The 111,876-nt window shown below is 70.8% G+C and carries 111 protein-coding genes, 1 tRNA gene and 1 riboswitch (2 of these 113 cut by a window edge); of the genes, 67 read left to right on the top strand and 45 right to left on the bottom strand.

Going from position 1 to position 111,876, the window contains the following annotated elements; translation table 11 throughout:
- The 3 genes from ACBJ32_RS19505 to ACBJ32_RS19495 form a co-directional block, all read left to right on the top strand.
- A protein-coding gene (locus tag ACBJ32_RS19505) for a DEAD/DEAH box helicase (RefSeq protein ID WP_375127922.1) crosses the window boundary here: on the top strand, positions 1-1,289 show its 3' portion. It extends 463 nt beyond the left edge of the window; the window shows 1,289 of its 1,752 coding nt (coding positions 464-1,752); its start codon lies beyond the left edge, outside the window; its stop codon occupies positions 1,287-1,289.
- 203 nt (positions 1,290-1,492) lie between these two features.
- Positions 1,493-1,717 (top strand): hypothetical protein, encoded by a 225-nt coding sequence (locus tag ACBJ32_RS19500; RefSeq protein ID WP_375127921.1) that lies wholly within the window; start codon positions 1,493-1,495, stop codon positions 1,715-1,717.
- Positions 1,718-1,900: 183 nt separating this feature from the next.
- Positions 1,901-2,278, top strand: coding sequence for an STAS domain-containing protein (locus ACBJ32_RS19495; protein WP_375127920.1), 378 nt, complete (start codon positions 1,901-1,903; stop codon positions 2,276-2,278).
- Between the two features lie 17 nt (positions 2,279-2,295).
- Here the strand turns inward: ACBJ32_RS19495 and ACBJ32_RS19490 are convergent, their stop codons facing one another.
- The 3 genes from ACBJ32_RS19490 to ACBJ32_RS19480 form a co-directional block, all read right to left on the bottom strand.
- Positions 2,296-2,844, bottom strand: coding sequence for a hypothetical protein (locus ACBJ32_RS19490; protein WP_375127919.1), 549 nt, complete (start codon positions 2,842-2,844; stop codon positions 2,296-2,298).
- Positions 2,845-2,971: 127 nt separating this feature from the next.
- Entirely contained in the window at positions 2,972-3,541 is a 570-nt protein-coding gene (locus tag ACBJ32_RS19485) for a nicotinamidase (RefSeq protein WP_375127918.1), read from the bottom strand.
- Between the two features lie 15 nt (positions 3,542-3,556).
- The gene (locus tag ACBJ32_RS19480; RefSeq protein ID WP_375127917.1) at positions 3,557-4,840 is read right to left on the bottom strand and encodes a nicotinate phosphoribosyltransferase; all 1,284 of its coding nucleotides are present in this window, start codon (positions 4,838-4,840) and stop codon (positions 3,557-3,559) included.
- A 46-nt stretch (positions 4,841-4,886) separates the two neighbouring features.
- Between ACBJ32_RS19480 and clpS the strand changes: the two genes are divergently transcribed.
- From clpS to ACBJ32_RS19455, 5 genes are all read left to right on the top strand, one after another.
- Positions 4,887-5,180, top strand: coding sequence for an ATP-dependent Clp protease adapter ClpS (clpS, locus tag ACBJ32_RS19475; protein WP_225272180.1), 294 nt, complete (start codon positions 4,887-4,889; stop codon positions 5,178-5,180).
- A 28-nt stretch (positions 5,181-5,208) separates the two neighbouring features.
- On the top strand, positions 5,209-5,733 hold the full coding sequence (locus ACBJ32_RS19470) for a DUF2017 domain-containing protein (RefSeq protein WP_357875661.1): 525 nt from the start codon (positions 5,209-5,211) through the stop codon (positions 5,731-5,733).
- 9 nt (positions 5,734-5,742) lie between these two features.
- Positions 5,743-6,144 carry a M67 family metallopeptidase gene (locus ACBJ32_RS19465; RefSeq protein WP_357875659.1) on the top strand — a complete coding sequence of 134 codons (402 nt, stop codon included), beginning with the start codon at positions 5,743-5,745 and terminating at the stop codon, positions 6,142-6,144.
- A 141-nt stretch (positions 6,145-6,285) separates the two neighbouring features.
- A complete protein-coding gene (locus tag ACBJ32_RS19460; RefSeq protein ID WP_253750202.1) occupies positions 6,286-6,558 on the top strand; it encodes a MoaD/ThiS family protein in 273 nt (90 codons plus the stop codon).
- 1 nt (position 6,559) lies between these two features.
- Positions 6,560-7,507, top strand: coding sequence for a cysteine synthase (locus tag ACBJ32_RS19455; protein WP_357875657.1), 948 nt, complete (start codon positions 6,560-6,562; stop codon positions 7,505-7,507).
- A gap of 73 nt (positions 7,508-7,580) precedes the next feature.
- Here the strand turns inward: ACBJ32_RS19455 and ACBJ32_RS19450 are convergent, their stop codons facing one another.
- Complete coding sequence (locus ACBJ32_RS19450; RefSeq protein ID WP_375127916.1) at positions 7,581-9,488, bottom strand: DUF3352 domain-containing protein; 1,908 nt, start codon at positions 9,486-9,488, stop codon at positions 7,581-7,583.
- Between the two features lie 85 nt (positions 9,489-9,573).
- On the bottom strand, positions 9,574-9,900 hold the full coding sequence (locus tag ACBJ32_RS19445) for a hypothetical protein (RefSeq protein ID WP_375127915.1): 327 nt from the start codon (positions 9,898-9,900) through the stop codon (positions 9,574-9,576).
- 102 nt (positions 9,901-10,002) lie between these two features.
- Here ACBJ32_RS19445 and ACBJ32_RS19440 point away from each other — a divergent pair, with 102 nt between their 5' ends.
- The 3 genes from ACBJ32_RS19440 to ACBJ32_RS19430 all read left to right on the top strand — a co-directional run bounded on the left by ACBJ32_RS19440 (position 10,003) and on the right by ACBJ32_RS19430 (position 12,486).
- Positions 10,003-10,794: a thioesterase family protein gene (locus ACBJ32_RS19440; protein WP_375127914.1), complete on the top strand. Its 792-nt coding sequence runs from the start codon at positions 10,003-10,005 to the stop codon at positions 10,792-10,794.
- A gap of 118 nt (positions 10,795-10,912) precedes the next feature.
- A complete protein-coding gene (gene murI / locus ACBJ32_RS19435; protein WP_357875649.1) occupies positions 10,913-11,737 on the top strand; it encodes a glutamate racemase in 825 nt (274 codons plus the stop codon).
- Positions 11,734-12,486, top strand: coding sequence for an MBL fold metallo-hydrolase (locus ACBJ32_RS19430; RefSeq protein WP_357875647.1), 753 nt, complete (start codon positions 11,734-11,736; stop codon positions 12,484-12,486). Before murI ends, ACBJ32_RS19430 begins: the two co-directional genes overlap by 4 nt.
- 7 nt (positions 12,487-12,493) lie before the next feature.
- On the opposite strand, the gene ACBJ32_RS19425 is transcribed toward ACBJ32_RS19430, so the two are convergent.
- Entirely contained in the window at positions 12,494-13,732 is a 1,239-nt protein-coding gene (locus tag ACBJ32_RS19425) for an MFS transporter (protein WP_375127913.1), read from the bottom strand.
- Between the two features lie 68 nt (positions 13,733-13,800).
- Here ACBJ32_RS19425 and rph point away from each other — a divergent pair, with 68 nt between their 5' ends.
- The 5 genes from rph (at position 13,801) to ACBJ32_RS19400 (ending at position 18,046) form a co-directional block, all read left to right on the top strand.
- A complete protein-coding gene (rph, locus tag ACBJ32_RS19420; RefSeq protein WP_357875973.1) occupies positions 13,801-14,520 on the top strand; it encodes a ribonuclease PH in 720 nt (239 codons plus the stop codon).
- Positions 14,517-15,107, top strand: coding sequence for an RdgB/HAM1 family non-canonical purine NTP pyrophosphatase (gene rdgB / locus ACBJ32_RS19415; protein ID WP_375127912.1), 591 nt, complete (start codon positions 14,517-14,519; stop codon positions 15,105-15,107). Before rph ends, rdgB begins: the two co-directional genes overlap by 4 nt.
- 47 nt (positions 15,108-15,154) lie before the next feature.
- Complete coding sequence (locus ACBJ32_RS19410; protein WP_375127911.1) at positions 15,155-16,849, top strand: molybdopterin-dependent oxidoreductase; 1,695 nt, start codon at positions 15,155-15,157, stop codon at positions 16,847-16,849.
- Positions 16,850-16,973: 124 nt separating this feature from the next.
- Positions 16,974-17,780: a toxin glutamine deamidase domain-containing protein gene (locus ACBJ32_RS19405; RefSeq protein WP_375127910.1), complete on the top strand. Its 807-nt coding sequence runs from the start codon at positions 16,974-16,976 to the stop codon at positions 17,778-17,780.
- A complete protein-coding gene (locus ACBJ32_RS19400; RefSeq protein ID WP_357875637.1) occupies positions 17,777-18,046 on the top strand; it encodes a hypothetical protein in 270 nt (89 codons plus the stop codon). Before ACBJ32_RS19405 ends, ACBJ32_RS19400 begins: the two co-directional genes overlap by 4 nt.
- 178 nt (positions 18,047-18,224) lie before the next feature.
- Here the strand turns inward: ACBJ32_RS19400 and ACBJ32_RS19395 are convergent, their stop codons facing one another.
- The 4 genes from ACBJ32_RS19395 to ACBJ32_RS19380 all read right to left on the bottom strand — a co-directional run bounded on the left by ACBJ32_RS19395 (position 18,225) and on the right by ACBJ32_RS19380 (position 23,393).
- A complete protein-coding gene (locus ACBJ32_RS19395) occupies positions 18,225-20,705 on the bottom strand; it encodes an ABC transporter permease (protein WP_375127909.1) in 2,481 nt (826 codons plus the stop codon).
- Between the two features lies 1 nt (position 20,706).
- Entirely contained in the window at positions 20,707-21,459 is a 753-nt protein-coding gene (locus ACBJ32_RS19390; RefSeq protein ID WP_375127908.1) for an ABC transporter ATP-binding protein, read from the bottom strand.
- Between the two features lie 107 nt (positions 21,460-21,566).
- Complete coding sequence (locus ACBJ32_RS19385; protein ID WP_375127907.1) at positions 21,567-22,223, bottom strand: response regulator transcription factor; 657 nt, start codon at positions 22,221-22,223, stop codon at positions 21,567-21,569.
- Entirely contained in the window at positions 22,224-23,393 is a 1,170-nt protein-coding gene (locus tag ACBJ32_RS19380) for a sensor histidine kinase (RefSeq protein ID WP_375127906.1), read from the bottom strand. It abuts the gene before it with no gap.
- 166 nt (positions 23,394-23,559) lie between these two features.
- Between ACBJ32_RS19380 and ACBJ32_RS19375 the strand changes: the two genes are divergently transcribed.
- Positions 23,560-24,066 (top strand): hypothetical protein, encoded by a 507-nt coding sequence (locus ACBJ32_RS19375; protein ID WP_375127905.1) that lies wholly within the window; start codon positions 23,560-23,562, stop codon positions 24,064-24,066.
- A 6-nt stretch (positions 24,067-24,072) separates the two neighbouring features.
- On the opposite strand, the gene ACBJ32_RS19370 is transcribed toward ACBJ32_RS19375, so the two are convergent.
- Together ACBJ32_RS19370 and bcp are read right to left on the bottom strand one after the other, a co-directional pair.
- Positions 24,073-24,155, bottom strand: a tRNA-Leu gene (locus tag ACBJ32_RS19370).
- A 118-nt stretch (positions 24,156-24,273) separates the two neighbouring features.
- Positions 24,274-24,747 carry a thioredoxin-dependent thiol peroxidase gene (gene bcp / locus ACBJ32_RS19365; protein ID WP_357875625.1) on the bottom strand — a complete coding sequence of 158 codons (474 nt, stop codon included), beginning with the start codon at positions 24,745-24,747 and terminating at the stop codon, positions 24,274-24,276.
- 146 nt (positions 24,748-24,893) lie between these two features.
- On the opposite strand from bcp, the gene ACBJ32_RS19360 reads away from it, so the two are divergent.
- Complete coding sequence (locus tag ACBJ32_RS19360) at positions 24,894-25,223, top strand: DUF3618 domain-containing protein (protein ID WP_357875623.1); 330 nt, start codon at positions 24,894-24,896, stop codon at positions 25,221-25,223.
- A 12-nt stretch (positions 25,224-25,235) separates the two neighbouring features.
- Here ACBJ32_RS19360 and ACBJ32_RS19355 read toward each other — a convergent pair whose 3' ends face one another.
- On the bottom strand, positions 25,236-26,423 hold the full coding sequence (locus ACBJ32_RS19355) for an amino acid deaminase/aldolase (RefSeq protein ID WP_375127904.1): 1,188 nt from the start codon (positions 26,421-26,423) through the stop codon (positions 25,236-25,238).
- A gap of 137 nt (positions 26,424-26,560) precedes the next feature.
- Here ACBJ32_RS19355 and ACBJ32_RS19350 point away from each other — a divergent pair, with 137 nt between their 5' ends.
- Both ACBJ32_RS19350 and ACBJ32_RS19345 read left to right on the top strand, forming a co-directional pair.
- Positions 26,561-27,160, top strand: a complete 600-nt coding sequence (locus tag ACBJ32_RS19350; RefSeq protein ID WP_375127903.1) for a DUF6286 domain-containing protein — start codon at positions 26,561-26,563, stop codon at positions 27,158-27,160.
- Between the two features lie 58 nt (positions 27,161-27,218).
- Positions 27,219-27,713, top strand: a complete 495-nt coding sequence (locus ACBJ32_RS19345; RefSeq protein WP_357875617.1) for a hypothetical protein — start codon at positions 27,219-27,221, stop codon at positions 27,711-27,713.
- Here the strand turns inward: ACBJ32_RS19345 and ACBJ32_RS19340 are convergent.
- The 7 genes from ACBJ32_RS19340 to ACBJ32_RS19310 form a co-directional block, all read right to left on the bottom strand.
- The gene (locus ACBJ32_RS19340) at positions 27,710-29,086 is read right to left on the bottom strand and encodes an L-serine ammonia-lyase (RefSeq protein ID WP_375127902.1); all 1,377 of its coding nucleotides are present in this window, start codon (positions 29,084-29,086) and stop codon (positions 27,710-27,712) included. The two genes, ACBJ32_RS19345 and ACBJ32_RS19340, sit on opposite strands and share 4 nt — an antisense overlap.
- 54 nt (positions 29,087-29,140) lie before the next feature.
- The gene (gene gcvH / locus ACBJ32_RS19335) at positions 29,141-29,530 is read right to left on the bottom strand and encodes a glycine cleavage system protein GcvH (protein ID WP_375127901.1); all 390 of its coding nucleotides are present in this window, start codon (positions 29,528-29,530) and stop codon (positions 29,141-29,143) included.
- Positions 29,527-30,612, bottom strand: coding sequence for a glycine cleavage system aminomethyltransferase GcvT (gene gcvT, locus ACBJ32_RS19330; protein WP_375127900.1), 1,086 nt, complete (start codon positions 30,610-30,612; stop codon positions 29,527-29,529). Before gcvT ends, gcvH begins: the two co-directional genes overlap by 4 nt.
- Positions 30,613-30,742: 130 nt before the next feature.
- A riboswitch (glycine riboswitch) is annotated at positions 30,743-30,840 on the bottom strand.
- A 110-nt stretch (positions 30,841-30,950) separates the two neighbouring features.
- Positions 30,951-31,637, bottom strand: coding sequence for a gamma-glutamyl-gamma-aminobutyrate hydrolase family protein (locus ACBJ32_RS19325; RefSeq protein ID WP_357875606.1), 687 nt, complete (start codon positions 31,635-31,637; stop codon positions 30,951-30,953).
- A 9-nt stretch (positions 31,638-31,646) separates the two neighbouring features.
- Entirely contained in the window at positions 31,647-32,411 is a 765-nt protein-coding gene (locus ACBJ32_RS19320) for a 3-oxoacyl-ACP reductase (protein WP_375127899.1), read from the bottom strand.
- Between the two features lie 5 nt (positions 32,412-32,416).
- Positions 32,417-33,760, bottom strand: a complete 1,344-nt coding sequence (locus tag ACBJ32_RS19315) for an aldehyde dehydrogenase family protein (RefSeq protein WP_375127898.1) — start codon at positions 33,758-33,760, stop codon at positions 32,417-32,419.
- A 9-nt stretch (positions 33,761-33,769) separates the two neighbouring features.
- Positions 33,770-35,140, bottom strand: a complete 1,371-nt coding sequence (locus ACBJ32_RS19310; RefSeq protein ID WP_375127897.1) for a glutamine synthetase family protein — start codon at positions 35,138-35,140, stop codon at positions 33,770-33,772.
- 124 nt (positions 35,141-35,264) lie between these two features.
- Here ACBJ32_RS19310 and ACBJ32_RS19305 point away from each other — a divergent pair, with 124 nt between their 5' ends.
- The 3 genes from ACBJ32_RS19305 to ACBJ32_RS19295 are packed head-to-tail and all read left to right on the top strand — an operon-like array spanning position 35,265 to position 37,465.
- Complete coding sequence (locus ACBJ32_RS19305) at positions 35,265-35,969, top strand: FadR/GntR family transcriptional regulator (protein ID WP_375127896.1); 705 nt, start codon at positions 35,265-35,267, stop codon at positions 35,967-35,969.
- A gap of 47 nt (positions 35,970-36,016) precedes the next feature.
- A complete protein-coding gene (locus tag ACBJ32_RS19300; RefSeq protein WP_375127895.1) occupies positions 36,017-36,769 on the top strand; it encodes a hypothetical protein in 753 nt (250 codons plus the stop codon).
- A 3-nt stretch (positions 36,770-36,772) separates the two neighbouring features.
- On the top strand, positions 36,773-37,465 hold the full coding sequence (locus ACBJ32_RS19295; protein ID WP_375127894.1) for a nucleotidyl transferase AbiEii/AbiGii toxin family protein: 693 nt from the start codon (positions 36,773-36,775) through the stop codon (positions 37,463-37,465).
- On the opposite strand, the gene ACBJ32_RS19290 is transcribed toward ACBJ32_RS19295, so the two are convergent.
- The 3 genes from ACBJ32_RS19290 to ACBJ32_RS19280 all read right to left on the bottom strand — a co-directional run bounded on the left by ACBJ32_RS19290 (position 37,462) and on the right by ACBJ32_RS19280 (position 41,707).
- Entirely contained in the window at positions 37,462-38,979 is a 1,518-nt protein-coding gene (locus tag ACBJ32_RS19290; RefSeq protein ID WP_375127893.1) for a nickel/cobalt transporter, read from the bottom strand. The genes ACBJ32_RS19295 and ACBJ32_RS19290 overlap by 4 nt on opposite strands.
- Positions 38,976-40,175, bottom strand: a complete 1,200-nt coding sequence (locus ACBJ32_RS19285) for a tetratricopeptide repeat protein (protein ID WP_375127892.1) — start codon at positions 40,173-40,175, stop codon at positions 38,976-38,978. Before ACBJ32_RS19285 ends, ACBJ32_RS19290 begins: the two co-directional genes overlap by 4 nt.
- Positions 40,176-40,330: 155 nt before the next feature.
- Positions 40,331-41,707 (bottom strand): DUF4331 domain-containing protein, encoded by a 1,377-nt coding sequence (locus ACBJ32_RS19280; protein WP_375127891.1) that lies wholly within the window; start codon positions 41,705-41,707, stop codon positions 40,331-40,333.
- A gap of 232 nt (positions 41,708-41,939) precedes the next feature.
- Here ACBJ32_RS19280 and ACBJ32_RS19275 point away from each other — a divergent pair, with 232 nt between their 5' ends.
- From ACBJ32_RS19275 to ACBJ32_RS19235, 9 genes are all read left to right on the top strand, one after another.
- Positions 41,940-43,646, top strand: a complete 1,707-nt coding sequence (locus tag ACBJ32_RS19275) for an ABC transporter ATP-binding protein (RefSeq protein ID WP_375127890.1) — start codon at positions 41,940-41,942, stop codon at positions 43,644-43,646.
- Between the two features lie 65 nt (positions 43,647-43,711).
- On the top strand, positions 43,712-44,164 hold the full coding sequence (locus ACBJ32_RS19270) for a hypothetical protein (protein ID WP_375127889.1): 453 nt from the start codon (positions 43,712-43,714) through the stop codon (positions 44,162-44,164).
- Positions 44,165-44,223: 59 nt separating this feature from the next.
- Complete coding sequence (gene hutU / locus ACBJ32_RS19265) at positions 44,224-45,873, top strand: urocanate hydratase (RefSeq protein WP_375127888.1); 1,650 nt, start codon at positions 44,224-44,226, stop codon at positions 45,871-45,873.
- 46 nt (positions 45,874-45,919) lie between these two features.
- On the top strand, positions 45,920-46,753 hold the full coding sequence (locus ACBJ32_RS19260; RefSeq protein ID WP_357875580.1) for a MurR/RpiR family transcriptional regulator: 834 nt from the start codon (positions 45,920-45,922) through the stop codon (positions 46,751-46,753).
- 10 nt (positions 46,754-46,763) lie between these two features.
- A complete protein-coding gene (locus tag ACBJ32_RS19255) occupies positions 46,764-47,450 on the top strand; it encodes an SDR family oxidoreductase (protein ID WP_375127887.1) in 687 nt (228 codons plus the stop codon).
- 32 nt (positions 47,451-47,482) lie between these two features.
- Complete coding sequence (locus ACBJ32_RS19250; protein WP_375127886.1) at positions 47,483-48,658, top strand: allantoate amidohydrolase; 1,176 nt, start codon at positions 47,483-47,485, stop codon at positions 48,656-48,658.
- Positions 48,649-49,974 (top strand): formimidoylglutamate deiminase, encoded by a 1,326-nt coding sequence (locus ACBJ32_RS19245; RefSeq protein ID WP_375127885.1) that lies wholly within the window; start codon positions 48,649-48,651, stop codon positions 49,972-49,974. The genes ACBJ32_RS19250 and ACBJ32_RS19245 overlap by 10 nt, the downstream gene beginning before the upstream one ends.
- Positions 49,971-51,119: an imidazolonepropionase gene (gene hutI / locus ACBJ32_RS19240; RefSeq protein WP_375127884.1), complete on the top strand. Its 1,149-nt coding sequence runs from the start codon at positions 49,971-49,973 to the stop codon at positions 51,117-51,119. The genes ACBJ32_RS19245 and hutI overlap by 4 nt, the downstream gene beginning before the upstream one ends.
- Positions 51,120-51,225: 106 nt before the next feature.
- Positions 51,226-52,167 (top strand): sigma-70 family RNA polymerase sigma factor, encoded by a 942-nt coding sequence (locus ACBJ32_RS19235; protein ID WP_357875570.1) that lies wholly within the window; start codon positions 51,226-51,228, stop codon positions 52,165-52,167.
- Between the two features lie 78 nt (positions 52,168-52,245).
- On the opposite strand, the gene ACBJ32_RS19230 is transcribed toward ACBJ32_RS19235, so the two are convergent.
- Positions 52,246-52,815 carry a TetR/AcrR family transcriptional regulator gene (locus tag ACBJ32_RS19230; RefSeq protein ID WP_375127883.1) on the bottom strand — a complete coding sequence of 190 codons (570 nt, stop codon included), beginning with the start codon at positions 52,813-52,815 and terminating at the stop codon, positions 52,246-52,248.
- A gap of 78 nt (positions 52,816-52,893) precedes the next feature.
- On the opposite strand from ACBJ32_RS19230, the gene ACBJ32_RS19225 reads away from it, so the two are divergent.
- Both ACBJ32_RS19225 and ACBJ32_RS19220 read left to right on the top strand, forming a co-directional pair.
- Positions 52,894-53,697, top strand: a complete 804-nt coding sequence (locus ACBJ32_RS19225) for an alpha/beta fold hydrolase (RefSeq protein WP_375127882.1) — start codon at positions 52,894-52,896, stop codon at positions 53,695-53,697.
- A gap of 20 nt (positions 53,698-53,717) precedes the next feature.
- A complete protein-coding gene (locus tag ACBJ32_RS19220; protein ID WP_375127881.1) occupies positions 53,718-54,479 on the top strand; it encodes an MOSC domain-containing protein in 762 nt (253 codons plus the stop codon).
- 117 nt (positions 54,480-54,596) lie between these two features.
- On the opposite strand, the gene ACBJ32_RS19215 is transcribed toward ACBJ32_RS19220, so the two are convergent.
- Positions 54,597-55,523, bottom strand: a complete 927-nt coding sequence (locus ACBJ32_RS19215; RefSeq protein WP_375127880.1) for an ABC transporter substrate-binding protein — start codon at positions 55,521-55,523, stop codon at positions 54,597-54,599.
- Positions 55,524-55,732: 209 nt separating this feature from the next.
- Between ACBJ32_RS19215 and ACBJ32_RS19210 the strand changes: the two genes are divergently transcribed.
- From ACBJ32_RS19210 to ACBJ32_RS19180, 7 genes are all read left to right on the top strand, one after another.
- Complete coding sequence (locus ACBJ32_RS19210; protein ID WP_357875560.1) at positions 55,733-57,085, top strand: ammonium transporter; 1,353 nt, start codon at positions 55,733-55,735, stop codon at positions 57,083-57,085.
- Positions 57,082-57,420 (top strand): P-II family nitrogen regulator, encoded by a 339-nt coding sequence (locus ACBJ32_RS19205; protein WP_329583889.1) that lies wholly within the window; start codon positions 57,082-57,084, stop codon positions 57,418-57,420. The genes ACBJ32_RS19210 and ACBJ32_RS19205 overlap by 4 nt, the downstream gene beginning before the upstream one ends.
- Positions 57,421-57,526: 106 nt before the next feature.
- Positions 57,527-59,752, top strand: coding sequence for a [protein-PII] uridylyltransferase (locus ACBJ32_RS19200; RefSeq protein ID WP_375127879.1), 2,226 nt, complete (start codon positions 57,527-57,529; stop codon positions 59,750-59,752).
- 222 nt (positions 59,753-59,974) lie between these two features.
- The gene (locus ACBJ32_RS19195; protein WP_375127878.1) at positions 59,975-62,854 is read left to right on the top strand and encodes a nitrate- and nitrite sensing domain-containing protein; all 2,880 of its coding nucleotides are present in this window, start codon (positions 59,975-59,977) and stop codon (positions 62,852-62,854) included.
- Between the two features lie 21 nt (positions 62,855-62,875).
- Positions 62,876-63,298: a roadblock/LC7 domain-containing protein gene (locus ACBJ32_RS19190; protein WP_043616017.1), complete on the top strand. Its 423-nt coding sequence runs from the start codon at positions 62,876-62,878 to the stop codon at positions 63,296-63,298.
- A 26-nt stretch (positions 63,299-63,324) separates the two neighbouring features.
- Positions 63,325-63,687 carry a DUF742 domain-containing protein gene (locus tag ACBJ32_RS19185; RefSeq protein WP_148435086.1) on the top strand — a complete coding sequence of 121 codons (363 nt, stop codon included), beginning with the start codon at positions 63,325-63,327 and terminating at the stop codon, positions 63,685-63,687.
- A complete protein-coding gene (locus ACBJ32_RS19180) occupies positions 63,668-64,246 on the top strand; it encodes an ATP/GTP-binding protein (protein WP_357875554.1) in 579 nt (192 codons plus the stop codon). Before ACBJ32_RS19185 ends, ACBJ32_RS19180 begins: the two co-directional genes overlap by 20 nt.
- A 149-nt stretch (positions 64,247-64,395) precedes the next feature.
- On the opposite strand, the gene ACBJ32_RS19175 is transcribed toward ACBJ32_RS19180, so the two are convergent.
- Complete coding sequence (locus tag ACBJ32_RS19175) at positions 64,396-65,172, bottom strand: TetR/AcrR family transcriptional regulator (RefSeq protein ID WP_375127877.1); 777 nt, start codon at positions 65,170-65,172, stop codon at positions 64,396-64,398.
- Between the two features lie 79 nt (positions 65,173-65,251).
- On the opposite strand from ACBJ32_RS19175, the gene ACBJ32_RS19170 reads away from it, so the two are divergent.
- Together ACBJ32_RS19170 and ACBJ32_RS19165 are read left to right on the top strand one after the other, a co-directional pair.
- The gene (locus ACBJ32_RS19170; protein ID WP_375127876.1) at positions 65,252-66,190 is read left to right on the top strand and encodes an ATP-binding cassette domain-containing protein; all 939 of its coding nucleotides are present in this window, start codon (positions 65,252-65,254) and stop codon (positions 66,188-66,190) included.
- The gene (locus tag ACBJ32_RS19165; RefSeq protein WP_375127875.1) at positions 66,187-67,005 is read left to right on the top strand and encodes an ABC transporter permease; all 819 of its coding nucleotides are present in this window, start codon (positions 66,187-66,189) and stop codon (positions 67,003-67,005) included. The genes ACBJ32_RS19170 and ACBJ32_RS19165 overlap by 4 nt, the downstream gene beginning before the upstream one ends.
- 5 nt (positions 67,006-67,010) lie before the next feature.
- On the opposite strand, the gene betA is transcribed toward ACBJ32_RS19165, so the two are convergent.
- From betA to ACBJ32_RS19140, 5 genes are read right to left on the bottom strand one after another with little or no spacing between them, the layout of a single operon-like run.
- Positions 67,011-68,636 (bottom strand): choline dehydrogenase, encoded by a 1,626-nt coding sequence (betA, locus tag ACBJ32_RS19160; RefSeq protein ID WP_375127874.1) that lies wholly within the window; start codon positions 68,634-68,636, stop codon positions 67,011-67,013.
- Positions 68,633-69,544, bottom strand: a complete 912-nt coding sequence (locus ACBJ32_RS19155; RefSeq protein ID WP_375127873.1) for an ABC transporter substrate-binding protein — start codon at positions 69,542-69,544, stop codon at positions 68,633-68,635. The genes betA and ACBJ32_RS19155 overlap by 4 nt, the downstream gene beginning before the upstream one ends.
- A 56-nt stretch (positions 69,545-69,600) precedes the next feature.
- Positions 69,601-70,581, bottom strand: coding sequence for an ABC transporter substrate-binding protein (locus tag ACBJ32_RS19150; RefSeq protein ID WP_375127872.1), 981 nt, complete (start codon positions 70,579-70,581; stop codon positions 69,601-69,603).
- Positions 70,578-72,494, bottom strand: a complete 1,917-nt coding sequence (locus ACBJ32_RS19145; protein ID WP_375127871.1) for an ABC transporter permease — start codon at positions 72,492-72,494, stop codon at positions 70,578-70,580. The genes ACBJ32_RS19150 and ACBJ32_RS19145 overlap by 4 nt, the downstream gene beginning before the upstream one ends.
- Positions 72,491-73,531 carry a glycine betaine/L-proline ABC transporter ATP-binding protein gene (locus tag ACBJ32_RS19140; RefSeq protein WP_375127870.1) on the bottom strand — a complete coding sequence of 347 codons (1,041 nt, stop codon included), beginning with the start codon at positions 73,529-73,531 and terminating at the stop codon, positions 72,491-72,493. The genes ACBJ32_RS19145 and ACBJ32_RS19140 overlap by 4 nt, the downstream gene beginning before the upstream one ends.
- A 339-nt stretch (positions 73,532-73,870) precedes the next feature.
- Here ACBJ32_RS19140 and ACBJ32_RS19135 point away from each other — a divergent pair, with 339 nt between their 5' ends.
- From ACBJ32_RS19135 to ACBJ32_RS19120, 4 genes are read left to right on the top strand one after another with little or no spacing between them, the layout of a single operon-like run.
- Positions 73,871-76,660 carry a nitrate- and nitrite sensing domain-containing protein gene (locus ACBJ32_RS19135; protein ID WP_375127869.1) on the top strand — a complete coding sequence of 930 codons (2,790 nt, stop codon included), beginning with the start codon at positions 73,871-73,873 and terminating at the stop codon, positions 76,658-76,660.
- Entirely contained in the window at positions 76,657-77,079 is a 423-nt protein-coding gene (locus ACBJ32_RS19130) for a roadblock/LC7 domain-containing protein (RefSeq protein ID WP_357875536.1), read from the top strand. The genes ACBJ32_RS19135 and ACBJ32_RS19130 overlap by 4 nt, the downstream gene beginning before the upstream one ends.
- Before the next feature lie 14 nt (positions 77,080-77,093).
- On the top strand, positions 77,094-77,462 hold the full coding sequence (locus ACBJ32_RS19125; RefSeq protein ID WP_185109501.1) for a DUF742 domain-containing protein: 369 nt from the start codon (positions 77,094-77,096) through the stop codon (positions 77,460-77,462).
- A complete protein-coding gene (locus ACBJ32_RS19120; protein WP_375127868.1) occupies positions 77,443-78,009 on the top strand; it encodes an ATP/GTP-binding protein in 567 nt (188 codons plus the stop codon). Before ACBJ32_RS19125 ends, ACBJ32_RS19120 begins: the two co-directional genes overlap by 20 nt.
- On the opposite strand, the gene ACBJ32_RS19115 is transcribed toward ACBJ32_RS19120, so the two are convergent.
- Both ACBJ32_RS19115 and ACBJ32_RS19110 read right to left on the bottom strand, forming a co-directional pair.
- A complete protein-coding gene (locus tag ACBJ32_RS19115; protein ID WP_375127867.1) occupies positions 78,010-78,969 on the bottom strand; it encodes an SIS domain-containing protein in 960 nt (319 codons plus the stop codon).
- Positions 78,966-79,862, bottom strand: coding sequence for a phosphotransferase (locus tag ACBJ32_RS19110; protein ID WP_375127866.1), 897 nt, complete (start codon positions 79,860-79,862; stop codon positions 78,966-78,968). Before ACBJ32_RS19110 ends, ACBJ32_RS19115 begins: the two co-directional genes overlap by 4 nt.
- A gap of 403 nt (positions 79,863-80,265) precedes the next feature.
- Here ACBJ32_RS19110 and ACBJ32_RS19105 point away from each other — a divergent pair, with 403 nt between their 5' ends.
- From ACBJ32_RS19105 to ACBJ32_RS19090, 4 genes are read left to right on the top strand one after another with little or no spacing between them, the layout of a single operon-like run.
- On the top strand, positions 80,266-81,387 hold the full coding sequence (locus tag ACBJ32_RS19105; RefSeq protein ID WP_357875528.1) for a spermidine/putrescine ABC transporter substrate-binding protein: 1,122 nt from the start codon (positions 80,266-80,268) through the stop codon (positions 81,385-81,387).
- A 12-nt stretch (positions 81,388-81,399) separates the two neighbouring features.
- Complete coding sequence (locus tag ACBJ32_RS19100) at positions 81,400-82,266, top strand: ABC transporter permease (protein ID WP_375127865.1); 867 nt, start codon at positions 81,400-81,402, stop codon at positions 82,264-82,266.
- Positions 82,259-83,038 (top strand): ABC transporter permease, encoded by a 780-nt coding sequence (locus tag ACBJ32_RS19095; protein ID WP_375127864.1) that lies wholly within the window; start codon positions 82,259-82,261, stop codon positions 83,036-83,038. The genes ACBJ32_RS19100 and ACBJ32_RS19095 overlap by 8 nt, the downstream gene beginning before the upstream one ends.
- Entirely contained in the window at positions 83,025-84,074 is a 1,050-nt protein-coding gene (locus ACBJ32_RS19090) for an ABC transporter ATP-binding protein (protein WP_357875522.1), read from the top strand. The genes ACBJ32_RS19095 and ACBJ32_RS19090 overlap by 14 nt, the downstream gene beginning before the upstream one ends.
- On the opposite strand, the gene ACBJ32_RS19085 is transcribed toward ACBJ32_RS19090, so the two are convergent.
- Positions 84,068-84,673, bottom strand: coding sequence for a TetR/AcrR family transcriptional regulator (locus ACBJ32_RS19085; protein ID WP_375127863.1), 606 nt, complete (start codon positions 84,671-84,673; stop codon positions 84,068-84,070). The two genes, ACBJ32_RS19090 and ACBJ32_RS19085, sit on opposite strands and share 7 nt — an antisense overlap.
- 125 nt (positions 84,674-84,798) lie before the next feature.
- Between ACBJ32_RS19085 and ACBJ32_RS19080 the strand changes: the two genes are divergently transcribed.
- The 7 genes from ACBJ32_RS19080 to ACBJ32_RS19050 all read left to right on the top strand — a co-directional run bounded on the left by ACBJ32_RS19080 (position 84,799) and on the right by ACBJ32_RS19050 (position 93,294).
- The gene (locus ACBJ32_RS19080) at positions 84,799-86,070 is read left to right on the top strand and encodes a glycosyltransferase (RefSeq protein ID WP_375127862.1); all 1,272 of its coding nucleotides are present in this window, start codon (positions 84,799-84,801) and stop codon (positions 86,068-86,070) included.
- A gap of 46 nt (positions 86,071-86,116) precedes the next feature.
- On the top strand, positions 86,117-87,514 hold the full coding sequence (locus ACBJ32_RS19075; RefSeq protein ID WP_357875516.1) for an aminobutyraldehyde dehydrogenase: 1,398 nt from the start codon (positions 86,117-86,119) through the stop codon (positions 87,512-87,514).
- A 251-nt stretch (positions 87,515-87,765) separates the two neighbouring features.
- Entirely contained in the window at positions 87,766-90,993 is a 3,228-nt protein-coding gene (locus tag ACBJ32_RS19070; protein WP_375127861.1) for a nitrate- and nitrite sensing domain-containing protein, read from the top strand.
- A gap of 5 nt (positions 90,994-90,998) precedes the next feature.
- A complete protein-coding gene (locus ACBJ32_RS19065; protein WP_206067544.1) occupies positions 90,999-91,412 on the top strand; it encodes a roadblock/LC7 domain-containing protein in 414 nt (137 codons plus the stop codon).
- A gap of 21 nt (positions 91,413-91,433) precedes the next feature.
- Positions 91,434-91,841 carry a DUF742 domain-containing protein gene (locus ACBJ32_RS19060; RefSeq protein ID WP_225272260.1) on the top strand — a complete coding sequence of 136 codons (408 nt, stop codon included), beginning with the start codon at positions 91,434-91,436 and terminating at the stop codon, positions 91,839-91,841.
- Positions 91,842-91,869: 28 nt separating this feature from the next.
- Complete coding sequence (locus ACBJ32_RS19055; protein WP_375127860.1) at positions 91,870-92,400, top strand: ATP/GTP-binding protein; 531 nt, start codon at positions 91,870-91,872, stop codon at positions 92,398-92,400.
- Positions 92,401-92,655: 255 nt separating this feature from the next.
- Positions 92,656-93,294 (top strand): class I SAM-dependent methyltransferase, encoded by a 639-nt coding sequence (locus tag ACBJ32_RS19050; protein WP_375127859.1) that lies wholly within the window; start codon positions 92,656-92,658, stop codon positions 93,292-93,294.
- Between the two features lie 76 nt (positions 93,295-93,370).
- Here the strand turns inward: ACBJ32_RS19050 and ACBJ32_RS19045 are convergent, their stop codons facing one another.
- On the bottom strand, positions 93,371-94,033 hold the full coding sequence (locus ACBJ32_RS19045) for an alpha/beta fold hydrolase (protein WP_375127858.1): 663 nt from the start codon (positions 94,031-94,033) through the stop codon (positions 93,371-93,373).
- A gap of 79 nt (positions 94,034-94,112) precedes the next feature.
- Positions 94,113-94,757 carry a TetR/AcrR family transcriptional regulator gene (locus tag ACBJ32_RS19040; RefSeq protein WP_375127857.1) on the bottom strand — a complete coding sequence of 215 codons (645 nt, stop codon included), beginning with the start codon at positions 94,755-94,757 and terminating at the stop codon, positions 94,113-94,115.
- Between the two features lie 124 nt (positions 94,758-94,881).
- Here ACBJ32_RS19040 and ACBJ32_RS19035 point away from each other — a divergent pair, with 124 nt between their 5' ends.
- Positions 94,882-95,340 carry a DUF6640 family protein gene (locus ACBJ32_RS19035; protein WP_375128456.1) on the top strand — a complete coding sequence of 153 codons (459 nt, stop codon included), beginning with the start codon at positions 94,882-94,884 and terminating at the stop codon, positions 95,338-95,340.
- A complete protein-coding gene (locus tag ACBJ32_RS19030; RefSeq protein WP_375127856.1) occupies positions 95,337-96,017 on the top strand; it encodes an NAD(P)-dependent oxidoreductase in 681 nt (226 codons plus the stop codon). The genes ACBJ32_RS19035 and ACBJ32_RS19030 overlap by 4 nt, the downstream gene beginning before the upstream one ends.
- Before the next feature lie 98 nt (positions 96,018-96,115).
- Here ACBJ32_RS19030 and ACBJ32_RS19025 read toward each other — a convergent pair whose 3' ends face one another.
- From ACBJ32_RS19025 to ACBJ32_RS19005, 5 genes are all read right to left on the bottom strand, one after another.
- Positions 96,116-96,886, bottom strand: a complete 771-nt coding sequence (locus tag ACBJ32_RS19025; protein ID WP_375127855.1) for an ABC transporter ATP-binding protein — start codon at positions 96,884-96,886, stop codon at positions 96,116-96,118.
- A gap of 158 nt (positions 96,887-97,044) precedes the next feature.
- Positions 97,045-98,268, bottom strand: coding sequence for a flavin-dependent oxidoreductase (locus tag ACBJ32_RS19020; RefSeq protein ID WP_375127854.1), 1,224 nt, complete (start codon positions 98,266-98,268; stop codon positions 97,045-97,047).
- A 48-nt stretch (positions 98,269-98,316) separates the two neighbouring features.
- Positions 98,317-99,105: an ABC transporter permease gene (locus ACBJ32_RS19015; RefSeq protein ID WP_375127853.1), complete on the bottom strand. Its 789-nt coding sequence runs from the start codon at positions 99,103-99,105 to the stop codon at positions 98,317-98,319.
- Positions 99,106-99,116: 11 nt separating this feature from the next.
- Positions 99,117-99,932: an ABC transporter permease gene (locus tag ACBJ32_RS19010; protein WP_357875498.1), complete on the bottom strand. Its 816-nt coding sequence runs from the start codon at positions 99,930-99,932 to the stop codon at positions 99,117-99,119.
- Complete coding sequence (locus ACBJ32_RS19005) at positions 99,929-100,945, bottom strand: ABC transporter substrate-binding protein (protein WP_357875496.1); 1,017 nt, start codon at positions 100,943-100,945, stop codon at positions 99,929-99,931. The genes ACBJ32_RS19010 and ACBJ32_RS19005 overlap by 4 nt, the downstream gene beginning before the upstream one ends.
- A 620-nt stretch (positions 100,946-101,565) precedes the next feature.
- Between ACBJ32_RS19005 and ACBJ32_RS19000 the strand changes: the two genes are divergently transcribed.
- The 7 genes from ACBJ32_RS19000 (at position 101,566) to ACBJ32_RS18970 (ending at position 108,754) form a co-directional block, all read left to right on the top strand.
- On the top strand, positions 101,566-104,400 hold the full coding sequence (locus tag ACBJ32_RS19000; RefSeq protein WP_375127852.1) for a nitrate- and nitrite sensing domain-containing protein: 2,835 nt from the start codon (positions 101,566-101,568) through the stop codon (positions 104,398-104,400).
- A 67-nt stretch (positions 104,401-104,467) separates the two neighbouring features.
- Positions 104,468-104,890, top strand: a complete 423-nt coding sequence (locus tag ACBJ32_RS18995; RefSeq protein WP_357875492.1) for a roadblock/LC7 domain-containing protein — start codon at positions 104,468-104,470, stop codon at positions 104,888-104,890.
- Positions 104,890-105,309, top strand: coding sequence for a DUF742 domain-containing protein (locus ACBJ32_RS18990; RefSeq protein WP_372513467.1), 420 nt, complete (start codon positions 104,890-104,892; stop codon positions 105,307-105,309). The genes ACBJ32_RS18995 and ACBJ32_RS18990 overlap by 1 nt, the downstream gene beginning before the upstream one ends.
- Complete coding sequence (locus ACBJ32_RS18985; RefSeq protein WP_148435115.1) at positions 105,290-105,877, top strand: ATP/GTP-binding protein; 588 nt, start codon at positions 105,290-105,292, stop codon at positions 105,875-105,877. The genes ACBJ32_RS18990 and ACBJ32_RS18985 overlap by 20 nt, the downstream gene beginning before the upstream one ends.
- A gap of 87 nt (positions 105,878-105,964) precedes the next feature.
- A complete protein-coding gene (locus ACBJ32_RS18980; protein WP_375127851.1) occupies positions 105,965-107,344 on the top strand; it encodes an aldehyde dehydrogenase family protein in 1,380 nt (459 codons plus the stop codon).
- 4 nt (positions 107,345-107,348) lie between these two features.
- The gene (locus ACBJ32_RS18975) at positions 107,349-107,786 is read left to right on the top strand and encodes a DUF3598 family protein (RefSeq protein ID WP_375127850.1); all 438 of its coding nucleotides are present in this window, start codon (positions 107,349-107,351) and stop codon (positions 107,784-107,786) included.
- Complete coding sequence (locus ACBJ32_RS18970) at positions 107,783-108,754, top strand: nitrilase-related carbon-nitrogen hydrolase (protein ID WP_375127849.1); 972 nt, start codon at positions 107,783-107,785, stop codon at positions 108,752-108,754. The genes ACBJ32_RS18975 and ACBJ32_RS18970 overlap by 4 nt, the downstream gene beginning before the upstream one ends.
- 8 nt (positions 108,755-108,762) lie before the next feature.
- Here ACBJ32_RS18970 and ACBJ32_RS18965 read toward each other — a convergent pair whose 3' ends face one another.
- From ACBJ32_RS18965 to ACBJ32_RS18950, 4 genes are all read right to left on the bottom strand, one after another.
- Positions 108,763-109,554: an ABC transporter permease gene (locus ACBJ32_RS18965; RefSeq protein ID WP_375127848.1), complete on the bottom strand. Its 792-nt coding sequence runs from the start codon at positions 109,552-109,554 to the stop codon at positions 108,763-108,765.
- A complete protein-coding gene (locus ACBJ32_RS18960; protein ID WP_375127847.1) occupies positions 109,551-110,285 on the bottom strand; it encodes an ABC transporter permease in 735 nt (244 codons plus the stop codon). Before ACBJ32_RS18960 ends, ACBJ32_RS18965 begins: the two co-directional genes overlap by 4 nt.
- A gap of 146 nt (positions 110,286-110,431) precedes the next feature.
- On the bottom strand, positions 110,432-111,388 hold the full coding sequence (locus ACBJ32_RS18955; protein ID WP_375127846.1) for an ABC transporter substrate-binding protein: 957 nt from the start codon (positions 111,386-111,388) through the stop codon (positions 110,432-110,434).
- 78 nt (positions 111,389-111,466) lie between these two features.
- A protein-coding gene (locus ACBJ32_RS18950; protein WP_375127845.1) for a methyltransferase crosses the window boundary here: on the bottom strand, positions 111,467-111,876 show its end. 598 nt of this gene lie beyond the right edge of the window; the window shows 410 of its 1,008 coding nt (coding positions 599-1,008); its start codon lies off the right edge, out of view; it ends in the stop codon at positions 111,467-111,469.

The following is a 111,876-nucleotide window of genomic DNA, read 5'->3' as shown; positions in this document are numbered from 1 at the left end:
GGGGCGACGGCGTGCGCGAGGCGTTCGAGCCCGCCACGCGCCGCCTCCAGCTCACCGGCACGCCGTTCAGGTCCGACGACAACCCGATCCCGTTCGTGGCCTACGAGGAGGACGCGGAGGGCTTCAAGCGCAGCGTCGCCGACTACTCCTACGGCTACGGCCCGGCGCTCGACGACAACGTCGTGCGGCCGGTCATCTTCCTGGCCTACTCCGGCGAGATGAAGTGGCGCACGCGGGCCGGCGACGAGATCGCCGCCACGCTCGGCACCCCGCTCACCAAGGACCAGCTCTCCCAGGCGTGGCGGGCCGCGCTCGACCCGAAGGGCGACTGGATCCGCCAGGTCATGCAGGCCGCCGACCGCCGGCTCACCGAGGTGCGCAGGGGCGTGCCCGACGCGGGCGGCCTGGTCATCGCCACCGACCACGAGACCGCCCGCGCCTACGCCCGCCACCTGCGCAACATCACCGGCGAGGGCGCCACGGTGGTGCTGTCCGACGATCCCGGCGCGTCCAAGAAGATCAAGCAGTTCGCGGCGTCCGAGGACCGCTGGCTGGTGGCCGTGCGCATGGTGTCGGAAGGCGTCGACATCCCCCGCCTGTGCGTCGGGGTCTACGCCACCTCCACCTCGACCCCGCTCTTCTTCGCCCAGGCCGTGGGCCGCTTCGTGCGCGCCCGCAAGCGCGGCGAGACCGCCTCGGTCTTCCTCCCCTCGGTGCCCACGCTCATGGGCCTGGCCAACGAGATGGAGGTCGAGCGCGACCACGTGCTCAACAAGCGGCCTCCGGAGGACGGCCTCGACGACTCGCTGCTGGAGCAGGCCAACCGCAAGCAGGACAATCCGGACGTCCTGGGTGACGAGCTCCCGTTCGAGACGATGGAGACCTCGGCCACGTTCGACCGGGTGCTGTTCGACGGGGGCGAGTTCGGCACCGGCGCGGAGATCGGCTCCGCCGAGGAGGAGGACTTCATCGGCCTGCCCGGCCTGCTGGAGCCCGACCAGGTGGCCCAGCTGCTGCGCAAGCGGCAGTCCGACCAGCAGGCGGCCAAGCGCAAGCAGCAGGTGGAGGCGCCCCAGCAGGAGCTGGCGCCGCACGAGCAGATCGCGGAGCTGCGGCGCGAGCTCAACGGCCTGGTCGGTGCGTGGAACCACCGCACCGGCCAGCCGCACGGGGTGATCCACTCGGAGCTGCGGCGCGCGTGCGGTGGCCCGCCGATCGCCCAGGCGACGGCGGAGCAGATCCAGGAGCGCATCGCCACGATCCGCCGCTGGGCCACGCAGCGCCGCTGAGCGAGAACGCGAGCACGCCCCCGGGCCGGCGCGGCCGGCCCAGGGGCGTAATTCCGTGCGCTGAACTTCGCCTGGATTCGGTGAATGAGGGTAGAGAGGGGCCCATTCAGCTTCATTTCCCGGAAAAAAGGTACGCGCTTGCTCGCTCGATCCATTGATACGCACGGAATCGGGCCATGGGCGCGGCCGGCAGGAGGAAGAAAATGCAGGCGCTGTCCCTCGCATTCGCGGCGGGGATCTTCACGGCCATCGACTCCAGACAGGTGTCCCTCGTCATCCTGACCGTCCTGATCGGACTGACGGTGGCCGCGATGCGCAAGATGTTCCGCCATACGCATGTTGTGATGGTGGTCGGCGGCACGAGCGTCCTGCTCGGCGTCCTCGCCGTCCTTACCCTCGCGTACTTGGTCACCTATCGGGCGGTATGACGGCGCAGGCCCGGTGGCGTGCGTTTTCGCAGGTCAAAGCGTATGAAAAGGTCGCCGGGCCGGTGATTACGATGCGTGACTCTGCGCATTTGGACACAGAGCAGTGGCCTTCTGTTAGAAGCTCGACGGGAGTGGCAACAACCACTCTTGGCTGTCTTGCGGATATGCAGAAGGACTTTGCCCATGTCGTCTGAGGCCACCGGAAAGTCGACGCTCGCCGTCACTTCCGGCCTCTCTCGAAACGCCATCATCATCAGGCTCGAGGGCGAGCTCGACGTCGACGCGCTGCCGATCCTGCGGGAGCACCTGCAGCGCATCTGGGAGCTGCCGCCCAAACCCTTCCTGATCCTGGATCTCGGCGAGGTCTCGTTCTGCGACTCCATGGGGATGAACGAACTCGTCGACATCATGCAGCGGTGCGAGCTCAGGGGTACGAGGCTGCTGCTCGGCGGGGTCCAGGGGGTGATGGCCCGGGTCTTGTCGATCACCGGCTTGCGGCACGCGTTCGAGGTGTTCGCCCTGTTCGACGACGCGCTGCGGATGGCCATCGCCCACCCCTGAACTCCTCTCGTCCCCTCTTACGCGGCCGATCCCGGGATGGGCCGGCCGCTGCGCCCGTCCGCCGGGACGTAGCGGGCCTTGCCGTGCAACGGGACCTTCAGCGACGCCGTGCCGTCCTTGACGCGGACGGGCAGCGTGAGCACGCCCCCGCGGGCCTCGTGCTCCCCGGTGCGCCGAACCGTGCGCAGCCAGATGAGCAGCTTTCCGTCCCGGGCGAGGAGCGTGACCTCGGCGCGGTCGCACTCGCGCGATGCCGCCGGCCAGCTCAGCAGCAACTCCCCGCCGGCCTTCGCCTCGGCGGTGCGGGGCACCTGGGCCCGCTCGTCACAGGAGGCGGGCATCGGGACGCCGCCGGTGCGGGCGGGCGGGGCCGGCAGGATGTGGGCGGCGGCGGGCTGGACGGGGACGGCGGGGTGGAGGAGGGCGTTCATCGCGATCGTCCCGGCCTCCAGCAGGGCTAACGTCACGATCGCGCCCGCGCGCTCGGTGTTGCTGCCCCTGATCAGCAGCCACAGGCAGAGGGGGGCGAGAAGGAGCCAGGCCATGCCGAGGGAGAGGGGCAGCATGAGGAACCTCCACTGATGGGAAGAGTTGTCACTCTCCGTGTTACTCCGCCTTCGGAGTGGGTTCGCCCTCTTCGATATCACATGACCTGAGCGTTGCCCAGTGTGCACACTTCGTGATCGGCGGCCCTCAGCCCAGGGCAGGCGCTCCCCGAAGGACGGCGCCTGCCTCGCGCAGCTCCGCCAGCGCCGCCTCCGTGGTCGCCGGGGCGACGCCGGCCGTCAGGTCCAGCAGCACCCGCACCGCCAGCCCGTGCTTGACCGCGTCGAGGGCCGTGGCGCGCACGCAGTGGTCGGTGGCGATGCCCACCACGTCGACCTCGCGCACCCCGCGCTCCCGCAGCCAGTCGGCCAGCGGCACCCCGTCGCCGGACGTGCCCTCGAAGCCGCTGTACGCCGCCTCGTACGCCCCCTTGCTGAAGACCTCCTCCACCGCCGACACGTCGAACGACGGGTGGAAGTCGGCTCCGGGCGTGCCGGCGACGCAGTGGGCGGGCCAGGTGGAGACGTAGTCGGGGGCATCGGCGAAGTGGGTGCCGGGGGAGATGTGGTAGTCGCGGGTCGCCACGACGTGGTCGTAGCCGTGGTCGGCCACGTGGCGGGTGATCCCCGCGGCCACCTCCGAGCCCCCGGCCACGGCCAGGCTGCCGCCCTCGCAGAAGTCGTTCTGCACATCGACGATGATCAACGCGGTGCCCATAGGTAGCACGATACGTCAGGAGAATTCTGTGGGGATCGCCGCGTACCCGCGGCCGAGGTGGAGGGCCTCCTGGGGAAGGGTGGCGACGGCGGCGGCGTGCCGGTCGCGGGCGGCGGCCAGGGGTTCGCGGCCGACGACCTCGCCGTCGCGCACCAGCTCGTGCAGCAGGGGGATGCCGCCCTCGGGGACGAGGCCGCCGGTGGTGATCAGCTCGGTCTCGGCGTGGCCCTGGTCGTCGAGCAGCCGGTACGCCTCCTTGCGGCCCCCGCGCGACGGCTTGCCCACCGAGCGCTTGGCCACGGCCTCCAGCTTGCCGGTGGCCGTCTCCCGCGCCACCAGCTTGTACACCAGGGCCGCCGTCGGCACGCCCGAGCCGGTCACCAGGGAGGTGCCGACGCCGTAGCCGTCCACGGGGGCGGCGGCGAGCGCGGCGATGGCGTACTCGTCGAGGTCGGAGGTGACCAGGATGCGGGTGTCGAAGGCGCCGAGCGAGTCGAGCTGCTCGCGCACCTCCTGCGCCGCGGCGGCCAGGTCGCCGGAGTCGATGCGGACCGCGCCCAGCTTGGTGCCGGCCAGCTCCACGGCCGTCCGTACGGCCGCGGGCACGTCGTAGGTGTCCACCAGAAGCGTGGTCTCCGGCCCCAGCGAGGCGATCTGGGCCTCGAACGCCGCCCGCTCGGAGTCGTGCAGCAGCGTGAACGCGTGCGCCGCCGTGCCGGCCGTGGGAACCCCGTACAGGCGCCCGGCCATCAGGTTGGAGGTCGAGGCGAACCCGGCGATGTACGCGGCCCTGGCGGCGGCCACCGCGGCGGCCTCGTGCGTGCGGCGCGAACCCATCTCGATGAGCGGCCGCTTGCCGGCGGCGTTCGTCATGCGGGAGGCGGCGGAGGCGATCGCGCAGTCGTGGTTCAGTATGGACAGCGCGACGGTCTCCAGCAGCACGGCCTCGGCGAACGTGCCCTCCACCACCATGATCGGGGAGGCGGGGAAGTAGAGGTCGCCCTCGCGGTAGCCGTAGATGTTCCCGGAGAAGCGGTAATCGGCCAGAAACGCCAGAGTGGTCTCGTCCACGACTCCGCGCTCGCGCAGATAGGTGAGTTCATCGTCACCGAAACGGAAGCGTTCAAGCTCGTCCAGGACACGTCCGGTACCGGCGACAACCCCGTAGCGGCGGCCACCTGGCAGGTGGCGGGCGAACACCTCGAAAACCGCGCGCCGGTGGGCCGCGCCGCTCCGCAGAGCGGCCTGCAGCATCGTCAGCTCATAGTGATCTGTGAGCAACGCAGTGCTCATGGTCATTGTCACGACTCGAAGACTACGGCCCAGATAGGGCAGACTCGGGGATGTGGGTAGCACCGCTCCAATCACCGTCGAGCGTCCGTCATCGGACGTCCGGCCCGATCTGCCATGGGTGACCATCGTCTGGAATGACCCGGTCAACCTCATGTCCTACGTGACCTATGTCTTCCAAACGGTCTTCGGCTACACCCGGGAGAAGGCCGAGAAGCTGATGATGGACGTGCACCACAAGGGCAAGGCTGTCGTGTCCAGTGGCACGCGCGAGGAGATGGAAAGGGATGTGCAGATTCTCCACTCCTACGGCCTGTGGGCGACGCTCCAGCCGGACTCGGTCAAGTGAATCGCATGAGGTCAGTGAGGCGGCACCGGTGAGCTCGGGGTTCTCGCGGGGCAGGAACGGCGGCGTCGTGGCGGTGTTCGAGGCCGCCGAGGTCTCGCTGCTGCGCTCGCTCGTCTCCATGATGCTGGGCATCGTCTCGCCGGGGCAGACCAGCGACGACCCGCTGGAGCGGGCGCTGGGCATCGGTGACGGGGCGGCGCCGTCGGATCCGGTGCTGGCCAGGCTGTTCCCCTCGGCGTACGAGGACGAGAAGGAGTCGGTGGAGTTCCGCCGCTACACCGAGGCCACGCTGCGCGACGGCAAGCGGGCCGACGCCCAGACCGTGCACGAGACCGCGCGGTCGGGGCGGTTCGAGCTGTCGCCCGAGGAGGCCCAGGCGTGGCTGCGCTCGCTCAACGACCTGCGCCTGACGCTCGGCACCAAGCTCGACGTGACCGAAGAGGTGCACGACGAGATCGCGATGATGTCCGAGGACGACCCCCGTTACCCGGCCTACGTGACCTACGACTGGTTGACCTACCTCCAGGACAGCCTGGTCCGGGCGCTCTGGTAATTTCCGGGCATGCTGTCGATCTCGCAGGAACTGGTGGACAAGATCGTCGCCCATGCCCGGGCTGATCACCCGGACGAGGCGTGCGGCGTCATCGCGGGGAAGAACGGCGTGCCCGAGCGGTTCATCCCCATGGAGAACGCCGAGCGTTCCCCGACCTTCTACCGCTTCGACTCGATGGAGCAGTTCCGGGTGTGGCGGGAGATGGACGACCTGGACGAGGAGCCGGTCGTGATCTACCACTCCCACACCGCCACCGAGGCGTACCCGTCGCGCACCGACATCTCCTACGCCTCCGAGCCCGGCGCCCACTACGTCCTGGTCTCCACCAGGGACGAGAACGAGGTGGAGTTCCGCTCCTACCGCATCCTCGACGGTGTGGTCACGGAGGAAGAGGTAAGGTTTCTCCCATGATGGTCAGGCCGGTGCAGAGCTTCCTCTTCGCCCACACTCCTGCTGTCGTCGTCTACGACTGTCGCTGACTCGGAATCCGCATCCAGCCATCGGCGTTGCATGCCGATGGGACGACGACCTGACCTGAGGAGACTGACCGCGATGGCCATCGAGGTTCGCATTCCGACCATCCTGCGCAACTACACCGACGGCGCCAAGGCCGTGAGCGCCGAGGGCGCCACGCTCGAAGAGCTGATCAGCAATCTCGAGGCCGCTCACCCCGGCATCAAGGAGCGCCTGGTCGACGACGGCAGCCTGCGCCGCTTCGTCAACGTCTACCTGAACGACGAGGACGTGCGCTTCCTCGGCGGTCTGGGCACGCCGGTGTCCGACGGCGACACGGTGACCGTGCTCCCCGCAGTCGCCGGCGGGTGACATGCGCTTCGATTCACTGATCGACTCGGTCGGCCGCACCCCCCTGGTGGGGTTGCCGAGGTTGTCGCCCTCTGCCGACGTGCGGATCTGGGCCAAGCTGGAGGACCGCAACCCCACCGGCTCGATCAAGGACCGGCCGGCCCTCTGGATGATCCAGGAGGCCGAGAAGGACGGGCTGCTCACGCCGGGTTGCACGATCCTCGAGCCGACCAGCGGCAACACCGGCATCTCGCTGGCCATGTCGGCCAAGCTCAAGGGCTACCGGCTGATCTGCGTGATGCCGGAGAACACCTCCGAGGAGCGCCGCCAGCTCCTGCGCATGTGGGGCGCCGAGATCATCTCCTCGCCCGCCGCCGGCGGCTCCAACGAGGCCGTGCGGGTGGCCAAGGGGCTGGCCGCCGAGCACCCCGACTGGGTGATGCTCTACCAGTACGGCAACCCGGCCAACTGGCGCTCCCACTACGAGACCACGGGCCCCGAGATCCTTGAGGACCTGCCCACGGTCACCCACTTCGTGGCCGGGCTCGGCACGACCGGCACGCTGATGGGCGTCGGGCGGTTCCTGCGCGAGCGGGTGCCGGGCGTGCAGATCGTCGCCGCCGAGCCGCGCTACGGCGAGCTGGTGTACGGGCTGCGCAACGTGGACGAGGGGTTCATCCCCGAGCTCTACGACGAGTCGGTGCTGACCACCCGCTTCTCGGTGGGCTCGGCCGACGCGCTGCGCCGCACCCGCGAGCTGCTGGCCTCCGAGGGCATCTTCGCCGGCGTCTCGACCGGGGCCGCGCTGCACGCCGCGCTGGGCGTGGCCAGGAAGGCGGCCAAGGCGGGCGAGCGTGCCGACGTCGTGTTCGTGGTGGCCGACGGCGGCTGGAAGTACCTGTCCACGGGCGCCTACGAGGGCACCCTGGAAGAGGCCGAAGAGCGCCTGGAAGGCCAGCTCTGGGCCTAGCGGGCATGAGGGCGGAACATGAAGGAAGGGCGGCCGGTCCTCGTCGACCGGCCGCCCTTTCGTTCTACCGCCCTCAGTTGAACAGCAGCCGCAGCGAGAACGTCGCCTCGGTGTCGGTCTGCGTGCCGCTCAGCCCGACGGCGCGCAGCACCTGGGCGTTGGCCTTGTCGTCGCCCTCCATGGAGGCCAGGTAGAGCTTCTCGACCTTGTCGAGGTCCACGAAGAGCGCGTAGTTCACGTCGGCCGCGTTGGGGATCGCGGTCTGGAACGTCTCGGAATCGCCGAGCGTGCCCTCCTCGGCCAGCTTCTTGGCGTACTCGTCGGTCGTCGCCACCGTGAAGACGCCGTCACCGGAGACCTTGGCGATCTGCGGGGCGGTCCCGCCGTTCTGCGTGAGCGCCGCCTGGACCTTGTCGAGGACCGCCTGCGCCTTGGCCGGGTCGGTCATCACGCGCACGCCGCCCTTGACCTGGTCGCTGTCCAGGCCCTCGCTGTCGAGGGCGACCGTGAAGTTCTTGCCGAAGACCGTGGCCAGGTCGCCGGGCAGCTCCAGGCCGAACTGGGTCTTGGCCTGCTGGAGCATCTGGCTGATCTCGGTGCCGCCGGTCGCCGTGGCCTGCTTCTCGATCTCGGCCCACTGCTTGGTGACCACCTGGTCGAGGCCGGAGATCGACAGCGCGCCGGCCGTGGAGGCGGGCAGGGTGCCGAGGTCGGCCTTGGGCAGGTCGCCCTGCGGGGCCATGCCCTTGGCGCCGCGCACGATGCCGGCGAGCTCGACGTAGGCGCTGTCGAAGCGCAGCGCGCCGGCGAACCTGGCGTCCTTGACCTGCTCGACGGCCGCCTGCTGGTCGGCCGGGATCTGCTTCTTGGCCAGCTCCATCAGGCCGCCCATGTCGGCCCAGAACGACAGCACGCCCTGCTCGCCGACCGCGCCCATGTCCTCGCTGAACTCGGCGTTGTCGGACAGGCTGCCCTCGCCCTGGGCGTACTTGTCGGCCAGGGCCTGGGTGGAGCTCAGCAGCGCGTAGTCCTCGCGGAAGGCCAGGCCGTACTTGTCGCCCTCCATGAGCTTGGCGATGCCGGCCTTGGCCAGCTCCTGGTCCTTGACCTGCACCGCCACCGCGAAGTCGGGCTCCTCCTTGCCGGAGGGGACGGCGGCGAAGCCGACCCGGCTGCCCAGCCACGGGTCGACGTCCTTGGCGAAGTCCAGCTTGCTGTCGGAGTCCTGCTCGTTGACCAGGTCGAACAGCGCCTTGCGCGGGTCCTCGCCGGAGAAGGAGTCCTTGGTGACCGTGAACTTCCTGGCGAGCTGGAACAGCGCCAGCTTCTGGTTCGCGGCCGGGTCCAGGTCGAGGCGGGCGTAGGCGATCGAGTCGGCGGGGAGCACGTCGTTCGGCTGCGTGCCGCCGCCGCCGAAGGCGCCCACGGCCCAGACCGCGCCGCCGCCGAGCAGGACCACGGCGAGTGCCGCCGCGACGGCGATCACCCAGCTCTTGCGGCCCTTCTTCGGCGGCTCCTGCTGGCCGAAGCCGTCGGGACCCTGGTGCTGCCAGCCGCCCTGGTTGTACTGGCCCTGCTGCTGTTGCCAGCCCTGGTCCTGCTGCCAGCCGGCCTGCTCCTGCTGCCAGCCCTGCTGGGGCTGCTGCTGTTGCTGCTGCCAGCCGCCTTGGTCCTGTTGCCAGCCCTGCTGGGCCTGCTGGCCGCCGTACTGGGGCGCGCCGCCGTAGGAGGGCTGCTGCTGCCCGTGCTGGGGGCCGTAGTCGGGCTGCTGGCCGTAGGACGCCTGCTGACCGTAGGCACCCTGACCTTGAGCGTCGTACTGCGGCTGGCCGTACTGCTGCTGCTGGTACGGCTGCTGCGGTGGGTAGGGCGGGCCCGGATACTGAGCCGTCGGCTGCTGCTCCGGCTGCTGCCCCTGGTTCCAGTTGTACGCCGTGGTCCGGTCAGGATCCTGGCCATAGGGGGGATTGTTCGCAGACATCACTCAACTCACAATGTGGACTTTTGACCACAGAGAAAGTATCTGATGTTGCTAGACGGGCGCTTGCAATGTGCTGAAGTTGGAATTAGACGCGGTTCAGCTCTTTTCTCAGAACATCGATGTGGACCTCCCCGTCTCCGTAGTCCAGGACGTGCTCCCACGGCACGAACGTGCACCCGGCGTAGACCATCCGCGCCAGCGTCCGCGAGACCCAGGCCGATCGGCCCTGGCGATCACGGGTGAGGCCGAGCAGGAGAGGGGCACGGCGGCTGGAGACGACGAGGCCGTAGACCGTGTGGCTCTGCTGGAGCTCGCCCTTGTGCTTGACCACCCGGATGTCCACCACGAAACCGACCCACACCCCGTTGGAGTCCCAAACGGACTGACCGATGAGTTCGGTGACACTTGCCATGATCAAACGTTGTCAGCCGAATCACGTTTTCGCAGGTAGGCGCGCTGAGGGAAGAATGCTCTAGAGTGTCTAGAACATAGTTCCAGATGTGAGGCAGGGCGGATGACCAAGTTCGACGAGGCCACGCAGGCGATCAGGGTGGACGAGAACACCTATGACGTGTGTCTCGACCCTGGATACGCGATCGGCGGCCCGCTCAACGGCGGCTACCTGATGGCCGTGATCCTGCGCGCGGCGGTGGACGCCTCGCCGTTCGAGCATCCCGTGAGCCAGACTGCGCAGTTCCTGAAGGCGCCGGTCGCCGGGCCCGCGCAGGTCAGGATCGAGCCGCTGAAGGCGGGCAGGACGGCCGCGTTCGCCAGGGCGACGCTGGTGCAGGACGGCGTGGCGCAGATCGAGGGCCTGATCACCACGGCCACGCTGCAGGACGTCGAGCCGGTCTACACCGATGAAGCAGCGCACGGCATGCCGCCGATCGAGGACTGCGCCAAGCTCCCCGACCCCAAGCCGGAGTCGGGCATGACCCTGAACGCCCAGATGGACCTGCTCTTCGACCCGCCCACGATCGGCTGGCTGAAGGGCGAGCCCACCGGCAGGCCGGAGTCGCGGGCGTACTTCAGGATGGCCGAGCCCCAGGACCCCGACCCGTACGTGCTGGCGCTGGCCGTGGACGCGCTGCCGCCCGTGGTGTTCTCCGCCGGGGGGCGCGGCTGGGCGCCGACTGTGGACCTCACCTGGCACCTGCGCGCCCTGCCCGCGCCCGGCTGGCTCACGCTGCTCGGCAGCGGCCGGCTGGTCTCCGACGGATGGTTCGACGAGGAGGTCGAGGTGCGCGACTCCACCGGCCGCCTCGTCGCCCAGTCACGCCAGCTCGCGCGCGTCGGACGAGGCTGAAATATCGCGCTGAATGCGCGCCTTCTGTGAGCAAGGCAACATCGTTTCCCGCTCCACGTGTCGCAGTGTGAGCATTCTTACGCAGTGTTGATCGTGCAGGTCGCCTACCCTCTAGAGCGTGCCGGACGCGAGTATTGGGATCTTCGACAGCGGGGTCGGCGGCCTGACGGTCGCACGCGCGATCATCGATCAGCTGCCCCAGGAATCCATCACCTACGTGGCCGACACGGCCCATCAGCCGTACGGGCCCAAGCGCCTCGCGGAGCTGCGCGCCTACGCCCTGGAGGTCATGGACCACCTGGTCGAGCAGGACGTCAAGATGCTCGTGATCGCGTGCAACAGCGCCAGCTCCGCCGTGCTGCGCGACGCCCGCGAGCGCTACGACGTGCCGGTCGTCGAGGTGATCATGCCGGCCACCAGGCGCGCGGTGCGCGCCACCCGCAACGGCAGGGTCGGGGTGATCGCCACCAGGGCCACCATCGACTCCATGGCCTATCACGACGCCTTCACCGCGGCGCCCGACGTGCAGCTCACCGGCGTGGCCGCCCCACGCCTGGTGGAGTACGTCGAGCGTGGAGAGACGATGAGCGACGAGCTCATCGAGGTCGTGCGCGAGTACCTGGAGCCCATCAGGGCCGCCGGGTGCGACACGCTCATCCTGGGCTGCACGCACTACCCGCTGCTCACCGGCGCGATCTCCTACGTCGCCGGTGAAGGGGTCACGCTCATCTCCAGCGCCGACGAGACGGCCAAGGACGTCTACCGGATCCTGCACGACCGCGATCTGGCGGCGGGAAGCGAGGCCACCCCCCGGCACCGCTTCCGCGCCACCGGCGACTCCCTGCTCTTCGCCCGGCTCGGGCGACGGTTCCTGGGCCCGGAGATCGATGTGGTCGAAGTCGCACCAGCGGGGGGTACTACCTATAACGGGAGGCCCACATGAAGGTGACCATCGTCGGCTGTTCCGGGAGCTACCCCGGGCCCGACAGCCCCGCATCCTGCTACCTTCTCGAAGCCGACGGGTTCAGGCTGCTGCTCGACCTCGGCAGCGGGTCGCTGGGTGCGCTGCAACGCCACATCGGCCTGTACGACGTGGACGCCATCTGCCTATCGCACCTGCACGCCGATCATTGTCTCGACATCTGCGGCTACCACGTGGCGCGCACGTACGGGCCCGCGGCGCCGTACCCCGTCGTGCCGGTCTACGCGCCCGCCGACGCGCCCGCCCGGCTGGCGGCCGCGTACGGCATGCCGGAGGAGCCGGGGCTGGAGACCGCCTTCGAGTTCGTGGCGCTGACGCCGGGCTCGTACGAGATCGGGCCGTTCACGCTCACCGCCGGCCTGGTCAACCACCCGGTCGAGGCGTACGGGTTCCGGGTCGCCAACGGCGGCAGGAGCATCGCCTACTCAGGTGACACCGGGGAGTCGAACGAGCTGGTCAAGCTGGCCGCGGGCACCGACCTGCTGCTGTGCGAGGCGTCGTTCGTCGAGGGCCCCGACCTGCCTCCCGACCTGCACCTCACCGGCCGCCAGGCGGCCGAGCACGCGGCCAAGGCCGACGTGGGCAGGCTCGTGCTGACCCACCTCGTCCCGTGGAACGACCAGGCCACCGTGCTGGAGGAGGCCTCGGGCGGCGGTTACGCGGGGCCGGTGGAGCTGGCCCGCAGCGGCGCCGTGTACGACCTGGCCTGACGCGGTGTCAGGCGTTGGCCTGGAGCTCGGTGTAGTCGCGTACGCGCGGCAGCGGCGAGAACAGCAGCGGCACGAACGCCCCCATCCGGCCGATCATCAGCAGCCACAGCGCCTCCCGCACCCCGATCTGCTGCGCGACGAGCCCGCCGACCAGCGCGCCGACCGGCATCACGCCCCACGTCACGAAGCGCACCGACGCGTTGACCCGGCCGAGCAGGTGGTCGGGCGTGACGGTCTGCCGGTAGGTGGTCTGGCCGACGTTCGACATGGTGGCGGCCCAGGAGATCATGATCGAGGTGATGACGAAGCACACCACCCGCCAGTCGGCCTGCGTCAAGGGCAGGAGCAGGCCGGACGGGGCGCCGACGATGATGGCCAGCAGGGTCGCCCTGGCGCTGCCGAGCCGCCTGGACAGCCAGCCGCCGGTCAGCCCGCCCAGGATCCCCCCGATCCCGCCGGACATGAGCAGCGCGCCGACCGCGCCCGGCGACAGCTTGACGGTCTCGGCCAGGAACAGCACCGACAGGCCCAGCACGCCGCTCACACACAGGTTGTTGATGCCCGACGAGGCCACGAACGCCCGTAACAGCCGGTCGCGCCACACGTACGCCAGGCCCTCGCGGATCTCCCGCAGCAGCGGGCCGCGCCGGACGTCGGCGGGCGGCTTGTCGGGCACCCTGATGGACAGCAGCAGGAACACCGAGGCCAGCGCGCCGAGCGCGGTGGCGACGACCGTGCGCGGCGCGCCGAACAGCTGCACCAGCGCGCCCCCCACCCCCGGCCCCGCCAGGAACGCTCCCGACCGCACCACCTCCAGCTTGGCGTTGCCGTCGCTGAGCAGCGGCGTGCTGATCAGTTGGGGCAGGTACGTCTGGTCGGCCACGTCGTTGAAGACCTGCGACATCCCGACCAGCAGCGCCACCGCGAACATCATCTCGATCGTCAGCACATCGAACGCGACCGCCACCGGGATGCTCCCCAGCATCACGAACTTGATCACATCGGACGCCATCATCACCCGGCGCTTGCGCATCCGGTCGACCCACACCCCCGTGGGCAGGCCGATCAGCAGGAACGCCGCCGTCTGCAACGACGACAGCACCCCCACTTCCGCGGGCCCAGCGTGCAGCACCAGCACGGCTACCAGCGGGAGGGCCACGCGTGAGATATTCGCCCCAAGTTCGTTCGCCACATGCGAACTGAGGAACCGGAGGAAGTCAGGGTTTCGCAACACCCCCGTTGTCATTGCGTAAGGATCCATGTGGCGGACACATTTGGTCAAGAGTGTCGCGGCTCGGAGATAGGGTGATCTGCATGTCCCGACAGGATGGCCGCAACCCTGACCAGCTACGTCCCATCACCATCACCCGGCGATGGCTGACGCATGCGGAAGGGTCCGTGCTGGTCGAGTTCGGCGGCACGCGCGTGTTGTGCGCCGCGTCGGTGCAGGACAGCGTGCCCCGCTGGCGCAGGGGCAGCGGCCAGGGCTGGGTTACGGCCGAATATGCCATGCTGCCGCGAGCGACCAATACACGTAACGATCGTGAATCGGTCCGCGGCAAAATCGGCGGCCGCACTCACGAGATTTCCCGGTTGATCGGGCGTTCGCTGCGCGCCTGCGTCGATTACAAGGCGTTGGGCGAAAACTCCATTCTGCTCGACTGCGACGTGCTGCAGGCCGACGGCGGTACCAGGACCGCCGCCATCACGGGCGCCTACGTCGCGCTGGCCGACGCGGTCGCCTGGATGCGCGAGCGCCGCATGTGCCCCGGCGACCCGCTCATCGGCTCGGTCTCGGCCGTCTCCGTCGGCGTGGTCGGCTCGGTGCCGATGCTCGACCTCTGCTACACCGAAGACGTCGCCGCCGAGACCGACATGAACGTCGTGATGACCGGCGAGGGCACGTTCGTCGAGGTCCAGGGCACGGCCGAGGGCGCGCCGTTCGACCGCGGGGCGCTCGACCAGCTCCTCGACCTGGCCGTGGCCGGCTGCGAGGAGCTGACGCTGATCCAGCAGGAGGCCCTGGAGTCATGAAGATCGTGCTGGCCACCCGCAACGCGGGCAAGATCGCGGAGCTGCGCCGCATCCTCGCCGGGTTCGACATCGTCGGGCTCGAGGAGTTCCCCTCGATCGGCGAGATCGCCGAGACCGGGGTCACGTTCGAGGAGAACGCCCTGCTCAAGGCGCACGCGGTCGCCCAGGGTTCGGGGCTGCCCGCCGTGGCCGACGACTCGGGGCTCTGCGTCGACGTGCTCAACGGCATGCCGGGCGTCTTCTCGGCCCGCTGGGCGGGCCGGCACGGCGACGACGGCGCCAACCTGGAGCTGCTGCTCGCCCAGGTCTCCGACGTGCCCGCCGAGAAGCTCACCGCGCACTTCGCCTGCGCCGCCGCGCTGGCGCTGCCGTCCGGGCAGTTCCGGGTGGTGGAGGGCACGCTGCCGGGCAGCCTCGTCCGTACGCCCCGGGGGTCCGGAGGGTTCGGGTACGACCCGATCTTCGTGCCCGAGGGGGAGTCTCGCACCACGGCCGAGCTGGCTCCCGAGGAGAAGGACGCCATCAGCCACCGCGGGCGGGCCTTCCGGGCGCTGGCGCCCGCCGTGCGCGAGCTGCTCGGGTCGTAACCCCCGCGTAAGAATTGCGCTGCTCGGGGGGACGTAGCGTCGTTCTTGTGCAGAGGAATACAACGGTCCCCGCGTGGGCGGGGGCTCTGGCGGGATTGACCTGCGGGGGCGTCGCCCTCGGGGTCGCGCAGCTTGTCGCCGGGGTCGTCGGGCCCACGACGTTTCCCGTGGTGGCCGTCGGCGACGCGACCGTCGATCTGACGCCCGCCCCGGTCAAGGACTTCGCCATCAGGGCGTTCGGCGAGAACGACAAGGCCGTCCTGCTGGGCGGCGTGCTCGTGGTGCTCGCCGCCGTGGCCGCGCTCATCGGGCTGCTGTCCCGCCGCCGGCTCCTGTTCGGTCATCTCGGGTTCGTGCTGTTCGGGGTGATCGGCGTGCTGGCGGTGGTCACGCGACCGGACGCCGGGGCCCTGGACGTGGTGCCGACCGTGGTGGGAGTGGCCGCCGGGGCCTGGGCGCTGGGCTGGCTGCTACGGCGTGCGGCCGGCGGTACCGCGTCGCGCACGCCTGCCGCCGCGTCTGCCGAGCCCGCCCCCTCCGGCTCGCCGCGACAGGACGGCGCTGGAGAGCCGGAGGGCGCTGGGAAGCCGGAGGGCGAGGCTGGCGCTGGGATGACGCAAGGCCGGGGCGCGGTGCAGCGGCCCGCGGTGATGCGGGCCGGCGGCGAGGCGCCGGCGTTCGACCGGAGGCGCCTGCTGACCGGCGTCGCCGGAGGCGTGGCCGTGGCCGGGGCGGGAGCGGTGCTGGGGCAGCAGCTCGGCGGGCGGCGGGCCGTGGACGCGGCGCGGGGCGGGGTGACGCTGCCCAGAGCGGCGACCCCCGCCGGGCCCGTCCCGGCCGGCGCGGATCTGCGGATCGGCGGCCTGTCGCCGTTCGTCACCCCGAACAGGGACTTCTACCGCGTGGACACCGCCCTCGTCGTCCCCCAGGTGGACCCGGCCGAGTGGACGCTGCGCATCCACGGCATGGTCGACCGCCCCGTCGAGCTCACCTTCGCCGACCTGCTGAAGCTGCCGCTCACCGAGGCGGACGTCACGCTGGCCTGCGTCTCCAACGAGGTCGGCGGCCCCTACGTGGGCAACGCCCGCTGGCTGGGCGCGCGGATGGCCGACGTGCTGCGCCGGGCCGGGCTGCGGGCCGACGCCGACATGCTGCTGTCCACCTCGGCCGACGGCTTCACCTGCGGCACCCCGGTGGACGTGGTGATGGACGGCCGCGACGCGCTGTTCGCGGTGGCGATGAACGGCGAGGTGCTCCCGGTCGATCACGGCTTCCCCGTGCGGCAGGTGGTGCCCGGCCTGTACGGATACGTCTCGGCCACCAAGTGGGTGGTGGACATCAAGGTGACCAGGTTCGACCGTGACCAGGCGTACTGGACCCCGCGCGGCTGGTCCGCCATGGGCCCGATCAAGACGCAGTCGCGCATCGACGTGCCGAAGCAGGGCGGCTCGCTGAAGGCGGGCCCCGCCACGATCGCCGGGGTGGCCTGGGCGCAGCACACCGGCGTGGACGCGGTGGAGGTGCGGGTGGACCGCGGGCAGTGGCGGGAGGCGAGGCTGGCCGAGGTGCCCGGGCCCGACACGTGGCGGCAGTGGGCGATCGACTGGACGGCGGCCCCCGGCGAGCACACGATCGAGGTGCGGGCGACCGACGCCTCCGGGCGTACCCAGACCGAGCAGTCCGCCCCGCCCGCGCCCGACGGCGCGAGCGGCTGGCACACCGTCACCGTGCAGGTGGCCTGAGCCCTGGTTTGCGGCGTTTTCGCAGGTAAAGGCCCTGGCGAGCGCGGAGAATCTCCGCCGAGTTCGCCCCTTTGACACGGCGTCGCCTCTACGATCGTTCGTCGAGCATGACAGGAGGCAGGCCGTGTTCCGCGAGCGCAAGCCGAGTGTCCGATGGGCCCTTCAGAATGGGCACTACAACCCCGTGGTGGCCGACGGCGTGCGGTGGCTCGATTACGAGCTGGCCGCCGATCCGGCGTCGGCCGGTGACGTGCCCGACGCCGGCCGGGCGCGGGACGGCGGCCCGGAGCTCGGCGTGCCTGCTGCCGAGGAGGACTGGTTCGACGGGCCGCGGCGGCCGCCCAGGCTCGCCGACAGCCGCCCGTACGGGGTGCCCGGCGGGCTCGCCCAGCCGGACCCGCAGGTGGAGCGGGACCTCGCCGAGGCGTTGCGGCCCGGCGCCCGCTTCCCCGACCCGCGTGGCACCTGGGTGCGCCTGGTCAACGGCGGCGGCCCGGCCGACGACCCGTTCCGGTCGTCCAACGCCGCCGACTGCGCGCTGGCCGTGCTGTCCACCTGGCACGGCGAGCCCGCGACGGCCGCGCCGAGACTCCCCGAGTACGACCGGATCGGCCGGCCGGTGCTGACCGGCGAGGAGGGGAGCGTGGCCAGGATCGAGCGGTGGGCAGGGCATCGCCTGCAGTACGCCGGTCAGGGCCGGCACGCCTACCCGCTGATCGCGCGGCGGCTGCTCGACGCCGGGCACGGCGCCGCGGCCGTCATCGTGGTGCGCTGGCCCGGCGGCGGCTCCCACGCCTGGAACGCGGTCAACTTCGACGGCGAGGTCATCTGGATCGACGCCCAGCGGGGGCACATGTCGGTCGAGCCGCCGTACCGGACCGTGACCGGGGTGTTCTGCGTGATACTCGATCGCCGGGGGCGGCCGCGATGAACCTGGAGGAGGCCAGGGCGCTGGCCGAGGAGTACTACAACGGGGTGCGGGCGCCGGAGGAGGCGCTGCCGGTGGGGGTGTTCGGGTTCGACGGCGGGTACGTGGCGTGGATCCGCGACCTGGAGCCCGACGATCCGGCCAGGTTGCCGGAGACGGCCGGGGGCGGATGCGTGGTGATCGACCGGGCGACGGGCGAGGTGGTGGCCCGGCCGCTGCTCGACCCGGAGACCGTGGCCGAGCTGTGGCCCGGCCGCACGCCCCGGTGACCGTCGGAGCGAGGGCCGGGCCGTGTGCTCTGCCGGCAGCCGGAGCGGAGTCTGGCCGAACGCCCCGCTGGCGCGCGGCAGAGCAAGGCCGGGCGCCGCCCCCATAAGACGCCCGACCCGCAGATACCCTCTATCCGGGTTTTCCGGATTTATTCGACTTCGGGGCGTCTGTCCGGAGTCACCCCGTGGCCAGGGAACCGACGATCGAGGCCCGCGCGGCCCGCCGGGCAGGCAGCACCGCCGCCAGCACCCCAGCCAGCCCCGACAGCACCACGTACAGCGCGATCTGTGCCACCGGCGCCGCGAACAGGGCCCCGCTCAGCATCGCCCGCATCGCTGCCCAGCCGAAGACGACACCCAGCACCACCCCGACCAGCGCCCCGATCAGCCCGAGGACCAGCGCCTCGACCGACAGCATGCGCCGGAGCTGCGGCCGGGTGAGGCCGAGCGCCCGCAGCAGCGCGGACTCCCTGGTCCGTTCGTGGACGGAGAGCGAGAGCGTGTTCGCGATGCCCAGCAGCGAGATCAGGATCGCCAGCCCGAGCAGCCCGGTGATGATCATGAGCAACATGTCGAGGGTCTCGTCGAACTGCCCGCGTACCTCTGTCGAGCTGGTCACCTGCACGTTCGGGTAGGGCGCCGCGGCGGCGTCCACGACCGCGCGGGCCTTGTCCGGGGGCACGCCGTCCGCGATGGTCACCATCACGCGCGAGTCGGGCACGGCGCCGAAGTACGACTCGAACGGCTGCTCCGCGACCGTGACCGGCGGCAGCGTCGACTCCGTGCTGTCGAGCACCGCGACCACCTTCAGCGACACGGTGCCCGCGTGCTCCGTCCGCATCGAGACCGTGTCGCCGACCCGGGCGCCGAGCCGCTCGGCCGTGACGTCGTCCAGCGCCACCTGCCCCGCGCCGAACCCCCGCATGGAGCCGGCGGCGACCTGCGGCTCCATGCCGCCGCTGAACGTCCCCGCGTCCACGCGCCTGCCGTCGACCGTGGTCTTGACCTCGCGGATCTGCGCCACCGACGCCAGCTCAGGCCGGCCGCGCAGTTCCCCGGCCACGGACCTGGGGATGACGGAGTCGCGCTCCTGGCTGGCCAGCAGGTAGTCGACGGGGAACTGCTCGTCCAGCTTGACCGTCATCGTCAGCCTGGTGGACGCGGTGACCACCGTGATCAGCGTCATCAGCGTCACCCCGATCGTCAGCGCGACCGTGGTGGTGGCGGCCCGCTTGGGGTTGCGTCCCGAGTTGTCCACCGCCAGGCGGCCGGGCACCCCGAACAGCCGCCGCGGGACCCAGCCCACCAGCGCGCTCAGCGGCCTGACCAGCACCGGGCCCAGGATGAGCACCGCCAGGAAGGTCAGCGCGCCCCCGGCCATGACGACGAAGAGCGAGGTTTCACCGGGTTCGAGCGCGAACGCGCCGGCGCCCGTCGTGCCCAGGCCCGCCACCAGGAACAACGCCGCGAAGCCGGCGCGCACCAGTCCCGCGCGGAAGGTCTGCTCCTCCGCCTGGCTGCGCAGTGCCGCGATCGGCGGCACGCGGGTGGCGGAGCGGGCGGGCAGCAGGGCCGCGCACACCGTGACGACCAGCCCCACGGCCAGCCCGATGGCGATCGTGGGCGGGGTGAGCGAGACCGCCGCGTCCGTGGGCAGCGGGGCGTCGAGCGCGCCGAGCACGGTCAGCGTGAGCGCCGCCAGGCCGTACCCGATGAGCAGGCCCAGCGCGGAGGCCAGCAGGCCCACGACGGCCGACTCCAGCACGATCGAGCCGAACACCTGCCCGCGCGTGGCCCCGATGCAGCGCAGCAGCGCCATCTCGCGCGTGCGCTGGGCGACGAGGATGTTGAAGGTGTTGTAGATGACCAGCGCGGCCACCATCATCGCCACGACGCCGAACAGCAGCAGGCCCAGCGTGAACATCTGGGTCTCGACGCCGGCCGCGGCGGCCAGGTCGTCGGCCAGCTCGGCGCCGGTCTTGACGGTGTACGCGCCGCCGGCGGCCGCCGCGACGGCCTGCTTCGACACCGTGCCCGCCACGTCGATCTCGGCGTACCCCTTCGCGCCCGTCATGCGCTGGGCGACGGCGGGGGTGAAGCCGACCGCGCCGGTGTAGGCGAGCATCTGGTCCACGCCGGTGTCGATCAGGCCGACCAGCCTGAACTGGTGCCGCCGCTGGTCGCGGTCGAGCACGGTGATCGTGTCGCCGAGCCGGAAGCCCTGGGCCCTGGCGGTGTTCTCGTCCAGGACGGCGGCGCCGTCGTCGGTGCCGGGGCCGGTGCCGGAGACGACGGCGGTGCGGTCGAGCGGGCCTCGGATGACCGACAGGGCGGTGGTGGGGAAGTTGCCGACGACCTTGCCCTGCTTGCCGAGGACGGGCGCGCTCGCCCTGATCAGGCCCTGGGCCTCGGTCACGCCGGGCAGCGCGCGCACGCGCTCCAGCACCTCCTCGGGCACCGTCCCGTCGGGCTCGGCCGGCAGCACGGCCACGTCCACCTTGCCCGCGTCGGCCGTGACCCGCTGGGCGAAGCCGGCCTGGACGGTGTCGTTGAGCACGAACGTGCCCGCGATGAACCCCACCCCGAGCATGATCGCCAGCGAGGTGAGCAGCAGCCTGAGCCGGTGCGCGCGCAGCCCGGCCAGCGCGGTCCTGAGCACCTCACGCCTCCAGCCGGACGAGGGTGTCCAGCACGCTCTGCGGCGTCGGCGCGGCGAGCTCGGTGACCAGCTCGCCGTCACGCAGGAACACCACGCGGTCGGCGTACGAGGCCGCCACCGGGTCGTGCGTGACCATGACGATGGTCTGGTCCAGCTCGCGCACGGAGGTGCGCAGGAAGGACAGGACCTCGGCCCCGCTGCGGGAGTCCAGGTTGCCCGTGGGCTCGTCGGCGAAGATCACCTGCGGCTTGCTGATGAGCGCCCTGGCCACCGCCACCCGCTGCTGCTGGCCGCCGGACAGCTCGGTCGGCCGGTGCGAGAGCCGGTCGCGCAGCCCGACGGTCTCGATCACCCGGTCGAAGAGCACCTGGTCGGCCTGGCGGCCGGCGATGTCGAGGGGCAGGCGGATGTTCTGCTCGGCGGTGAGCGTGGGCAGCAGGTTGAAGGCCTGGAAGATGAAGCCGATCCGCTCCCGGCGCAGCAGCGTGAGCTGCTTGTCGGTCAGCCCGGTCAGCTCCACGTCGCCGATGTGCACCGTGCCGGAGATGGCGGCGTCGAGGCCGGCCAGGCAGTGCATGAGCGTGGACTTGCCGGAGCCCGACGGGCCCATGATGGCGGTGAACGCCCCGGTGGCGAACGACACGTTCACCCCGCGCAGGGCGTGCACCTGGGCGTCGCCCTGGCCGTACACCTTGGTCAGATCGGTGGCCACGACGGCGGGCGGGGCCTGGCGCCGGGTCTCAGTGAGCGTCACTTTCACTCCTTGTCGCGATTTATAGCCGCGACTCACGCTAGGAGTGGAAATTTTGGATTTTGTGGGCCTTGAGGAGGGACTTCACGTGCGCCGGTGGATGACCCCCGTCAGACTTTCGGCCGATGCGAGGGCACGACCAGCCCGGCCTCGTACGCGAAGACCACCACCTGCGCCCTGTCCCGCAGCCCCAGCTTGGCCAGCACCCGCCCCAGATGCGTCTTCACCGTCGCCTCCGCCACCTCCAGGCGCGCCGCGATCTCCATGTTGGACAGGCCGCGCGCCACCATGAGCAGCACCTCCCGCTCGCGCGGCGTCAGCTCGCCCGCCGCCGACGCCAGCGGGGCGTCGGCCGGGAGCTGCGCGGCGAAGCGGTCCAGCATCCGCCGCAGCGTGGCCGGCGACACCACGGAGTCGCCCGCGTGCACCACCTTGATCGCGTTGACCAGGTCGGCCGGCGGCACGTCCTTCAGCAGGAACCCGGCCGCGCCCGCCCTGACCGCCGCGAAGGCGTACTCGTCGAGGTCGAACGTGGTCAGGATGAGCACCTTCGGCCCGTCGACGTGCCTGGTGGCCTCCACGCCGTCCATGCCGGGCATGCGGACGTCCATCAGCACCACGTCCACCTCGGTGGTCTTCAGGATCTCCAGCGCCGCGACGCCGTCTCCCGCCTCCGCCACCACCTCGATGTCCGGCTGCGCGCCGAGCACCATCCTGAACCCGGCCCGCAGCAGCTCCTGGTCGTCGACCAGCATCACCCGGATCATCTACGCCGCCTTCGCCATCGGCAACCTGGCCAGCACCTCGAAGCCGCCGCCCTGCCGGGGGCCCGCCGACACGGCGCCGCCGTACATGCCGACGCGCTCGCGCATGCCGATCAGGCCGTGCCCGTCAGGACTTTCCTGGGCCGCCGCGCCCCGGCCGTTGTCGGTCACGCGGACGACCAGCTCGGCACCGAGGTAGTCGATCTCCACGGCGGCCTCCACGCCGGGGCCGCCGTGCTTGAGCGCGTTCGTCAGCGCCTCCTGGACGATGCGGTAGACCGTGAGCTGCTGGCCCTCCGGCAGCTCGGCCGGCGGGCCGCCGACCCGCAGGCTGGCCGGTACGGCGGAGCCGCGTACGAGCTGCTCCAGCTGGCCCAGGCCCGGCTGGGGCGTGTAGTCGGTGCTCGCGTCCTCGTTCTCGCGCAGGACGCCCACCAGCCTGCGCATCTCGGCGAGCGCGGCGCGGCCGGTCTTGGAGATGTTCTTGACGGCCAGGCGGGCCTGGTCGAGGTCGCTGTCCAGGGCGTAGCCGGCGCCGTCGGCCTGCACCACCATGACGCTGACGTTGTGGGCCACGACGTCGTGCAGCTCCCTGGCGATCCTGGCCCGCTCGGCCGCCGCCGCCATCCTGGCCTGCTGGTCCCGCTCGCGCTCGGCCCGCTCGGCGCGCTCCTCCAGGCCCTCCAGGTAGCGTCGGCGCGTGTTGGCGTACAGGCCGGTCAGCCAGACCGTCACCACGAAGATCGTGCCGCTGAAGAACATCCCGAACGTGGCCAGCTCCCAGTTGAGCAGCGCCAGGAACACCCCCAGCTCCGCCACCAGGCACGCGGCCAGCGCCCACCGGAACGAGCACTGGTAGGCCACCCCCCACAGCGCGACCAGCACCGCGATGTTGGCGGGCTGCAGATCGACCTGCGCCAGCCACTGCCCGAAGCTGACCAGCGACACCACGGCGAACGAGGTCAGCGGCCGGTCCCGCCACCACAGCGGCACGATCAGCGCCGCCGCGAGCCCCAGGTAACCGGCCAGGTGGAGGAGGACGCTCGCGTCCGGTGGGGCCGTCGACGCGTACGGCACCACTGTGAGGGCGCACAACAACGTCAGGGGGCCCACCCGGAGGAGGCCCGCCAGCTTCGTGTGGCGCCTGGACCACGCCCGTACCCTGCCGAACACATCATCACGATATGCAGCTCAAGCGGGACATTGGTCCGCCTGGAGGCGGAAGTGGGAGTACGACCCAGGTCTTACATGGATTTGCTCTTACATGGGGCTTACGGTGGCTTTGGCATTCTCTATGACTGGGAGCGCCCCCTGTGGGGGCGAGTAAAGGGAGATCGTGATGGCGGATCATGATCGCGACGCCGGGTCGCGCGGCGAAGAGGAAGCGCCGCGCGACCCGACCCCGTCGTCGGAGCCGACCCGGGAGCTGCCCGAGCCGGGCCCGCTCAAGTACGGCGAGCAGGCCGACCGCGCCTACGCCTACATCCCGCCCACGCGGCCGAACCCCGCCTCATGGGAGCGCGGGTCGTCCCCCTTCGGCGACTTCCTGCGCCGCAGGCGGACCCAGGTCATGAGTGCCGGGATGGTCGGGCTCCTCGTCGGCGGCCTGCTCGGCGGCGTCACCGTGGCGGCCTTCAACGACCTCGCCCACGACCACGACAGCCATGAGATGTGGATGCGGGCTCCGGACCGGTGGCAGCAGCATCGCGGCTGGGAACCCAGGCTGCGAGGGCCGGGGTGCTACACAGGTGAGGACCACGGCTACTGCGTGCTGCCGCCGGCTGCCAAGAGGATCCCCGGCGGATCGGCGGAGTACCTGGAACCGGAGCCGGCCTACGGGGGCTGACAGGTGTGCGGGCGGGGGGACTCGAACCCCCACAGTGTCTCCACCAACAGGACCTAAACCTGCCGCGTATGCCATTTCGCCACGCCCGCGCCTTCCCCGCCGCAGCGGGCCGCACACAAGTTTAGCGCTCCGCATGCGAGCCGGAAGCGTTTGCGCGCACGAGAAGACGATCGTCCGGGCCCTCCTGGACGGAGGGCCCACCGGCGGTCAGGACAGGCCGAGCTTCTTCTTCAGCGAGGCCACGTGTCCCGTCGCCTTCACGTTGTAGAGCGCCTGCTCCACCTTCCCGTCGCCGTCGATGACGAACGTCGACCGGATCACCCCCACGACTTCCTTCCCGTACAGCTTCTTCGTGCCGTACGCCCCGTACGCCTGGTGCACGGCCAGGTCGGGGTCGGACAGCAGCGGGAAGGTCAGCGCGTCACGCTCGGCGAACTTGGCGAGCTTCTCCGGCTTGTCCTTCGACACGCCGAGGACGGCGAAACCCTCGGCCGTGAGCTGGCCGAGGTTGTCGCGGAAGTCGCAGGCCTGCTTGGTGCAGCCCGGAGTCATCGCGGCAGGGTAGAAATAGAGGATCACCCGCTTGCCGCGAAAGGTGTCGAGCGAGATGGTGCCGCCGTCGGCGGTGGGTAGCGTGAACTCCGGCGCGGCGTCGCCGGGCGTGAGTCTGGTCTCGGTCAATGGGCCCTCCTACGTTCTTCCCGCCAACCTACCGGCCCGGCCGTTGTGCCGTCCGGCGCGCCGACCTGACAGACTGATCACGACCAGAACGGACGGAGCCCGCTCGGAACGCGGCGCGGGGCACGCGTACGGTCGAAAGGAGAGCCATGGCTGACACCGATCCCGACGAGCTGGAGCGGCGGATCGCGCGGACGCGCGCGGAGTTGGCGCAGACGGTCGACGCCATTGCCGACCGGGTGAGCCCCAAGCGGGTCGCCGAGCGTACGGTGGCCGACGTCAAGAGCAGGGCCGGTCACTTCGTGGCGTCCGTGGGCGACGCGCTGGGGGTGACCCCGCGGCCGGTCGAGTACGGGGACGATCCCGAGCAGGTCTGGGAGGACGAGCGGCCCGAGCTGGGGGCGCTGCTGATCGGGGTCGGCGCGGTGCTGGTCGTGGGGGCGGCCGTCGTGCTGTGGCGCCGCCGCAGGCGCCGCTAGAGGCCCTGGTCCCTAGAGGAACGTGCGGCCCTCGCCCCGGTACGTCGGGACCGGCTCCACCACGGTGTCGCCGTCGACGAGGTGGAGCACGTCGAAGTGCTCGCACAGCTCGCCCGCCTTGGCGTGCCTGAACCACACCCGGTCGCCGAGCCGCAGGTCCTCGGCCGCCTGGCCGAGCAGCGGCGTCTGCACCTCGCCCGCGCCCTCCTCGGGCGCGTAACGCAGGCCGGCGGGCAGGTACGGCTGCGGCGCGCGGACCGGGCCCGCGGGGCCGGAGGCGAGGTAGCCGCCGCCGAGCACGGTCACCGTGCCGGGGCCCGGGCGGCGCACCACCGGCAGGGCGAACAGCGCGGCCGGGCGCCCGGTGAAGCGGCGGTAGAAGTCGAACAGCCGCGGATGGAAGAAGCCGGAGCCCGCCGCCAGCTCCGTGACGGCCTTCTCGCGCGCGGTGAGCTCCACGGAGCCGGTGCCGCCGCCGTTGACGAACTCGAGGTCGGCGAGCCGGCGCACGGCGTTCACGACGCGGCCGCGGCGCAGGATGAGCTCCCGGGCCGAGAGCGCCTGCATGAGCCGGATGAGGCGGGCGCGGGCGGCGTTCGAGGGCGGGGCGTCGCCGACGCCGGCGATCTGCGCCTCGTAGGCCAGCAGCCCCACCAGCCGGAAACCCGGCCGCTTGGCGATCTCGGCGGCCAGGTCGGCGGCCTCGTGCGGCTCGCGGACGGGGGAGCGCAGGGCGCCCGCCCTGCGGCCGAAGGCGACGTACGCGGCGTCGAGGTCGAGGCAGAGCCGGATCTCGGCGCGCGGGCGGGCCGCGGCGACGGCCGCCTCGATGTAGTCGAGGTGGGCGGCCGAGTCGACGGTCACGGTGATGTGCCCGGCGGCGCGCGCGTCCCCCGCCAGGGCGGCCAGCGCGTGCCGGTCGGCCGTGGGGTAGGCCACCAGGATGTCGGTGATGCCGTTCCCGGCCAGCCAGAGCGCCTCGGGGAGCGTGTACGACATGACGCCGCGGAAGCCGTCCATGGCCAGGATGCGTTCGAGCAGGGGGCGGCTGCGGATGGACTTGCTGGCCACCCTGATCGGCTTGCCCGCGGCCCGGCGGACGAGGTCCGCCGCGTTGGCCCGCATGGCGGCGAGATCGACGATCGCGAACGGTGGTTCGAGAGCCGCTGTGGCGCGGTCGTAGCGCTGGCGGTCATCCATACCGGCAGCGTAACCGCATAACGGGCAAAAGAATATGAGCCTTGTTCGCGTTAGTCGCCGTCCCCGTAATGTTCGGGCAAATCGGCGGCGAGGGCGCGGTCCAGGCCGTGCGGGGTGCATGTACGTCTGTCGTTGTGATGACCACGCTTCAGCAGATTCTGCCCGGCGCCGTCGTCGCCCCGCGGGACACCGGGCTGCGCCGGGCGCGCAGGGTGCTCAGGCCGGCGCGTACCGTCCCTGGAGCCCTGGTCGCGCTCGCGCTGGCCGCCGGGCTGGGGGCGACCGCGGCCGAGGTGGTGTCGGCGCTGCTCGGCGCGCCGCTCGGCTGGGTCCCGGTGGACGAGGTGGTCGAGCTCGCGGGCAGGACCACCTGGCCGGACACGGCCACCGCGGCCCTGGTGTCGGCGGGGGCGGGCACGCTCATGCTGCTGCTGGCGATCGTGCCGGGCCGTACGAGGCTGGTGCCGGTGGAGACGTCCGACCCGCTGATCGTCATCGGCATCACCCGCTCGGGCCTGCGCCGCACGCTGTGCGCGGCGGCGCAGCAGGTGGCGGGCGTGGACAAGGCCCGCGTACGCCTGCGCCGGCGCACCATCGAGGTCACCGTCACGACCGGCGCGGAGAGCACCGGCCAGATGCTCAGGCAGGTCGGGACGGCCGTGGGCGACCGCCTGGCGGGCGTCGGCACGCTGGGCACGGGCGAGGTCGTGGTACGCCTGCGCAGGAGGGCCGCGTGATGCCCCGCCGCTCGCCTCGCACGCCGAAGCGCCGCACGCCGGCCGGCAGGGGGCTGTGATGCGTCAGTACGCCGGCAACCGCGCCGGCCTGGCGGTCGTCGGGGCGACGCTGCTGGGCGCGGGCGGGTACGCGTGGCTACGCGGCCACGACCGCTTCTTCGACCTCCCGCCCACCGCCAAGGTCCTGCCCGCCCAGGCGCACCGCGCGCTGGCGGAGGACCCGTGGCCGCTGTGGTTCCTCGCGCTGGGCCTGCTGCTGCTGGCCCTGGTCGCGCTGCGCTGGCTGCTGGTCGGCCTGGGCTGGGGCCGCCGCGGCACCCACAACGGCACGGGCACGGCCATGCTGTTCGTCGGGCTCAAAGGCGTGGACGGGCTGAGCAGGACGGGGGTGCGGGTCGCCGAGGACGGCCTGCGCATCGGCCTGACCTGCCCGGCGGCGGCCGACGTGGGCGCGGTGGTGAGCAAGCTGGACCAGGACATCGTGGGCCGCATCCGGCGCGAGGTCCGCGACGACGACACCCCCACGGTGGTGCGGCTCCACGTGCGGCGCTAGCACTCGATCACGTTGACGGCCAGGCCGCCGCGCGAGGTCTCCTTGTACTTGTCGAGCATGTCCCTGCCCGTGTCCCTCATGGTCTTGATGGCCTTGTCCAGCGCCACGTAGTGCTTCCCGTCGCCGCGCAGCGCGATGCGGGCGGCCGTGATGGCCTTGTTGGAGGCCACGGCGTTGCGCTCGATGCACGGGATCTGGACGAGGCCGCCGATCGGGTCGCAGGTCAGCCCCAGGTTGTGCTCGATGCCGATCTCGGCGGCGTTCTCCACCTGCTCAGGCGTGCCGCCGAGCACCTCCGTGAGCGCGGCGGAGGCCATGGAGCAGGCCGAGCCCACCTCGCCCTGGCAGCCCACCTCGGCGCCCGAGATCGAGGCGTTCTCCTTGAACAGCACGCCGATCGCGCCGGCCGTCAGGAGGAAGCGGACCACGCCGTCGTCGTCGGCGTGCGGGACGAAGCGGGTGTAGTAGGTCAGGACGGCCGGGATGATGCCGGCGGCGCCGTTGGTGGGGGCGGTGACGATGCGGCCGCCGGCGGCGTTCTCCTCGTTGACCGCCAGGGCGAACAGCGTGACCCAGTCCATGGCCTGCAGCGGGTCCTTCTCCGGCGGCTCGGACTGCAGGCGGCGGTGGAGCTGGTTGGCGCGGCGCTTGACCTTCAGACCGCCCGGCAGCACGCCCTCCTTGGAGATGCCGCGGCGCACGCACTCGGACATGACCTGCCACAGGCGCAGCAGGCCCTGGCGGATCTCCTCCTCGGTGCGGCCGAACGCCTTCTCGTTCTCCAGCATCAGCGCGGAGATCGACAGGCCGGTGTTCGAGCAGTGCTTGAGCAGCTCCTCGCCGGTGGTGAAGGGGTAGGGCAGCACGGTGTCGTCGGGCTTGATGCGGCCGGCGCCGGTGGCCTTCTCGTCCACGACGAAACCGCCGCCGACCGAGAAGTAGACCTTCTCCCTGAGCCGCTCGCCGGAGGCGTCGAAGGCGGTGAAGCGCATGCCGTTCGGGTGCTCGGGCAGGGAGATCTTGCGCTCGAAGACGAGGTGCTCGCCGACGACGAAGGGGATCTCGCGGGTGCCGTACAGCTTGACGGTGCCCGACTCGCGCATCGCGGCGATGCGGGCGTCGACGGTGTCCACGTCCACCAGCTCGGGCTTCTCGCCGGACAGGCCGAGCAGGACCGCCTTGTCGCTGCCGTGGCCCTTGCCGGTCAGGCCGAGCGAGCCGTAGAGGATGGCCTCCACGCGCGCGACCCGCTCCAGCAGGCCGTCCTCGTGCAGGCCGCGGACGAACTTGTGCGCCGCCGCCATGGGGCCGCCCGTGTGGGAGCTCGACGGGCCGATGCCGATCTTGAAGAGGTCGAAGACGCTGATCGCCATTGATGTGCGCCCTTCTTGAGAGGCCGGGGCCCGCGCGGGGCCCCGGCGGTTAGGTCAGGACTCGCCCGAGGTGAGAGCGGTGTACTCCTCAGGCGAGAGCAGGTCCTCAGGGTCGCCTTCCACGCGCACCTTGAACATCCAGCCCTCCCCGTACGGGTCGCTGTTGACGAGGCCCGGGTCGTCCACGACGGACTGGTTCACCTCGGTGACCTCGCCGCCGACCGGGGCGTAGATCTCGTTCACGGACTTGGTCGACTCCACCTCGCCGACGGAGTCGCCCTGCTCGACGTTGGCGCCGACCTCGGGAAGCTGCACGTAGACGACGTCACCAAGGGACTCGGCGGCGAAGGCCGTGATGCCGATCGTCACGGTGGCGCTGTCCTCCAGCCCGGCAACCCACTCGTGCTCCTTGGTGTAGCTCAGGTCGTCAGGGATGTTGCTCACTTGTTCCTCCTGTAAAAGGGCAGCTCAACCAGGTCCATAGGTTCATGGCTGCCCCGGATGTCCACGGCCAGGCCTGATTCGGCGCCGGTGTCCACATAGGCCATCGCGATGGGCTTTCCCAGGCTCTGGGAGGGCGCACCGCTGGTGACCTCGCCGACGACGACGCCGTCCTTGGTGACCGGGTAACCGTGGCGCGGCACCCGGCGGGTCCGTGCGACGAGGCCGACGAGCCTGCGCCGGGGCGTGTCGTCCTTGACCGCCTCGAGCGCCGACCTGCCGACGAAGTCGCCCGGCTTGTCGAATTTCACCACCCTGCCCAGGCCCGCGTCGAACGGAGTGAGCTCCGCGCTCAGCTCGTTGCCGTACAGCGGCATGCCGGCCTCCAGCCGGAGCGTGTCGCGGCTGGACAGCCCCGCGGGCTTGAGCCCGTGCGGCTCGCCGGCCGCCGTGATCGCGTGCCAGAGCGGCACGGCGTCCTGGTTCGCCACGAACAGCTCGAACCCGTCCTCGCCGGTGTACCCGGTACGGGCGATCAGCGCCTGCCGGCCGTCCACCTGGCCGGGCAGGCCCGCGTAGTACTTGAGCCCGTCGAGGTCGGCGTCGGTGAGCGTGGCGAGGATCTCCTGGGCGCGCGGGCCCTGGACGGCGATCAGCGCGTACCGGTCCGAACGGTCCTCCACCACCGCGTCGTACGGCTTCGCGCGCTCCCGCAGCTCGCCGGCGACCTTCTGGTAGTTCGAGGCGTTGGCCACGACCATGAACTCCTCGTCACCGAGCCGGTAGACGATGAGGTCGTCGAGCACGCCGCCGCGCTCGTTCACGATCATGGTGTACCTGGCCCGGCCGGGCGCCAGCGCCGACAGGTGCCCGACCAGCGCGTAGTCCAGCGCCTCGCCGGCCTGCGGCCCGGTCAGGAAGATCTCGCCCATGTGCGAGAGGTCGAACAGCCCGGCCGCCTCGCGGACGGCCCGGTGCTCCGCGGACTCGCTGCCGTACCGGAGCGGCATGAGCCACCCGGCGAAGTCGGTGAGGGTGGCGCCGAGGCTCTCGTGAACGTCTCGTAGCGGTGTCGGTCGGGACATTTGTCGCACCTCAGGACAGGAGTGGATGCCAGCATCCTCCCCCTCTGTCATCGATGCCTGAGAGTTTCACCCGACTTTTGCCGGACTTTCACCTTCGGCGAGGCCCGCAGGCCTGCTTTCCAGAGGACACCTCGTCCGCGCGGTCCTTTGCCTTGAGAGGTTCGCGGGGAGGGCTTGCTCCTTCAGGGACCCTGACCGGCTGTCAGGGTGCTCTCCCGCGCGGTTTCGACGGTGATGTCCGTCAGCCTAGTGCCGTTACGGGGCTGTTGTCGCGTTGCGGGCCGGACGTGAACCACGGGGGGCGATCACGTTTTGAGGGCATGCGCCGGTTACTGGCGTCAGCAGGCCCGGACGAGCGCCTCGAACAGCGCGTGGTCCTCGGCCGCCTCCGGGTGCCACTGCACGGCCATGGTGAACGTCCCGGAGGACTCCACGGCCTCGATGGTGCCGTCCTCGGTGGTGGCGGTGACCGTCAGGCCGGGGGCGAGCCGGTCCACGGACTGGTGGTGGTAGTGGGGGACCGTCACCGGCTCCTCGCCCAGCGCCTTGGACAGGCCGGTGCCGGGGACCGGGGTGACGGGCAGGTGCCCGAAGACGCCGGGCCCCGGGCAGTGGTCCGTGTGGCCGACCACGTCGGGCAGGTGCTGGTGCAGGCTGCCGCCGAGGGCCACGTTGAGCACCTGGAGGCCGCGGCAGACGCCCAGGAAGGGCAGCCCGGCGTCGAGGGCGGCCGCGAGCAGGGCGAACTCCGCCTCGTCCCGAAATTTCCGGACGTAGCCGCTGCGTTCGTGCGGCTCCGCGCCGTACCTGGCCGGATCGATGTCGCCGCCGCCTGCCAGGATCAGCCCGTCCAGGCGGCGTACCAGCCCGGCCGGCTCCCCGGCGGGCGGCAGCAGGACCGGCTGGCCGCCGGCCCGCACGACCTGCTCCACGTACGTGTACGGCAGCAGCGCGGCGCGGGTGTCCTGCCACACCGTGAACGAGGCGGTCTCGGCGTAACACGTGATGCCGATGACGGGACCCATGACCGCCCCCTACAGCGGCGTGACGTAGGCGCCGGAGATGCCGCCGTCCACCAGGAACTCGCTGGCCGTGATGAACGAGGCGTCGTCGCTGGCCAGGAACGCCACCGCGGCCGCGATCTCCGACGCCTCGGCGAAGCGGCCCACGGGCACGTGCACCAGCCGCCGCTGCGCCCGCTCGGGATCCTTGGCGAACAGCTCCCGCAGCAGCGGCGTGTTCACGGGCCCGGGGCACAGCGCGTTGACCCGGATGCCCTCCCTGGCGAACTGCACGCCCAGCTCCCGCGACATCGCCAGCACCCCGCCCTTCGAGGCGGTGTAGGAGATCTGCGAGGTCGCCGACCCCATCACGGCCACGAACGACGCGGTGTTGATGATCGAGCCCCTGCCCTGGCGGCGCATGTACGGGATGACGTGCTTGCAGCACAGGTAGACGCTGGTCAGGTTCACCTCCTGGACGCGGCGCCAGGCGTCGAGGCCGGTCTCCAGGATCGAGTCGTCGTCGGGCGGCGAGATGCCGGCGTTGTTGAAGGCGACGTCCACGCTGCCGTACGTGTCGTGCGCCGTCCTGAACATCCTGACGACGTCGTCCTCGCTGGTCACGTCGGCCTTGACGAACAGGCCGCCCACCTCGGCCGCGGCCTTGACGCCCGCCTCCTCGTCGATGTCCGCGCAGACCACCCTGGCGCCCTCGTCGGCCAAGCGGCGGGCCGTGGCCAGCCCGATGCCGCTGCCCGCGCCGGTGATGACCGCCACCCGATCCTGCAACCGCTGCATGTGTGTCACTCCGTTGAGATGAAGACGTTCTTGGTCTCGGTGAACGCCGCCAGCGCGTCAGGGCCGAGCTCCCTGCCGAGGCCGGACTGCTTGAAGCCGCCGAACGGGGTCCAGTAGCGGACCGAGGAGTGGGAGTTCACCGACAGGGCGCCCGACTCGACGGCCCTGGCCACGCGCAGCGCCCGCCCGACGTCGCGGGTCCAGATGGAGCCGCTCAGGCCGTAGGGGGTGTCGTTGGCGATCCGTACGGCCTGCGCCTCGTCCTCGAACCTGACCACCGACACCACGGGCCCGAAGATCTCCTCGGTGAACGCCGGGTCGGTGACCTCGGGGGTCAGGACGGTCGGCGGGAACCAGTAGCCCTTGCCCTGGGGGCAGGACCCCTGCAGGTAGGGGGCGCCGTCGACGAAGCCCCGGACGCGTTCCAGGTGCTCGGCGCTGATCAGGGGGCCCATCTCGGTGGCCTCGTCGAGGGGGTCGCCGACCACGACGCCGCGCACGGCTTCGGCCAGGCGCTCCATGAACTCGTCGTACGCGCCGGCCTGGACCAGGATCCTGGACCGGGCGCAGCAGTCCTGCCCGGCGTTGTCGAACACGGCATAGGGCGCCGTTCGCGCCGCCTTCTCGAGATCGGCGTCGGCGAAGACGATGTTCGCTGACTTGCCGCCCAGCTCCAGCGTGACCCGCTTGACCTGCCGCCCCGCCGTGGCGGCGATCTCCTTGCCCACCTCGGTCGAGCCGGTGAACACGATCTTGGCCACGCCGGGATGCTCCACCAGGCGGGCTCCCGCGACCTCCCCTGCCCCAGGCAGAACCTGGAGCACCCCCTCGGGGAGGCCCGCCGCCAGGGCCAGCTCTGCCAGCCTCAGCGCGGTCAGCGGAGTCCACTCGGCAGGCTTCACGATCACCGTGTTACCCGCCGCGAGAGCCGGGGCCACGCCCCACATCATGATCACCATGGGGAAGTTCCACGGCACGATGATCCCGACGACGCCCAGCGGCTCCTGGAAGGTGAGGTCCACGCCGCCGGGCACCGGGATCTGCTTGCCGTGGTTCCGCTCGGGCGCGCCGGCGTAGAAGTGCAGCACGTCGCGGACGTTGCCGGCCTCCCACCGGGCGTTGCCGATGGTGTGCCCGGCGTTGGCCAGCTCCAGCCGCGCCAGCTCCTCGCCGTGCCCGTCCACCAGGTCGGCGAACCTGCGCAGCAGCCGCGCCCGGTCGCCCGGCGACACCTCGCGCCAAGCCGCCTGCGCCTTCCTGGCACGCTCCACGGCCCGGTCGACCTCGGCCGCGTCGGCGAGCTCGACCTCGGCGACGACTTCCTCCGTCGCCGGATTGACGATCTTCATGTGCTTCCGTCACATCCGTTCGAAACCACGGAACAGCTCCCAGTCCGTCACCGCCGCGTCGAACGCGGCCAGCTCCACCCGCGCGTTGTTCGCGTAGTGCTCCACCACGTCCTCGCCGAACGTCTCGCGCGCCAGCTTCGACCCCTCGAACAGCGCCAGCGCGTCGCGCAGCGTGTGCGGCACGGTCTCGGCGCCGCAGTCGTAGGCGTTGCCGCCGTACGGGTCCTCCAGCGGCAGCTCGGCGTCGATGCCGTGCAGCCCGGCCGCGATCAGCGCCGACACCGCCAGGTACGGGTTCACGTCGCCGCCCGGCACCCGGTTCTCCACCCGCAGCGAGCTCCCGTGGCCGACGAGCCGCAGCGAGCAGGTGCGGTTGTCCACGCCCCACTTGACGGCCGTGGGGGCGAAGCTGCCCGGCACGTACCGCTTGTAGGAGTTGATGTTGGGGGCGTACAGGAGGGTCAGCTCCCGCATGCAGGCGAGCTGGCCCGCGATGAAGCGGGCCCCGAGCGGCGAGAGCCCGTACGGCCCCTCGCCCGCCATCACCGGATCCCCGTCCACGCTCCGCAGGGAGATGTGGATGTGGCAGGAGTTGCCCTCGCGCTGGTTCGGCTTGGCCATGAACGTGATCGACCGGCCCTCCTGGGCGGCGATCTCCTTGGCGCCGGTCTTGTAGATCACGTGGTTGTCGCAGGTGCGCAGCGCCTCGTCGTAGCGGAAGGCGATCTCGTGCTGGCCCAGGTTGCACTCGCCCTTGGCCGACTCGACGTAGAGGCCGGCGCCCTCCATCCCGCGCCTGATGCGCCGCAGCAGCGGCTCGACGCGGGCCGTGCCCAGCAGGGAGTAGTCGACGTTGTAGAGGTTCGCGGGGGTCAGGTCGCGGTACGCGCGCCGCCAGGCGTCCTCGTAGCTGTCGTCGTAGATCACGAACTCCAGCTCCGTGCCCACGTACGCGGCCAGCCCCCGGCCGGCGAGCCGGGCGAGCTGCCTGCGCAGCACCTGGCGCGGGGAGGCGGTCACGTCGCCGCCTTCCTCCCAGGCCAGGTCGGCCATCAGCATCGCGGTCCCCTCGTGCCACGGCACCCGGCGCAGCGTGCCGAGGTCCGGCTTCATCACGAAGTCGCCGTACCCGCGATCCCAGGACGACATCGCGTAACCCGGGACGGTGTTCATGTCGACGTCCACCGCCAGCAGGTAGTTGCAGCCCTCCGAGCCGTGGTGCAGCACCTCTTCGAGAAAGTAGCGCGCCGACAGCCTCTTGCCCTGCAACCTGCCCTGCATGTCGGCGATCGCCAGGAGCACGGTGTCGATGCGGCCCGCCGCCACCTCGTCGCGCAGCTCGGCGACGGAAAGGAACCCGGTGCTCGCTCGATCGCTCACGCTGCCCAGCTCCGATCTGGCCTGAAGCGCTTTCCCGTTAATTGGGCTAGTCTCAGACCATTGATCAGCATGGCGGGATCGCTTGTCAAGACCTGAGGACACGTTGGACGAGTCGGCGCGTTTGATGACGGTGTTGCGCCCTGTCAGGGCGGGCAACGCCTTCGAGGAGACCGTGGAACGGCTGCTCCAGGCGATCAAGCTGGGCGTGGTCCCGCCCGGTCACAAGCTGCCCCCCGAGCGCGAGCTTGCCGTCCGGCTCGGCATCAGCCGGGTGACGCTGCGCGAGGCCATCCGCGCGCTGTCCGACGCGGGCTACCTCGACGTACGCCGGGGGCGGTACGGGGGAGCGTTCGTCACCTACGTGCCGCCCAAGCCGGACGCCGGCGACCTGCGCCAGGCCGTCAACGAGATGGGCATGGCCGAGCTGTCGGACGCGCTCACCTTCCGGCTCGCCGTGGAGTGCGGCGCGGCCCAGGTGCTGGCCGCCTCCGAGCTCGGGGAGGACAAGCGCGCCGTGCTCACGCGCCGGCTTGCCGAGCTGAACGGGGCGGGGCTGGAGGACTACCGCCGCCTCGACACGGCCTTCCACCTGTCCATCGCGGAGCTCACCGGCTCCACCCTGCTCGCCACCACCTGCGCCGACGCCCGCTCGCGGGTCAGCGACCTGCTGAACGCCATCCCGATGTTGCAGGTCAACCTCGACCACGCCGCCGTGCAGCACCAGGCCATCGTGGACGCCATCCTCGCCGGGGACCCCGAGGCGGCCCGGCGGGCCGTGGCCGAGCACCTGGAGGGGACGGCCGCGCTGTTAAGGGCGTTCCTGTCCTGAGTCGCCGGGAACATCCGCAGGCCTCGTACCATCTGAACCAGAGTCATATGGGCAACTGGTTTCAGCAAAGCATCGTCGCCACGGGACGGCTCCCGCTGTTCTGCTACTTCGTCATGCTCATCGCCGCCTTCATCGCCACCCGCATCAACGTCCGCCTGATCAGGGCGAAGGTCGGCTGGTTCCGCAACGTCAACGTGGGGGAGATGCACATCCACCACGTGGTGTTCGGCGTCGTGCTGATGTTAGTCGGCGGGGTCACGCTCATCGTCTCGCCCGGCTCCCAGGTCGGCACCGCCGTCGCGGCCTCCGTGTTCGGCGTCGGGTCGGCGCTGGTGCTGGACGAGTTCGCGCTCATCCTGCACCTGCACGACGTGTACTGGGAGGAGGAGGGCCGCACCTCGGTGGACGCCGTCTTCATCGCGGTCGCCGTGACCGGGCTGCTCCTCATCGGGCTGCGCCCGCTCACCTGGGACTACGGCACCCCCGTCAACCCCGCCGCGCTGATCGTGGCCAACCTGGCGCTGGCCGTCGTCACGCTGCTCAAGGGGAAGATCTGGACGGGGATGGCCGGGTTGTTCGTGCCGCCGATGCTGCTGGTGGGGGCGGTCCGGCTGGCGCGGCCGGGGTCGCCGTGGGCGTACTGGTTCTTCGCCAGGCGCTCGCCTCGCAAGATGGCTCGGGCGATCCATCGGGAGGAGCGGTGGCGGAGGCCGGTGATCAAGGTGAAGATCGCGTTCCAGGAGTTCCTCTCCGGGCGTCATGACCTGCCCTCCACGCGGCGTGGTCGTCGGCATACTTGAGGCATGGCACTCCCGTCGTGGCAGGAGCGACTGCTGCGTGCCGTCTCCCCCGTCTGTGAGCACTACGGCCTGGGGCTCGCCGGCGGCTACGCGCTCAGAGCGCACGGCTTCACCGACCGGCCGGGCAAGGACCTCGACTTCGCCACCGCTGTGGACATGCCGCTGCCCGAGGTCGCGCGGGGCGTGATCGGAGCGTGCCAGGCGGCCGGGCTGGACGCGTCCGTCATCGAGGTCACGCCCCGGATGGGCAGGCTGATGGTCCGAGATCCGGTGACCGGGGAGACCTGCGAGTTCGGCCTCCTGCGCGAGGCGCTCCAGCAACGGCCGGTCACGTGCGGCACGCTGAAGGTGCTCGGCCTCGACGACGCCGTCGGGTTGAAGATGCGGGACGTGCACGAGCGCGGTCTCGCCCGCGACATCATCGACATCGCCGCCGTCTCCCAGCACTACTCCTACCGGGCATTCGAACAGCTCGCCGCCGTGCACCACGAGTTCTTCGCCGTGCACGAGTTGCTTTCGCGGCTGGAATTCGTCGACCTCATGCCGGATGAGGACTTCGAGGTCCACGGCGTGCGCGAGGAGCAGATCGAGGAGATCCGGCGGTTCACGCAGGGCTGGGTGGACGACATCAAGCTGCGCCGGGCCGACGACGGTGACGTCGACCACGACTGCGACGACGTTCCGGAGATCGACTAGAGCGACGCCACCGAACGCAGGGCCAGGCCCGCGCCCAGCAGGACGACCATGGCGGCCGTGCCCAGCGGGGCCAGGCCCGAGAGCCTGGCGGCCAGGCGCCGGCCGGCCGAGGCGCGGGCTTCCAGCCGGTCCACGAGCTTGACCAGCAGCAGGCCCGTGACGGTGAGGGTGGCGGCCATGCCGACGCCGTAGGCGGTCACCAGCGCCACGCCGAACCACGTCCGGCCGAGGGCGATCGCGCCGAGGAGCACGATGAGGGCCGAGGGGCTGGGGACGAGACCGCCCGCCACACCGAGCCCGATGAGGCCCGCCCGCTTGCTCCTGCCGGCGTGAGAGCCCTGCTCGTCGTCACCGTGCCCATGCCCGTGCCCGTGGCCATGCCCGTGCCCGTGGCCATGCCCGTGGCCGTGCCCATGTCCGTGGCCGTGCCCATGTCCGTGCGGGGCGGGGCGGCGGGAGTTGAGGAGGAGGCGCAGGCCGATGGCGGCGATCAGCACGCCGCTGGCCACCCCCAGCCAGGCCAGCACCGACTCCCCGGCCAGCGCCGTGAACACCGTCAGCAGCAGCCCCACCACCAGCACCCCGGCCGTGTGCGTGGCCGTCACCGTCGCGCCCACCACCAGCGCGTCGCGCGGGCGGCCGCGGCGGCCCGCCAGGTACGCCGCCATGACGGTCTTGCCGTGCCCGGGGATCAGCGCGTGCCCTGCCCCGAGCACCACGGCCAGCCCCACCGCCAGCAGCCCCAGCGGCACCGTCAGCGAGTCCGAGCCGATCAGGTTCGTGAACGTCCGGTCCAGGGCGGACAGCGCCTCGCCGATCGGGCCGCCGATCTCGATGCCGAGCCCGCTCCCGCCGGACGGCGTGCCGCCGGTGGGGACCCCGGAGCCGGCGGGCAGGCCCAGGACGGGGCCCGAGGCGGTGAACGTGGCCACGCGCTGGTCGAGCGGGGCCGACAGCAGGTCGTCGGGGTAGGCCCGCAGTTCCTGGCTGATGCTCGTCCCTGGCACCGAGGAGCCGGTCAGGCGTACGCCGTCCCCGGTCGCGGTGATCTCGCGCCAGCCGATCCTGTCCTGTTCGAACCCGTCGGTGAACCTCACGGCCCCCGAGGCGCGGACCTCCGCCACGAGCTGACAGGACAGGCGGCTGGTCTCCAGGCCCCCCTCCCCGGGGGCGTAGGCGAAGGCGGAGCTCGCCACGCGCCACGGCACCGCCCGGCCGGCCACCTCCAGCCGCTGGGCGCTCGCCAGCGCGGCGCAGCGGCGGGTGGCGTAGGCGGCGTCGGCCTCGGGCCTGGCCTGTAGGGTCGGCAGCTCGGCCAGGTCCACGACGGCGTGGTTGCGCACCTGCGCGGGCGCGACCCGCAGGCCGTTGTAGTGGTTGACGGTGAACCGCCCGAGCGGGTGCGAGGCGGTGATCGCCTGCGGCGTGGTTCCCGCCCGGGCCGGGCCACCGAGCAGGACGGTCGCGCACAGCGTGAGGAGCAGGGCCGTCAGGGCGAGCCGGGCCGATCTCATGAGAACCTCGCCAGTGCGGAGAGCGTCGGGTCGAAGCCGGGGTCCACCCGCGCGGAGCGGCCGAGGGCCTGCTCGATCTTGGCGCGGTGGTAGGTGATCAGCGGGTTCCGCCAGCCGGTGGCGGTGGCCTCCCGGGCGTAGCGGAGCGCCTCGGCCGGCCTCCCCGCCTTGTGCAGCGCCCAGGCCAGGGCGTCGGCGGCGACGAGGTTCGGGTTGCGGGCGTACTCGGCCCTGGCGTGCTCGACGGCCCGCGCCGGGTCCCCGTGGTCGGCCAGGAACTCGGCCCACGTCAGGTCGTCGCGCACGCCCGCGGCCTCGAAGAGCTTGCGCTGCGCTTCGAGCAGCGTCCAGTCGGCCTGCCGGCCCGCCTTGATCCGGGTCTCGCCCTGCTCGATGAGGTACTGGGGCAGGGGCAGCCGCTGGACCACGGTCTCGTAGAGGTCGAGCGCCTCGGTGAGGCGGCCGCCGAGTGCCGCGGCCCTGGCCTGGCCGGCGAGGGCGGGCGTGTAGGCGGGGTAGGCCTGCAGGGCTCTGGCGTACCAGCCGGCCGCCGTCTCCAGGTCGCCGGCGTGCAGCGCCAGCTCGCCCAGGTAGTAGCGGCTGTAGGCGAGGTCGGCCGGCGACCAGGCGTCGGCGTGGGCGTACTCGAGGTACTTGCGTGCCCCGTCGCGGTCGCCGCGCAGCTCCGCCGTGTACGAGGCGCGGGCGAAGGCGGCCACTCCCGGGCGCAGGCCCAGCATCCTGTCCACGGCCTGCTGCGCGCCCTTCAGGTCCCCGAGCTGGGTCCTGGCGTCGGCCAGCACGCCGTACGCCGCGGCCCCGTACGGGTTGGCGTCGATGGCGCGCTCGGCCAGCCGTACGGCGTCGCGGAACTCGTGGCGGCCGGCGGCCAGCGCGGCCTGGCCGGTGAGGACCGTGTCGTCGCGGTCGTTCAGCCTGGCGGCCGTGGCGAGCGCGCCTTCCGCCTTGGTGTAGAACGCCGGGTCGCCGGTGACCCTGGCCTGGTCGACGTACTGGAGGCCGAGCTCGGCCCAGCCGCGGTGGTCGCCGGGCAGGCGCTTGAGCCGCTCCTGCAGCGTCTCGCGGCCCGGCTGGCCGGCCGCCGGCGAGGTGGCGGGCGAGGAGGAGAAGGAGACGATCGTGAAGATCATCGCCCCGACGAGGGCGATGCCGGCGAATATCGCGAACGTGCGCATGTGCCAAGGCTCCGAAGCTGGGTGTGGGGCCGGCCGGCCGTGACGGGGAACGCGGCCGGCCGGCCCTTTTCTGTGGCGGCAGACGATGGGAGACGGGAGGTCTGCCGCCGGGGAGTGACCGGTCGGCTTGGAGAGGGAGCAGGCCGGTCACGAGGTCATCGCTGGTTCACTGCCACGTTGCTCGGCAGCGGGATGTACGGGAACGTCTTGTCGAAGGGCTTGTCGTTCGCGTCCACCTTGTCCGTCAGGCCGGGGATGAGCTTGCCGCTCTGCGCGGCGCCGGCCACGGCCTGCAGCTCGATGTCCACGACGTCGTCGGCGAGCCGGCGGCCGTTCGGGAAGCCCTGCAGGTCGCCGCCGAGGACGCCGAGCCTGTTCGGGTCCTTGGTGACGGGGATCGACATGTTCAGCCGTAGCTGCTCGGAGCCGCGCTGCTTGCCGGCGTCCTTGTTGAGCGACTGCGCGTTCAGGTCGGCCTTGATGGGGCCGTTGTCCTTGGCGATGCCGCTCAGGAAGATCTGGACCAGGTCGTTGCGCGGCGTCGCGGGCGCCTTGATGCCGTAGATGGACTCGAGGAGCCTGGCGACCTCGGGGTTGGTGACCCGGTCGACCAGCGCCTTGACGTCCGCGTCCTTGGACGGGTCGAGCGCGTTGTAGGCGTCCTTCATGCCGGCGGCCGCCACCAGCTCGTTCACCAGCGGGTTGCACAGGCGGGAGACCTGCACGAACGAGTTGCCGTTGAACTTGTCGGTGGTGGAGCAGACGCCGATCACCGGGTTGCGCTTGGGGTCGCCCTTGAGCGCCAGGTCGGCCTGGGGAACCTGGAGGGCCACGGTGTTGACGTTGTAGCCCTTGAGGGTGTCCTGGCCGACGAGGGACAGGTCACCGCCGTAGAGCAGGTCGAACACGCGCAGATCGAGGAAGAAGGCCTCGTCCGACTGCCCGGAGTAGGTCTTGCCGCCGCCGGGGAGGTTCTTGATCGCCTGGTTGCGCAGGGTCGCGTAGTTCGGCATGGAGGCGGCGCCGACGTTGCTGGGGGCGACGATGCCGTCGCCGACCAGGGTCTTGGAGCCGCTGGGCGTGATCCGCTTGAGCGTGTAGCGCTGGCGGAAGAGCAGGTTCTCGTCGTTCAGCGAGGTGACGGGGCCGTTGTTGTAGAGGAACGTGGCGTTGCCGCGCTTGTCCTCGTTGCGGAACGTCCACTCGTACACGATGTCGGACTTGCCGTCGCCATCGTTGTCGATCTTTATGTTGTGCCGCGACCTGGTGGCGAACGGGTAGAAGTTCGGGCCGCCGTTGGGCTCCTCGAACGGGATCCAGTTCGAGATCAGGGTCACGGAGTCGGGCTTGTCGGGGCTGACGAACGCGTACACGTCGGTGTTGTCGTGCTGCGGGTCGTTCGAGATCGCCGGGGCCTCGCGGTGTGAGGAAGCGGTGCCGGAGTCGGTGCGGAGCACGGCCATCGACGAGGCGGCGACCGCTACGGCGAGACCAAGTCCGACTAGAGCGCGCCGGTTGATCCGGAGCTCCATGTTCGGTCCTTTCGGGAAGGGCTGATCGTGACGTTCGAGGTTCCGGCCGGATTCCTCGACGCCCTATTCGTCCGCGGGCCGCCGCCGGATGTCGGTCTCCTCCCCGAGAATGAGTGTCAACTAAAGTTGACATACTTAAGTCGTCAATCTAGGTTGACTCTGTCTCGGCGGTGCAGAACGGGGCGCTCCGTTCGTTGGAGAGAAGTTGAGAAATATCGTGAAAGGAGATGCGGTGGTCAAGGAGCTGCTCGCCTACGTCCGCCCGCACCGGAGAGTCCTCCTCCTGGGCGGGTTACTGAGCTTGATCGGGTCGGCGGCGGGCCTGTCGATGCCGTTGCTGGCCAAGTACGTGGTGGACGCGTTCGGCCAGGGCGGGTCGATGGCCGGGCCGCTGATGTGGCTGACCGTGGCGGTGCTGGTCGGCGCCGTCGTCTCGGCCGGGGGAAGCTATCTGATGGAGCGGACGGGCGAGGGCATCGTGCTCGGCGCCCGGCGCAGGCTCGTGGACCGGATGTTGCGGCTCAAGGTCGCCGACGTCGACCGGCTCAAGCCCGGCGACCTGCTGTCGCGGGTCACCGGTGACACGACGTTGCTGCGCGCCGTGCTGACCAACGGCATCGTGGAGTCCGTCAGCGCGGCGTTCATGCTGGTCGGCGCGATCGTCCTGATGGCCACGATGGACGGCGTGCTGCTGCTGGTCACGCTGCTGATCGTGGTGCTGATCGGCGGGCTGGTCGCGCTCATCATGCCGAAGATCCAGCGGGCGCAGTCGCACGCCCAGGAGGCCGTGGGCGAGATGGGCGCCGTGCTGGACCGGGCGCTGCAGGCGTACAGGACGGTCAAGGCCAGCGGCGCGGAGGAGCGGGAGATCGCCGTGGTCGGCGAGGCCGCCACGCAGGCCCGGGACCGCGGTCTGCAGGTCGCCGGCTGGACGTCGCTCGCGGGGGTGGCGACGTGGATGGCGGTGCAGATCGCGTTCCTGGCCGTGCTGGCGGTCGGCGGCGCGCGGGTCGCCTCGGGCACGCTGGAGGTGTCGTCGCTGATCGCGTTCCTGCTCTACCTGTTCTACCTGGTGCCGCCGATCGGGCAGCTCGTGCAGGGCGGGGTGCAGCTCCAGCAGGGGCTCGCCGCGATGAAGCGGATCAAGGAGATCGAGGAGCTGCCCGCCGAGCCGGTGAGCGTCGCGGCGCCGGAGGACGGCCGGCCGGTCGGGGTGCGCTTCGAGGACGTGGTCTTCAGGTACGGCGACGACCGGCCCGTGGTGCACGACGGCGTGAGCTTCGAGGTGCCGCCCGGCGGCATGACCGCGCTGGTCGGGCCCTCGGGAGCGGGCAAGTCCACGGTGTTCGCGCTGCTGGAGCGCTTCTACGAGCACCAGGGCGGCACGATCCTCGTCGACGGCAGGGACATCCGCGACTGGCCGCTGGGCGAGCTGCGGGCCGCGCTCGGCTACGTCGAGCAGGACGCGCCCGTGCTGGCCGGCACGCTGCGGGAGAACCTGCTGTTCGCCGCCCAGGACGCCACGGAGGAGGAGCTGCGCCGGGCGATCGCGCGTACGAGGCTCGACGACCTGGTGGCCAGGCTGCCCGAAGGGCTGGAGACGCCGGTCGGGCACCGGGGCGTGCTGCTGTCGGGCGGCGAGCGGCAGCGCGTGGCGATCGCCAGGGCGCTGCTGCGCAAGCCCAGGCTGCTGCTGCTCGACGAGGCCACCTCGCAGCTCGACGCGGTCAACGAGCTGCGCCTGCGCGAGGTCATCGCCGAGGTCGCGCAGGAGACGACGGTGCTGGTCATCGCGCACCGCCTGTCCACGGTGACGGGCGCCGACCGGATCGTGGTCATGGAGTCGGGCGGCGTGCGGGCGGTGGGCACGCATGACGAGCTGGTGGGCGAGGACGAGCTGTACAGGGAGCTGGCGGCCACCCAGTTCCTGGTGGGTTAACGATCTTGTCAGTTTACGGACATCCGTAATTAGGAGTTCGTGCCTACGGTCGGATGATGATTTCCGTGAAGCTCGCCAAGATCGGTCTTGCCGCCCTGGCTCTGGTGGGAGGCAGCGTCGTTCCCCTCGCGGTCGGCGCCACCCCCGCCGAGGCCGCGTCCTGCGGCGGCAGGCTGGTCGACAGTATCGCCGTCAAGAAGGGCAGCAGGACCTACGGCACGCTCAAGCTCTACTACAGCTCCTCGACGGGCAAGAACTGCGCCCGTCTCGACCGCGTGGTCAACTACGGGACGAAGAAGGGCATGATCCTGTCCCTGTACGCCTGCGGCAAGGGCTGGTCCGTGAGCAGGTGCCACCGCGACTTCTACAAGGTCGGCCAGGACAGCGGCCAGTTCGGCCAGTACGCCGGCCCGGTCAGCGTCCCCGGCAAGGGCCGCTGCATCCAGGTCCAGGCGGGCGTCCAGGCCAGGGACAACTCGTGGGCCAACTACAACAGCCCGGTCTTCCACTGCGGCTGAAGCCGATATTCCGGTTAGTCTCTTCGTGAATGGGTTCATTCACGAAGGGACCACCACCCATGAGCAGGACAGTCCGCGCCCCGCGAGGCAGCACGATCACCGCGAAGGGCTGGCCGCAGGAGGCCGCCCTGCGCATGCTCCAGAACAACCTGGACCCCGAGGTGGCCGAGCATCCCGAGCAGCTCGTCGTCTACGGCGGCTCGGGCCGGGCGGCGCGTGACTGGCCGTCGTTCGACGCGCTGGTCAGGACGCTGACCACGCTGGAGGGCGACGAGACGCTGCTGGTGCAGTCAGGGCGCCCCGTGGGCGTCTTCCGCACCCACGAGTGGGCGCCCCGGGTGCTCATCGCCAACTCCAACCTGGTGCCCGACTGGGCGAACTGGGAGGAGTTCCGGCGGCTGGAGGCGGCCGGGCTCACCATGTACGGGCAGATGACCGCGGGCTCGTGGATCTACATCGGCACCCAGGGCATCCTGCAGGGCACCTACGAGACGTTCGCCGCGGTGGCGGACAAGCGGTTCGGCGGCACCCTGGCAGGCACCATCACGCTCACCGCCGGCCTCGGCGGCATGGGCGGCGCCCAGCCCCTGGCCATCACCATGAACGGCGGCGTGGCCATCTGCGTCGACTGCGACCCGCGCTCGGTGTCCCGCCGCATCGAGCACCGCTACCTCGACGTCGAGGCGGCCTCGCTGGACGAGGCGCTGCGGCTGGCGTACGAGGCCCGCGACGCCCGCAGGCCGCTGTCGATCGGCGTGGTCGGCAACGCCGCCGAGGCCGTGCCCGACCTGCTGGCCCGCGGCGCCGAGATCGACATCGTCACCGACCAGACCTCCGCCCACGACCCGCTGATGTACCTGCCGCTCGGCGTGGCCTTCGAGGACATGGCCGCCGAGCGCGACAAGGACCCGGCCGGCTTCACCGAGCGGGCCCGCACGTCGATGGCCCGGCACGTCGAGGCCATGGTGGGCTTCAAGGACGCCGGGGCGGAGGTGTTCGACTACGGCAACTCCATCAGGGGCGAGGCCAAGCTGGCCGGCTACGCGCGCGCCTTCGACTTCCCCGGCTTCGTGCCCGCCTACATCAGGCCGCTGTTCTGCGCCGGCAAGGGCCCGTTCCGGTGGGCCGCGCTGAGCGGCGACCCGGCCGACATCGCCGCCACCGACCGGGCCATCCTGGAGCTGTTCCCCGAGAACGAGGCGCTGGCCAGGTGGATCAGGAAGGCCGGGGAGAAGGTGCACTTCCAGGGCCTGCCGGCGCGCATCTGCTGGCTCGGCTACGGCGAGCGCGACGTCGCAGGCGAGCGGTTCAACGACATGGTGGCCTCCGGCGAGCTCCAGGCGCCGATCGTGATCGGCCGCGACCACCTCGACAGCGGCTCCGTCGCCTCCCCCTACCGCGAGACGGAGTCCATGGCCGACGGCTCCGACGCGATCGCCGACTGGCCGCTGCTCAACGCCATGCTCAACACCGCCTCCGGCGCCGCCTGGGTGTCCATCCACCACGGCGGCGGCGTCGGCATCGGCCGCTCCATCCACGCCGGCCAGGTGACGGTGGCCGACGGCAGCGCGCTGGCCCGCGAGAAGCTCAACCGCGTGCTCACCAACGACCCGGGCACCGGCGTGATGCGCCACGTGGACGCGGGCTACGAGGAGGCCGCGCGGGTGGCCGAGGACAAGGGAGTACGTATTCCGATGCGGGAGTCGTGACTCTGCAACGGGATGAGAATGCCGGGTCCGCGGTGTTGGAGGTGGCGTGGCGGACGGATATCACGGCGGGCTCGACGTGCTCCTGGATGGCCGGAGGCTGTCGCCCGTACAGCGGAGGATCGCGCACTATCTCAGCGAGCACCTGGACGAGGCGATCTTCCTGTCCAGCGTGGAGCTGGCGGAGCGGGCCGGCGTCAGCCAGCCCTCCGTGACCAGGTTCGCCATGGTGCTGGGCTTCGCCGGCTACCCCGAGCTGCGGCAGGCGCTGCGGCCGCTGGTGCTCGGGGGCGGGGTCGAGGCGCCGCAGGAGAGCCTGCTGCGCGGCGCGATCGACTGCGAGATCCGCAATCTCGCCCTGGTCAGGGAGCGGCTGGCGGCGTTCCCACTCAAGGAGCTGGGCGAGCAGCTCGCCGCCACCGAGCCGCTGCCCGTGCTCGGGCTGCGCGTCTCGTGCGGGCTGGCCACCACGTTCGCCTACTACGCCCGCCGCATCCACCCCGACGTGCGGCTGCTCACCCACGGCGGCTCCGAGCTGGTCGACGGGCTGCACGCCGCCCGCCGGGCCGGGGCCGAGTGGGTGGTGGCCGTGGTCCTGCCGCGCTACCCGGCGGAGGCGCTGCACGGCCTGGAGTACGCCGGGAAGCTCGGGCTCCGGGTGGCCGCCATCACCGACAAGCCCGACTTCCCCGCCGAGATCGTGCTGGACGCACCTGTGGGCGACCGGCTCGTGTTCGACTCTCACGCGGCGCCGCTGGCGCTGGCCATGGCCCTGGTGGAGGCCATGGCCGACGCGGCGCCGCTGCGCACCCAGGCCAGGCTCGACGAGTACGAGCGGATGACCGAGGAGACCGGCACCTTCCACCCCGGCGAGCTTCAATAAGCTGCCTCCCATGACTGATCGACCGAAGGCGCTGGTCACAGGCGCCTCCAGGGGTGTCGGCGCGGCCGTCGCCAGGGCCCTGGCCCCGACCCACGACGTCCTGCTCGGCGGACGCGACGAGGCGGCGCTGGCCGCCCTGGCCGCCGAGCTGCCCGGCGCCCGGCCCTGGCCGGTGGAGCTGACCCGGGTCACGGCGGCCGACGTCGAGGACGTCGAACGGCTCGACGTCCTCGTGCACAGCGCCGGGATCAGCGTGCTCGGCCGGATCGCCGACACGCCCGCCGACGTGTGGCTGCGGACCATGGAGGTCAACGTCGTCGCGGTCGCCGAGCTGACCCGGCTGCTGCTGCCCGCGCTGCGCGCCGCCGAGGGACACGTCGTGTGCGTCAACTCGGGCTCCGGCCAGCGGGCCAACCCCCACTGGGCCTCGTACGCGGCCAGCAAGTTCGCGCTCAAGGCGTTCGCCGACGCGCTGCGGCTGGAGGAGCCCGCGCTCCGGGTCACCACCGTCTACCCGGGCCGGACCGCCACCGACATGCAGCGCGGCGTGCGCGATTACGAAGGCGGGGAGTTCGAGCCCGAGAAGTACCTCAAGCCGGAGACCGTGGCCAGGGCCGTGCTGGCGGCCGTCACGGCCGGGCCCGACGCGCACCTCACCGAGCTGACGCTGCGCCCCAGGGGAGGGCCGGTCAACTGAAGTGAATGGATTCATTCACTAGAGTTGGCTCCATGCTTGAGCAACTCGCGCACATAGGACGAGATCCGGAGACCGGCGGTTACGTTCGCGACGCGTGGTCGGAGGCCGACCTGGAGCTGCGCGAGTGGTTCGCGGGCGAGGCCGGGCGGCGCGGCCTCGCCCTGCGGGAAGACCGCAACGGCAACCTGTGGGCCTGGTGGGGCGCCCCGTCGCCGGAGCGCCCGGGCGTCGTCACCGGCAGCCACCTCGACTCCGTACGGCAGGGCGGCGCGTACGACGGGCCGCTCGGCGTCGTGTCGGCCTTCGCCGCGCTCGACCTGCTGCGCGAGCGGGACGTGACGCCGTCCGTCCCCCTGGGCGTGGCCTGCTTCAGCGACGAGGAGGGCGCCAGGTTCGGCGTGCCGTGCGCGGGGTCGCGGCTGCTCACCGGGATGCTCCCGCCCGAGCGGGCGCTCGCGCTCACCGACGACGACGGCGACACCCTGGCCGACGTGCTGAAGCGGGCCGGGCGCAGGCCGGACCGGCTCGGGCGGGACGACGAGACGCTGGCCGCCGTCGGCACGTTCGTCGAGCTGCACGTGGAGCAGGGCCGCGGGCTCGTCACCGAGGGCCGTCCCGTGGGAGTGGCCGGCGCCATCTGGCCGCACGGGCGGTGGCGGTTCGACTTCCGCGGGCGGGCCGACCACGCGGGCACCACCAGGCTGGCCGACAGGGACGATCCGATGTTGCCGCTGGCCCGCATGGTGCTGGCCGCGCGCGAGGCGGCCGAGCGCCGCGGGGTGGTGGCCACGGTCGGCAAGGTCCGCGTCTCGCCCGGCAACGCGAACGCCATCCCCGGCCTGGCCTCCGCCTGGCTGGACACGCGCGGCGCCGACGAGGACGCCGTGCGCGCGCTGGTGGCCGAGCTTTCCGAGGTCTGCGCGGGCGCGGAGGTGCGCGAGGAGTCGTGGACCCCGGTCGTCACCTTCGACACCGGGCTCAGGGACCGGATCGCCAGGGCCGCCGGGGGCGACACGCCCGCGCCGATCCTGCCCACGGGCGCCGGTCACGACGCCGGGATCCTCGCCGCGGCAGGCGTCCCGAGCGCGATGTTGTTCGTCAGGAACCCCACCGGCGTGTCCCATTCCCCCGGCGAGCACGCCGAACAGGCAGACTGCGAGGCGGGAGTCGTGGCACTCGCGGACGTGCTGGAGGAGCTGTGTCGCTGACCTACTGGTGCGAGCGGGCCTGGCTGCCCGACGGGATCGCCGACGGCGTGCTCGTCGAGATCGACGGCACCAGGATCAGGCGCATCGGCCAGGGCCCGCCGGGGTCGGCCGAGCGGCTGCCGGGGCTGACGATCCCCGGCCTGGCCAACGCCCACTCCCACGCCTTCCACCGCGCGCTGCGCGGCGCCACCCAGCGCGGCCAGGGCGACTTCTGGACCTGGCGCGAGCGCATGTACGAGGTGGCCGCCCGCCTCGACCCCCGCTCCTACCAGCGCTTGGCCACGGCGGTCTACGCCGAGATGGCGCTGGCGGGCATCACGTGCGTGGGGGAGTTCCACTACCTGCACCACGACCAGGGCGGGCGCCCGTACCAGGACGATCCCAACGCGATGGGGCACGCCCTCATCCACGCGGCCCGCGCCGCCGGCCTGCGCATCGCGCTCCTCGACACCTGTTACCTGTCGGGCGGCATCGGCGTGCCCCTGTCCGACGTGCAGCTCCGCTTCAGCGACGGCGACTCCGAGCACTGGGCGGCCCGGGCCGAGCTGCTGGCGGCGGCCTACGAGGGGCAGCCCGACGTGGAGATCGGCGCGGCCATCCACTCCGTGCGGGCGGTGCCGCCCGACCAGATGCCGGTCGTCGCGGAGTTCTCCCACCGGCATGCGGCTCCGCTGCACATGCACGTCTCCGAGCAGCGGGCGGAGAACACGGCCTGCGTGGAGAGGTACGCGGCCACGCCCGTCCAGGTCCTGCACGAGCGCGGGGCGCTCGGCCCGCGCTCGACCGCCGTGCACGCCACCCACCTGACGGACGTGGACATCGAGCTGCTCGGGCAGTCGGGCACGTACATCTGCATGTGCCCGACCACCGAACGCGACCTGGCCGACGGCATCGGCCCGGCCAGGGCCGCCGCCGACAGGGGCGCGTGCCTCACGCTGGGCTCCGACAGCCACGCCGTGATCGACCTGTTCGAGGAGGCCAGGGGCATGGAGCTGAACGAGCGGCTGGCCAGCAGGAAACGCGGCCACTGGCCCGCCGCCGACCTGCTCGCCGCCGCCACGGGCGCGGGTCACACCTCGCTCGGCTTCCCCGACGCCGGGCTGCTCGTGCCCGGCGCCTGGGCCGACCTGGTGTCGGTGCGGCTCGACTCCGTACGCACGGCGGGCGCGTCCGGGCTGGAGGCCGTGGTGTTCGCGGCGACGGCGGCCGACGTGCACTCCGTGGTGTCCGGCGGGCGGCGGGTGGTTGCGGCGGGCAGGCACGTGCTGGGCGACGTCGCCGCCCTGCTGACCGAGGCGATCGAGGAGCTGAGATGACCACCACCACGTTGATCGACCAGATCGGGCTCCTCTACACGGGCGACCCGGAGCGGGAGGAGATCCCGGACGCCGCGCTCGTCATCGAGGACGGCACGGTCGCCTGGTGCGGCCCGGCGGCCGGGGCCCCCGCCGCCGACGAGCGCGTGGACGCCGGAGGCCGGGCGGTGATCCCCGGCTTCGTGGACAGCCACGCCCACCTGATCTTCGCCGGTGACCGCACGGCCGAGTTCCAGGCCCGCATGTCCGGCGAGCCGTACACCGGGGGCGGCATCAGGACCACGGTCGCCGCCACCCGCGAGGCCGGCGAGGCCGAGCTGGCCACCCACGCCTACTCCCTGGTACGCGAGATGCGCGCGCAGGGCACGACCACCGTGGAGATCAAGAGCGGCTACGGCCTGTCCGTCGAGCACGAGCGGCGCTCGCTGGAGATCGCCACCACGCTCACCGACGAGACCACCTTCCTGGGGGCGCACGTCGTGCCGGCGGACATGGACGCCGACTCCTACGTGCGGCTCGTGGCCGGGGAGATGCTGGAGGCGTGCGCCCCGTACGCGAAGTGGGTGGACGTGTTCTGCGAGCGGGGCGCGTTCGACGGGGACCAGACGCGGGAGATCCTCTCGGCCGGGCTGAAGGCCGGGCTGGGGGTGCGCGTGCACGCCAACCAGCTCACCGAGGGGCCCGGGGTGCGCATCGCCTGCGAGCTGGGCGCCGCCTCCGCCGACCACTGCACCCACCTGACGGCGGCCGACGTGGACGCGCTCGCCTCGTCGGGGACGGTGGCGACGCTGCTGCCGGGCGCCGAGTTCTCCACCCGCTCGCCGTACCCGGACGCTCGGCGGCTGATCGACGCCGGGGTGACCGTGGCGCTGGCGACCGACTGCAACCCCGGCTCGTCGTTCACGTCGTCGATGGCGTTCTGCGTGGCGCTGGCCGTGCGCGAGATGCGGATGACGCCGCTGGAGGCGATCAGGGCGGCGACGTACGGAGGGGCGCGCGCGCTGCGCCGTACGGACGTAGGCTGGCTGGGGCGCGGAGCTCGCGCGGACCTCGTCATCCTCGACGCCCCCTCCTACGTGCATCTGGCTTACCGGCCCGGCGTTCCCCTCGTTCACCAGGTGTTTCACGGCGGTCTCCTCCTTTAGGAGGACATCCAGAACCATCCCGCAGGCGTAGTTGTTGAGGGAATCTTTGCCTCTGGCCGGACGTTGGCCGGGTATAGAACGCAGCTGCGGAACGAGGTGCCTGGGGATGGCAAGGCCTACGGGGAGTCGCACGCAGGAGCAGCACGTCGCTGATCGCGATCTGCTGGGGACATATCTGGCCGAGATCGGCCGGGTCCCGCTGCTCACGGCGGAGGAAGAGGTGGAGCTCGCCAAGCGCATCGAGGCGGGCCTCTTCGCCGAGCAGCTGCTCGACAGCGGGGGCTCGGAGCCGCGGATCGGGGACGCGGCCGACGAGGAGCTGGAGCGCCTGGCCATTTCGGGCCAGCGGGCCAAGGAGGAGTTCATTCAGGCCAACCTGCGCCTCGTGGTGGCGGTGGCCAGGAAATATTCGGGTCGGGGGATGCCGCTGATCGACCTGGTCCAGGAGGGGAACCTGGGTCTGGTCCGCGCGGTGGAGAAGTTCGACTACCGCCGGGGGTACAAGTTCTCCACCTACGCCACGTGGTGGATCAGGCAGTCGGTGGGGCGGGCCATTCACGAGCAGGCCCGGCCGGTGCGGCTGCCCACGCACGCCGGGGAGCAGATGACCCGGCTGATGCGGGTGCGGCGCGACATGCTGGCGGAGTTCGACGCCGAGCCGACCGATGACGATCTCGCCGGCATGCTCGATCTGCCGATCGAGCGGGTTCGCGAGCTGCGGCGCTGGGCCTCCGACCCGGTCTCGCTCCAGCTCGGGGTGGGCGACGAGGACGAGACCGAGCTCGGCGACATGATCGCCGACGAGACGTGGGCCGATCCCGAGCAGCAGGCGATCGACATCCTGGAGCGGGAGCGGCTCGACCAGTGGCTCACCGGCCTGGAGGGCCCCACCAGCGAGATGCTGCGGTGGCGCTACGGGCTGGTGGACGGGCGCGAGCACACGCTGACCGAGGTGGGGGAGCGGTACGGCATCGGCCGCGACCGCGCCCGCCGCATCGAGCGTGACGCGCTGGCGCGGCTGCGCAAGATGGCGACCGCGGCCGCCTGACGATCTGTCCGACGGGCTGTCGCCGACGCACCTGGGGAGGTGGCGCGTCGGCGGCGGCCCGTTGTTCCGTTTCGCGGGTCAGTCCGTGCGCAGGAGGCGGCGCAGGAACTCCTCGACGGCGGCCTCCGCCGTGGCGTGGTCGCCGCCCCGCGCGACCAGCAGCGCGCTCTCGTTGATCGCGGCCAGCAGCATGTGCGCGTGCAGGTCCAGGTACGCGGCCGGCACCGTGCCCGTGGCGTCGAGGGCCGACTTCAGCATGCCGAACGAGTAGCGCTCCTCCAGGGCGCGCCATCGCTCCCAGCCCAGCACCGCCGGCGCGTCGATGAGGACGATGCGCTTGATGACGGGGTCGCCGGCGAGCCGGATCCAGGTGCGGATGCCGATGCGCAGCGCCGCCTCCGGGCTTCCGGCGCCGCGGACCGCCTGCACGATCTTGGCGCCCACGCCTGCCTCCGTGGCCTCCAGCACGGCTTCGAACAGGGCCTCCTTGCCCGCGTAGTGGTGGTAGAGCGCCCCTCTGCTCAGCCCCGACTCCTGCAGCACCGTCTCGATGGAGGTGTCGTCGTAGCCGCGCTCGGCGAACAGCCGCGTGGCGATGGTCAGGACCCTTTCGCGGGTGGCCGCGCCGCGTTCCGCCTTGAGGTTCATGGTGCCACTCTAGACAAACCGACTATCGGTCGGTAATTTCATAGACCGACAGTCGGTTTGTAAAAGGGGGATCACCGCATGGACGGCATCAGCTACGTGGACCAGGGCGAGGGCCCGGTCGCCCTGTTCGTGCACGGCGTGGGCACCAGCTCCCACCTGTGGCGCCACGTCATCGGCGAGCTGCGCGACGAGCGCCGCTGCGTGGCCGTCGACTTACCGCTGCACGGCGGCAGCGACCCGCGCGACGACCTGTCGATCCCCGCGCTGGCCGAGGCCGTCGAGGAGCTCTGCGAGCACCTCGGCCTCACCGACATCGACCTCGTCGGCAACGACACCGGCGGCGCGGTGTGCCAGGTCTTCGCCGTACGGCACCGCGAACGCCTGCGCACGCTCACCCTCACCAACTGCGACGTGCACACCAACACCCCGCCCGAGGCGTTCAGGCCCACGGTCGAGCTGGCGGCCAGGGGCGAGCTGGCCGGCCTCACCGCGCTCCTGCTCGACCAGCCGGAGCTGCTGGCCAGGACCGCCTTCGGTGACGGCTACGAGCGCCTCGACGACCCGAAGGCGGTGGTGGAGGCGTACATCAGGCCGATCCTGAGCAAGCCGGGCGGCGGGCGGGCGTTCGAGCGGCTGCTGACCGCCATCGACGCCAAGGACCTGATCGCCATCGAGCCGCAGCTCACCGTGCTGACCGTGCCGACGCTGCTGGTGTGGGGCACGGGCGACACGTTCTTCGACGTGAGCTGGGCGCGGTGGCTGCGCGACACGATCCCGGGCGTCAAGGAGATCGTGGAGATCGAGGGCGGGCGGCTGTTCTTCCCGGAGGAGCGGGCCGACGAGCTGGTGCCTCACCTGCGGAGGTTCTGGGCCCGGGGATAGGCAGGCATAAGATCGGCGGCATGCGGGTCGAGACACTGCGCCGTTATCCGGTCAAATCCATGCTGGGGGAAGAGGTCGCCGAGAGCCGGGTGACCGAGCGCGGGCTCGCCGGGGACCGGGCGCGGGCCGTGCTCGACGTCGCGACCGGGAAGATCGCCAGTGCCAAGAACCCCCGGCTCTGGCGCGGGCTGCTGACCATCGAGGGCGCGCGGGCGCCCGGCGACGCGGAGCTGTCGGAGCTGCTCGGCCGCGAGGTCCGGCTGATCGACGTGCCGCCGCAGGGCGCCGAGCTGGAGCGGTCGGTGCCGGAGCAGGTGCTGGCCGAGGGCATCGAGGCCGAGGTGCCGCACACCATCACCACGCTCGGGACGGGCTCCCCCGAGGGCACGTTCTTCGACTTCGCCCCGATCCACCTGATCACCACCTCCACCGTCGAGCGGATCGGCGCGCTCGGCCCGCGCGGGCACGTCGAGGCCCTCCGCTACCGGCCGAACCTGGTGATCGCGACGGAGCCGGAGGGCTTCGTGGAGAACGACTGGGTGGGACGGGAGCTGCACGTCGGCGAGGACGTGGTGCTGCACGTCATCGTGGCCAGCCCGCGCTGCGCGGTGCCGACGCTGGCGCACGGGGCGCTGGAGCGCGACCCCGACGCGTTGCGGACGGTGGCCAGGCACAACCGGGTGCCGGTGTTCGACCTGGCGCCGCAGGCCTGCGCGGGGGTGTACGCGCGGGTCCTGCGGCCCGGTGTCGTCAGGAAGGGCGACCCTGTACGGGTCGGCTGAGCGGCGCCGTCGTCAGGAGTCGGCTGAGCGGCGCCGTCGTCAGGAGTCGGCTGAGCGGCGCCGTCGTCAGGAGTCGGCTGAGCGGCGCCGTCGTCAGGATGGGCGGCCCGGCGCGGCTCAGGCGAGCGGCGTCAGGTGCTTGTCCAGGTCGTCGAGGATCTTGCCGGCGGCGGTGACGCCGATTCCCGTCATCCAGATCTCGTCGTCCACGTTGAAGGCATGCCCGGCCTTGACCGCCTTGAGGTTCTTCCACAGCGGCCCGGCGGTGACCTCGGCCTGCGACTTGGCCGCCGCCTCGCCGTACGCGGTGTAGAAGATCGCGTCGGCGTCGCCCTTCGCGATGTTCTCCTGGCTGATCTTGCCGAAGCGCTTGTCCTCCTGGTCGGCGAGCTGCTGCGCCTCCGGCCGCGGGATGCCCGCGTCGCCCAGCACGATGCCGCTGAACGACTCCGGGCCGTACAGGCGGATTTCGGTCGGCATGAAACGCACGATGCCGACCTGGAGCTTGGAGAACTTGGCGCCCACCTCCTTGGCCCGCGTCTCGTACCCGGACAGGAGCTGCTGCGCCTGGTCCTTCTTGCCCAGCGCCTCGGCGTCGAGCAGGAAGTTCTCCTTCCAGGTGATGCCGACCTTCTCGGTGAACACGGTCGGGGCGATCTTGGCGAGCTTGTCGTAGAACGCCGCCTGCCGGAACTTGGAGCCGAGGATGAGGTCGGGCTTGAGCGCCATGATGGCCTCGATGTTGAGCTGCTGGAGCGTGCCGACCGGCTTGGTGTTCGCCAGGGCGGAGCCGAGGTATTCGGGCCAGGTCTGGTTCTCCTGGGCCTGGGCCGCGCCGACGGGGGAGAGCCCGAGGGAGACCATGGTGTCGAGCTTGTCCGTGTCGAGCACGACGACGCGCTGCGGGGTCATGGGCACCTTGGTCTCGCCCATGGCGTGCTTCACGGTCCTGGTGGGACCGGCTTCCTGAGTGGTGGTCGAGGTCCCGCACGCGGTAAGCGCTAACACGGGGAGCATGGCGGCGATGGCCAGGCGGAGGCGCATGAGCATTCCTTGATCGCTTAGGTAAGGCAAGCCTAAGTATCGCATGTTCGGTTTGGCACAGCCAAAAACGGCTGTGTGAGAAGCCCGAAACGAACGTGAAACACCAGTGCGGCGAGATTCACGAATGTGAAACACGCCTGGTCGAGCCACGAAACCCCAGGCGAACACGCTGTGGCCACACGTCACATGTAAGAAGGAGGGTCGCTTCGATGATCGACAGCGGCACTACCGCCTGGATGCTGGTATGCACCGCCCTGGTGCTGCTGATGACTCCGGGCCTCGCGTTCTTCTACGGGGGTATGACCCGGGCCAAGAGCGTTCTCAACATGATGATGATGTCGTTCGTCGCCATCATCGTCGTGACGGTCGCCTGGGTGCTGTACGGCTACTCCCTCGCGTTCGATACGGCCGGCGAAGGCGGCGGTATCAACCAGATCATCGGAGGACTCGACTTCGTCGGTCTGAGCGGGGTCTTCAACGCCGTCTATGAGGGCTTGATCGTCGAGGGCGGGAACGTGACGGCCGAGGCCGCCGCCGCCGACAACTTCCCGCTGATGGTGTTCTCCGCCTTCCAGCTCACGTTCGCGATCATCACCGTCGCGCTGATCAGCGGCGCCATCGCCGACCGGGCCAAGTTCGGCGCGTGGGTGCTGTTCTCCCTCGTGTGGGCCACGGTGGTGTACTTCCCCGTCGCCCACTGGGTCTGGGGCGGCGGCTGGCTGACGCAGCTCGGCATCGAGGACTTCGCCGGCGGTACGGTCGTCCACATCAACGCCGGCGCCGCGGCCCTCGCGCTCGCGCTCGTCCTGGGCAAGCGCACGGGCTGGCGCAAGGAGCCCATGCGGCCGCACAACCTGACCCTGGTGCTGCTCGGCACCGGTCTGCTGTGGTTCGGCTGGTTCGGCTTCAACGCCGGCTCCGAGCTGGCCCCCGACCAGACCGCCGGTCTGGCCTTCATGAACACCCAGGTCGCCACGGCCGTCGCCGCCGGTGCCTGGCTCGTGGTGGAGAAGCTGCGCGACGGTCACGCGACCACGCTCGGCGTCGCCTCCGGCGCGGTGGCCGGTCTGGTCGCCATCACCCCGGCCTGCGGTTTCGTGGACCCGTGGGCGGCCGTGGTCATCGGCCTGCTCGCCGGTGTGGGCTGCGCCTACGCCGTGGGCCTGAAGTACAAGCTGGGCTTCGACGACTCCCTCGACGTGGTCGGCGTGCACCTGGTCGGCGGCGTCATCGGCGCGGTCGCGCTGGGCTTCGTCGCGGCCTACCCGTTCCTGCCCGGCCAGAACAAGGGCATCCTGATCGAGGGCGGGCAGATCAGCCAGCTCGGCCTCCAGGTGCTCGGCCCGGTCGCCGTCGGCGGCTACTCCTTCGTGATGTCCTGGGTCATCGGTAAGATCATCGACAAGACCATGGGCTTCCGCATCGCCCAGGAGGCCGAGGTCACCGGCGTCGACGTCTCCACCCACGCCGAGACCGGCTACGACCTCGGCACCGTTTACGCCTCGGGCGTGAGCTCCCCCAACGGTCCCGTCGCCCCGGCTGCAAAGAAGGTGGACGCATGAGGCTCATCACGGCGATCATCAAGCCCTTCAAGCTCGATGACGTGAAGGCCGCACTCGAACAGTTCGGCGTCAAGGGCATGACGGTCAGCGAGGCGAGCGGCTACGGCCGCCAGCGCGGCCACACCGAGGTCTACCGCGGCGCCGAGTACCAGGTGGACCTGGTGCCGAAGGTCCGGCTGGAGGTCCTCGCCGAAGAGGATGACGCCGAGGACGTGATCGACGTCATCGTCAAGGCCGCGCACACCGGCAAGATCGGTGACGGCAAGGTCTGGTCGGTGCCGGTCGACACCGTCATCCGGGTGCGCACCGGCGAACGGGGTCCGGAAGCCCTGTGAGGAACCTGGCCAAAGGCGTCCGGGTGAAGGTCTTCAGGGTTTCCATGGATCCGTGGCGAAGCCAGGACAACGGCGTCCTGGCGGAGCTCGGCAAGGGGGCACGACAGTGAGGGGAGAGGCCCGTTCGTACGCCGCGGCCCGCAAGGAGCGGACCACGGACACCGATCGCTGGCTCAAGGATCTCTTCCGCACGGCGAGCGACGGCGACCACGTCTCACTGGTCGCCGTCGGGAGCCTGGGAAGAGGGGAGCTGGCGCCCGGCAGCGACCTCGACCTGGTGCTGCTTCACAACGGCCGGGCCGACGTGGCCAGGATCGCCGACCGGATCTGGTACCCGATCTGGGACTCGGCGGTCAGCCTCGACCACTCCGTACGCACGGTGGAAGAGGCGGTCTCCGTCGCCCGGCAGGATCTCAAGGCCGTGCTGGGCCTCATCCAGGCCAGGCACGTGGCCGGCGACCCCGACCTGACCAGGAAGGCCAGGGAGGCGGTGCTGGCCGAATGGCGCGCCGACTCCCGGCGCAGGCTCGGCGAGCTGCGCGAGGCGGCCGACAAGCGGGCCCAGACCAGCGGCGAGCTGGCCTTCCTCCTGGAGCCCGACCTCAGGGACGGCCGCGGCGGGCTCCGCGACGTGCAGGCGATGCAGGCCGTGGCCGCCGCCTGGGTCGCCTCGGCGCCGGGGCCGCGGGCGCGGGAGGCGTACGAGTTCATCCTGGACGTGCGGCACGCGCTGCACGTCGTCACCGCCCGCGGCACCGACCGGCTGGTGCTGCAGGAGCAGGACGCGGTGGCCGGGCTGCTCGGCCTGCTGGACGCCGAGGCCCTGATGCGCAGGCTGGCCGAGGCCGGCCGGACCGTCTCCCACGCCTTCGACGCCACCTGGCGCACCGTTGACAGGCTGGTGTCAGGGCCCGCCCCGCGGGGCCGCCGCCCGCTGGCCGACGGCGTGGTCGAGCACGGCGGCGAGGTGGTGCTCGCCCGCGGGGTCGACCCGCGCAAGGACCCGGTCCTGGTGCTGCGTGCCGCCGCCGCGGCGGCCGACTCCGGGCTGCCGCTCGCGCCTGCCACGGTGTCCGTCCTGGCAGCTCAGTCGCCGCCGATGCCGGTGCCGTGGCCGGAGGAGGCGCGTGACGCGCTGGTGTCGATCCTCGGCGCCGGGCGTGCCGCCGTGCCCGTGTGGGAGGAGCTCGACCAGGCGGGCATCCTTGTCAAGCTGCTCCCTGACTGGGAGCGCGTGCGCCACCGCCCGCAGCGCAACCCGATCCACCGCTTCACCGTCGACCGTCACCTGATCGAGGCCGCCGCGAACGCGGCCAGCCACACCCGCGAGGTCTCCCGTCCCGACCTCCTGCTCATCGGAGCTCTGCTGCACGACGTGGGCAAGGGCTGGCCGGGCGACCATTCGGCGACCGGCGAGGTCGTCGTGCGCGACATCGCCACCCGGATCGGCCTGCCGCCGCACGACGTCGAGACGCTGGCCACCGTCGTACGCCACCACCTGCTGCTGCCCGAGACCGCCACGCGCAGGGACCTCGACGACCCCGTCACGATCGAGAAGGTCGCCGCGACCGTCGGCTCGCGGGAGGTGCTCGACCTGCTGGCCGCGCTGGCGGTCGCCGACGGCAACGCGACCGGCCCCGCGGCCTGGAACAGCTGGAAGGCCGGCCTGGTCGCCGACCTGGTGCGCCGGGTCAGGTCCGTGCTGGCGGGCTCGCCGCCGCCCAAGCCGCCCACGCTCTCGTCCGAGCAGGCCGCGCTGGCCCGCCACGGCGGCGGCGCCGTGCGCGTGAACGGGGGAGCGGTCACGGTCGTCGCGCCCGACCGGGTGGGCCTGCTGTGGAGCGCCGCCGGCGTGCTGTCCGCGCACCGGCTCGTCGTGCGCTCCGCCTCGTCCGCCTCCGCCGGCTCGACGGCGGTGATCGAGTTCTCGGTCATCCCCGAGTACGGGTCCCCTCCCGACCCCGCGACGCTGGAGTCCGACCTGCGCCTGGTCCTTGCTGGGCGTCTTGACATCGAGCAACGGCTGGCCCGCCGTAGCCGGTCGGTGCGGCCGCCTCGCGTACCCGTGGCGCCACCTCGGGTGACACTGGTCGACGACGCCTCCGCGACCGCCACTGTGGTGGAAGTCAGGGCCCATGACAGGCCGGGGCTCCTGTGGCGGATCGGACGGGCGTTCGGCGAGTGCGGTCTTGACGTGAGAGCCGCTCGCGTAGAGACTCTCGGCGCGGAGGCGGTGGACGTCTTCTATGTTGTGGACCGCGCTGGTCGCCCCCTCAGCGACGAAGCGCAGAGGGCTCAAGTCCGCGATCAAGTCCTTGCCGCACTGCGATAACCAACAGCACACAACTACCGGTCACGTTTGTAACGATTGTGTCCGATATGCCTGTTAAGTCAGTTGCTGCGGATACTTTGTGGACGGCTTATGACCCGTTGCGGACGGGACGAATGAGGGGTAGCGGGAGCGGTGACTACGGGGAATTCGGGCGGTGGCCCAGCCGTGCGGCAGGACCGCGGCAAGCGGTCGCTGTCGCGGCTGGGCCTGAGAAACTGGCGCGTGAGGTGGCGTCTCACGGCGCTCATCCTGGTGCCCACCATCGCCGCCGTCGTGCTCGGGGGAACACGAGTGGTGGAGTCGGTCCAGAGCATCGACGTCTACGACCGCACCGCCACGGCGGCGGAGCAGGCAGGCCGCATCCGGGACCTCGTGCAGGCACTCGGCCTGGAGCGTGACACCGGAGGCTGGATCGGCGCCAACCGCGCGATGCGCAAGCAGCTCGCCGCCGACTACACCCAGCGCAAGGCCGCCGTCGACACGCTGGTCAAGACCGTACGCGCCGACCTCGACGCCATGGACGACTCCTACGGCCCGCGCGTGGTCAGAGCCGCCTCCCAGGCGAGGTACGACCTGAGCCGCCTGTCGAAGATCAGGACCGAGGGCCAGACCGAGACCATCCGGTACAACTTCCTCACCGACACCCTGCTCAACCTGCACGACGAGCTCGCCCTGCTGACGGACGACTCCCAGATCGTCGGCCAGTTCCGCGCCCTGAGCGCGCTGGCGTCGGCCAAGGAGGAGATGTCGCGCCAGCGCGTCCAGCTCATCCAGAACTCCTACACCCCCAACAGCGCGGACGCCAAGGACGTCGAGCAGTTCATCGCCTCCAACGCCCGCCAGCAGGCCGACATCGCCTCCGTCGGCGCCGAGGCCGGCGTCGACGTGGGCCTGAAGCTGTCCAAGGGGCTGACCTCCAAGCAGGAGTACGTCAGCGTCCAGCTCACCAAGGCCCGCGCGGTCGCGCTGGTCAGCGGCCGGGCGCCCGGCGCCCGCATCACCGACAACCTCATCTCCGCCAGGGCGGAACGCGAGGACTGGTTCAACAACAACACCGCCTCCATCGAGGTGCTGCAGGGCATCGAGAAGGACCTGGCGGGACGGGTGAGCCTGCGCAGCCAGGAGCTGCGCTCCGCCGAGACCCGCAACGCGATCATCGCGGGGTCCCTGATCGTGGCGCTGCTGATCGTCGTCCTGCTCCTCACCGTCGCCATCGCCCGCTCCATGGTCGGCCCGCTGCGCCGGCTGCGTACCGAGGCGCTGGAGGTCGCCGGCTTCCGGCTGCCCGACGTGGTGCGCCAGCTGCGCGTCAGCGGTGACACGAGCGTGCGCGACGTGGCGCCCATCGAGGTCGAGGGCAACGACGAGATCGGCGACGTGGCCCGGGCCTTCGACCAGGTGCACCGGCAGGCCGTACGCCTGGCGGGCGAGGAGGCCGAGCTGCGCAGCAACATCAGCTCGATGTTCGTCAACCTCTCGCGCCGCACGCAGACGCTGGTCGAGCGGCAGATCTCGCTGATCGACGGCCTGGAGAAGGGCGAGGAGGACGGCCGCAGGCTGGCCGACCTGTTCAAGCTCGACCACCTGGCCACCCGCATGCGCCGCAACTCCGAGAACCTCCTGGTCCTGGCCGGCCACGAGGCCACCCGCCGGCGCAGCCAGCCGGCCAAGCTGGTCGACGTCGTGCGCGCCGCGCTGTCGGAGGTCGAGGGTTACGAGCGCGTCCAGGTGAAGGTGCACCGCGCCACGTCCGTGCTCGGCAGCTGCGCCAACGACCTGGTCCACCTGGTCGCCGAGCTGGTCGAGAACGCCATCCAGTTCTCCCCGAGCAACTCCCAGGTCACGGTCACCAGCGCGCTCATCGAGGGCGGCGGCGCGCTGCTGTCGGTCAGCGACACCGGCATCAGCATGACCGAGGACGAGCTGGCCGAGGCCAACCGCCGCCTGGCCGAGCCGCCCGTGGTCGACGTGTCGGTCTCCCGGCGCATGGGCCTGTTCGTGGTCGGCCGCCTGGCGCTGCGCCACGGCATCCGGGTGCAGCTGCGCAAGGGCGAGGGCGCCGGCCTGATCGCCATGGTGCTGCTGCCGCCCGCGCTGATCGCCGACGGGACGCAGCAGCCGCTGCCGCAGCGGCCGGCGTTCGGCGGCGGCACCGTGCCCAGCCAGCCCGCGGCGCCTCTCGGGCCGTCCGCGCCGAACGGGTCGTTCCGGTCGTTCGCCAGCTTCGACTCCTTCGACGCGGGACCTGCCAGGCAGGGACCGCCGGAGAACGGCAGGCCTCGGCACGCCGGACCGCCTTCGGACGGGCCCGGCACCTTCGGCAGCGGCGCGCCGGCGCAGGGCACAGGAGCCTTCAACAGCGGCACGTTCGACAGCGGCCCCGCCAGGCGCGAACCGCGCTCGTACGACAGCACGCCCGGCATGCCCCGGCCGGGGCAGTTCAACTCCGACCCCGGCAGGGCGGGCGTCAACGGCTTCACCGCGGACACCGACGGCGGCTCCTACCGCAGGCAGCACGCCGCGCAGGACCCCGGTTCCTACCCTTCGTTCCCGAGCGCGCCTTCCTACCCCTCTGGTAATGGTGCGTTCCAGACGCCGCCCCCGGCGTACCCGACGAACGACGTACGGCAGCCGGAGCCGGCGCCGTCGGTGGACGTGTCGCCCCTGGAGCAGGAGCAGGAGGAGTTCCTGCCGATCTTCGCCTCGGTGGAGTCGGCATGGTTCCGCAGGCCACAGGGCGAGGCCGGGCAGCAGCGGGCGGGCGCGGAGGAACCTGGTGGTGAGTCAGGCCCCGCGCAAGCCGTACCCTCTGGGGAGGAAGCCTGGCGAACGGCCGCGGATGCCGGATGGCAGGCGGCGGCCAAAGCCAGCGAGCCCAGCCTCGGCGGCATCACCGCCGCCGGGCTCCCCAAGCGGACCCCGAAGGCCAACCTGGTGCCGGGCACGGCGAGCCAGCCCGCGCAGCCGCAACAGCAGCCGCAGCGGCAGGCACCGATGCCCCCGGTCTCAGCGGACCGGATGCGCAGCAGGATGGCCAGCTACCAGCAGGGTGTCCGACGGGGTCGTCAGGAAGTACGTGGACAGGAGGAACGAAGTGAGTAAGCGTCCCGCCGGGGAGGATGCGTGACAACCCTTAGCCACGAGGCGCACAGGTTCGACTGGCTGATCACCGACTTCGTACGCAACACGCCCGGAGTCGCGCATGCCGTCGTGGTCTCGGCGGACGGGCTCTGCCTGGCCGCGTCGGAGGGTTTCCCTCCGGACCGGGCCGACCAGCTCGCCGCGGTCTCCGCGGGTCTGCTGAGCCTGACCGTGGGTGCGTCCAGGGTGTTCGAGGGCGGTGCGGTGACGCAGACCGTCGTGGAGATGCAGCGCGGCCTGCTGCTGGTCATGGCGATCAGCGACGGCTCCGTGCTGACGGTTCTGGCGGGTCCGGATTGTGACATGGGTCTGGTGGCGTATCAGATGACGTTGCTGGTAGACAGGGCTGGACAGGCGCTCACGCCGGCCCTGCGCGCGGAGCTGCAGGCCGCCAGGACCCGGTGATGTGATGGAACTGATGGGAGAGGGCCGTGTACGGCGCTGACGGAACCGGGGACGAAGAGCCCCTGTTCCGTCCTTACGCGGTGACGGGCGGCAGATCGGAGCCGCGCTATCACCTCGCGATGGAGACGTTGATCTCGTCGATGTCGATCCCGGACGACGAGATGGCCATGCTCACCCCCGAGCAGGAGGCCATCATGCAGCTTTGCAGGTCGTTCCGGTCGGTCGCCGAGATCTCGGCCCTGCTCCGCGTCCCGCTGGGCGTGGCCAGGGTGCTCGTGGCGGACATGTCCGACGAAGGGCTCGTCCGTCTGCACCAGCCACGCCTCAGCCAGGGACAGCCAGACCTCAACATGCTCGAAAGGGTGCTCAGTGGACTACGCAGGCTCTAGCGCCGGGCTCACGTCGACGAAGATCGTCGTCGCCGGTGGCTTCGGCGTCGGGAAGACGACGTTCGTGGGGGCGGTGTCCGAGATCCTCCCGCTCACCACGGAAGCGGTCATGACCGACGCGTCCGCGGGCATCGACGACCTCGGTCTGACTCCGCACAAGCAGACCACGACCGTGGCGATGGACTTCGGCAGGCTGTCGCTCGACCGTGACCTGATCCTGTACCTGTTCGGCACGCCCGGTCAGCACCGGTTCTGGTTCATGTGGGACGACCTGGTGCGGGGTGCGATCGGCGCGGTGGTGCTGCTCGACACCCGCCGCCTGGCCGACAGCTTCCCGGCGATCGACTACTTCGAAGAGGCCAAGCTGCCGTTCGTCATCGGGGTGAACGGCTGGGACGGGCAGTTCCCGCACTCCGACGACGAGGTCAGGGAGGCGCTCGCGCTGTCGCCGCACGTGCCGATCGTGCGTACGGACGCCCGTAACCGCGAGTCGGTCAAGTCGACGCTGATCTCGCTGGTCGAGCACGTCGTACGCCTGCGCGCCACCGCCGTCCACTAGCTCGCCGCCCAGGGCGCCTCCTCCAGGGCGCCTCCTCCAGGGAGTCGAGCACCGCTGCTCCTCCTGGTAGGCGAAGCGGGCCTCCAGCTCCGCGGCGATGCGGCCGAGCGTCGCCGGGCCGGGGGCTGCTTGCCCGCGCGCGGGCGTCGTCAGGCCGAGGAGTCCTTGCGGCGCCTGTCGACCAGGGCCTCGATGCCGTCGAGCACGCGCTGCAGCCCGAACTCGAAGGCGTGCTCCGGGCTGTAGGCCGCGTTGAGCGCCTCGCCCGCGGCCTGCCCGACGCGGGAGGCCGTGGGATAGCGGGCGGCGTCGGCGATCCGGCTGAGGAAGGGCGCGTGCGCGGCCCACCACTGCTCGTCGCTGATCCCCGTCATGCGCTCCGCCTGCGCGGCCTCCACCGCGCCCCTGGCGGTGCCGTGCACGAAGCCGGTGATCAGCGCGATCACCGAGTCCATCTCCAGGTCCGACAGGCCGATGCCGTCGACCGCGCGCAGCTCGTAGTCGTACTTGGCCGTGACGTTGGGCCCGAGCACCGGCCGGTTGGCCGCCACCTGCAGCAGCCACGGATGGCGCAGGTAGAGCGCCCAGTTCTCCCTGGCGATCTGCTCCAGCCTGCCCCGCCAGCCGCCCGGCACGTCGTCCGGCCTGGCGGTCTCGCCGTAGACCGCGTCGAGCATCACGTCGAACAGCTCCGGCTTGCCCGGCACGTACGTGTAGAGCGACATCGTCCCGACCCCGAGCCGCTCGGCCACGCGGCGCATGGACAGCGCCTGCAACCCTTCGGCGTCGGCCACCTCGATGGCGGCGCGCACGATGCGGTCCACGCTCAGCTCCGGCTTGCCCTTGCGGCTGGCGCGCTCGCTGGTGCGCCAGAGCAGCGCGAGGCTGCGGGCGGGGTCGCCCTTCCCCGAGTACTCAACTGTCACCTTTGTACGGTACACCGTACGGTTGCCATCGTGGCCCGTATTCTGTACGGTACGGCGTACGATTCGAGAGGGTGACACCATGACAGCGGTACTCGCGCAGGGATTGCGCAAGACGTACGGCGAGCAGGCGGCGCTGGACGGCATCGATCTGGACGTGCGCCGCGGCACGGTCCACGGCCTGCTCGGCCCCAACGGGGCGGGCAAGACGACGACCGTGCGCATCCTGACCACGCTGCTGCGGCCGTCGGGCGGGCGCGCGGAGGTGGCCGGGTTCGACGTGACCACCCAGCCCCGCCAGGTGCGCCGCACCATCGGCCTGGTCGGCCAGCACGCGGCGGTGGACGAGCTGCTGACAGGGCGGCAGAACCTGGAGCTGTTCGGCCGCCTCTACCACCTGAGCGCGGCCGAGGCCCGCGCGCGGGCGGCCGAGCTGCTGGAGCAGTTCGGCCTGGAGCACCAGGGGCCGGCCAAGGAGTACTCGGGAGGCATGCGCCGCCGGCTCGACCTGGCGGCCGGCCTGATCCTGGCGCCGCCCGTGCTCTTCCTCGACGAGCCGACGACGGGCCTCGACCCGCGCAGCCGGGCGGAGATCTGGCGCGCGGTGCGCGAGCTGGTCTCCGGCGGCACCACGGTGCTGCTGACCACCCAGTACCTGGAGGAGGCCGACCAGCTCGCGGACCGCATCTCGGTCATCGACGCCGGCCAGGTGGTGGCCGAGGGCACCCCGGACGAGCTCAAGGCCAAGCTCGGCGGCGACCGGCTCGACGTGGTCGTCCACGACCCGGAGCTGCTGACGTCGGCCGCCGAGATCATCGGCCGGGTGGCGTCGGGGCCCGCCGAGGTCGATCGCGACACCCGGCACGTGAGCGCGCCGGTGAGCGAGCGCGTGCAGGCGCTCACGGAGGTCCTGGCCGCCCTGGCGGCGGCCGGGATCGAGGCCGAGGACGTGGCGGTGCGCCGCCCGACCCTCGACGAAGTCTTCCTCAACCTGACCGATGCCGGAGGTGGCTCCCGATGACCGCGGTGACCTTGACGGAAGGCCCGCTCACGCGGCTGCGCTGGGCGCTGGCGGACGGCTGGACGGTCGCCCGCCGCGACCTGATCCACTGGGCGAACCAGCCCATGACGGTGGTGTTCGGGATCGTCTTCCCCGTCATCATCACCCTCGCCTTCGGCTACCTGTTCGGCGGCGCGGTACGGGTGCCCGAGGGCGCGGACTACTTCGCCTTCCTCATGCCCGGCATGTACGGCATGACGATGCTGTTCGGCCTGAGCGCCACCATGGTCGCCGTCACCACCGACGCCTCCAAGGGCGTCACCGACCGCTTCCGCTCCATGCCCATGGCCCCGTCGGCCGTCCTCATCGGCCGCGCGATCGCCGACCTGCTCAACTCGGTCCTCGTCCTGGCCGGCCTGCTGGCCTGCGGCCTGGCGGTCGGCTGGCGCCCGGCCACGCTCTCCGGCGCGCTCGGCGCGGTGGGCCTGCTGCTGCTCCTGCGCTTCTCCCTGCTGTGGGCCGGGATCTACCTGGGCCTGCTGACCAGGGACCCGGGCGGCGTGGTGGCGATCCAGACCCTGGAGTTCCCGATCGGCTTCCTGTCCAACGCCTTCGTGGCACCCTCCACCATGCCGGGCTGGCTGGGGGCGCTGTCGGAGTGGAACCCGCTGTCGTCCACGGTGGCGGCGGCCAGGGAGCTGTTCGGGAACCCGGGGTGGGGCGGTGACTCGTGGGTGGCCCAGCACGCGGTCCTGATGGCGGTGGTGTGGCCGGCGGTGATCACGGTCGTGTTCTTCGTGCTCTCGGTACGGCTCTACCAGCGCCTGGACCGCTGAGCGGGTCACCGGTGCCGGTAGAACTCCACCGGCTCAGGAGGCAGCGGGGTGTTGCCGAGGATGAGGTCGGCGGACTTCTCGGCGAGCATCATGACCGGCGCGTAGATGTTGCCGTTCGTCACGTACGGCATCGCCGACGCGTCCACCACGCGCAGCCCGTCGAGGCCGTGCACCCGCATCGTGTCCGGATCCACCACGGCCGTCTCGCCGGTGCCCATCTTGCAGGTGCACGACGGGTGGAGTGCGGTCTCGCCGTCCCTGGCGACCCAGGCCAGGATCTCCTCGTCCGTCTGGACCGACGGGCCGGGTGAGAGCTCGCCCCCGTCCAGGCCGGCCCACGCCGGCTGCGACAGGATCCGCCTGGCGTGCCTGATCGCCTCCACCCACTCCCGGCGGTCCTGCTCGGTGGACAGGTAGTTGAAGCGGAGCGCGGGCTTGCGGCGCGGGTCGGCGGAGGTGACGCGGACCGAGCCGCGGGCGTCGGAGTACATCGGCCCGATGTGCACCTGGTAGCCGTGCCCGCCCGCCGGGGCGGAGCCGTCGTAGCGGACGGCGATCGGCAGGAAGTGGAACATCAGGTTCGGGTACGCCACGTCGTCGTTGGAGCGGATGAAGCCCCCGGCCTCGAAGTGGTTGGTGGCACCCGGGCCGCGGCGCAGGAAGAGCCAGTTCGCGCCGATGAAGGGGCGGCGCCACATGGCCAGGGAGGGCTGCTGGGAGACCGGCCGCGTGCAGGCGTGCTGGACGTAGACCTCCAGATGGTCCTGGAGGTTCTCGCCGACGCCCGGCAGGTCGTGCACGACGTCGATGCCCAGGGGCTCCAGGAGCGCGCGCGGGCCCACGCCGGAGAGCTGGAGGAGTTGCGGGGTGTTGATGGCGCCGCCGCAGAGGATGACCTCCCCGGCGTCGACGCGCCGGCCGTCGCAGATCACGCCGACCGCGCGGGCGCCGTCGAAGAGCACCTTCTCCACCAAGGCCCGGGTCCTGACCTTCAGGTTGGGGCGGCGGCGTACGGGGTGGAGGTAGGCGCGGGCGGCGCTGAGGCGGCGGCCGCGGTGGATGGTGCGGTCGAAGGCGGCGAAGCCCTCCTGGCGGTAGCCGTTGACGTCGTCGGTCAGCGGGTGACCGGCCTGCTGGACCGCCTCGAAGAACGCCTCGAACAGCGGCCCGCGCGCGGGCCCGCGCTCCAGCTTGAGCGGTCCTTCACCGCCGCGGAAGGCGGTGCCCGGGTCGGCCAGGCAGTCCTCCATGCGCTTGAAGTAGGGCAGGCAGTGCGCGTAGTCCCAGTGCTTCATGCCGGGATCGGCGGCCCAGCGCTCGTAGTCGAGCGGGTTGCCGCGCTGGAAGATCATGCCGTTGATGCTGCTGGAGCCGCCCAGGACCTTGCCGCGGGCGTGGTAGACGCGCCGGCCGTCCATGTGCGGCTCGGGCTCCGACTCGTACTTCCAGTCGTAGAACCGGCTGCCGATCGGGAACATCAGCGCCGCCGGCATGTGGATGAACACGTCCCACGGGTAGTCGGGCCGGCCCGCCTCCAGCACCAGCACCGACGTCGAAGGATCGGCGCTCAGCCGGTTGGCCAGGGCACAGCCGGCCGAGCCGCCGCCCACGATGACGAAGTCGAACCTCAACGGGGGATCCAGTCCTTCCACACGATCTTGTTCTCCGCCACCCACCGCTCGGCGGCGTCCTCGGCGCTCATCTTCTCGTTGATCATGTCGCTGGCCACGGCGTTCTGGTCGTCGTTGGTCCAGGTGAAGTTGCGCACCAGCTCGTACGCCTGCCCGCCCCGCTCCGCGAACCGCCGGCTGACGATCTTGTCCAGCAGGTACGGCGGGTAGTCGCAGGCCACCTTGGCCGGATCGTCGTCGCAGCCCACGGCGTAGGCCGGGAGCGCCACCTTGACGAGCCTGACCTTGGTGAACAGCCATTGCGGTTCGTAGAAATACATGAGCAGCGGTGTCCGATTCTTCGTCGCCGCCTGGGCCGCTTTGATCAGCGCGGCCTCGCTGCCCGAGTAGATGACCTTGTAATTGAGCTTGAGGTTCTTGACGAGGGCCTCGTCATTCGTCACGAATGTCGGATCACCGTCCAGGACTTGTCCGGCATTTCCGGTTTTTTCGGTCCGGAAGAGAGGGGCGTACTTATTGAGGTTTCGGTAGTCCGTAATGTCGGGGTACTTTTTGGCCATCCACTCCGGCACGTACCAGCCGATCACCCCTTTGTTGCCGGTGAGCCCGGCCGACAGCGCCACCTTCTTCTCTTCGATGTACTCCTTCTTCCAGTCGTTGTGACCCCAGCTTTCGACGATCACATCGACCTTGCCGGTCTCGAAATCCCGCCAGGACTGGTCCTCTTTCACGGCCCGCTTGTTGACCTTGTAGCCGAGCTCCTGCTCCAGCAGGTACGCCAGCACGGCGGCCTGGGCCTCGTACCCGACCCAGGCGTGGATGTCGATGTTGACCGTGCCCTTGGCCTGGGCCGTGGACTCCGGCTCGCCGCTGGAGCAGGCCGCCAGGAGCAGGGTCACGACGAGCATCCCCGGGAGCGTCTTGGCGCGCGGCCCCGCCGGGCGGGGCCGCGGTGGGGAGGGGATCACTTCGGGATCCAGGCCTGCCACTTGGCGGTGTTGGCCTCCACCCACTTCTTGGCGGCCTCCTCGCCGGTCATGCCGTTGTTGGTCATGTCGTCGGCGACGGCGTTCTGGTCCTCGTTGGTCCAGCTGAAGTTCTTGACCAGCTCGTACGCCTTGCCGCCGGTCTGCGCGAACTTCGTGCTCACGATCTTGTCGAGGTCCATCTCCGGGTAGTCGCAGGCCACCTTCTTGGGGTCGGCGTCGCAGCCCTCGGTGTAGGCGGGCAGGTTGACCCGGACCAGGTCGGTCTTGCTGAACAGCCAGTGCGGGTCCCAGAAGTAGAACAGCAGCGGCTTCTTCTGCTCCTGCGCCTGCTGGGCGCCCTTGATCAGGGCCGCCTCGCTGCCGCCGACGACGACCTTGTAGTTCAGCTTGAGGTTCTTGATCAGGGCTTCCTCGTTGCTGACGTACGACGGGTCGCCGAACAGGAGCTGGCCCTTGTCGCCCGACTCGGAGGTCTTGAACAGGTCGGCGTACTTGTTGAGGTTCTTGTAGTCGGTGATGTCGGGGTGCTCGTCGGCCATCCACTTGGGGATGTACCAGCCGATGACGCCCTTGTTGCCGGTGGAGCCCGCCACCTGCGCGACCTTCTTCTCGTCGATGAACTGCTTCTTCAGGTCGGGGTGACCCCAGTTCTCGATGATGACGTCCACGTCGCCGGTCTCGAAGCCCTCCCAGGCGAGCTGCTCCTTGATCTCGGGCAGTTCGACGGTGTAGCCTAGCTCGTTCTCCAGCAGGTACGCCACGACGTTCGCGCTGGCCTCGTACCCCACCCAGGGGTTGATCGCGATCTTCACGGTGCCGGCGGAGCCCGACGCGGAGGCGGTGGACCCGGAGGCGGGGGCGGAGGTGCCGGATGTGCTGGTGTCGACCGTGGCCCCGCCACAGCCCACGGCGGCGAGTCCAAGCGCGACGAGGCCTGCGAGCAGGCGAATCTTCATGTGAACTTCCTCTTTCGGGGGGAAGGACGCCTGTCGGCGCCCTGCGTGATGCGGTCGAGCATGACTCCGAGGAGCACGGTCGCGACGCCCGCGACGAAGCCCATGCCGAAGTCGGTGCGCTGGGAGAACCCCGTGACCACGTCGTAGCCGAGGGCCCCCGCCCCGACCAGGCCGCCGACGACCACCATGGCCAGCGTCATCACGATGCCCTGGTTGGCCGCCAGCAGGATGGCCTGCCTGGCCATCGGGAGCTGCACCTTCCACAGGAGCTGGCCCGGGGTGGACCCGGCGGAGACGGCCGCCTCCACGACCGTGGCGGGCACGGCCTTGATGCCGTCCTCGACCAGGCGCACCACCGGCGGCACCGCGTAGATGACGGAGGCGAAGATCGCGGTGAACCTGGTCGTCTCGAACAGCGCCAGCGCGGGCAGCAGGTACACGAACGCGGGCATGGTCTGCGCGGCGTCGAGCAGGGGCCGCTGGACGGCCGAGTAGCGCGGCGAGCGGGCGGCGGCCACCCCCAGCAGCAGGCCGATGACGAGCGTGACCAGCACCGCGACGGCGACCGTGCTCATCGTCTGCATGGTGTGCTCCCACACGCCGAGCAGCGCGATCGCCAGCAGGCAGGCCAGCGCGGTGAGCGCGGGACGCACGCCGCTGACGCGCCAGGCGACGGCCAGCACGGCCAGCGCGACCAGCCACCACGGCGCCGAGGTGAGCAGCGACTCCAGCGGGTTGAGCAGGAGGTGGGAGGTCGTGTCCTTGATCCACGCGGTCACCGTGAACCAGTTGTCCTCGGCCCACCGCACGACGTCGTTGACCTCGGTGACCAGGTTGATCGTGAGGCTCTCCGGCCAGAGCCTGGGCAGGACGGGGATGAGCGCCAGCCCGGCGACGGCCAGCACGCCCGCTCCGGCGAGGTCGGCCCGCCGCAGCCTGGCGTGCGGGTCGCGGCGCGCCACCGCCATCATCATCCGGTCGAGCACCACCGCCATGATCACGACGGCGACGCCGGCCGGCAGCATGATGCCGACCTGCGCCCTGGACAGGCCGCGGATGATGTCGCCGCCCAGCCCGGGCGCCGAGATGAGGTTCGCGATGACGACCATGGACAGCGCCATCATGATCGTCTGGTTGATCGCCAGCGCCATCGTGGACCTGGCCAGCGGCAGGTAGACCTTGAACAGCGTCTGCCGCCGCGTGGCGCCCAGCGAGGCGGACGCCTCGACCGCCGTGGGGGAGACCTCCGAGATGGCCAGGGCCGTGATGCGGATGGCCGGCGGGATCGAGTAGATCATCGTCGCGATGGCCCCGGCGGGCGCCCCGATGTGGAAGAACAGGGCGAGCGGCGCCAGGTACGCGAACGTCGGCATGATCTGCATGACGTCCAGCACCGGGGTGATCGTGCGGCGCACGCGGGCGGAGAGCCCGGCCCAGACGCCGACCGGGATCCCGATCGCCAGCGACAGCAGCACCGCCACCGCGACCAGGGCCAGCGTGTCCACGCTCGACTCCCACAGCCCCAGCGCGCCGAACGCGCTCACGCCCCCGACCGCCAGCAGCGCGATCCGCCAGCCGCCCGCGAGCCAGGCCAGCGCGCCCATGACGCCGGTGATGCCGGGCCAGCCGAGCGCGTACAGGACGGTCTCGAACAGCGTGTAGAGGGAGCCCACGAAGAGCCGGACGTAGTTGAGGAAGTACAGGAAGAGCGGGTTGTCGTTGCGGTGGTCGTCGATCCACTCGCGCAGCTCCGTGACGGCCAGGAACTGCGGCGCCTCCTTGTCGTGCGGCAGCGTCCCCGTGCCCTGGAAGACCAGGTACGCCGCCACGAACAGCACCGCCACCCCAGCCGGCGCCGCCCACCTCGGCAACCCCGCGAGCCGGGAGGGCGACGGCACGGCCGTGCTGCTCATGCGGCGGCCTGTCCCGACAGGAAGGCGAGCAGGTCCACCCGGTCCACCACGCCCACCAGCTCGTCGCCGTCCACCACCCTGATCGGCCGGGACGAGGAGGAGGCCACGCCGATGGCGTCCCTGATCACGGTGGTGGCCGGTAACGAGGGCCCGTCGAGCGGCTCGCCCGGCTCGGGGTCGCGGCTGATCCAGCGCAGGGTCAGCACGTGACTCCTGGGCACGTCGCGCACGAAGTCGGCCACGTAGTCGTCGGCCGGCGCGCCCACCAGCTCCTCGGCCGTGCCGAGCTGCACGATCGAGCCGCCCCGCATGATCGCGATGCGTTCGCCCAGCTTGAGCGCCTCGGACAGGTCGTGCGTGATGAACACCATCGTCTTGCCGACTTCCCGGTGCAGCCGGATGACCTCGGCCTGCATGTCGCGCCTGATCAGCGGGTCGAGCGCGCTGAACGGCTCGTCGAACAGCATCACCTCGGGCTCCACGGCCAGCGCCCTGGCCAGGCCCACCCGCTGCTGCATGCCGCCGGAGAGCTGGTCGGGGTAGGCGTCGGCGTAGCCGTCGAGGCCGACGAGCGTGAGGATCTCCGCCGCCCGCGCGTGCCTGGCCTGCTTGGCGGTGCCCTGGATCTCCAGCCCGTACGCGACGTTGTCGATGACCTTGCGGTGCGGCAGCAGGCCGAAGTGCTGGAAGACCATGCTGACCTGGTGGCGGCGGATCTCGCGGAGGCGGGCGGGGGAGGCGGCCCTGATGTCCTCGCCACCGATCCTGATCTCGCCGGCGCTCGGCTCGATGAGCCTGGTCAGGCAGCGGACGAGGGTGGACTTGCCGCTGCCGGACAGGCCCATGACGACGAAGACCTCGCCGGGGCGTACCTCGAAGCTGACGTCACGGACGGCGGCGGTGCAGCCGGTCTTCTCCCTCAGCGCGGCGGGTTCGAGGTGTCTGTCCTCGCTGTCCAGCACTTTCTGTGGTTTGGAGCCGAAGATCTTCCACAGGCCCGCAACGGTGATTGCCGCGTTGTCGGGAGAAACTCCCACACTCGCCTCCTCGCTTGACGTCGCTCAACATATGTCGCCAATGGCGAGATTCTCAACGCCGTGACTGTCAAGAGATCGGGGAGCGTCAACCGTGTTACCCGATTGGAACGCGCTAAACGCCCATAAGTGGACATTTATTCTGTTAAAGGTTTATTTCGTGCCGGGGATGCTTCCGGCGTGGAGCGCCAGGTTCTATCCTCAGGAGTCACGCGAACCAACATTTGTCGCGTTATGTTCGCTTGGCCACGAGCCATAGCATGTGTTCAAATAACCGGCACTTGCTGATTTCCCCCAGGACACAGACTCCTTAAATACGCCGATTCGGGCGAGGTGCGTTCGGTGAGTACAGAGCTGGGCGTCAAGCAGGCCAGCGAGAGCCGCTGGCGGCTGCGTAATTGGCGTGTCCGAGCGCGGCTCGTCGCCCTCATCATGGTGCCGACCGCGGCGGCCGTGCTGCTGGGCGGGATCCAGGTGCTCGCCTCGACGTCCGCGGCCTCCGACTACGCCCGCACCAACCAGTTCGCGCGGCTCTCCGCCGAGCTCGGGGGCCTGACCCACCTGGTCTCCGGCGAGCGGGCCAAGACCGCCTGGTACATCGCCCGCAACCGGCCGGCCGACGGGCTGTCCGAGGTGCGGGCCCAGATGGACCAGGTGGACCTGGCGGCCAGGACGGTACGCGGCATCGCCGGGCAGCTCATGACCGAGTCGAGCGGCCGTACCGCCGACCAGCTCGAGAACCTGCTCAACCGCCTCGATGACCTGGGCTCGCTGCGCAAGCAGGCCCTGGAGGCCAACCTGCTGCCCGGCCCGGCCGTCGAGCTCTACACCACCGTGGTCAGCGACCTGCTCTCCGTCCACAACGAGCTGGTCAAGGGCAGCGTGGACGACGAGCTGTTCCGCCAGACCAGCATGCTCGACGGGCTCGCCCGCGCCAAGGAGAGCGTCTCCTACCAGCAGGCGCTGGTCACCGTCGTGCTCGTCGAGGGCGCCTTCGACCAGGACCAGCTCAAGCGCTTCCTCGGCGAGCAGTCCGTGGAGGCCACCGAGCGCAAGGGCTTCGCCGCCGAGGCCACCGCGGAGGAGCGGCGCCTGTTCGACGAGACCGTCAACGGCAGATCCGCCGACCGCATGCTGTTCCTGCGCGAGCTGGTGCTGATCAGAGCCACCAAGGGGCTGCCGCTGCGCGGGCTCGACCAGGCCCGCGGCGACGACGCCAAGGAGTGGTTCGACGCGGCGAACGTGGTCGTCGACTCCATGCGCAAGGTCGAGGAGCGCCAGGCCCGGGACATCGTGACCCGCAGCGAGGCGCTCAGCGCCGACGAGCGCGGGCGGGCGTTCCTGACCGCGGGCGCCGTGCTCGCCCTGCTCGTCGCCATCCTGCTGATCACCACCGGCGTGGCCAGGTCGCTCGTCCGGCCGCTGCGTCGCCTGCGCGGCGAGGCCCTGGAGATCGCGGGCCGCCGGCTGCCCGAGTTCGTGCAGCACCTGCGGGAGTCGCGCGACGGCGAGGTCACCGCGGAGGTGCCGCCGATCGGGATCTTCTCCAAGGACGAGGTGGGCGAGGTCGCCCGCGCCTTCGACGAGGTGCACCGCGAGGCCGTACGGCTGGCGGGCGACGAGGCCACGCTGCGCTCCAACGTCAACGCCATGTTCGTCAACCTGTCCAGGCGCAGCCAGACGCTGGTCGAGCGGCAGCTCACGCTGATCGAGAAGCTGGAGAAGGGCGAGCGCGACGACGCCCGGCTCGGCGACCTGTTCAAGCTCGACCACCTGGCCACCCGCATGCGCCGCAACAGCGAGAACCTCCTCGTCCTGGCCGGCCAGGAGGCGGCGCGCAAGTGGAGCGAGCCGGTCGAGCTGATGGACATCGTCCGGGCCGCGCTCGGCGAGGTCGAGAGCTACGACCGGGTCAGCATCCAGGTCCAGTCCGACGTCGCCATCGCCGGGCAGGCCGTCACCGACGTGGTGCACCTGCTGGCCGAGCTGGTCGAGAACGCCGTGTCGTTCTCCTCCCGCGACACCAAGGTGATCATCTCCAGCAGCCGGATCGACGGCGGCAGCCTGATGTTGTCGGTCACCGACCACGGCATCGGCATGGCGCAGGACGAGCTGGCCGAGGCCAACTGGCGGCTGGCCAACCCGCCCGTCGTGGACGTGTCGGTGTCGCGGCGGATGGGGCTGTTCGTGGTCGGGCGGCTGGCGCTGCGGCACAACATCCGGGTGCAGCTCAGGCGGCAGGACATCGGCGGGCTGACCGCCATGGTGCTGATCCCGCCGATGTTGCTGACCGCGGTGCCGGGGGCGAACCCGCGGGTGCAGGTGCCGCGGCAGGGGAGCGGGGGCGCGTACGGGCCGCAGGACGGGCCGCAGGACGGGTCGCTGGACGTGCCGCGGCCGGGCTCCGTGCTCCGGCCGCCGTCCGGGCCGCTGCCGGGGACCCATCCCGGACCGCCGTCCGGGGCGCCGTCGGGGCCGCTGCCCGGGTCGCCGTCCGGAGTGCCGTCAGGGGCGCCGTCTTTCGAATCCGGCGGGTATCCGTCAGAGGGGCCGTCCTTCGAGCCCGGCGGGTATCCGTCCTTCGTCACCGGCGGAGGGCCGTCGTCCGGTCACCCGTCGTTCGACACCGTGCCGCCCGCGCCCGAGCCGTCGTCCTGGTTCAGCTCGGCCCGCACGCCCCCGGCCGAGCAGCCGCCCGCGGGCGCGCCCCGGGATCCGGGCCCGCCGTTCCCCGACCTGGCCACCCCCAGCACGTCGTTCCCCGCTCCGCCCGGCGCGCCGTCCCCGGCCGCCGGTGACGAGTACCTGCCGATCTTCGCCTCGGTCGAGGAGGGCAACTGGTTCAGCAAGCCCGCGCCCACCGCCGACCACCGCGACACCGCCTGGACCACCCCGGCCGACCAGGCCTGGCAGGCCGCCGACGCGACGGCCGAGCCCGCCAGGAACGGCACCACGAGCTCGGGCTTGCCCAAGCGCACTCCGCGAGCGAACCTGGTACCGGGCAGCGCGAGCCCGCAGCCGCCGCCACCCGTTCCCGGGCTGCCGGTGTCCCCCGACCGTCTCCGCAGCAGGCTGGCCAGCTACCAGCAGGGCGTGCGCAAGGGCCGCGCCGAGCTCGAGGAGGACTCATGAAGGAGCTGAGCCAGGCCGCCAGGGACGTCAACTGGCTGGTCAGCGGCTTCGTCGAGGAGGTTCCCGGCGTGGCGCACGCCGTCGTCGTCTCCGCCGACGGCCTGCCCATGGCGTACTCCAGAGGCTTCCCCAAGGACCGCGCCGACCAGCTCGCCGCCATCGCGGCCGGGCTGGTGAGCCTGACCGGGGGCGCGGCGCGGGTGTTCGAGGGCGGAGGGGTCACCCAGACCCTCATCGAGATGGAGCGCGGCCTGGTGCTGGTGATGTCGATCAGCGACGGGTCCTGCCTCGCGGTGCTGGCCGCACCCGACTGCGACATGGGCCTGGTCGCGTACCAGATGACGATCCTGGTCGAGCGCGCGGGGCAGGTGCTCACACCTGCCGTACGGGCGGAGCTCTCCGCCACGCGCCAGTGGTGAGTGGGGAGTGAACCATGGCATCGTGGCACAACGGTGAGCAGGAGCCCGAGCGAAGTTCGCTCGTCCGGATGTACGCCGTCACCGGCGGCCGCACCACTCCGCGTACGGAGCTGGCCATGGAGGCCCTGGTGTCGTCGGCGACCTCGGCGCAGCTCGGCACCACGTACGCGCGCGAGTACCGGGCGATCAGCGAGCTGTGCCGGCAGGTGCGCTCGGTGGCGGAGATCTCCGCGCTGCTCAGCGTCCCCCTCGGCGTGGCGAGGGTGCTGGTCGCCGACATGGAGGCGGACGGGCTGGTCAAGGTGTACCAGCCGCAGCTCGAGGCGGGGCTGCCCGACAGGGGACTGCTCGAAAGGGTGCTGAGTGGACTTCGCAGGCTCTAGCCGGCTCACCTCCACGAAGATCGTCGTGGCGGGCGGGTTCGGCGTGGGGAAGACCACGTTCGTGGGCTCCGTCTCCGAGATCATGCCGCTGACCACCGAGGCGGTGATGACCGACGCCTCGCACGGCATCGACGACCTCGGGCACACCCCCGGCAAGACCACCACCACCGTGGCCATGGACTTCGGCCGGCTCTCGCTCGACCAGGATCTGATCCTCTACCTGTTCGGCACGCCCGGGCAGCAGCGGTTCTGGTTCATGTGGGACGACATCGTGCGCGGGGCCATCGGGGCCGTGGTGCTGGTCGACTCGCGGCGGCTGGCCGACAGCTTCCCCGCCGTGGACTACTTCGAGGACTCCGGGATCCCGTTCGTGATCGGGCTGAACGGCTGGGACGGCGAGTTCCCGCACGTCGAGAGCGAGGTGCGGGAGGCGCTCACGCTCTCCTCGCACGTGCCGATCGTCCGTACGGACGCGCGTGCGCGGCAGGCCGTCAAGAACACCCTGATCACGCTGGTCGAGCACGCGCTGACCGTGCGGTCGTACTGATTACTGTCCCGACCACCAGTAGGCGGCCACCAGCTCGGCCACCAGCGTCTCCGTGAGCAGGGCGACGTCCGGGTCGTCGTCGCCCGCGTACCGGATCGCGGCCGTCGCGTCCCGCACCTCGGGGCCCACGGTGATCACTGTCGAGCCGCGCTGACGCACCCAGTCCATGGCCTGGGCGTCGTAGCGGGAGCCGGGGAAGAGCAGCGCGCGGTAGTCGAGCGTCTTGGTGAGGTACACGTCCACGTGCGACCAGTCGCCGCTCTCGCAGGCGTCGGCCGGGCGGCGCGGGCCCTCGCGGAACATCAGCGCCGACTGCTCCGCCGACGACAGCCGCTCGGCGGGGGCGATCGTGTAGACGCCGTCCGGGCCGTCGAGCAGCTCCATCGCCAGGGGGAGCCACTCGTCCCTGCGGTCCAGCAGGTCGGCCGAGGCCTTCGCGGCCCGTTCGAGCAGGGCGGGCAGGTCGCTCGTGCGGCCCGTCAGCCTGGACTCCAGGGCGAGGAGGAGGGCCAGCGTGTGCTGGAACGTCCGGCACGCGACGCCGCCGCGCTCCTCGCCCGCCCGCATGTCGACCACCAGGTCGGCGGCCTCGGCGAGCGGGGAGCCCGGCTGGTTGGTGAGGGCCGCCAGGTAGGCGGGGCCGCCCGCGTACCTGGCCGTGGCGTCGAGGGTCTCCCTGCTGGTGCCGGTGGCCGAGATCGGGATGACCAGGGTGCCTTCCGCGTTCGGGAGGCTTGCCGCGGCGGAGGCGTACTCGGCGTGCGCGTTGACCCCGGCGGTGCGCAGGCGCAGGGCCGCTACGCCGGCGGCGTAGCGGGAGCTGCCCATGCCGAGGAACAGGACGCGGTCGATGCGCTCCGGGAGCTCGCGGAACGGGTCCCCGGTGCGGAGCTCGTCGGCCAGGGCCGCCAGGTGCTCCGGCTTGGACTCCAGGTCGGAGAGGTAGAGCTCAGAATTCACGCGATGTTCTCCTTGCGGGGTTCTTCTCCGTACCAGGTGTGCAGGACGCCCATGGGGGCGTAGCGCCAGCGGGGGAGGTGGCGGGCGGCGTAGATCAGCTCGCGGCACTCCTGCTCCACCTCGAACGGGCGGATCAGGGTCTCGTCCAGCAGCTCCGGTCTGTTCCTCGCCGCCAGGCGGGACCGGTACGCGGCCAGGAAGCCTTGGCGGGCCGTTCTCGCCCATCGGGCGGCGTGCGCGGGCGGGGTGGATCTTCTCTTGATCGCCACCTGGGCCACGTGGTCGAGGCTGGTGGTGAGCTGGGCGACGTCGCGGGCCGCCGGCTGGTGGGGGTCGGCGTCGGTGACCGTGGGGTTGCCGTCGAAGTCGATGACGGCGTAGCCGTCCCGCCACTGGAGGATCTGGCCCACGTGGAGGTCGCCGTGGATGCGGATCAGGGGGCTGGTGATGCCGGCTTCCAGGGCTGCCAGCTCCTGGCGCATGGTGTCCGCCCTGGTGGCCAGCCACTCGCCGTCGTCGCCTTCGGTCAGCGCCAGCGCTTCGGCCAGCGCCTCGTACGCCCTGGCCGCCGTACGGCTGCCCGCCGCACCGCCGGCCGTGCTCGTGATCGGCAGGGTGGACAGGGCCAGGTGCAGGTCGGCGGTGAGGCGGCCGAGCTCCGTGGCGAAGGAGGCGGAACCGGCCGCGGCCTCGTCCACGCACCACTCCCAGCCGTCCCTGGCCTCGGGCAGGTAGCCGGTGATCAAGGCCAGGAGGTGCTCGCGGCCCTCCAGCACGCCCGTCAGGGCCGCGTAGGGAGGCGCGGTGTCGTTGAATCCTGAATCAACGAGGTGCGCGAAGATCTCGGGGGTGGGATGGGGGAGCGGGACGGGCGGGGTGAGCCACTTGACCACGACGCGCTCCCCGACCACCACCGAGTAGTTCGTCTGGTCGACGTGTGATCCGAAATCCCGTTCACCTGGGGCCCCAGTGTGGAGATCTCCAGGACCGTGCGAGAAGGTGGGCAGCGGGCGGAAGCGTCGTACGGCGAAGGGCGGCGGCACGCCGTCCGCCAACCGCGCCAGGAGCGCGGTTGTGAGCCCCCGATCTCGTGCGGTGAGGGGCCTCTCACCGAGAGAGATCAAGCGGCGACTTATTGAATCCCAATTCAACAGCTGGACCAAACTTCCAGGTAGCAATGTCATCAAAAGTCTTGCTCATGTTGATTTCTGCTGCAACACTCCTGGTCTGGTCCGCTGTGTCCGGTAAGGTCGCGCGACCCCTCAAACAGCACAAATTTCAGAAGGAGTAGCGGCCGTGTCCCGTACCCGGTTCACCCGTCGTCTCCCGGCCGCCGCCGCGGCGGCCGGACTCGCGCTCGCCGTCGCGGCGTGCGGGGGTGGGTCGTCGTCAAGCTCAGATGGTACGGCGCCGGCGGCGGCCGACCAGCTCAAGCCCAACGCGGACCTGTCGCAGCAGACCTTGGACATCACCGTCTGGGACGGTTACACGCCCAAGGAGCTTCCCGAGAAGGCCAAGGCCGAGCTCAAGATCAAGGACGTGCAGATCCAGACGCACGACACCAACGAGACGGCGATGACCAAGCTCACCGCTCCCGGTGACAGCGGCATCGACGTGGCGTTCGTGTCCGGCCAGTACGCCCAGGCGCTCAACGAGCAGGGCCTGCTGGAGCCGATCCACCACGAGCTCATCCCCAACCTGGCCAACCTCTACCCCGAGGCCACCCAGCTGTCCTACGACAAGGGCAACAAGTACTCCGTGCCCTACACCTGGGGTACGACGGGCATCTGCTACCGCAGCGACCTGGTGAAGAGCAAGCCCACCAGTTGGAACGATCTGCTGAAGCCGCCGGCCTGGGCCGACAAGAAGGTCACCATGCTCGCCACCGAGCGCTGGCTGGCCCTGCCCGCGCTCAAGTCGCTCGGCTACTCGATCAACACCGACAAGGACGAGGAGCTCGAGAAGGCCAAGGAGCTGCTCATGTCGCAGAAGCAGCACCTGCTGCGCTACGACGACACCACCTTCGGTGACCGGCTCATCTCGGGCGAGGCCGTGATGGCCGAGGCGTGGGACGGCTGGTGCCCGACCACCGACGCCAAGGGCAACATCGAGTTCGCGGTGCCGAAGGAGGGCAGCGACCTCTGGGTGGACACCATGGTGATCATGAAGTCCTCCAAGAACAAGGAGGCCGCGCACGCCCTGATCAACTACATCCTCAGCCCCGAGATCCACTCCTGGGCGGCCGAGAACATCAACTACAAGGTGCCCAACAAGGCCGCCATGGAGAAGGTGAAGATCGCCAAGGGCTCGCTGCTCGGCATCACACCGGCCGAGCTGCTGAACGGCGAGGCCGCCATCGACCTGGGCCAGGCGTCGACCAAGTACAGCCGGCTCCAGCAGGACGTCACGGCCAGTTGAGCCTTTGCCGCTGTGAAGTCTGAAGTCAAGACCCAGCCAGTGTCCCGCGCCCGCGGACGCTGGCTGGGCGCGTTCGTTTTCCTGTCGCCAGGGCTGGCGTACCTGGTCGTGCTCATGCTGGTGCCGCTGGCGCTGGTGTTCAGCTACACCGTCTTCCAGCGCGGCCGCTTCGGCGGGGTGGTGTACGAGTTCACCACCGAGAACTTCGAGCGGCTGTTCGACCCGCTCTACCTCGGCGTGCTGGGCGACTCGCTGAAGATCGCGGCGCTCACGACGCTGATCGCGCTGCTCGTCGGCTACCCGACGGCCTACCTGATCGCGCAGCTCCCGAAGAAGTGGAAGACACTGGCACTGGTGGCGGTCGTGCTGCCGTTCTGGACGAACTTCATCATCCGGGTCTACGCCTGGACGATCCTGCTCAGCGGGCCGGGGCTGGTGAACTCGGCGCTGGCCAAGATCGGGCTGGGGCCGTACGAGCTGCTCTACAACCAGGGCACGATCGTGGCGGGGCTGCTGTACTCGTACCTGCCGCTGATGGTGCTGCCGTTGTACGCCGCGATCGAGAAGCTCGACCCGCAGCTGCGCGAGGCGTCCGCCAACCTGGGGGCGTCGGGGTTCACCACGTTCCGCAAGGTCACGCTGCCGCTGACGGTGCCGGGCGTGCTGACCGGCAGCCTGTTCGTGTTCGTGCCGAGCTTCGGCAACTTCGTCATCCCCGAGATGCTGGGCGGCAACAAATCGATCATGGTGGGCAACCTGATCAGGAACCAGTTCCTGTCGGCGCGCGACTGGCCGTTCGGGGCCACGCTGTCGCTGGCGCTCATCGCGGTGCTGGTCGTGCTGCTCATCGTGCAGGCCTGGGCGGCGCGCCGTGCGTAGACCGAAGCTGCTGTACGTGCCGTTCTGGCTCACGTTCGTCTTCCTGTACCTGCCGATCGTCGTGCTCGTCGTCATGTCGTTCAACTCCGGCGAGTCGGCGTACACCTTCGACGGTTTCAGCCTCAAGTGGTACGGCGTGCTGGCCGAGGACGAGCGGATCAGGGACGGCCTGGTCAACACGCTGATCGTGGCCACCGGCTCCACCCTGATCGCCACCGTGCTCGGCACGATGCTGGCCGTCGGCCTGGCCAGGTACACCAGGTCCAAGGTCATGGACGCGCTGACGCTGATGCCCGCCGTGCTGCCCGACCTGGTGCTGGCCATCGGCCTGCTGGTCTTCTACGGCACCATCCAGCTCACGCTCGGCCTGTACTCTGTGGTGCTGGCCCACGGCCTGTTCGCGATGGCGTTCGTCGCGGCGGTGGTGCGCACCCGGCTGACCGGCACCGACATCTCGCTGGAGGAGGCGTCGCGAGACCTGGGCGCGGGGCCGGTGACGACGTTCATGAAGGTCACGCTGCCGCAGCTGATGCCGGGCATCGTGGCGGGGGCGATGCTGGCGTTCACGCTGTCGCTGGACGAGTTCGTGATCGCGTTCTTCACGATCGGCAACAACGAGCAGACGCTGCCGATCGTCATCTACTCAATGATCCGTTTCGGGGTCACCCCGAAGATCAATGCGCTGGCCGCGATCCTGCTCCTCGTGAGCTTCACGGCGGTGATCGCCGGGCAGCGCCTGACCAAGATCGGGGAGACGCGTGCTCAAGATTGACGGGATCTCCCGCAGGTTCGGGGACGTCACCGCGCTCGACGACGTCTCGCTGGAGATCGGCCAGGGCGAGTTCTTCGCCCTGCTCGGCCCCTCCGGCTGCGGCAAGACCACGCTGCTGCGCATCATCGCCGGGTTCGAGACGCCGGACCAGGGCAAGGTCACGCTCGACGGCGAGGACCTGCTGTCCAGGCCGCCGAACCGGCGGCCGATCAGCCTCATGTTCCAGTCGTACGCCCTGTTCCCGCACATGACCGTGGCCAAGAACGTGGCCTACGGGCTGGAGCGCGAGCGGCTGTCCCGCCAGGAGATCAAGCAGCGCGTGGGCGAGGTGCTGGAGACGGTCGGGCTGTCCGCGCACGCCTCCCGCAGGCCCGCCCAGCTCTCGGGCGGCCAGCGGCAGCGGGTGGCGCTGGCGCGTTCCATCGTCAAGCGGCCCCGGCTGCTGCTGCTCGACGAGCCGCTGTCGGCCCTGGACAAGAAGGTCCGCGCCGACATGCAGCTCGAGCTCAAGCGGCTGCAGCACGAGGTGGGCATCACGTTCGTGGTCGTCACGCACGACCAGGAGGAGGCCATGTCGCTGGCCGACCGGATCGCCGTCTTCGACAGCGGCTCCGTACGCCAGGTGGACGAGCCGATCTCGCTGTACGAGCGGCCGCGCTCGCCGTTCGTGGCCGACTTCGTCGGGGCCAACAACCTCTTCCGCGGCGAGGCCAGCGGCCTCGACGGGATCAAGAGCGAGCAGTTCGGCATGCTGGCCGGCGCCCCGCTGGCGGAGCTGGAGGCCGGCGCCGAGGCGCTGCTGGCGGTGCGGCCCGAGAAGATCGAGCTGGCGGACGGCAACGCGACCAGGGGCCTGGCCGGCGAGGTCCTCGACGTGAGCTTCTACGGCGGCGTCTCGCACATCTCCGTGGACGTGCCCGGCCATCCCAAGCCGGTGCTCGTGGCCGTGCAGGGGGCCGCCTCCGTGCGTCCCGGCGCCAAGGTGAAGGTGCGCTGGAACGCCGAGGACGCCGTGATCATGGCGGTCGATCAGTGAGCCAGGTCGTTGCCCGTGGCCGCGCGGGCGTAGGACAGGATGAGCTCGGCCGCCTCGTCCGGGCCGATCAGGGGGTGCCTGGCCGTGATGCGGTAGCCGTACGCGTCCTCCAGGGCCACCAGGTTGCGCGCGATCGTCACCGAGTCGGCGCTCAGCCTGAACACCCCCAGTGCGGACCCGGTGTCCAGGATCGCCTGGTACATCGACACCTGACGGTCGTAGAGCGAGGTGAGCAGGACGCCGTAGACGCGGTTGCGGCCGGCGGCGCCGCCCAGCTCGTTGAGCAGGCGCACGTCGGGGTCGAGCGGCCCGGTGGGCAGCCCCGACCTGATCGTGACGACCAGCTTCTCGACGGGGTCGGTGAGCGTGGCGAGCTGGCGCAGCCGCTGCTCGTAGAAACGTTCCATGCCGGCGTGCTGCGCCTCGACGAGCAACTCGCTCAGATCGGGGTAGTGGTAGAGCACGGCGCCCGAGGTCAGGCCGGCCTCCTCGGCGACGTGCGAGAGCTGTACACCGTCGATGCCATGGCGGATGATGGCCCTGCGTGCGGCCTCGATCAGATCGAGCCGCCGGTCGCTGCGGCTTTTGCGCTGAGCCACCCTCACCACCTTCACTCGTTCGGCTGCTGTTCAGTTAGCCGTGACCATAGTGCCCTTAAGTTGACCTTCACGCTAGATCCCGTTTTGAATTCCTCTTCAAATTGACGAGTTCCCCCGGAGTCGCGATGTCTCTCACGTTCCTGTTCATGCCGGAAAGCGCCTACGGCCCCACCAACAACTCGATCGGCATCGGCGACATCCTGCGCCGCCGCGGCCACCGTGTCGTCTTCGCCGCCGAGGCGTCGTGGAAGGGCAAGCTCGAAGCGCTCGGCTTCGAGGAGGACCTGGTCGACCTGGCCCCGCCCGCGGAGGAGGAGCAGGAGCAGGACGCCGGCCAGTTCTGGAAGGACTTCATCCGCGAGACCGCGCCGGAGTACCGCAAGTCCACGCTGGAGCAGCAGGAGACCGTCACCAAGCCCATCTGGGAGAGCCTGATCGACGGCGCGAAGTACTGCGAGCCGCAGCTGCGGGCCATCATCGAGCGCGTGAACCCGGACGTGATCGTCGAGGACAACGTGATCACGTTCCCGGCGCTGCTCACCGCGGGCAAGAAGTTCGTCCGCATCGTCTCCTGCCAGCCGCTGGAGATGCGCGGCGAGAACGTCCCGCCGGTCTTCTCCGGCCTGCCCGCCGGCGACCGCTCCGAGTGGGACGCCTTCCGCGCCGAGTACGAGCGCACCCACCGCGAGCTGTGGGCCGCCTACAACGAGTGGTGCGTCGAGCAGGGCACCGAGCCGCTGCCCGACCTCGACTTCATCCACGAGGGCGACCTGAACCTCTACGTCTACCCCGAGATCCTCGACTACACCGCCGAGCGCCCGCTGGGCCCGACGTGGCACCGCCTCGACTCCTCCGTCCGCGAGACCGAGGAGGACTTCACGCTGCCCTTCGAACGCAACGACGGCGCGCTGGTCTACTTCTCGCTCGGCTCGCTGGGCTCCTCCGACGTGGAGCTGATGCAGCGGGTGATCGACGTGCTGGCCACGACCCCGCACCAGTACATCGTCTCCAAGGGCCCGCTGCACGAGGAGATCAAGCTGGCCGACAACATGTGGGGCGCGGAGTTCGTTCCGCAGACTAAGATCATCCCACTGTGTGACTTGGTCATCACCCATGGCGGCAACAACACGACCACCGAGGCGCTGCACTTCGGCAAGCCGATGATCCTGCTGCCGCTGTTCTGGGACCAGTACGACAACGCCCAGAGGGTCGATGAACTCGGCTATGGTGTCAGGCTCTCGACCTACACCTTCACCGACGAGGAACTCAAGGGGGCGGTCGCGAAGCTGCTCGGCGACACCGAGCTGCGCGCGCGACTCGCCGCCGCGGGCGAGGAGATCCGGCGCCGCGACGGCCTGCGCAAGGCCGCCGACCTGATCGAGCAGCTCGGCCAGTAGGCATTTCAGTCAGTAGCACGACCCCCTGAAAGATGAAGTCTTCCTGATGCGCGAACTGATCAACCCCGCCACTGGCCTTCCCTGTGCCGAAATTCCGGATACGCCGGTGGAGGGCGTGGCGTCGGCCGTCCGGGCCGCACGCGCGGCGTTCGAGGAGTGGTCGCAGACCACCCCCGCCGAGCGCCAGCGGCTGCTGCTGCGCGTGGCCGACCTGGTGGAGGCCGACGCCGAGGAGCTGACCAGGCTCGAAGTGGAGGAGACCGGCAAGCCGGCCGCGGTGTTCAGGGACGGCGAGCTGCCGTTCGCCGTGGACAACCTGCGCTTCTTCGCCGGCGCCGCCCGCTCGCTGGAGGGCACCGGCGCCGGGGTGTTCAGCCCCGGCTACACCTCGGTCATGCAGCGCCGTCCCGTCGGGGTGGTGGGGTCGATCGCGCCGTGGAACTTCCCGTTCGTCATGGCCGTCTGGAAGGTCGGCCCGGCGGTGGCCGCGGGCAACGCCGTCGTGATCAAGCCCGCGCCCCAGACGCCGCGTACGACGCTGCGGCTGGCCGAGCTGTTCGCCAAGGCGGGCGCGCCCGGCAACCTCGTGCAGGCGATCACCGGCGACGCCGAGGTGGGTCAGGCGCTGGTCACCGACCCGGGCGTGGACATGGTCAGCGTCACCGGCTCCACCGAGACCGGCCGCGCCGTGATGAGCGGCGCGGCGGCCACGCTCAAGCGGGTCCACCTCGAACTCGGAGGGAAGGCGCCGGCGCTGGTGTTCGAGGACGCGGACCTGGCGGAGATGGCCCGCGGGGTGGCCATGGGGGCGACGTACAACACCGGGCAGGACTGCACGGCGGCCACCCGCGTCTACGTCGCCCGCGGAATCTACGGCGAGGCCGTGGAGGCGCTTCGGGCAACTCTTGCCGAAATCTCCGTCGGCGACCCCTGGGATCCGGCCACGGACATCGGCCCGCTGATCTCCGCCGCGCACCGGGACCGGGTGCACGGGTTCGTCTCCCGGGCCGGTGGGCGGGTCCTGCACGGCGGCTCGCCAATTGGGGGCCCCGGCTTTTTCTACCCGCCCACGCTTGTGACCGATGTCGCACAGACCAGCGAGATCGTGCAGGGAGAGCTGTTCGGACCGGTCCTGGTAGCGCTCCCATTCGACGGCGAGGACGAAGCGGTGCGGATGGCCAACGACACTAGATATGGTCTGGCCTCGTCGTTGTGGTCGCGCGACGTGGGCCGGGCCATGCGTGTCTCGCATCGGCTCGACGTGGGTGTGACCTGGGTCAACGACCATCTGCCCATCGCCAGCGAGGCGCCGCACGGCGGGGTGAAGGGCAGTGGGTTCGGCAAGGACATGAGCCAGGAAGCGGTGCAGGAGTACTCAGTGACGCGGCACCTGATGATCAAGCACGCGGCGCCGGCCGAGCGGGATTCTTTCCGGCCGGCCTGAAAACACGTACGGCGATATGCACCCAAAGTCCCTCTTTGGGTGCGTGTGATGGGATATGTTCGGTTGGCCGATCTGGTACGGGTTGTGTTCCAATTACCCAGCCGGACAGAATCCCATGCGCCCCACGCGTGTCTGATTTTCTTCGAGCACGTACCGGCGAGAGGTTGCGAGACTCAGTGAGGACGAAAGACCCCAGGCATACGAGGTCAGGGGAGTACACAGGCGGACGGTTCCGGCTGGCGAACTGGCGTGTGCGCTCCCGGCTGGTCGCCCTGATCCTCATCCCCACCGTCGTGGGTGTGCTGCTCGCCGGCATCCAGCTGGCCGACGCCATCGGCACCAGCGCCGAATACCGCCGGCTCACCCAGGTGGCGGAGCTGGTCCAGCGCATCGGCGCGCTCAACCACGAGCTCGCCAAGGAGCGCACGCTCACCGCCTGGTATGTCGCCGACCGCCGCCGGGGCGGGCGCTTCGTCCAGCTCAAGACCCAGCGGCAGGCCACCGACAAGACCAAGCAGGACGTGCTCGCCGCGGCCAACGCCATCGACGCCGCGCACTCCACCCGTGTGCGCGACGGCGTCGACAACACCCGCCGCTGGCTGGAGGGCCTCGACAGCCTGCGCGACTCCATGGTCGACAACGTGCCTGCGCGCGCCTCGATCAGCACGTACAGCACGATGATCGAGATCTTCTCGGGCATCCAGGCCGACCTGGGCGACGGCGTCAACGACGACGGCCTGCAGGGTGACGTGGCCGCGCTCGGCTCGCTCCAGCGCATGAAGGAGGAGGTCTCGCGGCAGCAGATCATCCTCATCGTGACGCTCCTGCAGCCCAACCGGCGGGTCGACAGCGCCGACTGGGCCGAGTTCCTCGGCTCCTGGGACAAGCAGCAGGCCGAGCTCGCCTCCTTCGAGGCCGAGGCCGGCACGAAGGACCTGGAGGCCTACCACAAGGGCGTCCGCGGCCTCCAGGTGGACCTCGCCGACGCCATGCGCCAGCGCGCGCTGGCCCAGGTGCGCCAGAGCAACAGGATCGAAGACCTCGACGTCACCGAGCCGACCCTGACCCGCGACCTGAACAACTGGTACGAGAGCACCACGGTGACGGTCAACGCGATGCGCAAGGTCGAGGGCAACCTGGCCGGCAAGATCGTGAACACCACCACCGACCTGAGCAACACCGAGCAGCGCGACGCCATCATCTCCGGCGCGCTGATCCTCGTCCTGCTGCTCCTGGTGCTGATCATCACCACCCGCGTGGCCGGTTCGCTGGTCCGGCCGCTGCGCCGGCTGCGGGCCGAGGCGCTCCAGGTCGCCACGACCCGGCTGCCCGACACCGTCCGCGTGCTGCGCGAGTCCGGCGAGGGCGCCCAGGTGCCCGAGGTGCCGTCGATCGGCATCAACACCCGTGACGAGATCGGTGAAGTGGCGCGGGCCTTCGACGAGGTCCACCGCGAGGCGATCCGGCTGGCCGGCGACGAGGCCAAGCTGCGGGCCAACGTCAACTCGATGTTCGTCAACCTCTCCCGCCGCAGCCAGACGCTGGTCGAGCGGCAGCTCCAGCTCATCGAGGGTCTGGAGCAGGGTGAAGAGGACGAGCAGCGGCTCGCGAACCTCTTCCGCCTCGACCACCTGGCCACCCGCATGCGCCGCAACAGCGAGAACCTCCTGGTCCTCGCCGGCCAGGAGGCCGCGCGCAAGTGGAGCGAGCCGGTGCCGCTGGTCGACATCGCCCGCGCGTCGCTGTCGGAGGTCGAGAACTACGAGCGGGTCCAGATCCAGATCCCGTCCGGCACCCTCATCGTCGGCCCCGCCGTCACCGACGCCGTCCACCTGCTCGCCGAGCTGATCGAGAACGCCATCTCCTTCTCCCCGCGCGAGAGCAAGGTCACCGTCACCAGCACGCCCGCCGAGGGCGGCGTCCTGGTGACGATCAACGACCTGGGCATCGGCATGAGCCAGGAGGAGCTGGCCGAGGCCAACTGGCGGCTGGCCAACCCGCCCGTCGTGGACGTGTCCGTCTCGCGGCGCATGGGCCTGTTCGTGGTCGGCCGCCTGGCCCTGCGCCACGGCATCCGCGTCCAGCTCAGCATGCGGGAGACCGGCGGCCTGAGCGCCCTGGTGTTCATGCCCGACATGCTCATCAGCAACGGGCAGGGCCTGCCGCAGCAGGGCGGGCAGTACGAGGCGTTCACCTCGTTCGACCCGAGCATGTTCCAGCAGCAGCCGCCGTCGCGCAACGGCTCGCACCCCTCCTTCGACGACGTTCCCGGCCAGGTCGTGGACACCCAGTGGCCCGGCTCGCTGCCGGCGCCGGGGACGGGCAACTGGCCCTCGTTCGGCGAGCAGCCCGCCACCCCCGAGCCGCAGCCGTCGTCCTTCGGCGACCAGCCGTCGGTGTTCGGCGACCAGCCGTCGCCCGGCTTCGGTGACCAGCCGTCGCCCGCCTTCGGCGACCCCTTCGGCGAGCAGCAGCCCCAGGCCGACGAGCCCCGCTGGCCGTCCTTCGCCGAGGAGCCGCCCGCCGCGGCGCCGCAGCAGCCCGCCGCCTTCGGCGAGCAGCGCTGGCCGGCGTTCACGGAGGAACCGCCCGCCCCGGCCGCTCCCGCCGCCGAGCCGTCGCCGTTCGCCGAGAACAGGTGGCCGTCGTTCGCCGAGCAGCCGCCCGCGCACCAGGACGACGAGCCGCGCTGGCCGTCCTTCGCGACCGAGCCTCCGCCGCCGCAGCCGCAGCAGGAGGAGCCGCGCTGGTCGTCGTTCTCCGACCCGCTGCCCCGCAGGTCCCTGTTCGAGGCCGAGGAGCGGCCGCGGCCGCAGCACGGCGACTCCTACCGTTCCCCGTTCGCCGAGGAGCCCAAGCCCGCCGACCAGTTCGAGCAGAACGGTCACTCCGGCTACAACCCGTTCGGTCCCGGCGAGTACTCCTCGCAGGACATGACCGGGCCGCTCCCCGTCGTGCGCAGCTCGCCGCTGGAGGAGCAGAGCGAGGAGTTCCTGCCGATCTTCTCGTCGGTCGGGTCGGACTGGTTCCGCCGGCCGGACCCCGAGATCCTGCAGCCGTACTCCGAGCCCGGGGTCGAGCACGAGATCACCGCCGTGCACCCGGCCGTGCCCGCCGAGCCGCCGCCGTCCGCCCCGCCCTCCGGCACCGCGGGCAAGTCGGCGCTCCCGCAGCGCAAGCCCGGGCAGTCGGGCGTCAGCGCCCCCTCCTGGTCGTCGCCCGCCGACTCCGGCTTCCAGGCCGCGCAGGCGGCCGCCCAGCCGCAGCAGGCCGGCACGACGCCGTCGGGCCTGCCCCGTCGCGTCCCCAAGGCGAACCTGGTGCCCGGCACGGCCAGCCTCGCGGAGCCGCAGCCCACGTCACCGGCGCCGCAGATCTCGCCCGAGCGGTTGCGCAGCCGGCTCTCCAGCTTCCAGCAGGGTGTCCGGCAAGGCCGGGCGTTCACCCGCGGAGAAGAGAATCAGCAGGAGGACAAATGAGAGAAATGAGCCAGGGAGCGCGCGGCATAAGCTGGTTGATCACGGACTTCGTGAACAACGTGCCGGGCGTCGCCCACACGGTCGTGGTGTCGTCCGACGGGTTGCCGCTGGCCTACTCTGAGGGCTTCCCCAAGGACCGGGCCGACCAGCTCGCCGCTGTCGCCTCCGGCGTGATCTCCTTGACCCAGGGCGCTGCGCGGGTCTTCGAGGGCGGTATGGTGACGCAGACCGTTATCGAAATGCAGCGTGGGCTCTTGATGATCATGTCGATCAGTGATGGATCCTGCTTGGCGGTCCTGGCTGCTCCCGACTGTGACATGGGTCTGGTCGCGTACCAGATGACCTTGCTGGTCGAGCGGGCGGGTCAGGTACTGACTCCGGCCGTACGCGCTGAGCTGCAAGCGGCCCGCCCCCGCTAGCGGGGCGGTGACAGGAGAAGAATGGTGTCAGGTCAGCAGGGTTGGGCTGGTGATAGCACTCCGCCGCATCCGGCGGCTCCCCGTCCGCAGAAGCCGAGCTCCCTGGTACGGCCCTATGCCGTGACCGGGGGGCGCACCGCGCCGCGGATGAAGTTCGCCATGGAGGCACTCGTGTCCTCCGTGACGTCGGAATACCAAGACATTTCCCTACTAAGTCCGGAGTATCAGGCGATCATTAACCTGACCCGGAACGTCCGGTCGGTTGCCGAGATCTCCGCCCTTTTACGCCAGCCTCTGGGTGTGGTCCGGGTGCTCATCGCCGACATGGCGTCGGAGGGCCTGATCCGCGTGCACCAGCCTGCGCTGGACGCGGGAAAGCCGGACCTCAACTTGCTCGAAAGGGTTCTCAGTGGACTTCGCAGGCTCTAGCCCCGGCCTAACCTCGACGAAGATCGTCGTGGCCGGGGGCTTCGGCGTGGGCAAGACGACGTTCGTGGGAGCGGTCTCGGAGATCCTGCCGCTCACCACGGAAGCGGTCATGACGGACGCCTCCGCGCACGTCGACGACGTCTCGCTCACGCCGAACAAAACGACCACGACCGTGGCGATGGACTTCGGCCGGGTCTCGCTCGACCGTGACCTGATCCTTTACCTGTTCGGCACGCCCGGACAGCACCGCTTCTGGTTCATGTGGGACGACCTGGTACGCGGCGCCATCGGCGCGGTCGTCCTCGTCGACACCCGCCGCCTGGCCGACAGCTTCCCGGCCATCGACTACTTCGAAGAGGCGAAACTCCCGTTCGTCATCGGCATCAACGGCTGGGACGGCAACTTCGCACACGCGGAGGAGGAGATCAGGGAAGCGCTGTCGATCGGCGACCACATCCCGATCGTCCGCCTGGACGCCAGGCAACGCGAGTCGGTCAAATCCACCCTGATCACCTTGGTGGAACACGCCCTGACGCGCCACATGCACACCCCGGTCTAAACAGGGACGGGTGCCGCCTGTTTGCTCCCCGTCGTTTCCGGGAGCAGGTGGGCCAGGCGGCGCCCACCCGTCGCCCGTGAGGACGGCGCCATCGGAGGCCGGGACCCCCGCCGAGCCAGCAGGCCCCGAAGGGCGCGCACTCGATCGGCTCGCAGCTCAAGGAGACGCCCCTTCGCCGCACTTGCCTTCAAGCCGGCTTGAAGGTGTTGACTGCGGGCTCATGGACACGCGATCAGCGAGCCTGCCATGGCCGCAGTGAAACAACGGATCATCAAGACCCTCGTCGGGCAGTTCGGCCGCCCCCGGGGTGTGGTGGGGCGCGTCGTCGGCCGGGTGATGGCGCACCGCTCCTCCAACCGCCGCCGCAACCTCTGGGTCGCCTCGCGGCTCGACGTGGGCCCCACCGACCGGATCCTCGAGGTCGGATTCGGGCCGGGAGTCGCGATCGCCGAGCTGAACCGCCGGATCGGCGATGGGGGACACGTCTACGGCATCGACCACTCCGAGGTGATGCTCCGGCAGGCGAGCCGCCGCAACGCCGCCGCCATCAAGGCCGGTCGGGTCACGCTGACCCGCGCTGCCGTCGATGACCTCCCACCCGCCTTGAGCGGCCCCTTCGACGTGATCTTCGCCGTCAACTCCCTCGGCCACTGGCCCGCTCCCGCCGAGCGGCTGAGGCAGCTGGGCGGACGGCTCGTACCCGGCGGCCGTCTCGCCATCGTCTCCCAGCCACGCGGTCCCGGAGCCACGGCGAAGACCTCGGTCAAGGCCGCCCGCGAGATCCAGGGCCTCCTCGAAGGAGCGGGTCTCGTCCACGAGAGGACCGAGACCCTCGCCCTCGATCCTCCCGTCGTCTGCGTCCTGGCCAGGCGGCCCGCCGGCGAGGTGGAATGACCTGGTCCGGGGCCGTCCGGGCGGGTGCGAGAGCTGACCTGCCGCGCCTGCGCGGCCCCGTCACGGCGTGGTCCGTTCAGCCGGCAGGGAGGACCCGCACGAGATAGTCGGCCAGTTCGCCTGGCCGCGACAACATCACCATGTGGCTGCCCGGCATCTCGTCCGGGGTGACGCCCAGCCGCTCCTTCACATGGCGGCGCGCGAACTCGGGAGTGAAGAACCGGTCGTCCCGGCAGAGCAGGTATCTCGTCGGGACATCCGGCCAGGCGGCCAGCGGCCATGGCTCGTTGTAGGCGCGGTCCATGTTCATCTTCTCGGCCAGCGCGCCATCGTGGGCCAGCACCCGCTCGCCCAGCTCGCGCGGGACGTCGTGCAGGTAGAGCTCGTACTCGTCCTCGATGCCGGGCGCGGGATGGCCGGTGCGTTCCCACCAGTCAGCCGGCGGCTCGCCCGGGCTCGGGATCATGGCGGTGACCATGACGAGCGCGGCGGCCTTGGCACGCTCGGCGACGAGGGGACCGACGAAGCCGCCCCACGAGTGGGCCACCACCACGAGAGGCCGGCGCGCGCCGGCCGCCCGGACGACGGCGTCGGCGTAGTCCCAGAGCCCTGCCTGGGGGTCGGACGTCGGCAGGTCCACCGCCACCGTGTCGTGCCCGCGGTCGCGCAGGGCCGCTTCGACCAGGTGCCAGTCGAAGGCGCTGCCGCCGCCACCGTGGATGAGAGCGAAGGTTGTCATGACGGTTATGACCGGCGGCGGCGCGAGAACTCATCGGTGCCGCCCGAGCCGTCCGTCCGCGTGTTCGGGCGAGGGGTGTTCACGCAGGTGCCCGCACCTTCCCGCAGGCGGCTTCGGCGATGCCGAACAGCTCCACGACCATCGGCTCCACCGAGGTCTGCACCTCGCCGGCCGGCTCGCCGGCGAGGAGGCGGCGGCGGACCTCGGCGTCCAGCACCCGGTCGACCGCCGAGGCGAAGGCCGCCATGAGGCTGGGGCGAAGCCCTTCGCTCAGCGGCGGCGCGTCCTCGGCCAGCGCGGTGGCGAGCAGGTGCTCGCGTTCCTGGCGCAGCTCCAGCTCCCTGCCGCGCAGCGCGGGGCTGGCGTCCAGGGTGCGCTGGTACTCGATGCTCTGCATGAGCAGGCCGGCGACGTGGTAGTCGCCGAGCAGCCGCAGGTAGCCGCGGGCCAGGGCCTGAGCGACCGTTTCGTCCTTGCCGCGGCTCCTGACGGCGGCGCTGGGCAGCGACACGTAACCGTCGCGCTCCTGGAAGAAGAGGTCCTCCTTCGAGGGGAAGTGGTTGAAGACCGTCTGCACGGCCACGTCAGCCTCGCGCGCGACGTCGGCGACCGTGACGGCGTCGAAGCCGCGATCGAGGAAGAGGCGCATCGCCGCTTCGCCGATGGCCTGCCGCGTCTGCTGCTTCTTGCGGTCTCGCCGTGTCGTGGTGGTCGCCTCGCTCATGGGCCAAGCGTACGGCTTCGTGGCGGGTCACTACAGGTTTGGCATCACGCCATCGCTGTATTGACTCCATCAATGTAGTCACTATAGTCATGTAGTGACTACATCAAGGTGATGCGAGGTGCGCATGGCACTGCACTGGACCCTGCCCAGGGTTCTCGTCGCTCTGACGGCGGCGGAGACCGCCCTCGGGGCCCTCCTGTTCGACCTGGTCCTGCACGACACCGCCCACGAGCACATGTACAACCCGGCCTGGCCCCCGCACGCGAAGTTCCACGACGCGCAGTACATCGTCACGTCGCTGGCCATCGGGTTGCTCGCCCTCGCCCTGCTGGCCGGGCGCCGCGGGGACACGCACACCCGCCTGCTGTGGGCCGCGGGGATCGTGGCCGTGCCGTGGGCGAGCATGTTCCCCGCGCTGCTGTTCCCCGGCACCGCCACCTACGATCCGGAGTTCGGGGACGAGACGCAGTTCGTCCTCGGGCTGCACGGTCAGATGTTCATGGCGCTGGTCACCCTGGCGATCCTCGCCTTCGCGACGGTTCTCGCATCGGCCGCCCGCCGGAGGGAGCGGGTGAGCGCGTGAGGCTGTTCGTCTTCGGGGGGAGCGGCGGCACGGGCGCCGAGCTGGTCGCGCAGGCCCTCGGCGCCGGTCATCGGGTCACCGCTCTGGCCCGCAACCCCGAGTCGGTGCCGCGCCATGCCCGCCTGACGGTCCTGCGGGGCGACGTGCTCCAGCCCGGCGGCTGGCGGCACGAGCTCGCGGGGCACGACGCCGTGCTGTCCTGCCTCGGGAGTGCGGATCGACGGCCGACGACCGTCTACTCGCAGGGCATGACCGGCATCGTCGCGGCCATGCGGGACTGCGGGGTGCGCCGGGTCTCCTGTGTCACGTCGGCCGGCCTCGGGCTGTCGCCGGCCGCGCCGCTGGGCCAGAGGTTGCTGATCGGCAGGGTGGTGCGGCCGCTGTATCGGCACATGTACGCCGACATGGCGAGGATGGAGCGCATCCTCGCCGCCGCCGGCGACCTCGACTGGACCGTCGTCAGGCCGCCGCGGCTCACCGACGGGCCGCTGACCGGCGCGTACGTCACAGCCGTCGATCGGCACCTGCCGCGCGCCCGCTCGTTGTCGCGCGCCGACCTGGCGCACTACCTGCTCCACCATCTCGACGATCAGGAGAGCCTGCGGGCCACGATCGAGATCTCCCGGCCACCTGGATCCCGCGTGCCACAGGCAGGCGCCGCCCGGAAGACGGGATGACGGCCAGGACGGCGGCGGTACGACCTTTCCCGTGCCGTTCGTCACAGGGGCCCGCGAGGGAAGGGGCCGCCGGCGATGGGGCCCCTTGCCCGGGGACGCTAGACGGTGGCGTGGCCGCGGACGAGCCGTCCCACCTCGGCGCGCAGGTGCACGAAGTCGGGGTGCTCGCGCGTCGAGATCTGGTCGCGCGGCTCGGGCAGGTCCACCTTCAGGTCGCCCACCACGTGCGCGGGCGCCTTGGACAGCACGACCACGCGGTCGCCGACGTAGACGCTCTCGTCGATGTCGTGGGTGATGAGCACGATCGTCATCTGGTGGTGGCCGCGGACCTTGAGCACCAGGTCCTCCAGGTCCTCCCTGGTCTGCGCGTCCACCGAGCCGAACGGCTCGTCCATGAGCATCAGCGTCGGCCGGTACGCCAGCGCCCGCGCGATCGCGACGCGCTGCTGCATGCCGCCGGAGAGCTGGAACGGGTACTTGCGGCCCGCGTTGGCCAGGCCCACCGACTCCAGCGCCTCGGCGGCGGCCTCGCGGCGCTGCTTCTTGTCCATGTTCCTGCGGCGCAGCGGCAGCGCCACGTTGTCGGCCACCGACATCCACGGGAACAGCGAGCGGCTGTAGTCCTGGAAGACCACGGCGAGGTTGTCCGGCGTCTGGCGGACGAGGTTGCCCTCCACCCTGACCTGCCCGCCCGTCGGCTGGATCAGGCCGGCGATGGAGCGGAGCAGCGTCGACTTCCCGCAGCCCGAGGGCCCCACGATGCAGAGCAGCTCGCCGGCGGCGACGCTCAGGTTGAGTCCTTCGATGGCGTGGTGTGCGTTGGGAGTACCGCCGCCGTACACATGGGAAAGGTTGTCTATCTCGAGCATGGAATTCCTAGGGGGCGAGACCGCGGTCAGCACGGCAACTCTTTCGGAGTCGGAATTGACTCTAGCGGAGCGGTAAATGCTGGACATGTCAGTCAGGTAAACCTAATCTGGCGCGATCTTACTCTCGCACAATCCTGACTGCCATGGGAGTCACAGGCTCACACACTCCACGACTCCCTTTCGTTCAGTGCCTGCACGTCGGCGTCGGACAGGCCGCGCTGCGCGGCCTTCATGGCGGCCAGTTCCTCCGCCGTGAGCACCTCGCCGATGTGGCCGAATCCGCCGGGTGCGCGCTCGGTGACCAGAGAGATCGTCTTCTCGATGGGCAGGGACCGGTGCGCGAGCACCAGCGCCGACGTGGGCGGGCGCCGCTCCGCCTCGTACGCCGCCAGCGCCGCGGCCGGGTCGTCGTGCGTGGCCAGGCAGCGGGCCAGGAACCGGGCGTCGAGCACGGCCTGGGAGCCGCCGTTCGAGCCGATGGGGTACATGGGGTGGGCGGCGTCGCCGAGCAGGGTCACCCGGCCCGCGCCCCAGCGGGGGAGGGGGTCGCGGTCCACCATCGGGTATTCGAGTATCCGCTTCGTGGCGGCGAGTAATGCCGGGATGTCGACGAGCGGGTACTTCCATGACGCGAAATGTCCGGACACGTCGGCGTGGCTGCCCTCGCGGGACCAATCGGCGTCCGGGACGATCCCCGGCTCGGCCACCTTTACCTCCGCCACCCAATTGAGCAGCCGCGGATTGCGCGCCGAGATGTGATAAGTCACGAATTTCGCGGCGGAGTTCGAGCCGCCGGCCAGCACCGTGGCGCCGTCGAGCACCGGGCCGCTCTCCGCCACCCCGCGCCACATCCTGATCCCGCCCCACCGCAGCGGATCGCCGGACGGCCACAGCCGCGCCCGTACGGAGGACTGCACCCCGTCCGCCCCGACCAGCACGTCCACCCGCTCCCGCGTCACCCGCCCGCCCTGCCGGAGCGTGACGAGCACGCCGTCGCCGTCCTGCTCGAAGCCCTCGAAGGCGACCCCGGTGCGCACCGGCCCGATCCGCTCCTCGACCGCGGCCAGCAGCGCCATCTGCAGCTCGCCCCGGTGCACGCTGTACTGGGGCCAGCGGTAGCCGGCCGACCGGCCGCGGGGCAAGGCCATGATGATGTTGCCGTGCCGGTCGGCGAACGTCATGAAGCTCGTCTCCACGCCCAGGTCGGCCAGCACGGGGCCGAGCCCGAGCTCGGTCAGCTCGCGTACGGCGTGCGGCTGCATGTTGATGCCCACCCCGAGCGGGCGTAACGCGCGCGCCGCCTCCACGATCACGCAGTCGAGCCCGGCCGCGTGCAGGCTCAGCGCGGTGCTGAGCCCCCCGATGCCCCCGCCAACGATCATCGTCCTCATGGCGCCCCCAGACGCGACGACGTCCCCGTGGCAAGGACTCTAATCGACGAGTTGCTGGGCGGCGTGGTGCCAGCCGAGCACGCGGCGCTCGACGATCAGGAACAGCTCGTTGAGCAGGTAACCCAGCACGCCGAGCAGCACGATCCCGGCCCACATGGCGGGCAGGTCGAAGGTCGAGTACGCGTCGGTGATCTGGAAGCCGATGCCGTTCGTGGTGCCGGGCAGCAGCTCGGAGAAGACCATGACGATCAGGGAGAGCGACAGGGCCAGCCGCAGCCCGGCGAACATCTTGGGCAGCGCGGAGGGCAGCACCACGCGGAAGAGCCGCTCGCCGCGCGACAGCCGGAACGCCTGGCAGGTGTCCAGGTGCAGCGGCTCCACCGAGCGGGCCCCGTCGGCGGTGTTGAGCAGCACCGGCCACACGATGCTGAACATGATGAACGCGAGCTGCATCCGCAGCCCGAACCCGAACAGCACCAGGAAGACGGTCACCAGCGCGGGCGGCGGGATGGCGCGCAGGAACTGCAGCACCCCGTCGAGATAGTCGTACGCCCGCGCCGACAGCCCCACCGCCAGCCCGAGCACCACCCCGGCCAGCGCGCCCCCGGCGAACCCGAGCGCCATCCGGCCCAGGCTCGGCAGGATGTTGCCGATGGCCAGGTCGGTGAGGAACGCCCGCTCGACAGGGCCGGAGAACCACATCGCGTGCATCCGGCTCACGATCGTGCTCGGCGGAGGGAAGAACGGGCCGGCCGCCAGCCGGGTGGCGGCCTCCCAGAGCAGGACCAGCACCACCAGCACCAGCGCCCGGAACAAGGCGGTCCGCATCCCCCGCCTCCTCATGAGCGCTCTCCCAACCGCGCGTGGTGCCAGCGGAACGCCCGCCGCTCGGCGGCCACCAGCAGCGCGTTCACCATGACGCCGAACAGCCCCACCCAGAACACCCCGGCCAGGATGTCGGTCATGCGCGCGGGCACGGCGATGCCGGCGAAGAAGATGAACACGCCGATGCCCTCGCCGCGCCCGGCCACGATCTCCGTGCTGACGGTGAGGATGAGCGCCACGCCTGCGGCCAGCCGGACGCCGGTGGTGATGAAGGGCGCCGACGACGGCAGCGACACCCGCAGCAGCACCGACAGGGGGCCGAAGCCGTAGGCGCGCAGCGACTCCTTGGCCAGGGGGTCCACGCCGCGCAGGCCGTACATCGTGTTGTAGAGGATGGGCCACAGCGAGGCGTAGACCACCAGCGCGATCCGGTGCTGCAGCCCCGTGCCGATCACCAGGGCGACCAGCGGGATCAGCGCCACGGAGGGGATCGGCCTGAGGAACTCCACCACCGAGCGCATGGCCGCGTCGATGATCGGCACGCTGCCGAGCAGCAGGCCGAGCGGCACGGCCACCAGGGCCGCCACGCACAGCCCGATCGCCCAGGCGAGCAGGCTGGTCAGGGCGTGCGCGCGGAAGGCCGGATCGAGCAGCAGCGCGCCGGCCCGCCCGACGATCTCGGAGGCGGGCGGCAGGAACTCCGGGTCGGCCAGCCCGGTCCGGCTGGCCAGCTCGATCAGGGCGGCGAAGGCGAGAGCCCCGGCCGCCCGGCGGTACCAGCGGGATGCGGAGGACGCCGGGCGGGCACGGGACAGGGTCTGAGCGCTCACCCGGACGTGGTGGGCGACATGAGTGACTTGACGTCGATCTCCTTCGTCAGCCACTTCGCTTCCCACATCCAGTCGGCCACCCGCTGCAGCCGGACCGGGTTGTCGTTGCTGGAGAAGTAGGGGAAGGTCACGGTGGCCGCGGTGGCGGCGTCGATCTGCGTGAAGTTCGGCAGTACCTTGGCCACCACCTCGCGGTTGTTCTCCATGAGCTTGGCCGCGTTGTGGATGGCCCGCTGGAAGGCCGCCGCCGTCTTCGGGTTCTTGTCGTACCACTCCTGCGTGCTGACGTAGCCGGAGATGGGGAACTCGGCGGCGGGGCCGGAGGCCGGGTCGAGGATCTTGCGGGCTCCCATGGTGGAGGTGGCGGCGGTGACCATGGGCTCGCCCAGGTAGGCGGCGTCGATCTGGCCGCCCTTCCACGAGGGCATGATGTTCTGGAACGTCACCTGGACGTACTTGATGGTGGCCGGATCGACGTTGTTGGCCTTCAGTACCTGGGTGAGCGCCAGCTCCTGGAAGTTGTGCAGGACGTTCACGTTGATCGTCTTGCCTTCCAGGTCCTTCGGCGTCTTGATGGGCGAGGCGGGCAGGGCCATGATGCTCAGCGAGTCGGGGGCCGCGCGAGAGCCCTCGGCCAGGATGCGCAGTTTCAGCGCCTGCTTGTCGTGGGCGGCGAACATCGACACGTAGTTGCCGAACATGGCGTCGATCTCGCCCTTCACCATCATGGGGATGGCCTCGGGCGCGGCCTGGACCACCTCGGGGGTGACGTCCAGACCCTCCTGCTCGAACAGCCCCTGGTCGATGGCGACGTAGATGGCGGCACTGTCGATGGCGGGCAGGGTTGCGATCTTGAGCTTCGTCTTCTCCAGACCTGCGCCGGCACCGGCGCCGCCGGCTGCGGCGGAGGGCGGCGCGCTGGCGGTCGGTTCGGTGCCCGTGCTGCATGCCGCGGCGCCGAGTGTCAAAGCGAACCCGATGATGGCGGCTCTGGCGGAACGGCCAAGCCTCATGTCAGGGACTCCCTTCGGGTGGAGCCGGGGGGGAACCGGGTGGCTTCTGCTCCCGGGGGCTGTGTGCCTGACGCACAACAGGGATTGACCGTAGCACCAAATGGGTGGTCATTATCGTGAAGATAACACTTGTGGTTGCAATGTCCGATTGCCGCTATATCGTGAAAATTTGACGACCTGCAAGAAAGCTGGTGTTTGTCCGGTTTGGGAAAGGGGGTGGCTCGCGGGGCATCGGTTACTGGTGTGGCGTCCACTCGATCCTTTCTGTGAGTCAGGATGGGGCTCGCGGAGCGATCAGTTGTTGCCATATATCCCCTGGTAGAAGGCCACTTACCGATTCTGTCGGATTTTCTGGACATATAGGGATAAACACCTCATCGGGGCACTAGTGGTGGTTGGCCCTGGTCGGCCCGTGTGCTCAAATGGCGCTTATCTCGATGGACAAAATTGCCCGACGTGAAACTCCGCATGTCACCGAGAATTCCCTCAAGGGCGAGAGGTTGCGAAGGCAAGTGAGAACGCAGAGCGCTGAAGCTTCCGCTGACCGCGAGCCGCACGGCCATCAGAAGCGACGGCCGCCCAATCCGCCGTCAAGGCGATTCGGATTGGGCAACTGGCACGTGCGATCGCGCCTCATCGCGCTGATCGTCGTTCCGACGGCCGTCGCCGTGGGCCTGGGCGGGCTGAACGTCGTCACCTCACTCAGTGACGCCAACACGTACCAGACCCTCAGGGAGGTCGCCGAGCTCAGCGAACAGCTCGGGGCCGTCACGCACGAGCTGTCCTTCGAACGTGACGAGACCGCGCTCTTCATCGCCCAGGGGCGGCCGCAGGACCGCGAGGGTCAGCTCGGCACCACCCACAGCCAGGTGAACAACCTCATCGAGGACGCCAAGCAGCGCGCGCTCGCGCTCACCGAGACCCACGCCGAGGCCGTACGGCCGGTGCTGCGCCGGCTGGAGGAGGTCCCGACGCTGCGCGAGACGGCCGTCAACGGCAAGATCCAGCCGCTGCCGATGATCCAGAAGTACTCGCAGATCATCGCGCGGCTGCTGCAGTTCCACGACCAGGTCGGCCAGGTGGCGGTGGACGACCAGGTGGCCGACAGCGCCAGCGCCATGGCCGCCATCTCGCGGGCCAAGGAGCAGGCCTCCAAGCAGCGCGGCATCCTGGCCAGCGCGCTGGACAAGAAGGGATTCGACAGCGGCGAGCTCGACGCGCTCACCGACGCCAAGTCGCGCGAGGAGAGCGAGGAGACGCTGTTCGGCGTCCTGGCCGACCTCGACCAGCTCGAGCTCTACCGCAACACCGTCGTGGGCCGGGACGTCGACCAGACCGACCTGTTCCGGCTGCGGGCCATGGCGCAGTCGGCCGAGGGCAAGGAGCTGAGCATCGGCGTGCGGCCGGACCGGGACGTGGCCACCTGGTTCGAGGTCAGCACCGGCAAGATCGACGCGCTGCGGACCGTGGAGAAGGAGCTGTCCTCCTCCGTCATCCTGCGCGCCCGAGCCCTGGAGGAGGCCGCCAACCGCTCGGCGCTGATCTCCGGCGTCCTCATCCTGATCCTGCTCGTCGTGGTGATCGCGATCATCTCGCTCATCGCCCGCTCGCTCATCAGGCCACTGCGCCGGCTGCGCCGCGAGGCCCTCGACATCGCCGGGCAGCGCCTGCCGGAGACCGTGCGGCAGCTCCGCGAGAGCGGTGACGGCACGGTCGGCCCCGTGGTGCCGATAGGCGTGGACACTCACGACGAGATCGGCGAGGTGGCGCGGGCGTTCGACGAGGTGCACCGCGAGGCGGTCCGCCTGGCCGGTGAGGAGTCGAGGCTGCGTTCCAACGTCAACGCGATGTTCGTGAACCTGTCGCGGCGCAGTCAGACGCTGGTGGAGCGGCAGATCACGCTGATCGACGGCCTGGAGCAGGGTGAGCAGGACGAGCAGCGGCTGGGGAACCTGTTCAAGCTGGACCACCTGGCCACCCGCATGCGCCGTAACAGCGAGAACCTGCTGGTCCTGGCAGGCCAGGACCCGCCCCGCCGCTGGAGCCAGCCGGTCAAGCTGGTCGACGTGGCCCGTGCCTCGCTGTCGGAGGTCGAGAACTACGAGCGGGTCGTGCTCCAGGTGCCCGACGGGGTGTCGGTGGCCGGGCAGGCCGTCAACGACGTCATCCACCTGCTCGCCGAGCTGGTCGAGAACGCGCTGTCGTTCTCGCCGCGCGAGACCAGGGTGACGGTGTCCGGCAGCCGGATCGACGGCGGCGGCGTGATGTTGTCGATCACCGACTCCGGCATCGGCATGACGCAGGAGGAGCTGGTCCAGGCCAACGAGCGGCTGATGGAGGCGCCCAGCGTGGACGTGTCCGTCTCGCGCCGCATGGGCCTGTTCGTGGTCGCCAGGCTGGCGCACCGGCACGGCATCCGCGTCCAGCTCCGCCCGCACAGTTCCGGCGGGCTGACCGCGATGGTGCTCATCCCGGAGAACATGCTGGGCTCCCAGGCTCCGGCCTTCGCCGGGATGCCGTCCTTCTCGGGCAACCAGCCCCCGTCCTTCTCCGGCAACCAGCCTCCGTCGTTCCCCGGCGAACAGCCGCCGGCCTTGTCGGGCAACCAGCCGCCCTCGTTCGGCGACCAGCCCCCCTTCTCCGGTGACCAGCCGCCGGCCTTCGCGGGCGCGGCGGCGGGCGGGCCGGGCGGCGAGCCGTACTCGGGGCCGCATCCCGCCCCACCGGCCACCGACTGGCCGCAGCCGACGTACCAGATGGGTCCGGGACATCCGTCGTTCCCGTCCAACCCGGAGGCCGGCGGCAACTGGGGCAGCTCGGGACCGCCGTGGCAGCCGGACCCGGGCGCCTGGTCGGCCGAGCCGCGCAGCGGCTTCCAGAGCGGCGACGTCTGGAGCCCGCCCCGGGGCCCGGCCTGGAACGGCGACCGCAGCCTGCCCAAACGGCCCGTCCCCGCACCGCCCCCCGGTGGCTGGAGCCAGGACACCAACCCGCCGCAGCGACCGGGGTTCGACTTCCAGGACTCCGGGCCCGAGCCAGGCGGCAGCCCCATGCCGGCGGCACCGCCCGCGTCCGCCGGTGACGACTACCTGCCGATCTTCGCCGCCGTGGAGTCCGCCTGGTTCGGCCGCGACACGAACGGCGCGAGCTGGGGCTCCTCGAAGTCGGACGCGGGCTGGAGCGCTGCGGAGGCAGTGGTGGAACCGGTACGCGACGGCGCGACGGCGGCGGGCCTGCCCAAACGGGTGCCCAAGGCCAACCTGGTGCCCGGCTCGGCGGACACCTCCGCCCCCCCGCAAGGCCTGACGCCGCTGCCGTCGGTCTCCCCCGACCGGATCCGCAGCCGGCTGTCCAGCTTCCAGCAGGGCTTCCGGGCAGCCCGCGACGACATCAGCGAGGGCAGGGCGCTCCCGCCTTCCGGCCAGAAGCAGAACGACAGAGAGGAGGACGCGTGAGCGAGCGCATCGAGCGGACCCTTGCACACAGCCGACCGTCGGTCATGCGACCGGCGAAGGAGGGAGCATGAACGACCTCAGCCACGCGGCACGCGGCGTCGACTGGCTGATCACGGACTTCGTCAGCACGGTCCCGGGCGTGGCGCACGCGGTGGTCGTCTCGTCCGACGGGTTGCCGCTGGCGGCTTCGGCGGGCTTTCCGGCTGATCGGGCCGACCAGCTGGCGGCCATCGCGTCGGGTCTGGTCTCGCTGACGCAGGGTGCGGCCAGGGTCTTCGAGGGTGGTGTGGTCAATCAGACGATCGTGGAGATGCAGCGCGGTCTGATGCTGATCATGTCGATCAGTGATGGTTCGTGTTTGGCGGTGCTGGCGGCGCCGGACTGTGACATGGGTCTGGTGGCGTATCAGATGACGCTGATGGTCGATCGCGCCGGTCAGGTGCTGACTCCGGCTGTGCGCGCCGAGCTGCGCGCCAGCCAGACCAGGTGATGTACGTGACAGACCCGAGATGGAACAGCGGCGGTTGGGCCCCTCCGCCTCAGCCCCAGTCCCAGTCGCAGCTGAATCCCGACCCCGCTTCGCCCGTCCGCCCGTACGCGGTGACAGGTGGACGGACGGCGCCGCGGGTCAAGCTGGCGATGGAGGCCCTGGTGTCCTCGGCGACCGCCGAGCAGCGGGAGTTCTCCCACATCACGCCGGAGTACCAGGCGATCAGCCAACTGTGCCGGCAGGTCCGGTCCGTGGCAGAGGTGTCGGCCCTGCTGCGGATCCCGCTCGGCGTGGTGCGCGTGCTGATCGCTGACATGGCCGCCGAAGGTCTGGTCCGCGTGCATCAGCCACAGCTGGACGCCGGCAGGCCGGACGTCAATCTGCTCGAAAGGGTGCTCAGTGGACTTCGCAGGCTCTAGCCCCGGCCTCACCTCGACGAAGATCGTGGTGGCTGGAGGTTTCGGGGTGGGCAAGACGACGTTCGTGGGAGCGGTGTCGGAGATCATGCCGTTGACGACGGAGGCCGTCATGACCGACGCCTCCGCCGGGATCGACGACCTCGGCATGACGCCGCTGAAGTCGACCACGACCGTCGCCATGGACTTCGGCCGGGTCTCCCTGGACCGTGACCTGATCCTGTACCTGTTCGGCACGCCCGGGCAGCACCGGTTCTGGTTCATGTGGGACGACCTCGTACGCGGCGCGATCGGCGCGGTCGTGCTGGTCGACACCCGTCGTCTGGCCGACAGCTTCCCGGCCATCGACTACTTCGAGGAGGCGCAGCTGCCGTTCGTGGTGGGCATCAACGGCTGGGACGGGCAGTATCCCCACAGCGACTCCGAGGTGCGCGACGCCCTGACGCTGGCGCCGCACATCCCCATGGTCCGGCTGGACGCTCGCAAGAAGGACTCGGTGAAGAACGCGCTGATCCAGCTCGTCGAGCACGCGCTGACAGTACGGATGGCGGTCCCCGGCTGGGGCGGCTGACCCGAAGCGGGGCCCCGGGTGCGTTGACGCGGGGCCGATCACATGATCACAATGGCTCCCGCCGAGCATCGCAGGAGCCCGCACCGCATGAACGTGAGGAACCCGATCACCGGGCAATCCGACAGACCGCTCGCTCCGATCCCGCCCGATCGGCTGGCCGCCGTCGCGGCCGGGCTGCGCGAGCGGGCCCCCGCCTGGCAGAACGCCGATCGAGGTGCGGTCCTGGCCCGCTTCGGGACCGCGCTGGCCGACGACGACGCCCTGCTCTCCGCCCTGGTGGCCGACACCGGCAGGGTGGGGGAGTCGCTGCTGGAGCGCCGGCTCGTGGCCGGGCTCGTCGAGCGGTGGGTACGCCAGGCGCCCGCGCTGCTCGCCCCGCCCGCCGAACGCCCCGCCTCCCTGCCCGGGGTGTTCGTGGCGGGCGACGCGGTGCCGTACGAGCTGGCCGGGATGATCACCCCGTGGAACCTCCCGCTCCTGCTCGGCCTCATCGACGCCGTGCCCGCGCTGGCCGCGGGCTGCACGGTGCTGGTCAAGCCGAGCGAGGTGACGCCCCGCTTCATCGAGCCGCTGATGCGGCTCGTCCCCGACGAGCTGCCGTTGCGGGTGGTCGAGGGCGACGGGGCCACGGGCGCCGCGCTCGTGGGCCTGGTGGACGCCGTCGTCTTCACCGGCAGCGTCGCGACGGGACGGCGGGTGGCGCTGGCGGCGGCCCGCGCGTTCGTGCCGGCGTTCCTGGAGCTGGGCGGCAAGGACCCGGCGATCGTGCTGGCCGGGGCCGACCTCGGCCGCGCCGCGTCCGCCGTCCTGTGGGGCGGCACCGCGAACGCCGGGCAGTCCTGCCAGTCCATCGAGCGCGTCTACGTGGCCCGCGAGGTGCACGACGAGTTCCTCGACCGGCTGGTGGCCGAGGCCGCCCAGGTCGGCCTGACCTGCGAGGGCGGCCCGATCGGCCCCATCATCAAGCCGGGCCAGGAGGACGTGATCGCCGCCCACCTCGCCGACGCCGTGGCCAAGGGCGCGACCGTGCACACCGGCGGCCGCATCGAGCGCCACGGCGGCGGCCACTGGTGCCGCCCGACCGTGCTGTCCGGGGTCGATCACGGCATGCTGGTCATGACGGAGGAGACGTTCGGGCCGGTGCTGCCGGTCATGGCGGTGTCCGGGCCCGACGAGGCGGTCGCGCTGGCCAACGACTCGGTGTACGGGCTGTCGGCCGCCGTCTTCGCGGCCGGCGAGGAGCAGGCCCGCGCCGTCGCGGCCCGCCTTCAGGCCGGCGCGGTGAGCGTCAACGACGCCGCGCTGACCGCGCTCGTGCACGAGGGCGAGAAGAACTCCTTCCGCCTGTCGGGCCTGGGCGGCTCCCGCATGGGCCCCGCCTCCATCGGCCGGTTCCTGCGCCGCCGGTCCTTCCTGGTCAACCGATCCGACGCCGCCGACCCCTGGTGGCACAGCACGAAGGAGTAACCGGATGGGACTGCGCGCGCAGATGCCGCTGCTGGCCCGGCACGAGGGCGAATGGGAGGGCGAATACCGCCACGTCGGCCCCGACGGCGACCTGCTCGACCGCCACCGGGTACGGATGACCTGCGAGATCCGCGACGACGCCGTCTACCATCAGACCAACCGCTACACCTGGGACGACGGCCGCACGGAGGTGCACGAGTTCCCCGGCGCCTACCTCGGCGGCGGCCGGTGCGGCTTCGACACCGAGCGGCTCAAGGGCGAGTTCCGGGAGCTGGACACCAGCACGATCTACCTGACCTGGCAGTACAAGGGGCAGGACCTGCGCCTGTTCGAGCTGATCGTGCTGAGCGAGGACGGGCGCTCCCGCAGCCGGGTGTGGCAGTGGCTGCGCGACGGGGTGTGCGTGCGGCGGACGCTGATCGACGAGAGGCGGGTCGGATGACCGCGTACACCGCGCTGGCCCTGCAGGTGGAGACCCGTGTCGGAGCCGGGATCGGGACCGCGATCGACCGGATCGGCGTCCAGGTGGGCGGCTCGAAGGCGTGGCTGGGGCCGGAGCTGCGCCTGGTCGTGCTGCCCGAGTACGTGCTGACCGGCTTCCCCATGGGGGAGAGCACCGGGCAGTGGCGGGACCGGGCGGCGCTCGACCCCGGCGGCCCCGAGTACCGCGCGCTCGGCACCATCGCCGCAGATCACGACGTGTTCCTGTGCGTCAACGCCTACGAGCGGGACGAGCACTTCCCCGGCCTGTTCTTCCAGGCCACGGTGATCCTCTCCCCGGCGGGCGAGGCCGTGCTGCGCTACCGCAGGCTGCACTCGCTGTTCTCGCCCACCCCGTACGACGTGTGGGAGCGTTACCTGGAGATCTACGGCATCGACGGCGTGCTCCCGGTGGCCCGCACCGAGCTCGGCAACCTCGCCGTGGTCGCCTCCGAGGAGATCCTCATGCCGGAGCTGGCCCGGGCGCTGGCGTTGCGCGGCGCCGAGGTGCTGTGCAACCCGACCTCGGAGGCGTCGTCACCGGCGCTCACCCCCAAGGCCGTCGCCCGCCGCGCCCGCGCGGTGGAGAACCTGGCCTACGTGGTGTCGGCCAACAGCGGCGGCCTGACCGGCATCGCGATCCCCGGCGACTCCACCAACGGCGGCTCCGAGGTGATCGACCACCAGGGGCGGGTGCTCGCGCAGGCCGGGCCGGGGGAGACGCTGGTCGCCGCGGCCGAGCTGGACCTCGCCGCGCTGCGCAGGGCCCGGCTGCGGCCCGGCATGGCCAACCTGCTCAGCCGGGTCAAGACCGGGCTGTGGGCCGAGGAGTACGCCAGGCACGACGTCGAGCGGCCCGCGGAAGGTGCGCCCGATCGGGCGGAGCTCCGGGCGAGGCAGCTTGCCGCCATCGCCCGGTTGTACGGCTGACCCCGCGATCAAGCGTCGCCGGTGCGCGCGCTCGTGTGCCAGCCCAGCACCGCCCGCTCCACGCCCAGGAACGCCGCGTTGAGCCCGATGCCGAGCAGCCCCAGCAGCACGATCCCCGCCCACATGGCCGGGATGTCGAACTGGCTCTGCGCCTCCAGCATGCGGTGCCCGATCCCCTCGCTGCTGCCCACCAGCTCGGAGATGACCATCATGATCAGCGCCAGCGACACGCTCAGCCGCAGCCCCGCGAAGATCTTCGGGGCGGCGGCGGGCAGGATGATCCTGGTGAGCCGCTGCCAGGAGCTCAGCCGGTAGACCGCGCCCGTCTCGATGTACTGGCGGTCGACGTGGCGGGCGCCGTCCATGCTGTTGATCAGCACGGGCCAGACGACGCCGTACACGATCGAGGCGAGCTGCATCGGCGTGCCCACCTTGAACAGCACCAGGAACACCGGCAGCAGCGCGGCGGGCGGGACCGAGCGGCCGAAGTGCACCAGCGGCTCCACCAGCCCCGACAGCCACGCCGAGCGTCCGAGCACGACCCCGAACAGCACCCCCGCCGCGCACGCGATCGACCACCCGGTGAACAGCCTGGACAGGCTCGGCAGCAGGTCCGCCACCGCCTCGTCGGTGAGGAACACCCGCGACAGCGGCCCGGAGAACCACAGCTCGTGCAGCCGCGCCACGATCTGCGACGGCGGCGGGAAGTACGTGGCCTGCACGGCCCGCGTCACGAACTCCCAGGCCGCCACCGCCACGGGCAGCAGCCAGTACCACGCCACCCGCCGCACGACGCTCACGTGCCCTCCCCCGTCCGCGTGTGGTGCCACCGGAACAGCCGCCGCTCACCCGCCGTGAACAGCAGGTTGGCCGCCAGCCCGAGCACCCCGGCCCACACCGTGGCCGCCAGCACCCGGTCCAGCCGGTTGGCGCTGCCCGCCAGCGACTGGAACGCCCCGATCCCGCCGCCACCGGGCGCCAGCAGTTCCACGCTCACGGCCACGATCAGGGTGACCGCCACCGCGATCCGCACCCCCGTCGCGATGAACGGCGCCGCGCTCGGCAGGCTCACCCGCAGCGCCACCGCCAGCGGGCCGAAGCCGAAGCTGCGCAGCGTCTCCTTGGCCAGCGGATCGACGTCGCTCAGGCCGTACATCGTGTTGATGAGCAGCGGCCACGAGCAGGTGTAGACGACCAGCGCGGTCTTGGCGTCGTGCCCCTCGGGGAACAGGAACACCGCCAGCGGGATCAGCGCCACCGACGGGATCGGCCGCAGGAACTCCACCAGCGGCCGCGCCGAGCGCTCCATGAACGGCACCGTCCCGAACAGCAGCCCGACGGGCACGGCGACCGCGATCGCGATCACCAGCCCGAGCAGGCACGGGCCGAGCGTGGCCAGCACGTCGGTCCTGAACTGCGCGTCCATCGGCAGCGTGGCCGCCGTGGCGAGCACGTGCGACACGTACGGCAGGAAGTCCGGGATCAGCCCGGTCCGCCCGGCCACCTCGGCGGCGGCGAGAAACCCCACCACGCCGGCGAGGCCGAGCACACCGCGCCGAGTTCCGGCGCGGAGCACACCGCGCCCGGGTCCGGCGCCGAGCACACCGCGCCCGGGTCCGGCGCCGAGCACACCTTGCCGGGGCCCGGCGCTGATCGCGCCGCGCCCGGTCCGAGGGGTCATCCGCCGACCGACGCGAAGAGCTGGCCCACGTCCACCTTGGCCTTCAGGTAGCCGTAGCCGTGCATGAGGTCGGCGAGCTTCTGCACGCTGGCCCTGTCGGGCTCCATGGTGAACGTCCCGAGCGTCATCGTCGCCGCGGTGTCCGCGGGGATCTGCGTGTACGTCGGCACGACCTCGTCGATCGCCCTGCGATCGGCGCCGGCGACCTCCTGGGCCTTGGCCAGCGCCCGGTGGAAGGCCGCGGCCGTCTTCGGGTACTTGGTCAGCCACTGCTCGGTGACACCCCAGCCGTCGATCGGCACGCCCTCGGTGACGCCGCTCGTGGTGTCGACGATCTGGGTGGCGCCGCCCTTCTTGGCCGCGCTCAGGAACGGCTCCACCAGCCACGCCGCGTCCACCTTGCCCGTGGACAGCGCGCCGAGCTGGTCGGCGAACGGCACGGGGACGAACTTGACCTCCTCCGGCCTGACCCCGGCCTCCTGCAGGTGGGCGTTGGTCACCGTCTGCCCCAGCGCCTTCAGCACGTTGACCCCGACCGTCTTGCCCTTCAGGTCGGCGACCGTCTTGACCGGCGAGCCCTTGGCCACGACCACGCCGGAGACGTTCGGGGCGCCGCCCATGGTGTGCTGGAACAGCTTCAGCTTGGCCGCGCCCGAGTCGTTGATGGTCATGAGCACCACGTAACTGGTCATGAACGCGTCCATGCTGCCGTTAACGATCTTCGGCATGACCGCCGTCGGCGCCTGGATGATCTCGGTCTTGACCGTCAGGCCCTCTTCCTTGAAGAAGCCCCGTTTCTCGGCGATGAACAGGGACGCCGAGGACGGCACCGGCACCACGCCCACCAGGAGCTGGGTCTTCTCCAGCCCTCCGGATGACGCGGCGCCGGTCGTGCCGGCCTGTCCCTCTCCTCCTCCGCCTCCGCACGCGCTGAGCGCCAGCGCCACTGCCATGCCCGCGACTACGATCCTGGTCAGTTGCATCGCCACTGCCTTTCTGAGTCCGGTGGTCCGGCGGAGGCTGGGAAGGGGTCAGCGGCGGCGCCTGGCCTCGATGAGGTTGGCGCCGGACCCGAGTTCGACGACGTCACTGAGAACCAGCCCCGCCTGGTCGAGCACGGCGGCGTACTCGTCGCGGCTGCGCTCGGTGCCGCCATTGAAGATCGCCAGCATCCGCATGTCAATGTCCTTGCCGAGGTGCGGCTCCTCGCTGTCGGGGAGCACCACCTCGAGGATGAGGACGCGCCCTTCGTGGTTCATTGCCTCGCGGACGTTGCGCAGAATCCTGACCGCATCGTCATCGTCCCAGTTGTGCAGGACGCTGGCCAGCACATAGACGTCGCCGCCTGCAGGAACCCCGGCGAACATGTCGCCGGCGACCACCTGCGCCCGGTCGGCCAGGCCCTCGGCCGCCAGCGTCTGCCTGGCGTGCTCCGTCACGT

The organism is Nonomuraea sp. GTA35 (genome assembly GCF_041950525.1).
GTDB lineage: Bacteria > Actinomycetota > Actinomycetes > Streptosporangiales > Streptosporangiaceae > Nonomuraea.
The sequence above is the reverse complement of the archived record's forward strand: the minus strand, read 5'-3'. Positions and strand labels throughout refer to the sequence as shown.

Bases quoted from the DNA above. Each gene is read 5' to 3' on its own strand.
- ACBJ32_RS19500 (WP_375127921.1), top strand. From the start codon at position 1,493: ATGCAGGCGCTGTCCCTCGCATTCGCGGCGGGGATCTTCACGGCCATC.
- ACBJ32_RS19495 (WP_375127920.1), top strand. From the start codon at position 1,901: ATGTCGTCTGAGGCCACCGGAAAGTCGACGCTCGCCGTCACTTCCGGC.
- ACBJ32_RS19490 (WP_375127919.1), bottom strand. From the start codon at position 2,844: ATGCTGCCCCTCTCCCTCGGCATGGCCTGGCTCCTTCTCGCCCCCCTC.
- ACBJ32_RS19485 (WP_375127918.1), bottom strand. From the start codon at position 3,541: ATGGGCACCGCGTTGATCATCGTCGATGTGCAGAACGACTTCTGCGAG.
- ACBJ32_RS19480 (WP_375127917.1), bottom strand. From the start codon at position 4,840: ATGACCATGAGCACTGCGTTGCTCACAGATCACTATGAGCTGACGATG.
- ACBJ32_RS19465 (WP_357875659.1), top strand. From the start codon at position 5,743: ATGCTGTCGATCTCGCAGGAACTGGTGGACAAGATCGTCGCCCATGCC.
- ACBJ32_RS19460 (WP_253750202.1), top strand. From the start codon at position 6,286: ATGGCCATCGAGGTTCGCATTCCGACCATCCTGCGCAACTACACCGAC.
- ACBJ32_RS19455 (WP_357875657.1), top strand. From the start codon at position 6,560: ATGCGCTTCGATTCACTGATCGACTCGGTCGGCCGCACCCCCCTGGTG.
- ACBJ32_RS19450 (WP_375127916.1), bottom strand. From the start codon at position 9,488: ATGTCTGCGAACAATCCCCCCTATGGCCAGGATCCTGACCGGACCACG.
- ACBJ32_RS19445 (WP_375127915.1), bottom strand. From the start codon at position 9,900: ATGGCAAGTGTCACCGAACTCATCGGTCAGTCCGTTTGGGACTCCAAC.
- ACBJ32_RS19440 (WP_375127914.1), top strand. From the start codon at position 10,003: ATGACCAAGTTCGACGAGGCCACGCAGGCGATCAGGGTGGACGAGAAC.
- ACBJ32_RS19430 (WP_357875647.1), top strand. From the start codon at position 11,734: ATGAAGGTGACCATCGTCGGCTGTTCCGGGAGCTACCCCGGGCCCGAC.
- ACBJ32_RS19425 (WP_375127913.1), bottom strand. From the start codon at position 13,732: ATGACAACGGGGGTGTTGCGAAACCCTGACTTCCTCCGGTTCCTCAGT.
- rph (WP_357875973.1), top strand. From the start codon at position 13,801: ATGTCCCGACAGGATGGCCGCAACCCTGACCAGCTACGTCCCATCACC.
- rdgB (WP_375127912.1), top strand. From the start codon at position 14,517: ATGAAGATCGTGCTGGCCACCCGCAACGCGGGCAAGATCGCGGAGCTG.
- ACBJ32_RS19400 (WP_357875637.1), top strand. From the start codon at position 17,777: ATGAACCTGGAGGAGGCCAGGGCGCTGGCCGAGGAGTACTACAACGGG.
- ACBJ32_RS19385 (WP_375127907.1), bottom strand. From the start codon at position 22,223: ATGATCCGGGTGATGCTGGTCGACGACCAGGAGCTGCTGCGGGCCGGG.
- ACBJ32_RS19375 (WP_375127905.1), top strand. From the start codon at position 23,560: ATGGCGGATCATGATCGCGACGCCGGGTCGCGCGGCGAAGAGGAAGCG.
- ACBJ32_RS19360 (WP_357875623.1), top strand. From the start codon at position 24,894: ATGGCTGACACCGATCCCGACGAGCTGGAGCGGCGGATCGCGCGGACG.
- ACBJ32_RS19355 (WP_375127904.1), bottom strand. From the start codon at position 26,423: ATGGATGACCGCCAGCGCTACGACCGCGCCACAGCGGCTCTCGAACCA.
- ACBJ32_RS19350 (WP_375127903.1), top strand. From the start codon at position 26,561: ATGACCACGCTTCAGCAGATTCTGCCCGGCGCCGTCGTCGCCCCGCGG.
- ACBJ32_RS19345 (WP_357875617.1), top strand. From the start codon at position 27,219: ATGCGTCAGTACGCCGGCAACCGCGCCGGCCTGGCGGTCGTCGGGGCG.
- ACBJ32_RS19340 (WP_375127902.1), bottom strand. From the start codon at position 29,086: ATGGCGATCAGCGTCTTCGACCTCTTCAAGATCGGCATCGGCCCGTCG.
- gcvT (WP_375127900.1), bottom strand. From the start codon at position 30,612: ATGTCCCGACCGACACCGCTACGAGACGTTCACGAGAGCCTCGGCGCC.
- ACBJ32_RS19325 (WP_357875606.1), bottom strand. From the start codon at position 31,637: ATGGGTCCCGTCATCGGCATCACGTGTTACGCCGAGACCGCCTCGTTC.
- ACBJ32_RS19320 (WP_375127899.1), bottom strand. From the start codon at position 32,411: ATGCAGCGGTTGCAGGATCGGGTGGCGGTCATCACCGGCGCGGGCAGC.
- ACBJ32_RS19315 (WP_375127898.1), bottom strand. From the start codon at position 33,760: ATGAAGATCGTCAATCCGGCGACGGAGGAAGTCGTCGCCGAGGTCGAG.
- ACBJ32_RS19305 (WP_375127896.1), top strand. From the start codon at position 35,265: ATGACGGTGTTGCGCCCTGTCAGGGCGGGCAACGCCTTCGAGGAGACC.
- ACBJ32_RS19300 (WP_375127895.1), top strand. From the start codon at position 36,017: ATGGGCAACTGGTTTCAGCAAAGCATCGTCGCCACGGGACGGCTCCCG.
- ACBJ32_RS19295 (WP_375127894.1), top strand. From the start codon at position 36,773: ATGGCACTCCCGTCGTGGCAGGAGCGACTGCTGCGTGCCGTCTCCCCC.
- ACBJ32_RS19290 (WP_375127893.1), bottom strand. From the start codon at position 38,979: ATGAGATCGGCCCGGCTCGCCCTGACGGCCCTGCTCCTCACGCTGTGC.
- ACBJ32_RS19285 (WP_375127892.1), bottom strand. From the start codon at position 40,175: ATGCGCACGTTCGCGATATTCGCCGGCATCGCCCTCGTCGGGGCGATG.
- ACBJ32_RS19280 (WP_375127891.1), bottom strand. From the start codon at position 41,707: ATGGAGCTCCGGATCAACCGGCGCGCTCTAGTCGGACTTGGTCTCGCC.
- hutU (WP_375127888.1), top strand. From the start codon at position 44,224: ATGAGCAGGACAGTCCGCGCCCCGCGAGGCAGCACGATCACCGCGAAG.
- ACBJ32_RS19255 (WP_375127887.1), top strand. From the start codon at position 46,764: ATGACTGATCGACCGAAGGCGCTGGTCACAGGCGCCTCCAGGGGTGTC.
- ACBJ32_RS19250 (WP_375127886.1), top strand. From the start codon at position 47,483: ATGCTTGAGCAACTCGCGCACATAGGACGAGATCCGGAGACCGGCGGT.
- hutI (WP_375127884.1), top strand. From the start codon at position 49,971: ATGACCACCACCACGTTGATCGACCAGATCGGGCTCCTCTACACGGGC.
- ACBJ32_RS19235 (WP_357875570.1), top strand. From the start codon at position 51,226: ATGGCAAGGCCTACGGGGAGTCGCACGCAGGAGCAGCACGTCGCTGAT.
- ACBJ32_RS19230 (WP_375127883.1), bottom strand. From the start codon at position 52,815: ATGAACCTCAAGGCGGAACGCGGCGCGGCCACCCGCGAAAGGGTCCTG.
- ACBJ32_RS19225 (WP_375127882.1), top strand. From the start codon at position 52,894: ATGGACGGCATCAGCTACGTGGACCAGGGCGAGGGCCCGGTCGCCCTG.
- ACBJ32_RS19220 (WP_375127881.1), top strand. From the start codon at position 53,718: ATGCGGGTCGAGACACTGCGCCGTTATCCGGTCAAATCCATGCTGGGG.
- ACBJ32_RS19215 (WP_375127880.1), bottom strand. From the start codon at position 55,523: ATGCGCCTCCGCCTGGCCATCGCCGCCATGCTCCCCGTGTTAGCGCTT.
- ACBJ32_RS19210 (WP_357875560.1), top strand. From the start codon at position 55,733: ATGATCGACAGCGGCACTACCGCCTGGATGCTGGTATGCACCGCCCTG.
- ACBJ32_RS19205 (WP_329583889.1), top strand. From the start codon at position 57,082: ATGAGGCTCATCACGGCGATCATCAAGCCCTTCAAGCTCGATGACGTG.
- ACBJ32_RS19170 (WP_375127876.1), top strand. From the start codon at position 65,252: ATGACAGCGGTACTCGCGCAGGGATTGCGCAAGACGTACGGCGAGCAG.
- ACBJ32_RS19165 (WP_375127875.1), top strand. From the start codon at position 66,187: ATGACCGCGGTGACCTTGACGGAAGGCCCGCTCACGCGGCTGCGCTGG.
- ACBJ32_RS19155 (WP_375127873.1), bottom strand. From the start codon at position 69,544: ATGCTCGTCGTGACCCTGCTCCTGGCGGCCTGCTCCAGCGGCGAGCCG.
- ACBJ32_RS19150 (WP_375127872.1), bottom strand. From the start codon at position 70,581: ATGAAGATTCGCCTGCTCGCAGGCCTCGTCGCGCTTGGACTCGCCGCC.
- ACBJ32_RS19145 (WP_375127871.1), bottom strand. From the start codon at position 72,494: ATGAGCAGCACGGCCGTGCCGTCGCCCTCCCGGCTCGCGGGGTTGCCG.
- ACBJ32_RS19130 (WP_357875536.1), top strand. From the start codon at position 76,657: ATGAAGGAGCTGAGCCAGGCCGCCAGGGACGTCAACTGGCTGGTCAGC.
- ACBJ32_RS19125 (WP_185109501.1), top strand. From the start codon at position 77,094: ATGGCATCGTGGCACAACGGTGAGCAGGAGCCCGAGCGAAGTTCGCTC.
- ACBJ32_RS19080 (WP_375127862.1), top strand. From the start codon at position 84,799: ATGTCTCTCACGTTCCTGTTCATGCCGGAAAGCGCCTACGGCCCCACC.
- ACBJ32_RS19075 (WP_357875516.1), top strand. From the start codon at position 86,117: ATGCGCGAACTGATCAACCCCGCCACTGGCCTTCCCTGTGCCGAAATT.
- ACBJ32_RS19065 (WP_206067544.1), top strand. From the start codon at position 90,999: ATGAGCCAGGGAGCGCGCGGCATAAGCTGGTTGATCACGGACTTCGTG.
- ACBJ32_RS19060 (WP_225272260.1), top strand. From the start codon at position 91,434: ATGGTGTCAGGTCAGCAGGGTTGGGCTGGTGATAGCACTCCGCCGCAT.
- ACBJ32_RS19045 (WP_375127858.1), bottom strand. From the start codon at position 94,033: ATGACAACCTTCGCTCTCATCCACGGTGGCGGCGGCAGCGCCTTCGAC.
- ACBJ32_RS19040 (WP_375127857.1), bottom strand. From the start codon at position 94,757: ATGAGCGAGGCGACCACCACGACACGGCGAGACCGCAAGAAGCAGCAG.
- ACBJ32_RS19035 (WP_375128456.1), top strand. From the start codon at position 94,882: ATGGCACTGCACTGGACCCTGCCCAGGGTTCTCGTCGCTCTGACGGCG.
- ACBJ32_RS19025 (WP_375127855.1), bottom strand. From the start codon at position 96,886: ATGCTCGAGATAGACAACCTTTCCCATGTGTACGGCGGCGGTACTCCC.
- ACBJ32_RS19020 (WP_375127854.1), bottom strand. From the start codon at position 98,268: ATGATCGTTGGCGGGGGCATCGGGGGGCTCAGCACCGCGCTGAGCCTG.
- ACBJ32_RS19015 (WP_375127853.1), bottom strand. From the start codon at position 99,105: ATGCGGACCGCCTTGTTCCGGGCGCTGGTGCTGGTGGTGCTGGTCCTG.
- ACBJ32_RS19005 (WP_357875496.1), bottom strand. From the start codon at position 100,945: ATGAGGCTTGGCCGTTCCGCCAGAGCCGCCATCATCGGGTTCGCTTTG.
- ACBJ32_RS18995 (WP_357875492.1), top strand. From the start codon at position 104,468: ATGAACGACCTCAGCCACGCGGCACGCGGCGTCGACTGGCTGATCACG.
- ACBJ32_RS18990 (WP_372513467.1), top strand. From the start codon at position 104,890: ATGTACGTGACAGACCCGAGATGGAACAGCGGCGGTTGGGCCCCTCCG.
- ACBJ32_RS18980 (WP_375127851.1), top strand. From the start codon at position 105,965: ATGAACGTGAGGAACCCGATCACCGGGCAATCCGACAGACCGCTCGCT.
- ACBJ32_RS18975 (WP_375127850.1), top strand. From the start codon at position 107,349: ATGGGACTGCGCGCGCAGATGCCGCTGCTGGCCCGGCACGAGGGCGAA.
- ACBJ32_RS18970 (WP_375127849.1), top strand. From the start codon at position 107,783: ATGACCGCGTACACCGCGCTGGCCCTGCAGGTGGAGACCCGTGTCGGA.
- ACBJ32_RS18955 (WP_375127846.1), bottom strand. From the start codon at position 111,388: ATGGCAGTGGCGCTGGCGCTCAGCGCGTGCGGAGGCGGAGGAGGAGAG.